Origin of the sequence: Arthrobacter sp. IK3, assembly GCF_051337705.1 — a bacterium.
Classification (GTDB): domain Bacteria; phylum Actinomycetota; class Actinomycetes; order Actinomycetales; family Micrococcaceae; genus Arthrobacter_B; species Arthrobacter_B koreensis.
Genome location: NZ_JBPPSW010000003.1, coordinates 1 through 111,733, shown reverse-complemented (window position 1 = coordinate 111,733; position 111,733 = coordinate 1). Strand labels below are relative to the sequence as shown.

General features: G+C 64.4%; 115 protein-coding genes and 1 pseudogene (1 of these 116 cut by a window edge). 45 read left to right on the top strand and 71 right to left on the bottom strand.

The window, feature by feature from the left end; all coding sequences use genetic code 11:
* Window positions 1–28, top strand: the final stretch of a protein-coding gene (locus ACSLGO_RS04870) for a hypothetical protein (RefSeq protein WP_436400249.1). 164 nt of this gene lie to the left of the window's left edge; the window shows 28 of its 192 coding nt (coding positions 165–192); its start codon lies beyond the left edge, outside the window; the stop codon is at window positions 26–28.
* Between the two features lie 65 nt (window positions 29–93).
* Here ACSLGO_RS04870 and ACSLGO_RS04865 read toward each other — a convergent pair whose 3' ends face one another.
* Both ACSLGO_RS04865 and ACSLGO_RS04860 read right to left on the bottom strand, forming a co-directional pair.
* Window positions 94–255, bottom strand: coding sequence for a hypothetical protein (locus ACSLGO_RS04865; protein WP_436400248.1), 162 nt, complete (start codon window positions 253–255; stop codon window positions 94–96).
* Window positions 256–327: 72 nt separating this feature from the next.
* Window positions 328–702, bottom strand: a complete 375-nt coding sequence (locus ACSLGO_RS04860; protein ID WP_436400246.1) for a hypothetical protein — start codon at window positions 700–702, stop codon at window positions 328–330.
* A 229-nt stretch (window positions 703–931) separates the two neighbouring features.
* Here ACSLGO_RS04860 and ACSLGO_RS04855 point away from each other — a divergent pair, with 229 nt between their 5' ends.
* The 15 genes from ACSLGO_RS04855 (at window position 932) to ACSLGO_RS04785 (ending at window position 18,977) form a co-directional block, all read left to right on the top strand.
* Window positions 932–1,720: a hypothetical protein gene (locus tag ACSLGO_RS04855; RefSeq protein WP_436400244.1), complete on the top strand. Its 789-nt coding sequence runs from the start codon at window positions 932–934 to the stop codon at window positions 1,718–1,720.
* Between the two features lie 202 nt (window positions 1,721–1,922).
* Complete coding sequence (locus ACSLGO_RS04850) at window positions 1,923–2,255, top strand: hypothetical protein (protein ID WP_436400242.1); 333 nt, start codon at window positions 1,923–1,925, stop codon at window positions 2,253–2,255.
* 80 nt (window positions 2,256–2,335) lie between these two features.
* A complete protein-coding gene (locus ACSLGO_RS04845; protein WP_436400240.1) occupies window positions 2,336–2,662 on the top strand; it encodes a hypothetical protein in 327 nt (108 codons plus the stop codon).
* Between the two features lie 1,609 nt (window positions 2,663–4,271).
* Window positions 4,272–6,737, top strand: a complete 2,466-nt coding sequence (locus tag ACSLGO_RS04840) for a type IV secretory system conjugative DNA transfer family protein (RefSeq protein ID WP_436400238.1) — start codon at window positions 4,272–4,274, stop codon at window positions 6,735–6,737.
* Entirely contained in the window at window positions 6,725–8,323 is a 1,599-nt protein-coding gene (locus ACSLGO_RS04835; RefSeq protein WP_436400237.1) for a hypothetical protein, read from the top strand. The genes ACSLGO_RS04840 and ACSLGO_RS04835 overlap by 13 nt, the downstream gene beginning before the upstream one ends.
* 46 nt (window positions 8,324–8,369) lie before the next feature.
* Window positions 8,370–8,522, top strand: a complete 153-nt coding sequence (locus ACSLGO_RS04830) for a hypothetical protein (RefSeq protein ID WP_436400235.1) — start codon at window positions 8,370–8,372, stop codon at window positions 8,520–8,522.
* 2 nt (window positions 8,523–8,524) lie between these two features.
* Window positions 8,525–9,112 carry a nuclease-related domain-containing protein gene (locus ACSLGO_RS04825; RefSeq protein ID WP_436400233.1) on the top strand — a complete coding sequence of 196 codons (588 nt, stop codon included), beginning with the start codon at window positions 8,525–8,527 and terminating at the stop codon, window positions 9,110–9,112.
* Between the two features lie 199 nt (window positions 9,113–9,311).
* Window positions 9,312–13,721, top strand: coding sequence for an FtsK/SpoIIIE domain-containing protein (locus ACSLGO_RS04820; protein ID WP_436400232.1), 4,410 nt, complete (start codon window positions 9,312–9,314; stop codon window positions 13,719–13,721).
* A gap of 60 nt (window positions 13,722–13,781) precedes the next feature.
* On the top strand, window positions 13,782–14,639 hold the full coding sequence (locus tag ACSLGO_RS04815; RefSeq protein WP_436400230.1) for a metal-dependent hydrolase: 858 nt from the start codon (window positions 13,782–13,784) through the stop codon (window positions 14,637–14,639).
* A gap of 38 nt (window positions 14,640–14,677) precedes the next feature.
* Entirely contained in the window at window positions 14,678–15,157 is a 480-nt protein-coding gene (locus tag ACSLGO_RS04810) for a hypothetical protein (protein ID WP_436400228.1), read from the top strand.
* Between the two features lie 193 nt (window positions 15,158–15,350).
* Window positions 15,351–15,743 (top strand): 5' nucleotidase, NT5C type, encoded by a 393-nt coding sequence (locus ACSLGO_RS04805; protein WP_436400226.1) that lies wholly within the window; start codon window positions 15,351–15,353, stop codon window positions 15,741–15,743.
* A 477-nt stretch (window positions 15,744–16,220) separates the two neighbouring features.
* Window positions 16,221–17,093, top strand: a complete 873-nt coding sequence (locus ACSLGO_RS04800; protein WP_436400223.1) for a hypothetical protein — start codon at window positions 16,221–16,223, stop codon at window positions 17,091–17,093.
* Window positions 17,090–17,506 (top strand): hypothetical protein, encoded by a 417-nt coding sequence (locus ACSLGO_RS04795; protein ID WP_436400221.1) that lies wholly within the window; start codon window positions 17,090–17,092, stop codon window positions 17,504–17,506. The genes ACSLGO_RS04800 and ACSLGO_RS04795 overlap by 4 nt, the downstream gene beginning before the upstream one ends.
* Window positions 17,507–17,594: 88 nt before the next feature.
* The gene (locus ACSLGO_RS04790; protein WP_436400220.1) at window positions 17,595–17,834 is read left to right on the top strand and encodes a hypothetical protein; all 240 of its coding nucleotides are present in this window, start codon (window positions 17,595–17,597) and stop codon (window positions 17,832–17,834) included.
* Window positions 17,835–17,957: 123 nt separating this feature from the next.
* Window positions 17,958–18,977, top strand: coding sequence for a hypothetical protein (locus tag ACSLGO_RS04785; protein WP_436400218.1), 1,020 nt, complete (start codon window positions 17,958–17,960; stop codon window positions 18,975–18,977).
* Between the two features lie 65 nt (window positions 18,978–19,042).
* On the opposite strand, the gene ACSLGO_RS04780 is transcribed toward ACSLGO_RS04785, so the two are convergent.
* On the bottom strand, window positions 19,043–19,855 hold the full coding sequence (locus ACSLGO_RS04780; RefSeq protein ID WP_436400216.1) for a metallophosphoesterase family protein: 813 nt from the start codon (window positions 19,853–19,855) through the stop codon (window positions 19,043–19,045).
* 2,213 nt (window positions 19,856–22,068) lie between these two features.
* Between ACSLGO_RS04780 and ACSLGO_RS04775 the strand changes: the two genes are divergently transcribed.
* Window positions 22,069–22,728 (top strand): ParA family protein, encoded by a 660-nt coding sequence (locus ACSLGO_RS04775; protein ID WP_436400215.1) that lies wholly within the window; start codon window positions 22,069–22,071, stop codon window positions 22,726–22,728.
* 6 nt (window positions 22,729–22,734) lie between these two features.
* On the top strand, window positions 22,735–23,313 hold the full coding sequence (locus tag ACSLGO_RS04770) for a hypothetical protein (RefSeq protein WP_436400213.1): 579 nt from the start codon (window positions 22,735–22,737) through the stop codon (window positions 23,311–23,313).
* A 118-nt stretch (window positions 23,314–23,431) separates the two neighbouring features.
* Here ACSLGO_RS04770 and ACSLGO_RS04765 read toward each other — a convergent pair whose 3' ends face one another.
* Complete coding sequence (locus ACSLGO_RS04765; protein ID WP_436400211.1) at window positions 23,432–23,983, bottom strand: hypothetical protein; 552 nt, start codon at window positions 23,981–23,983, stop codon at window positions 23,432–23,434.
* A complete protein-coding gene (locus ACSLGO_RS04760; protein WP_436400209.1) occupies window positions 23,895–24,605 on the bottom strand; it encodes a hypothetical protein in 711 nt (236 codons plus the stop codon). Before ACSLGO_RS04760 ends, ACSLGO_RS04765 begins: the two co-directional genes overlap by 89 nt.
* Window positions 24,606–24,657: 52 nt before the next feature.
* On the opposite strand from ACSLGO_RS04760, the gene ACSLGO_RS04755 reads away from it, so the two are divergent.
* Complete coding sequence (locus tag ACSLGO_RS04755; protein ID WP_436400207.1) at window positions 24,658–24,798, top strand: hypothetical protein; 141 nt, start codon at window positions 24,658–24,660, stop codon at window positions 24,796–24,798.
* Here the strand turns inward: ACSLGO_RS04755 and ACSLGO_RS04750 are convergent, their stop codons facing one another.
* The 12 genes from ACSLGO_RS04750 to ACSLGO_RS04695 form a co-directional block, all read right to left on the bottom strand.
* Window positions 24,799–25,221, bottom strand: coding sequence for a hypothetical protein (locus ACSLGO_RS04750; RefSeq protein ID WP_436400205.1), 423 nt, complete (start codon window positions 25,219–25,221; stop codon window positions 24,799–24,801). It lies immediately after the preceding gene.
* 131 nt (window positions 25,222–25,352) lie between these two features.
* Entirely contained in the window at window positions 25,353–26,564 is a 1,212-nt protein-coding gene (locus tag ACSLGO_RS04745; RefSeq protein ID WP_436400203.1) for a hypothetical protein, read from the bottom strand.
* A 105-nt stretch (window positions 26,565–26,669) separates the two neighbouring features.
* Window positions 26,670–27,851 carry a hypothetical protein gene (locus ACSLGO_RS04740; protein WP_436400201.1) on the bottom strand — a complete coding sequence of 394 codons (1,182 nt, stop codon included), beginning with the start codon at window positions 27,849–27,851 and terminating at the stop codon, window positions 26,670–26,672.
* An 85-nt stretch (window positions 27,852–27,936) separates the two neighbouring features.
* The gene (locus ACSLGO_RS04735; RefSeq protein WP_436400198.1) at window positions 27,937–29,079 is read right to left on the bottom strand and encodes a hypothetical protein; all 1,143 of its coding nucleotides are present in this window, start codon (window positions 29,077–29,079) and stop codon (window positions 27,937–27,939) included.
* A gap of 108 nt (window positions 29,080–29,187) precedes the next feature.
* Window positions 29,188–29,946 carry a hypothetical protein gene (locus tag ACSLGO_RS04730; protein WP_436400196.1) on the bottom strand — a complete coding sequence of 253 codons (759 nt, stop codon included), beginning with the start codon at window positions 29,944–29,946 and terminating at the stop codon, window positions 29,188–29,190.
* A gap of 51 nt (window positions 29,947–29,997) precedes the next feature.
* Window positions 29,998–30,723: a hypothetical protein gene (locus tag ACSLGO_RS04725; RefSeq protein WP_436400193.1), complete on the bottom strand. Its 726-nt coding sequence runs from the start codon at window positions 30,721–30,723 to the stop codon at window positions 29,998–30,000.
* Window positions 30,724–30,769: 46 nt separating this feature from the next.
* A complete protein-coding gene (locus tag ACSLGO_RS04720; protein ID WP_436400191.1) occupies window positions 30,770–31,261 on the bottom strand; it encodes a hypothetical protein in 492 nt (163 codons plus the stop codon).
* Window positions 31,258–31,743, bottom strand: a complete 486-nt coding sequence (locus tag ACSLGO_RS04715; protein ID WP_436400188.1) for a hypothetical protein — start codon at window positions 31,741–31,743, stop codon at window positions 31,258–31,260. The genes ACSLGO_RS04720 and ACSLGO_RS04715 overlap by 4 nt, the downstream gene beginning before the upstream one ends.
* A gap of 42 nt (window positions 31,744–31,785) precedes the next feature.
* The gene (locus ACSLGO_RS04710; RefSeq protein WP_436400186.1) at window positions 31,786–32,151 is read right to left on the bottom strand and encodes a hypothetical protein; all 366 of its coding nucleotides are present in this window, start codon (window positions 32,149–32,151) and stop codon (window positions 31,786–31,788) included.
* Window positions 32,152–32,244: 93 nt separating this feature from the next.
* The gene (locus ACSLGO_RS04705) at window positions 32,245–34,059 is read right to left on the bottom strand and encodes a helix-turn-helix domain-containing protein (RefSeq protein ID WP_436400661.1); all 1,815 of its coding nucleotides are present in this window, start codon (window positions 34,057–34,059) and stop codon (window positions 32,245–32,247) included.
* 284 nt (window positions 34,060–34,343) lie between these two features.
* On the bottom strand, window positions 34,344–34,574 hold the full coding sequence (locus tag ACSLGO_RS04700) for a hypothetical protein (RefSeq protein ID WP_436400185.1): 231 nt from the start codon (window positions 34,572–34,574) through the stop codon (window positions 34,344–34,346).
* A 235-nt stretch (window positions 34,575–34,809) separates the two neighbouring features.
* Window positions 34,810–35,868 (bottom strand): helicase associated domain-containing protein, encoded by a 1,059-nt coding sequence (locus tag ACSLGO_RS04695; RefSeq protein ID WP_436400183.1) that lies wholly within the window; start codon window positions 35,866–35,868, stop codon window positions 34,810–34,812.
* Between the two features lie 123 nt (window positions 35,869–35,991).
* On the opposite strand from ACSLGO_RS04695, the gene ACSLGO_RS04690 reads away from it, so the two are divergent.
* Window positions 35,992–37,002 (top strand): Fic family protein, encoded by a 1,011-nt coding sequence (locus ACSLGO_RS04690; RefSeq protein ID WP_436400181.1) that lies wholly within the window; start codon window positions 35,992–35,994, stop codon window positions 37,000–37,002.
* A 434-nt stretch (window positions 37,003–37,436) separates the two neighbouring features.
* On the opposite strand, the gene ACSLGO_RS04685 is transcribed toward ACSLGO_RS04690, so the two are convergent.
* Window positions 37,437–38,084: a helicase associated domain-containing protein gene (locus ACSLGO_RS04685; protein ID WP_436400180.1), complete on the bottom strand. Its 648-nt coding sequence runs from the start codon at window positions 38,082–38,084 to the stop codon at window positions 37,437–37,439.
* A gap of 522 nt (window positions 38,085–38,606) precedes the next feature.
* Here ACSLGO_RS04685 and ACSLGO_RS04680 point away from each other — a divergent pair.
* Window positions 38,607–39,407, top strand: a complete 801-nt coding sequence (locus ACSLGO_RS04680; RefSeq protein WP_436400178.1) for a hypothetical protein — start codon at window positions 38,607–38,609, stop codon at window positions 39,405–39,407.
* Window positions 39,408–39,427: 20 nt separating this feature from the next.
* On the opposite strand, the gene ACSLGO_RS04675 is transcribed toward ACSLGO_RS04680, so the two are convergent.
* Window positions 39,428–40,624: a helicase associated domain-containing protein gene (locus tag ACSLGO_RS04675; RefSeq protein ID WP_436400176.1), complete on the bottom strand. Its 1,197-nt coding sequence runs from the start codon at window positions 40,622–40,624 to the stop codon at window positions 39,428–39,430.
* Window positions 40,625–40,961: 337 nt separating this feature from the next.
* On the opposite strand from ACSLGO_RS04675, the gene ACSLGO_RS04670 reads away from it, so the two are divergent.
* The gene (locus ACSLGO_RS04670) at window positions 40,962–41,561 is read left to right on the top strand and encodes a hypothetical protein (protein WP_436400174.1); all 600 of its coding nucleotides are present in this window, start codon (window positions 40,962–40,964) and stop codon (window positions 41,559–41,561) included.
* A gap of 84 nt (window positions 41,562–41,645) precedes the next feature.
* Here ACSLGO_RS04670 and ACSLGO_RS04665 read toward each other — a convergent pair whose 3' ends face one another.
* Window positions 41,646–43,952 carry an S-layer homology domain-containing protein gene (locus ACSLGO_RS04665; protein ID WP_436400173.1) on the bottom strand — a complete coding sequence of 769 codons (2,307 nt, stop codon included), beginning with the start codon at window positions 43,950–43,952 and terminating at the stop codon, window positions 41,646–41,648.
* Between the two features lie 277 nt (window positions 43,953–44,229).
* Between ACSLGO_RS04665 and ACSLGO_RS04660 the strand changes: the two genes are divergently transcribed.
* Window positions 44,230–44,409, top strand: a complete 180-nt coding sequence (locus ACSLGO_RS04660) for a hypothetical protein (RefSeq protein ID WP_436400171.1) — start codon at window positions 44,230–44,232, stop codon at window positions 44,407–44,409.
* Between the two features lie 107 nt (window positions 44,410–44,516).
* On the top strand, window positions 44,517–44,744 hold the full coding sequence (locus ACSLGO_RS04655) for a hypothetical protein (protein WP_436400169.1): 228 nt from the start codon (window positions 44,517–44,519) through the stop codon (window positions 44,742–44,744).
* Here the strand turns inward: ACSLGO_RS04655 and ACSLGO_RS04650 are convergent.
* The 8 genes from ACSLGO_RS04650 to ACSLGO_RS04615 form a co-directional block, all read right to left on the bottom strand.
* Entirely contained in the window at window positions 44,714–44,977 is a 264-nt protein-coding gene (locus ACSLGO_RS04650) for a helix-turn-helix domain-containing protein (protein ID WP_436400167.1), read from the bottom strand. The genes ACSLGO_RS04655 and ACSLGO_RS04650 overlap by 31 nt on opposite strands.
* A 21-nt stretch (window positions 44,978–44,998) precedes the next feature.
* On the bottom strand, window positions 44,999–45,634 hold the full coding sequence (locus ACSLGO_RS04645; protein ID WP_436400165.1) for a hypothetical protein: 636 nt from the start codon (window positions 45,632–45,634) through the stop codon (window positions 44,999–45,001).
* Window positions 45,635–45,993: 359 nt separating this feature from the next.
* Window positions 45,994–46,371 carry a hypothetical protein gene (locus ACSLGO_RS04640; protein WP_436400163.1) on the bottom strand — a complete coding sequence of 126 codons (378 nt, stop codon included), beginning with the start codon at window positions 46,369–46,371 and terminating at the stop codon, window positions 45,994–45,996.
* 31 nt (window positions 46,372–46,402) lie between these two features.
* Window positions 46,403–46,774, bottom strand: a complete 372-nt coding sequence (locus tag ACSLGO_RS04635; protein ID WP_436400161.1) for a hypothetical protein — start codon at window positions 46,772–46,774, stop codon at window positions 46,403–46,405.
* Between the two features lie 1,043 nt (window positions 46,775–47,817).
* Window positions 47,818–48,507 (bottom strand): hypothetical protein, encoded by a 690-nt coding sequence (locus tag ACSLGO_RS04630; RefSeq protein ID WP_436400159.1) that lies wholly within the window; start codon window positions 48,505–48,507, stop codon window positions 47,818–47,820.
* A 44-nt stretch (window positions 48,508–48,551) separates the two neighbouring features.
* Complete coding sequence (locus ACSLGO_RS04625; protein ID WP_436400158.1) at window positions 48,552–48,962, bottom strand: hypothetical protein; 411 nt, start codon at window positions 48,960–48,962, stop codon at window positions 48,552–48,554.
* Window positions 48,949–49,419, bottom strand: a complete 471-nt coding sequence (locus tag ACSLGO_RS04620) for a hypothetical protein (RefSeq protein ID WP_436400156.1) — start codon at window positions 49,417–49,419, stop codon at window positions 48,949–48,951. The genes ACSLGO_RS04625 and ACSLGO_RS04620 overlap by 14 nt, the downstream gene beginning before the upstream one ends.
* A gap of 66 nt (window positions 49,420–49,485) precedes the next feature.
* Window positions 49,486–49,980, bottom strand: a complete 495-nt coding sequence (locus ACSLGO_RS04615) for a hypothetical protein (RefSeq protein WP_436400154.1) — start codon at window positions 49,978–49,980, stop codon at window positions 49,486–49,488.
* An 83-nt stretch (window positions 49,981–50,063) separates the two neighbouring features.
* Here ACSLGO_RS04615 and ACSLGO_RS04610 point away from each other — a divergent pair, with 83 nt between their 5' ends.
* Window positions 50,064–51,821: an FtsK/SpoIIIE domain-containing protein gene (locus ACSLGO_RS04610; protein WP_436400152.1), complete on the top strand. Its 1,758-nt coding sequence runs from the start codon at window positions 50,064–50,066 to the stop codon at window positions 51,819–51,821.
* A gap of 56 nt (window positions 51,822–51,877) precedes the next feature.
* Here ACSLGO_RS04610 and ACSLGO_RS04605 read toward each other — a convergent pair whose 3' ends face one another.
* The 14 genes from ACSLGO_RS04605 to pilM form a co-directional block, all read right to left on the bottom strand.
* Window positions 51,878–52,978 (bottom strand): hypothetical protein, encoded by a 1,101-nt coding sequence (locus ACSLGO_RS04605; RefSeq protein ID WP_436400151.1) that lies wholly within the window; start codon window positions 52,976–52,978, stop codon window positions 51,878–51,880.
* A 128-nt stretch (window positions 52,979–53,106) separates the two neighbouring features.
* Window positions 53,107–53,805: a hypothetical protein gene (locus ACSLGO_RS04600; protein ID WP_436400149.1), complete on the bottom strand. Its 699-nt coding sequence runs from the start codon at window positions 53,803–53,805 to the stop codon at window positions 53,107–53,109.
* A gap of 55 nt (window positions 53,806–53,860) precedes the next feature.
* Window positions 53,861–54,937, bottom strand: a complete 1,077-nt coding sequence (locus ACSLGO_RS04595; protein ID WP_436400147.1) for a hypothetical protein — start codon at window positions 54,935–54,937, stop codon at window positions 53,861–53,863.
* 35 nt (window positions 54,938–54,972) lie between these two features.
* A complete protein-coding gene (locus ACSLGO_RS04590; protein ID WP_436400145.1) occupies window positions 54,973–58,125 on the bottom strand; it encodes a hypothetical protein in 3,153 nt (1,050 codons plus the stop codon).
* Window positions 58,126–58,181: 56 nt separating this feature from the next.
* Window positions 58,182–59,450 carry a hypothetical protein gene (locus ACSLGO_RS04585; RefSeq protein WP_436400143.1) on the bottom strand — a complete coding sequence of 423 codons (1,269 nt, stop codon included), beginning with the start codon at window positions 59,448–59,450 and terminating at the stop codon, window positions 58,182–58,184.
* Between the two features lie 8 nt (window positions 59,451–59,458).
* The gene (locus ACSLGO_RS04580; protein WP_436400142.1) at window positions 59,459–61,711 is read right to left on the bottom strand and encodes a hypothetical protein; all 2,253 of its coding nucleotides are present in this window, start codon (window positions 61,709–61,711) and stop codon (window positions 59,459–59,461) included.
* A gap of 12 nt (window positions 61,712–61,723) precedes the next feature.
* Window positions 61,724–61,915, bottom strand: coding sequence for a hypothetical protein (locus ACSLGO_RS04575; protein ID WP_436400140.1), 192 nt, complete (start codon window positions 61,913–61,915; stop codon window positions 61,724–61,726).
* 72 nt (window positions 61,916–61,987) lie between these two features.
* Window positions 61,988–62,476 carry a prepilin-type N-terminal cleavage/methylation domain-containing protein gene (locus tag ACSLGO_RS04570; RefSeq protein WP_436400139.1) on the bottom strand — a complete coding sequence of 163 codons (489 nt, stop codon included), beginning with the start codon at window positions 62,474–62,476 and terminating at the stop codon, window positions 61,988–61,990.
* Between the two features lie 115 nt (window positions 62,477–62,591).
* On the bottom strand, window positions 62,592–63,854 hold the full coding sequence (locus ACSLGO_RS04565) for a type II secretion system F family protein (RefSeq protein WP_436400137.1): 1,263 nt from the start codon (window positions 63,852–63,854) through the stop codon (window positions 62,592–62,594).
* Between the two features lie 131 nt (window positions 63,855–63,985).
* A complete protein-coding gene (locus ACSLGO_RS04560; RefSeq protein WP_436400136.1) occupies window positions 63,986–64,141 on the bottom strand; it encodes a hypothetical protein in 156 nt (51 codons plus the stop codon).
* A 263-nt stretch (window positions 64,142–64,404) separates the two neighbouring features.
* A complete protein-coding gene (locus ACSLGO_RS04555; protein WP_436400134.1) occupies window positions 64,405–64,983 on the bottom strand; it encodes a hypothetical protein in 579 nt (192 codons plus the stop codon).
* 103 nt (window positions 64,984–65,086) lie between these two features.
* The gene (locus ACSLGO_RS04550) at window positions 65,087–65,839 is read right to left on the bottom strand and encodes a hypothetical protein (RefSeq protein WP_436400131.1); all 753 of its coding nucleotides are present in this window, start codon (window positions 65,837–65,839) and stop codon (window positions 65,087–65,089) included.
* Window positions 65,836–66,687: a hypothetical protein gene (locus tag ACSLGO_RS04545; protein WP_436400129.1), complete on the bottom strand. Its 852-nt coding sequence runs from the start codon at window positions 66,685–66,687 to the stop codon at window positions 65,836–65,838. Before ACSLGO_RS04545 ends, ACSLGO_RS04550 begins: the two co-directional genes overlap by 4 nt.
* Window positions 66,687–67,742, bottom strand: coding sequence for a pilus assembly protein PilM (gene pilM, locus ACSLGO_RS04540; RefSeq protein WP_436400127.1), 1,056 nt, complete (start codon window positions 67,740–67,742; stop codon window positions 66,687–66,689). Before pilM ends, ACSLGO_RS04545 begins: the two co-directional genes overlap by 1 nt.
* A gap of 161 nt (window positions 67,743–67,903) precedes the next feature.
* On the opposite strand from pilM, the gene ACSLGO_RS04535 reads away from it, so the two are divergent.
* The gene (locus ACSLGO_RS04535; RefSeq protein WP_436400125.1) at window positions 67,904–69,583 is read left to right on the top strand and encodes a GspE/PulE family protein; all 1,680 of its coding nucleotides are present in this window, start codon (window positions 67,904–67,906) and stop codon (window positions 69,581–69,583) included.
* Between the two features lie 13 nt (window positions 69,584–69,596).
* Window positions 69,597–70,694 (top strand): type IV pilus twitching motility protein PilT, encoded by a 1,098-nt coding sequence (locus ACSLGO_RS04530; protein WP_436400124.1) that lies wholly within the window; start codon window positions 69,597–69,599, stop codon window positions 70,692–70,694.
* A 56-nt stretch (window positions 70,695–70,750) separates the two neighbouring features.
* On the opposite strand, the gene ACSLGO_RS04525 is transcribed toward ACSLGO_RS04530, so the two are convergent.
* A complete protein-coding gene (locus ACSLGO_RS04525; RefSeq protein ID WP_436400122.1) occupies window positions 70,751–71,449 on the bottom strand; it encodes a hypothetical protein in 699 nt (232 codons plus the stop codon).
* A 167-nt stretch (window positions 71,450–71,616) separates the two neighbouring features.
* On the opposite strand from ACSLGO_RS04525, the gene ACSLGO_RS04520 reads away from it, so the two are divergent.
* Window positions 71,617–72,285: a prepilin peptidase gene (locus tag ACSLGO_RS04520; protein WP_436400120.1), complete on the top strand. Its 669-nt coding sequence runs from the start codon at window positions 71,617–71,619 to the stop codon at window positions 72,283–72,285.
* A gap of 54 nt (window positions 72,286–72,339) precedes the next feature.
* On the opposite strand, the gene ACSLGO_RS04515 is transcribed toward ACSLGO_RS04520, so the two are convergent.
* Entirely contained in the window at window positions 72,340–72,498 is a 159-nt protein-coding gene (locus tag ACSLGO_RS04515; RefSeq protein WP_436400118.1) for a hypothetical protein, read from the bottom strand.
* Window positions 72,499–72,606: 108 nt separating this feature from the next.
* A complete protein-coding gene (locus ACSLGO_RS04510; protein ID WP_436400116.1) occupies window positions 72,607–73,029 on the bottom strand; it encodes a hypothetical protein in 423 nt (140 codons plus the stop codon).
* Between the two features lie 178 nt (window positions 73,030–73,207).
* On the opposite strand from ACSLGO_RS04510, the gene ACSLGO_RS04505 reads away from it, so the two are divergent.
* The 14 genes from ACSLGO_RS04505 (at window position 73,208) to ACSLGO_RS04440 (ending at window position 90,218) form a co-directional block, all read left to right on the top strand.
* On the top strand, window positions 73,208–74,059 hold the full coding sequence (locus tag ACSLGO_RS04505) for a hypothetical protein (protein WP_436400114.1): 852 nt from the start codon (window positions 73,208–73,210) through the stop codon (window positions 74,057–74,059).
* A gap of 72 nt (window positions 74,060–74,131) precedes the next feature.
* Window positions 74,132–74,962, top strand: a complete 831-nt coding sequence (locus tag ACSLGO_RS04500) for a hypothetical protein (protein ID WP_436400113.1) — start codon at window positions 74,132–74,134, stop codon at window positions 74,960–74,962.
* Window positions 74,963–75,152: 190 nt separating this feature from the next.
* Window positions 75,153–75,929, top strand: coding sequence for a hypothetical protein (locus ACSLGO_RS04495; RefSeq protein ID WP_436400111.1), 777 nt, complete (start codon window positions 75,153–75,155; stop codon window positions 75,927–75,929).
* Entirely contained in the window at window positions 75,922–77,241 is a 1,320-nt protein-coding gene (locus tag ACSLGO_RS04490; protein WP_436400109.1) for a GspE/PulE family protein, read from the top strand. Before ACSLGO_RS04495 ends, ACSLGO_RS04490 begins: the two co-directional genes overlap by 8 nt.
* Window positions 77,234–78,394 carry a type IV pilus twitching motility protein PilT gene (locus ACSLGO_RS04485; protein ID WP_436400107.1) on the top strand — a complete coding sequence of 387 codons (1,161 nt, stop codon included), beginning with the start codon at window positions 77,234–77,236 and terminating at the stop codon, window positions 78,392–78,394. The genes ACSLGO_RS04490 and ACSLGO_RS04485 overlap by 8 nt, the downstream gene beginning before the upstream one ends.
* Window positions 78,391–79,677, top strand: a complete 1,287-nt coding sequence (locus tag ACSLGO_RS04480) for a type II secretion system F family protein (protein WP_436400105.1) — start codon at window positions 78,391–78,393, stop codon at window positions 79,675–79,677. The genes ACSLGO_RS04485 and ACSLGO_RS04480 overlap by 4 nt, the downstream gene beginning before the upstream one ends.
* A gap of 90 nt (window positions 79,678–79,767) precedes the next feature.
* A complete protein-coding gene (locus ACSLGO_RS04475) occupies window positions 79,768–80,406 on the top strand; it encodes a prepilin peptidase (RefSeq protein WP_436400103.1) in 639 nt (212 codons plus the stop codon).
* Between the two features lie 156 nt (window positions 80,407–80,562).
* Entirely contained in the window at window positions 80,563–82,362 is a 1,800-nt protein-coding gene (locus tag ACSLGO_RS04470; RefSeq protein WP_436400101.1) for a fibronectin type III domain-containing protein, read from the top strand.
* 95 nt (window positions 82,363–82,457) lie between these two features.
* Window positions 82,458–84,212, top strand: a complete 1,755-nt coding sequence (locus ACSLGO_RS04465) for a fibronectin type III domain-containing protein (RefSeq protein ID WP_436400099.1) — start codon at window positions 82,458–82,460, stop codon at window positions 84,210–84,212.
* 152 nt (window positions 84,213–84,364) lie between these two features.
* A complete protein-coding gene (locus tag ACSLGO_RS04460; RefSeq protein ID WP_436400096.1) occupies window positions 84,365–87,430 on the top strand; it encodes a fibronectin type III domain-containing protein in 3,066 nt (1,021 codons plus the stop codon).
* 285 nt (window positions 87,431–87,715) lie between these two features.
* Complete coding sequence (locus ACSLGO_RS04455) at window positions 87,716–88,249, top strand: hypothetical protein (protein WP_436400093.1); 534 nt, start codon at window positions 87,716–87,718, stop codon at window positions 88,247–88,249.
* Between the two features lie 88 nt (window positions 88,250–88,337).
* Window positions 88,338–89,039, top strand: coding sequence for a hypothetical protein (locus tag ACSLGO_RS04450; RefSeq protein WP_436400091.1), 702 nt, complete (start codon window positions 88,338–88,340; stop codon window positions 89,037–89,039).
* Window positions 89,029–89,502: a hypothetical protein gene (locus ACSLGO_RS04445; RefSeq protein WP_436400090.1), complete on the top strand. Its 474-nt coding sequence runs from the start codon at window positions 89,029–89,031 to the stop codon at window positions 89,500–89,502. Before ACSLGO_RS04450 ends, ACSLGO_RS04445 begins: the two co-directional genes overlap by 11 nt.
* The gene (locus ACSLGO_RS04440; protein ID WP_436400088.1) at window positions 89,499–90,218 is read left to right on the top strand and encodes a hypothetical protein; all 720 of its coding nucleotides are present in this window, start codon (window positions 89,499–89,501) and stop codon (window positions 90,216–90,218) included. The genes ACSLGO_RS04445 and ACSLGO_RS04440 overlap by 4 nt, the downstream gene beginning before the upstream one ends.
* A 69-nt stretch (window positions 90,219–90,287) precedes the next feature.
* Here ACSLGO_RS04440 and ACSLGO_RS04435 read toward each other — a convergent pair whose 3' ends face one another.
* The 11 genes from ACSLGO_RS04435 to ACSLGO_RS04385 all read right to left on the bottom strand — a co-directional run bounded on the left by ACSLGO_RS04435 (window position 90,288) and on the right by ACSLGO_RS04385 (window position 100,379).
* The gene (locus ACSLGO_RS04435; RefSeq protein WP_436400086.1) at window positions 90,288–90,809 is read right to left on the bottom strand and encodes a hypothetical protein; all 522 of its coding nucleotides are present in this window, start codon (window positions 90,807–90,809) and stop codon (window positions 90,288–90,290) included.
* 39 nt (window positions 90,810–90,848) lie between these two features.
* A complete protein-coding gene (locus ACSLGO_RS04430; RefSeq protein WP_436400084.1) occupies window positions 90,849–91,616 on the bottom strand; it encodes a hypothetical protein in 768 nt (255 codons plus the stop codon).
* A 100-nt stretch (window positions 91,617–91,716) separates the two neighbouring features.
* Window positions 91,717–92,313 (bottom strand): PH domain-containing protein, encoded by a 597-nt coding sequence (locus ACSLGO_RS04425; RefSeq protein ID WP_436400082.1) that lies wholly within the window; start codon window positions 92,311–92,313, stop codon window positions 91,717–91,719.
* A gap of 76 nt (window positions 92,314–92,389) precedes the next feature.
* Entirely contained in the window at window positions 92,390–93,946 is a 1,557-nt protein-coding gene (locus ACSLGO_RS04420; protein WP_436400080.1) for a hypothetical protein, read from the bottom strand.
* 56 nt (window positions 93,947–94,002) lie between these two features.
* Complete coding sequence (locus ACSLGO_RS04415) at window positions 94,003–94,245, bottom strand: hypothetical protein (RefSeq protein ID WP_436400078.1); 243 nt, start codon at window positions 94,243–94,245, stop codon at window positions 94,003–94,005.
* 133 nt (window positions 94,246–94,378) lie between these two features.
* On the bottom strand, window positions 94,379–95,500 hold the full coding sequence (locus ACSLGO_RS04410; RefSeq protein WP_436400076.1) for an ATP-binding protein: 1,122 nt from the start codon (window positions 95,498–95,500) through the stop codon (window positions 94,379–94,381).
* Window positions 95,501–95,573: 73 nt separating this feature from the next.
* The gene (locus tag ACSLGO_RS04405; protein WP_436400074.1) at window positions 95,574–96,512 is read right to left on the bottom strand and encodes an RNase H family protein; all 939 of its coding nucleotides are present in this window, start codon (window positions 96,510–96,512) and stop codon (window positions 95,574–95,576) included.
* On the bottom strand, window positions 96,509–97,273 hold the full coding sequence (locus ACSLGO_RS04400) for a hypothetical protein (RefSeq protein ID WP_436400072.1): 765 nt from the start codon (window positions 97,271–97,273) through the stop codon (window positions 96,509–96,511). The genes ACSLGO_RS04405 and ACSLGO_RS04400 overlap by 4 nt, the downstream gene beginning before the upstream one ends.
* On the bottom strand, window positions 97,266–98,630 hold the full coding sequence (locus ACSLGO_RS04395; protein WP_436400070.1) for a vWA domain-containing protein: 1,365 nt from the start codon (window positions 98,628–98,630) through the stop codon (window positions 97,266–97,268). The genes ACSLGO_RS04400 and ACSLGO_RS04395 overlap by 8 nt, the downstream gene beginning before the upstream one ends.
* A gap of 310 nt (window positions 98,631–98,940) precedes the next feature.
* On the bottom strand, window positions 98,941–99,171 hold the full coding sequence (locus ACSLGO_RS04390; protein WP_436400067.1) for a hypothetical protein: 231 nt from the start codon (window positions 99,169–99,171) through the stop codon (window positions 98,941–98,943).
* A gap of 113 nt (window positions 99,172–99,284) precedes the next feature.
* Window positions 99,285–100,379, bottom strand: a complete 1,095-nt coding sequence (locus ACSLGO_RS04385) for a hypothetical protein (protein ID WP_436400065.1) — start codon at window positions 100,377–100,379, stop codon at window positions 99,285–99,287.
* Window positions 100,380–100,542: 163 nt separating this feature from the next.
* Here ACSLGO_RS04385 and ACSLGO_RS04380 point away from each other — a divergent pair, with 163 nt between their 5' ends.
* The gene (locus tag ACSLGO_RS04380) at window positions 100,543–101,844 is read left to right on the top strand and encodes an AAA family ATPase (protein WP_436400063.1); all 1,302 of its coding nucleotides are present in this window, start codon (window positions 100,543–100,545) and stop codon (window positions 101,842–101,844) included.
* Window positions 101,845–101,905: 61 nt separating this feature from the next.
* On the opposite strand, the gene ACSLGO_RS04375 is transcribed toward ACSLGO_RS04380, so the two are convergent.
* On the bottom strand, window positions 101,906–102,079 hold the full coding sequence (locus tag ACSLGO_RS04375) for a hypothetical protein (RefSeq protein ID WP_436400060.1): 174 nt from the start codon (window positions 102,077–102,079) through the stop codon (window positions 101,906–101,908).
* A 203-nt stretch (window positions 102,080–102,282) separates the two neighbouring features.
* Between ACSLGO_RS04375 and ACSLGO_RS04370 the strand changes: the two genes are divergently transcribed.
* Window positions 102,283–102,885: a recombinase family protein gene (locus tag ACSLGO_RS04370; RefSeq protein ID WP_436400058.1), complete on the top strand. Its 603-nt coding sequence runs from the start codon at window positions 102,283–102,285 to the stop codon at window positions 102,883–102,885.
* Here the strand turns inward: ACSLGO_RS04370 and ACSLGO_RS04365 are convergent.
* Genes ACSLGO_RS04365 through ACSLGO_RS04355 form a run of 3 tightly spaced genes read right to left on the bottom strand, consistent with a single transcriptional unit; the run spans window position 102,882 to window position 104,745 of the window.
* Entirely contained in the window at window positions 102,882–103,328 is a 447-nt protein-coding gene (locus ACSLGO_RS04365) for a hypothetical protein (protein ID WP_436400056.1), read from the bottom strand. The genes ACSLGO_RS04370 and ACSLGO_RS04365 overlap by 4 nt on opposite strands.
* Before the next feature lie 33 nt (window positions 103,329–103,361).
* Window positions 103,362–104,237: a hypothetical protein gene (locus ACSLGO_RS04360; protein ID WP_436400053.1), complete on the bottom strand. Its 876-nt coding sequence runs from the start codon at window positions 104,235–104,237 to the stop codon at window positions 103,362–103,364.
* Window positions 104,238–104,283: 46 nt separating this feature from the next.
* Window positions 104,284–104,745: a hypothetical protein gene (locus ACSLGO_RS04355; RefSeq protein ID WP_436400051.1), complete on the bottom strand. Its 462-nt coding sequence runs from the start codon at window positions 104,743–104,745 to the stop codon at window positions 104,284–104,286.
* Window positions 104,746–104,818: 73 nt separating this feature from the next.
* Here ACSLGO_RS04355 and ACSLGO_RS04350 point away from each other — a divergent pair, with 73 nt between their 5' ends.
* Window positions 104,819–105,340: a hypothetical protein gene (locus ACSLGO_RS04350; protein WP_436400049.1), complete on the top strand. Its 522-nt coding sequence runs from the start codon at window positions 104,819–104,821 to the stop codon at window positions 105,338–105,340.
* A 36-nt stretch (window positions 105,341–105,376) separates the two neighbouring features.
* On the opposite strand, the gene ACSLGO_RS04345 is transcribed toward ACSLGO_RS04350, so the two are convergent.
* From ACSLGO_RS04345 to ACSLGO_RS04295, 11 genes and pseudogenes are all read right to left on the bottom strand, one after another.
* The gene (locus ACSLGO_RS04345; RefSeq protein WP_436400046.1) at window positions 105,377–106,813 is read right to left on the bottom strand and encodes a DUF5129 domain-containing protein; all 1,437 of its coding nucleotides are present in this window, start codon (window positions 106,811–106,813) and stop codon (window positions 105,377–105,379) included.
* A gap of 31 nt (window positions 106,814–106,844) precedes the next feature.
* The gene (locus ACSLGO_RS04340; RefSeq protein ID WP_436400044.1) at window positions 106,845–107,171 is read right to left on the bottom strand and encodes a DUF7455 domain-containing protein; all 327 of its coding nucleotides are present in this window, start codon (window positions 107,169–107,171) and stop codon (window positions 106,845–106,847) included.
* Between the two features lie 18 nt (window positions 107,172–107,189).
* Window positions 107,190–107,477: a hypothetical protein gene (locus ACSLGO_RS04335; protein ID WP_436400042.1), complete on the bottom strand. Its 288-nt coding sequence runs from the start codon at window positions 107,475–107,477 to the stop codon at window positions 107,190–107,192.
* 65 nt (window positions 107,478–107,542) lie between these two features.
* Window positions 107,543–107,764: a hypothetical protein gene (locus ACSLGO_RS04330; protein WP_436400039.1), complete on the bottom strand. Its 222-nt coding sequence runs from the start codon at window positions 107,762–107,764 to the stop codon at window positions 107,543–107,545.
* A 47-nt stretch (window positions 107,765–107,811) separates the two neighbouring features.
* A complete protein-coding gene (locus tag ACSLGO_RS04325) occupies window positions 107,812–107,934 on the bottom strand; it encodes a hypothetical protein (RefSeq protein WP_436400038.1) in 123 nt (40 codons plus the stop codon).
* A gap of 108 nt (window positions 107,935–108,042) precedes the next feature.
* Window positions 108,043–108,357 (bottom strand): hypothetical protein, encoded by a 315-nt coding sequence (locus ACSLGO_RS04320; protein WP_436400035.1) that lies wholly within the window; start codon window positions 108,355–108,357, stop codon window positions 108,043–108,045.
* Between the two features lie 92 nt (window positions 108,358–108,449).
* Complete coding sequence (locus tag ACSLGO_RS04315) at window positions 108,450–109,331, bottom strand: hypothetical protein (RefSeq protein WP_436400032.1); 882 nt, start codon at window positions 109,329–109,331, stop codon at window positions 108,450–108,452.
* 99 nt (window positions 109,332–109,430) lie between these two features.
* Complete coding sequence (locus ACSLGO_RS04310; RefSeq protein WP_436400031.1) at window positions 109,431–109,796, bottom strand: hypothetical protein; 366 nt, start codon at window positions 109,794–109,796, stop codon at window positions 109,431–109,433.
* Window positions 109,797–109,834: 38 nt separating this feature from the next.
* Window positions 109,835–110,707 (bottom strand): matrixin family metalloprotease, encoded by an 873-nt coding sequence (locus tag ACSLGO_RS04305; RefSeq protein ID WP_436400029.1) that lies wholly within the window; start codon window positions 110,705–110,707, stop codon window positions 109,835–109,837.
* A gap of 104 nt (window positions 110,708–110,811) precedes the next feature.
* Window positions 110,812–111,429, bottom strand: a complete 618-nt coding sequence (locus ACSLGO_RS04300; protein ID WP_436400027.1) for a hypothetical protein — start codon at window positions 111,427–111,429, stop codon at window positions 110,812–110,814.
* Window positions 111,426–111,733, bottom strand: a pseudogene (locus ACSLGO_RS04295) (3'-5' exonuclease); the annotation flags it as partial. The pseudogene ACSLGO_RS04295 and the gene ACSLGO_RS04300, both read right to left, overlap by 4 nt.

The following is a 111,733-nucleotide window of genomic DNA, read 5'->3' as shown; positions in this document are numbered from 1 at the left end:
GTCGATCGAGAAACCTGACGCGCCCTAACCGGGCCAGGCCCCAGGCAAGAAGAAAGCCCCCGTCCTTCACTGGACGGGGGCTTTTGCGTGGCATTAGTTCCCGGGCGGGATCGCGCCTCCGGCTGCCGCGGCGGCGGCCATGCGCTCTGCCTCCTGGTCGCCGGCTTTCCGGCCAGCTGCGATGTATGCGTTCACCGGAAGGTAGATGGCCAGGGCTGAAAGCCAGACGAAGGCGATGATAATTATGGCGGTCATGGGACCCCTTTCGTTGTCACCTTCCTGTGTGCGGCGGCGGCCCCGAATGGAGCGGATTTTCCGAAAAAGTTTTCAGCTCCCTGCCCGGGCTGCGCGGACTGCCTTCAGCTCAGCCCAGCTCCGGCCGTTGATGCTCAGGGTGTTCACCGTCTTCCGCGCCAGCTCTTCGGCTTCAGCAAACGGGAAGCGGTGCGCGGCAAGGTACTCCTCCGTGCGTCCGTCGGATCCGGGTTCGAAGTCCCAGCCTTCCGGGCCAAGGCACTGTCCCATCCACAGCACCGCCCAGGAGCCGGGGCCGCGCCAGGCAACCTTGACCGAAAACAGAAAGGCATCCGGCTCTCCGGGCACCGCGTCATCGGGCAGGTAGGTGAACTCGGTGGCGTGGCGAACCGAGCCGGGTCCGGCGTCGGGCGCGAAGGCTGTGGACTCTTCTGCTGCAGGTGTCATGGCCTTCATGTGTACGGACTACGGGCGGTCTCTTCCCGGCGCACGGAAGCACCTCGCCCCCACGCAGCGCAGGTAGCCAAGCAGGTATTTGGTTTCAGGATCCAAGTGGTGAGAGACAGTAACCCTGCCGCACACATCTGGGACAGAGGATGCAACCACGGACGGAGCAGCCTGACAGCAGCGGACCGGGCAGCCTCCGGGACGCACGGAACTAGCTCCAAAGGAACACATGCTTTCTGTAATCCCCGCAGCCCAGCTCAAAGACTTGGACTCCGGTGCCCTTACCGTCGCTATCCTCGACGCGGTCGGCACGATCAATCCGGCAGGAACGGACCTGATCTCCGAAGCGATCGGCGCAGCGACATACCTGCACCGCGGCCAGACCCGCGCCAACCGCGCCGGCATGCCGCGCACCCCCTACAGCGAACACCCGCTGCGCAACGCACTGCGCGCCCTGCGCCAGGGAGTCACCGACCTGGACATCATCACGGCCATCATCCTGCACGACGTCATCGAAGACTGCGCCCGCGCAATCGTCAGCGAATACCTGGACATGGACACCGCCAAGATGGGTGAGCAGCACCTGCGCGTCCTGGCCTACGACTGGATGGACGCCGCCTTCGGCGCCAACGTCACCCGCCTGGTCCGCGCGGTCACCAACCCGCTGGCCACCGGACCGAAGCAGCCGAGGGAAGTCACCAACCTCCGCTACGCCAACCACGTTCAGGACGCCATCCGCGACAACGCCGAAGTGTTCATCGTGAAGTTCGTAGACTTCGTGGACAACGCCGTCGGTCTGCACCACAACGTCTCCGGCATCGGCGCAGGAGTCAATGACGCCATGGCCGCACGCCTGGCCGCCAAGTACCAGCCGCTGATCCACATCTTCGAAGCAGAACTCGCCTCCAACTACGGCGAAATCATGACCTACGTCAGCGCCGAAGGAATCGACATGATGATCAGCCACCTCGCCTCCGCGAAGAAGACGCTGCCCGGACTCCAGCTCCAGGCCGCGTAGCGCCCGCCCCCTGCCGGACCCGCCGGAACAGACTCTGTAACTCACGGAGTCACCGACTCACAGAGTCCGTGCGGGGACGGCAGGACCTGCACCCATCCCCTATCGCCGAGGGGTCTTCCGACACGCCGGGCATCGTCGCCTCCGCCTGACCGCCGCACACAGGTCAGTGCACGCGACCGACGCCGACACTGAAAAGAGAACCATGAACGTACTGGCACTTCCCGTCTCCCAGGAACGCAACCTTGAAGTCCGCGCCGCTCTTGAAATGACCGGCAAAGCAGTAAACGAACTGCTGCACCGCGCCGTCGTTGAATCACGCACCGCACGAACGCGCCTGCCCGCATCACCGGCCGGACAGATCCACGCCCGCGCCGCCGCCGTATATGTCCACGCCGTGGCCATCATCCTGGACAAGCTCGGCCTGGACCGCGAGCTGGGTGCGCTGCTTGACGCCGGAGAGTTCGACATCCGCAAGCTCGCCGCGTTCGCCCGCAACTGGAATCCCGACGGCCCGGACGACCTCAAGGCCGCCTGACCCCTCACCCCGAAAGCTCCCCGGACTCCAACCCGGGGAGCTTTTTCGTGCCCGCTCCGGCTGCACTGCACGCACCGTCGGTGAGAGCGCACGAAGCGTCCGCACACATGGGATCCATGGGCCGTCTCTCCACTCCCCCGGGCACTGCCGTCCGCGCCGCCATCCGAGACACCGCCGTCGGTGCTGCAGCCGTCCTCTCCGGAATATTCATTATGAACAGCGTCAGCGATCCGGTCGCCGGCATCATCGCAGTCATGCCCATCGCCCTGGGAGTCTCGCACCTGGCCGCCGCCCGACAGCTCATCGGCGGCGCCGAACCCTGCAGCTCCGTCGCCGACAGTGAGACCTCCGCGGTCCCGCCCCGCGCCGACACCGCAGGCATTCCCGTGATGAGGCCGGCCGCCTAAGCACGACCGGAAATCTTCCCGCATCCTCGCCCGGCTCCGCGCCGCCGGAGTTACTGGCACCGCGGCCGATAGGCCCCACCTCCGGACCCTGCTGCGCGGCGGCCCGAAGGGACGTCGTGTGGATCCGCCGGGGCCGGCGGTAGCCGCGAAACGGTGAGACGAACGGGTTGGAGGGCCATATAAAGAAGGTCGGGCCTGGCGGCCCTCCCCTTCCGCTAACCGTTGTGTCTCACAGTCAGGTTTCGTTTCGGGTGCTTCCGTCATGCAGGCCTTTTCGTTTCCTGCCTTCGCTGAGCGCTCGGCCGCCCGCGCTGCGCGCGGGCGTGCGGCTTCGCCGCGCGTCGTGCCGGCGTGCAGCTGCCCGGTACGGGCGGCTGCACCGCTGCGCGGAGCAGCTGCACGGGCCCCGGTACGGTGCACGGTGCGGCTGCAGGTCGTGGGCCTGGGCGCGCAGCGCCCGGTCCGCGTACCGTCCGCTGCCTTTGTCTTGTCCTTGTCGCTTCGCTCCTGCGCACCAGCCGTCGGCCGCTGCGCGGGGCGGTGGTGCTGGCCTCGTCTTGTCCGGGTGGGTCCGGTGTTGTTCTCGGCGGTAAAGCATTAGGGGCTGCGCCCCGGTTGTGTGGGCTGATTGTCTGCTTCTTGGTCTCCGTCATGGTGGCCGCTGCGCGGGGCGGCGGGTGCGTGTTTGGGTTGGTCTGACGGCTGGCGGTGTGGTGGGTGGTGTAGGGGCTTCGCCCCGGTTGGCGATGGGTTGTGCTGGTCTTGATGGTGGACTGGACGGGGGCGGTTTGTTTGTCGTGACGGTGCTTTTCGTCATGCTTTCGTCATGGTGGCGGAATGTTTTTCGTCGTGTCTTCGTGACCCTGAACGCTGAACGGCCTGTTGGCGGGATGGATGTCGTCATGGTTGCGGGCCCTTCACGGGTACCGGGGCGGTCAGCTGGACGGGATCGTTCTGAATGACGCGTGCCGGACAGGATGAGAGCAACAATCCCTCCGTGCCAATGGCTGATGACCCTGAACCCTCTTCACCGGCCGAAGGCCTTCCCTCCCGGCCACACACCAACGACCACCAGCCCTCCCTTCATGACCGGCACCCTCCCGGGGCGCAGCCCCTACACCCACCCGGATCCCAGTGACCAAGGCACACAAACCAGGTGGCACCCAACCGCCGGCCGCAGGCCTCATCGTCCAAGCACCTCCGTGTACGGTGATGGATGACGCGTACGCAGTTGATGGCACGCAGTGGCAGCAACGGGAGTGTCTGCCCGAAGGGCGGTGAAGGCCCGCTGCAGGCGTGATCGAACGGAGGTTGGCGTCGTCGGGGGACAGCAGAGTCGTGGATGAGAGCAGGATTGTGTGGGCAGGTGCCGTAAGTGAGCAGCACACAAGCCGGATCGAGGCCATGACGTGAATGAATGAGGTCCAGGCAGCGCACACAAACCGAATGAATGACGCTTACCTCCAGTGAGAGAAGCGGGGGCGTCGTTCGCTGGGCGAACATCGGGGATTCGCGCCGTGCAGGACGTTTCTTTCCTGTCTCACAGGCCGCAAATCCCTGGACAGTGAACGATTTCCCGCAACTGGCAAAACTACGCATGTCCCCGGGCATGGAACAGAGAATCTTCAAGCTCGCTCGCGCCGGCGGCATCGACACAAACCCCACAACCTTCACGCAGCGTGCCGGAACGTTCGCTTCAGCGGCCACGAACTCCGGATCAGCGACCCTGCTCACCCGGCGCGAGAAGTCAGGACTCCACGGCTACCTGATCCTGCCGGCCAAAGCTGTCAGCTCCAACGCAGCACTTCACCTCGCCCAGACTGTCGGCGCACGCTCCGAAGAGACCGAGCTGCCAGCCGATCTGGGTGACACCCCGGCTATCGGAGAGCTCTCCTACCACCACTCCCCCGCACTGCGTGAGACGCAGAACGGCATCGACCCCACCGAGCTGCCGCGGCTGCTGGCCACTGCGATGCCCGAGGGCACCTGGATCGCCGTCACCATGCGCAAACCGTCCAACAAGGAACGCCGCCGCCACTCCCTCTGGCTCGCCCACCGCATGGGCACCGCAGTGCCGACCCACCACTCCACCTCGCCGAACGCCATCGTCATTACGATCACTGCCGGCGGGGATTCCAACGAGGTTGTCAGCTCGCTGCTCTCACAGGTCACGGCGGGGCTGCCCGGCTTTGACCTGGACTCCGTTGTCCGCACCCCGCACCGCTTCCACCGTGCAGCCTTCGGTCTTCCGGCCGGTGCCGTCCTGGCCGGCGGTGCAGCATTCGGCGGGCCCATGCTCCCCGGTGCCCTGGCCGAAATGGCCGCGGCGTCACTGCCGGGCCTGATTGCCGCAGGTGCCATGCTCGGGGCCACCGGTGTCGCCGCACTTGCCGGGATCATCAAGTCTCCGGAACGCCGACTGCGTGAATCGCTGGCTGCTGCGCTCTTCCCCGCTCCTGCCGTCCTGCACCGCCGGCCCAAGCCGCCGCGCAAGGAACAGACCGTCAAGGGCCACACGAAGGTCGGCGGCGAGAAAGTCCCGTACGAGAAGCACGTCTCTGCCTCCGACGGCGACTACCCGCTGGCGCCAAAGACCTTCATGGTCGGACCCAACGTCGTTGTCGGCATGGTCTCCCCGCACGCCGGCGCCGTCTCCGGTGCTGCAGCGACGAAGGCCCGTGCCACCCCGCCGGCGATGCTCGCCAACATCGGCCCCATGCTCGGTACCAACGACGACGGCGAGGCGCACCTGTCAGCGGCCGCCATGCTCTTCGGTGTGGCCATCGTCGGCAAGCCCGGCTCCGGCAAGTCCCTGTCAGTGCGCGCCCTCTTCGGCTGGCACTGCCTGGAACGCGTCCGCCCGTCCGGACGCCCCGGCTACCCCGGCCGGAACAACACGCTCATCGCCTTCGAGTCCAAGGGCGACGGTGTCGGCAAGTACGTCCAGTGGGCGCACGCGATGGGCGACAAGACCCTGGTCATTGATGCCGCGGATCCTTCGACACCGGCGATCGACATCTTCTCCGTTCCCGGCGACATCACCTCCAAGGCGCACTTCTTCACGAACGCGATGCGGTATGCCTTCGGTGACCAGTCCATCGGTGAACGCTCCTACGAAACCCTGGTCTCCGTCCTGACCGGCGGACTCGCTGTGACCGACGAGGTCCTGGACTTCATGGCAGGCCGCGACGAACGGCTTATCCCCGCCGGCCAGTCACCCGTCTTCTACGCGCACCTGCTGCTCGGCGGCATCTCCGACAACGTCGGAATTGAACTGTGGAACGGCATCAGCGGCCTCGCCAGCCGCCAGCGCGAACGCGGCAACCCGGATGCAGACCTGGACCTGGCCGTAGCCGAGCTGGCCAAGCTGTACGACGGCAAGACGGAGTCGGCACGCCGGTCCTTCCTGGAGGCCCCGCGGAACAAGATCAGCCAGCTGCTTGCCATGGAATCGTGGTGGTCACCGGCCCGCCGGAAGGTCACGTGGGCGCAGATCCTTGAAGGCCACCGCTCGGTCGTCATCAACACCGGCTCCTCCACCACGGGCGTGCTCCTTGAGGATTCCCAGACGCAGCAGCTGTCCTCGATGCTGATGTTCTCCCTGCAGAACGCGCTCAAGCGCCACTGCTCCGGATGGCTGGAACAGGGCCGCTCGGTGTCCATCTTCGCCGACGAGCTTTCCCTGCTGGCCGGCACCAGTCCGGAGATCATCGGGTGGATCCGCGACCAGGGCCGCTCCTACGGCATCCGGGCCATCCTTGCCACCCAGCGTCCCGAGCAGCTCGGCGCCGCCCTGCGCAACAACTTCCTCACCTACTCGACACTCATCTCCTTCGCCCAGACAGATGTCACCACCGCGACCGAGGTGGCAGCGAATGTGGGCAGCAACGGCGAATGGTCCACCGAGGACATCCAGCACCTGGAGCCCTACCATGTCGTCGTCCGCTCCGAGGTCGACCAGCGCAGGCAGTCCGCCTTCATCGTGAAGCTGCCCAACTTCGAGGCAGACATGGCCGCCTACCCGCAGAAGCAGGGGTACGGCCCGGCCAGCGGAGGTGAACTGTGGCAGCAGTAGTCCAGGCGGAAGCTGCCGGCTTCGTACCTGAAGGCTGGCTCATTCCCTCTGCCCGGACGGAGGAAGACGACGAGCTCTCGATGTTCAACCGGACCGACCCGTACTGGGACCGGCTCTGGGCTCCGGGATCGCAGGCAGTCTGGACGTCCCGGCACACCGGACCTGACGGCAGCCCCCGCGCTTCGTTCGGCACCAGGGAGAACAAGCGCCTGCTCATGAGCCGGGACGAGGCGATGGATCTGCTCACTTCCAACCGCGGCCGTGCCGAGCGGCTGGCACTGTGGGGTGTCCTGGATTCCTGGCGGACCGTTTCAGCTGAACAGCTGGCAGTGCTCACCGGATCCTCGTTCTTCCTTGACCCCAACTACTCCCAGATCGCAGCGTCCTTCGCCGCCGAAGTGCTCGACGTCGGCTCCTTCGCGCTGCGCAACGGCACCCTTCCCGGACGCGGAGGCACAGCCCTCTACCGTCCCCGCCTCGGCGATGCATTCGAGAAGGAGCTGAAGAAAACCCTCACCTGGCCGGAGTGGATTTCGGTCACCGGCGGCTACAGCTGGTCCTCGGGCGGACAGTACGACCGGCACAACCTGCTGGCCACCGAACTGGCGATCCGCGCTGCTGAATACCTTCCCGGCACCGGCACCGTCATGGGCGAGAAGTTCTCCTCCGTTGGACTGCTCGCCGGACTGAGCGCCGCCGAGAAAGAGAAGCTGAAGGCCAGGCTGGACGCGGCCAGGAAGCTGGGGCCGACAGCACTGGCAGCGGAGATGGAAGCCCAGCGCCCACACCTGGTCGATAACCGCCGCGGTGACGGAACTATCGTGCGCCGTGACGGCATGCGGATCGTCTATGAGCTGACAGCGACGTCGTCGGCATCCTTCGAGAAGAAGGTCCGCCGCTGGGCGGAGACCATCGCCAAGCGTCCGCTGGAAACTTCCGGTGTCACTGTGGTCTTTGTTGCTGCGCCCCACCCGGACCGCGACCGGCACACGAGCGCGGATCCGATCCACAAGATCCACAAAACAATTCGCAATGTGCTCAAGGAATTTCCCGGCACGGGCCCTGACTCCCCCGCTGCCCGGATCGGGGTCGCCCACTGGCAGGAATGGTTCCCGGCCCGCGGACAGATCAGCGATGCCTTCCTGGACCTGCAGGCAAACTTCGCGATCGGCACGCGCACTGATCCATGGGTGCCGCGGCGGATGATGAGCACCACCGACTACCCGTTCACCCCTCACGCAGAAACGTTCGCGCCCCGGGCGCTGATCGAGAACGCCCGCCTGCTGACGGCGACGCCGCACTGGCTCCGCACCGGCGAGCACACGAAACTGATCGGCACTCCGATGGACCGCGAGGAGGACGCCATCGCTTCCATCGTTCCCCACCCGTACCCTGCACGTCCGAACAGGACCGCAGGCCGCACGCTCGGGGAAAACGTCGGTGCCGTTCAACATCCGGTCGGACTTCCGGACCGGCTTCGCATCAAGGGCCGGGACGTCGCAGCTGAACGCAGCTACCAGGAACGCCGCAGGGCCCGGGCACTGGCACAGTCCCGGGCGCCGGCCACCCCCGCCTGGGACTACTAGTACACCCGTACCGCACGGGGGCCATTGCCTACGCATGTCCCCGGGCATGAGCGAACGTACTTTCAAAGACCGCATCAAGAGCGAACGCGACAAGGACAAGCAGGAAATTGAAGACTGGATGGCCGGATCCGGCAGCAAGGTTTTCGGCATTGCCGTCGTCGTGCTGGCCGCCTGGTTCATCATCAACATCTTCGTCTAGCCGTGAACGGAATCTACGGGCGGGCAGCCGCCGGGCTCGAGGACACCAGCTGGGCCGTGAACGAATCGGTGGCGAAGTTCGGCGCCAAGGGTGAGCAGCGCTCCGCGGCCGTTTTGAACAAGTTCGGTGACCGGGCTGCAGTCCTTCATGACCTGCGCGTGCCCATCCCCGGGTTCAAGGCCAACATCGACCACGTCGTGGTTTCCGGCAACCGGGTGCTGATCATCGACTCCAAGATGTGGAAGCCCGGCTTCTACTGGACGCTGGCCGGCGTGAACCGCCGCGGCCTCACCAAGGTGCCGCACACGGCCAAGGGCCAGGACTGGGTTTCCCGGGCAATGGTCGGATACCTCGCCGGGACCGGAGCCAAAATCCAGCCCGTGCACCTGGTCATCTGGCCTTCGAAGTCCGGAGGCAAGGCCAGCACGTGGCTGCTGCGGGTTTCCGGTGCAGTCGTCATCGGCGGTGCCGCACTTGAGTCAGCAGTAAGGCGCTTCATTGGCCGCAAACCGGCGGACGGCCGGATCGTTGACCGCCTCGCTGAACTGACCACAGCACCGGTACGAGGAGTGCATTCACCCGGCACCTGACCAGCCGGCCAGGCACCGCCCGTCAAGGCCGCCGAGGAGATCCGAACTGGTGATCCCCGGCGGCCTTTGCCGTCTTGCCTACGCATGTCCCAGTGCAGGAAGCACCCGCCTTCGGACAGCCACACGCAGACCGGACACGCCATCCCGCCCGTCCTGTCTGCATTGCAGGCCGAAGAACATCACCAGGAGGAGCCCGCTTATGGCGGCACGCAGAAACCAGGCGCCCGGAAAGCCGGTCACCGGCATCGCCCTACTCGCAGGAGCGGCCGTCGCCGGCTTCGGAATCTACTCCGGCTACCCGGGCCTGGCCGCGGTGTGGGCGGCACTGATCGTCAACGCCTGGACGTACCCGCCGGCCATGTTCACCGGCAAGAAAGATGCCCGCGGCTATGCCACCCCGGCCACTCCGGGTGAGAGCGCAGTCATGAACAAGTACCGGTTCTGGGAGGACCTGAAGTTCAAGCTCATTGTGCCCAGCGCTGACTGGCAGCCCTTCGACTTCCATGCAGGACAGGGCGGGGATTCCCAGCTGCCTCCGGTGATGCGCGCCCTTCGCTGGCTGGTACAGGCAGCAACCGTGATTCCTCTGTCATTCCTCGCTGCCGTGTGGGCCGGGACCGCTGCCTATTACCTTCCCGTCTCCAACCCTTACACCGGCGACTGGGGCCAGTGGGTCAACGCTGCAGCTGCGTTCATCGTGGTCGCCCAGGTGACCGCCTCCCGCCGGCGCACCATGGTGGCAGACGACCAGAACCCCGGCGCGCGCATCGACTCCCTCATCGGCCTCGCCGCAATGAAGACAGCGCAGGTCATCGGCCTCACCGTCGGCGGCCTGGCCCTTGGTGCTGTCGCCGGCACAGTACTGAGCGTCATGCTTCCCGTGGCTACCAAGGCAGCGTCGCTGCCTGCCGTGCCCGAGCCTGCCATCTGGATCCTCTGCCTGACGGGCGGGCCGCTGGCCCTGCTGGCACGCCCATGGATCGACCTTGCCCTGGAGCACTGGCGGGTCGTGGTTGCCGCACGCGAGGAATGGCACCCGCGCTGGGTGATGCTCAAGCAGGATCCGGAGCCGCGCCTCATTGACCGGCGCGAGGTCGGCCCGGCCATCATCGACACCTTCGACGCTCCGGCATCCATTGGTGCGATGGCCTACTGGGCCATGGAGCCGAAGATCTCCCCGACCGTCGGCACGGGATCCAAGATGGCGATCATCTCGGTGCCCAACGTTGACTCCAACAACCAGCCGATGCCCGGAACCACCCACCCGCTGCGCTTCGAGATCGTCCGCTGGCCCTCGGACCAGCTGCCCGACGTCAGTGATCCGGAAACCCCTAAGGACGTCGTCGCCGAGCTCGCCCGCTGCGCCATCGTCTGGATGGCGGACAAGAACGGCTTCGCCCGCCCCTTCTTCGATGACGTCCACCTGCTGACCGTTCCGCCGGCACCTCCTGCCACCGAAGGCGAAGACACGGACGGCGCTGACACCGCCCCCCAGGAACCAGCCGGCCGGAATGTGTGGGCCGTGACCTGGATGAATCCGATGGGCCCGCCGGCCAGCTACATCCGTGCCCAGGGCCTGGCGGAGTTCTCTGCCACGTTCGGCCAGCCGGTCCTCGTGGACCACCGTGCTGCAGGCGGCGCCGGCATCCTCTACGTCGGGCCGCTCACGGACGAGAACACGCGCTGGGATCCGCAGTCCCGCCTGGACCGCAGCGCGATGGAGAAGCTCGCTGTCGAGGATGTCTGGGACAACCGGTGGATCGAAGTCATGAAGCAGGGCTCCAACCCGCCGGTCATGCAGTACGAGACCAAGAACGAGGCCGTCCTGCCGACCGGGCAGAGCATCCACCACATGGCGTTCGTGACCCGCCAGGGCATGCCGCCTGCAGAGTTCCGTGCCTTCGAACCCAAGCTGCCTACCGTCCTGGATGCCGCACCGTTCGTCGCCATGACCGGCTTCCCCGGCAGCCGCAAAGGTGAACGCCACCCGCAGGCCTTCTCCGTGTACTGGTCCAAGGATCCCGTGCCCAGCCGCCCTGATGAGCTCAAGCCGGCAGGGGCCGGCGCCCGCGGGCGGGGCCGCGGATCCAGTGACGCCCAGAAGTGGGTGCTGGCCGGCCGCGTCAACGAAGCGTTCAAGGTTGCCCGCCTGGCCGAGCGCCCCGAAGTCGACGTCGTCACCTGCCTGACCCGTCCCGAGTCCCGCCGGCACATCTGGAAGATCGACCTGTCCCTGCACGGCGGCGTCACCCTGGCAGAGCTGCGCGGCCAGGCCAACAAGATCCGCCAGCACTGGGGATCGGAATGGCTGCGCATCGCCGTCAGCCAGGAAGGCAGCATCTCCATCGTTGCCGGTGCACGTCCGGGACGCGACGGAGTGAAGCTGCTGCCCGCCTACGAGAAGATGCTCGCCAAGCTCGACTGGGACCAGATCTTCCTCGACTCCGGTGTCTCCGGCATCGGCGGGCTGCTGCCGGTCCTGGAAGAGATGTCCAAGCTGCCCAAGAACGACGCCGTCGACATCCTGGACTTCGACCTCACCGGCACAGGCCTGGACTTCACTAACTTCACCGCCGCGCGCCCGAAGCTCGAATCGAACTCCGGCAACGCCTACGTGGAACCGCGCCGGGTCAAGGACAAGCCCAACGCCGTGCGCCTCATGGTGTGCGAAGTGAACCCGATGCCGGAGAAGGCCGACTACGACTGGGACCACATTGAGGTCTCCAAGTTCATCCCCTTCGCAACCGGCGTTGAAGGAGAACCGGTCGAATACAACTTCAAGGTTGACCCGCACCTTCTGATCGCCGGCGCATCCGGCGGCGGCAAGTCCGTGCTGCTGCAGTCACTGGCTTTCGGTGCCCTCGTGCGCGGATACGAGCTCTACGTTGCTGACCCGACCAAGGGCGGCGCCGACTTCAAGTTCGCCGAGCCGTATGCCAAGGCGTTCACCGACAGTCCGTTCACGGCCGCGGCCATGATGAAGGGAATCTACGCCGAGGTCGTCCGCCGCAAGAACCTGAACAAGGCCCACGCCGTCGGCAACTACCGGGACCTGCCTGAGGACATCCGGCCGAAGCACATCTGCATCCTCCTGGACGAGTTCACCTCGCTCATGGGCCAGGACCCGGTGCCGACGCCGAGCGACGACCCGGAGATGGACGCCGAACGGGACATGGTGCTGGCCATCAACCGGGCCAAGACCGAGGTCGGCGTCTACGCGGGCAAGATCGCCCGTGAGGCTCGCTCTGCCGGCGTCACCCTGTTCCTGGCCACGCAGAAGCTCTCCGCCAAGATGCTCGACACCATTCCCGGTGCCGGGGACCTGAAGGTCAACCTCTCCCGGCTCCTGCTGGGCAAGGCCACCTACGGCGACAAGCAGTCCGCACTGCGCGCACCGCAGGACGCACCGGACCTTGGGGATGCCATCCCGCCGGGCCGCGGACTGTTCGAGACCACCGCCGGCGCGGCCATGGCCATCCAGGCCTGGTACAACCCCGCCGAGCAGAAGATCCTCGCGGAGAAGCTCGTGGGCGTCGTGGAAGTCCTGGCGGAGGACCGGAAACTCGACCTGGTCCCGTTCATGCCGAAGATGCCCGAACCGTACGGCGAAGAGATCGCACAGCCGGCAGCGGACCGGATCGTTGACCTCGGTGAAATCGAGATCGCACTCGACGACCTGGACTGGTCGGACATGGATCTCTCCGCCGGCGACGAGACGGACGACGATGACGGCAGCGACAGTGAGGAAGCTGCGTTCATCCCGCCGGTCATCGAAGACGAAACAGCCGCCGTCTTCCTGGACATTGACGGGGCACTGGCACCGATGACCCACGGTCCCGGGATGATTCGCCTCGACGTCCCCTTCCGCGGCGCTGTTGCCTTCCGGCCCGAGATCCTGGCCCGCACTGCGGAGCTGCCCGTCCGGCAGGTCTGGCTCACCTCCTGGGTCTCCGATGCACCCGAACACCTGGGGCACCTGCTTCCGCGCGCCGTCGAGGCCATGGAGTCCGGGGCAGATGACACCGGCTGGTGGAAGATCGACGCCGCACTGGCCTGGCTTGCCGAGAACCCCGAGGTCCGCAGGATCGTCTGGTTCGACGATGAGCTCGCCGCCGAGGACTTCATCCTGGGCATCCCCTACCGGGACATCGCAGCTGACGCTTTCCGCGATGCAGGCATCGACGCCCTCCTGTGCGTTCCGAACCAGGACGAGGGCCTGACCCTGGAAATGCTCGATGAGGCTGAGGCATTCCTGACGGGAACCGATTTCCTGCCGCAGGAGGAAGAGGCGCCACAGCTCCTTCAGACAAAGACGGCTCAGGACGTTACGGCGCCGGCTGCCGAAGAGGATCCGGCCGGTGACGATGACTGGGACTTCGACGCGGACCGCGCCCGTGCCGCGAAGCAGGAATACGCCCCCGCAGAGGACGCTTCGGTTCCGGCACCTGAACCGGAGCCGGCCGCGCAGGACGAGGAAGACGACGACCCCTTCGCAGCGCCGGCGGCCCCGGCGGCTTCTGTGCCTGCCGCTGACGAGGACCCGTTTGCCGATCCGCTCCCCCGCCGTGCGGCCAGGACGGTGCCCCAGGACGAAGACCCCTTCGCCTGATCCAGCTGCCGGAGGTTCAGCACGGGCCTCCGACACACCTCCTTTGAAAGGACCACTCCCATGATGGGATCCCACCACGCAGCCTGCGGCGCAGCCGCCTGGGTTGCGCTCACCACGCAAATCCACGTGGACCTTTCCGCACTGACGGAAAAGCTGGGCTGGGGCGGGGCAGGCTTCGACATCGGCCTGGGGCTGCTTGAGGTCAGCCCCGTAGGAGTCATCACCGGCGCCCTCGTGACCGCCGGCGCGGCCCTGCTGCCGGATGCCGACCACCACAACGCGACCATCGCCCACTCACTTCCGCCGCTGTCCAACGCCATGTGCGCAGGCATCGGGAAGATCTCCGGCGGACACCGCCACGGAACACACTCAATCATCGGCATCATCGCCTTCGTTGCCGCGGCCTGGATCGCCGGGCTGTGGACCATCGAAACTGACCTGTTCGGCACCATCTTCCCGGGAGCCGGCCTGATGTCCGTGCTGCTGGTCAGCTTCGCCGCCAAGGCACTGAAGATCATCCCTGACCGGATGCGGAAATCCCCCTGGGCGGTGGGTCTGGCCGTTGGAGCCTTCATCACGCTCTTCGCACCGGAGGAACAGTTCTGGTTCCCGCTGGCGATGGGCATCGGAGTGATCGTCCACATCCTGGGCGACATGATGACCACCGGGGGCTGCAACCTGGCCTGGCCGTTCACCATCAAACCCCCGAAGGCCTGGCAGAACATCCCGGTGCTGAAGGACTGCTGGAAGAAGAACGGCTACCTGGCCGTGCCCGTGCTGGGCAACGCCGGCTCTGCCCGTGAATGGCTCCTGCTGATTCCCATTGGCCTCTATGCAATCATCGGCGTCGGCGCGACCATGGTGGGGATGGGCCAGGACGGTTTGAGCCGCATAGTTGCGATGACGGGAATGGGCTGATGGGAAGCGATGAAGGCCTTGCCGCACACATGGGGAATATGACTCCAACAGCCTTTGACGCCGCCTACGAAACCACCCTGGGACCAGACCTCACACGCGAACTGCTCAGCTTCCCGAAACCTTCGGCGAGAGACCTCCTCGCCCTGACCGGACCGGCTGAGGCCCTGCGTGAGTCCTACCCCGAATACTGGGAAGGCGGCCGGGCACCGGCGACGTTCGCTGCCGCAGCTGCCGAGGTTGAGGCATCCCTCCCCGACCTTCTCCCCTCACGCCGGGAACACCTGGGAACGCTCATCCACTTCGCAGTTCACACGGAAATGAAGCACTGGAGGGACCCGGGTTACGTTGAGCATCCCGACCAGGACTACGAGCTGCTCATCGACCCATGCGATTACGTCTCCGAAGAGCACCTTCTGGAGGAGGGGCAGGAGAGGAACCAGTCACTCTGGGCAGACCTTGCCAACACGGCAGCCTTCCACGCTGCGGTTGAGAATGCTGCCGTCCACCGGGCGGCCTGAGTGGCGGCTCCCCGCGGCCGGGACACGACGGTGCTCGTCGATATGGACGAGGTGATCGCCTACTACCTCGAAGCACTCGACGCAGCGCTGCTCGCCGCAGACCCCGGCTATCCCCTGCTGGCCTATGAGGCACGGCAGCATTACAACCACGTCGGCGGCCCCGGGATTCAACCCGGCTTCCCTGGAGGCGGGCATGAACACTGCCGGACTCTTCGCATCCCTGCGTCCCGTCGAAGGCGCCGTCGAAGCCCTGCACGAGATGGCCGGCGAAAACCTGAACGTCCTCATCGTCACCACCCCGACCTTCGGGAACCCGACCTGCGTGCAGGACAAATACGAGTGGGTGGCCGGGCATCTGGGCCGTGAATGGGTCAACCGGACCATCATCGCCTACGACAAGACAGCGGTCTCCGGGGCTGTCCTGATCGACGACAAACCCCGCATCACCGGTTCGATGGAGCCCTCATGGAGGCATCTGCTCTTCTCCAGGCCCTACAACCGCTACGTCGAATCTGTTCCGCGGATCGAGAAATGGGAGGACTGGAGAGGCTCCGTGCTGCCTCTGATGGAGGCCGTGAACGCCTGAGAGGCCCCAAAAGCAGTCCATGGCAGGTCCCGAACAGCTTTTTCCAGTCCGATTCGGGGGTTCTGCCGACGATCCGGCGACCGGTTTAGGTGCCTCTGCCGACATACACGGGGGCACCCTACCCCCGTTTTGGCCCGGGATTCCGGGGTTTTTGAGATCAGCGCCGACAAGACCAACGCTGACGACAGGGGGAGGACGCCTATAGAGGGTGTCCATATAAGTAATTTGAGAGAGGGGGAAACACATAGGGCCCCTTATATATATATAACTCTTAACTTGTCGGTTTAGTTGGTTATATATGGAGGCCCCCCTTTCTTCCCTTTATCTACGGGGATTTTCTCTGCCGACATGATCCCGGTTTTCGTCGGTTGGGTGTCGGTTCCTGTCGGCCGGGCTGTCGGCAGGCCAAATAGCCTCCCAAGAGCGTAAGGCACGGCGCGCTGGCGGTGACTCCGCGGAGCCGCACACAGAAGGGGCATGAACACACCCCAGAACCGGCGCCCCGAGGGCACCCCCGCAGGCGGGCAGTTTGCCCCGAACAATCATCCTGAAGCCGGCGGCGTTGCCCTGGCTGATTCAGCCTCCCGGCCGATCATCCTCAACCAGGGCGAAGACGACGTCTACCCTGAGCTGGCTGACGGAGAGGTCATCGAGCGGCTCACCGTCAGCCGCGACGAAGAGGACCCGGACAAGTACTTCGTCTACCCGTCCCGCGCAGTGAACTTCCACGCCCTCGTCGAGCACCACCAGCCTGACCTGGATGAGGACGCACGCGAAGAGTGGCTGAACCGCTACCAGCCGGCCATCGACGATTTCATGAGCACCCGCTACGGCGCTGAGCTCTCCGGTGATGACTGGAACTCCATCGACGCCGAGTGCTCCGTCATCATCAATGACCCGAACCCCACTGAGGGCAGGATCTCCGACGCCGCCTGGAACGAGACCCGCATCGTCGCCCTGGCCAACGAAGAGGACCCCGGGACGTTCGGTACCGAGAATCTCTCCCGCCTGCTCTTCGAGCACGTTGAAGCCACCGCCTGCGTCCCCGACTTCCACACCCGCAAGGCCGAGTCCGAACGCATGAGCGCCGATGAAGCGGACCGCATCGTCGAAGAACGCCTGGGCAAGCGCGAGCTCCCCGACGCCGCCGCACTGCACATCGCCTACGAAATGGGGATGAGCGGGCCCTACCCGACCATGGCCCGCTTCGCGCGCACCGGGCTCGGCAACAAGGAAGAGATCCGCAGCGACCTCCGCAAGATCTACGAACGCGACCAGCACAGTCCCAGGGCCACCCGACGCGGCGACATGCTCTTCACGTACCTCCAGCACGGAGGAGACAACTCATGAGGTTCCTTCCACGCGTCCAGCCGGGTGTACCGGCCGGAGGACAGTTCACGTCCAAGTCCCAGTCCGAGTCGCCCGTGACGCTGGCGGACCGCAGGCGCCATGAGAACGTCCTGTTCCAGAACCTTGCCGGCGGCAAAATGGATGCGGGCAACCGCAGGCGCCTGGCACGCAACGCTGCACTCCAGGCGGTCTCGGACGGCACGGCGGCCAGGATGCTGGGAAGCTCCGGAATCAACGACCTCGGCCTCATAGAGTCCGCTGCCCGCCAGGACACCAAGCTGGACCGGGCACTGGAAGAGGTCGTGAAGCTGGAGCAGGCAAGCCCCGGCCGCGTCCCCTCGAATGCCCTTGGCTATCACCTGTGCAAGCAGCTGCTGCTGGCAGAACGACGACCTCAGCGCATGGCGTCCTGATGAAGACCCGCTGCCCCGTGCAGCGGGTCTTCCCGGTCCCGCCCCGAAAGCGGTGAGAGGCACACAGCCGTCCGCACACATAGGGTCCATGACCCAGACTGTGACAGCACCGGACGAAACCCGCATCAACGAGCAGCGAGCCCTGGCCGGCAGGCTTGGCATCGAAACCAGCTCAGCCACCTACATCGCCCGGACACTCGAACTGCTTCCCGATGCCGAGGCCGCAGCCCAGGCCACCGTCCTTGCCTCAGCCTACGAACTGGAACCGGGCGACGTCACCGAGATCAGTAAGGTCTTCGGCCGCCGCAGGCACGCCGCAGCAGCCTGACCCCCATCCAGCGAAGCACCGCAGACCATCCCAGGACTGCGGTGCTTTTCCTTTCCCGGAGACTCGCAGACTGCGCGCCGCCGCCCGGCAGCCGTTTACAGCGCCAGCCGCACACAGGCAGGTATGACACTTCCACGCACACTAAAGCGCCAGCCCCAAGGGATTCCAGCCGGCGGGCAGTTCGCCCATGACATCAAGAACGAAGCCCCCGGTATCACCCTCCAGGCCGGCCATTCACCCGAACGGGTCGCCGATGCCACGGACGAACTCAAGAAGCGCCGGCAGCAGTCCTGGCCGGCCATGGTTGAACAGCTGCACCGTGAAGAGGGAGCCTGGGCTGCCTCGAACGCTGCGCTCGGTGCCCGGGAGCTCTTCTCCAATGCCGACTCCCTGGAGTACAGCGTGGACACTGACGGCACGATCACCGAGCTGGAGATCCTGAACGACGGCGACCTGGTGGGTTCAGTCTGGCTGGATTCAGCAGGCCGGTATCGGGGATCCAGTGACTGGATCGAGAAGCGTGTACTCACCCACCTCAACTACCGCAGCCTGGACAGCCTCACAGATCAGGGTGCCACGGTTCAGTACAGCCCCGCCGGTGCCGGCCTGAAGATGGTCCGCGTGCCGTTCGGTGAGGTCCTCGACAAAGCGCATGCACGCCACGCCGGTGACACCTCAACGCCCCCTTCTGCAGCCGCGGTCAGCGATGCGCTGTCGGCCCGCCAGGTCGAATCGTGGCACGGCGCCATGGAACGGCACGAGCAGGAAGAAACCGCCTGGGCTGCATCCAGGGCTGCAATCAATGCCCGTGAAGTCTTTCCGGACGCGGACCTGGACGAACTCGATTACTTCGTCGACGCCGACGGAAATGTCACCGGGGTGGAGGTCCTCAGCAGGGGCCTCCCCGTCATGTCGCTGTACACGAACGAAGACGGTACGGTCAGCGCCCTCGGCCGGAACGGCAAGCTCCACGGGCCGGTCCTTAAGCCCGTCAGTTCAGCCGGTCTGCAGCAGATGCAGGACCAGGGGGCAACGGTCCGGGAAGACACCCGTGACGACGAGGCTGCGGCCGGCGGCGGGAAGATCGTGAACCTGCGTTTTGATGACGTCATCCTGAACGCGGCAGCCAGGCTGGACAGCTAGACGGTACGGCTCGAAGGCAAAGAGGAGATGCAGCACAGGCCGCATCCCCTCTTCTGTTTGTTCGCCTAGGCGGCTGCCGGAGCGTCTTCCAGGCCGCGGACCTGAAGTGTTGCCAGATCAAGGACCGCAAGGTTCCCTGTCCTGCCGTCCATGTCCATCACATGGACCGTTGTCGTGCTTCCGGGAAGCACCTGGCTGGTGCGCTGGTGCCAGTGCCCGGAAAAGACGAGGGCAGGATCCGTGTTGCGAACAGCGTCCAGCAGCAGGAGCCTGCCCGAGTAGGACTCACGCTCTATGGCATCAGGAAGTACGAGTGTCTTCCGGAGGTCGACACCTGCCGGCACATCATGGGCCACAAGGACATCAACGGGGTCGGTGCCGAGTGCGTCGACGTCGCCCGGGGTGAGGACTTCCTCCGGCCACCAGCTTTCCCCCCTGGTCAGGAAGCGCCTGTTGATCGAGAAGGCGCCGCCCAGTCCTGCGAACCGCACTCCCCCGATGGTGAACCTGTGTCCGCGGGGGATGTACTTCAGCCGGGCGCTGATGATGCCGAATCCGTCCCGGTCCAGGGGCAAAGCCCGCAGGGCAGTGTGGTGGTCGTGGTTGCCGTCCACGAAGAGCATGTTCATGTCGAGCTCTTCGAGCACGCGGCAAAGTGTCACGGTGAAGGCGTCGTAGTACCTGGCGCCGGGGATGAGCGCCGCTTCGTCCGGTGTCAGGGGCCCGTCGATGGCCTCGGGCCACAGGACACGCAGGTCCCCAACATGGATGACGGTCCGGTACCCCGCCGCAGAGATCCGCTGCAGGGTCTTCTTCATCCACACGGTGTTTCCGTGCCAGTCCCCTGCCAGGACAATTTTTGCTGTTTCGTCGTTCATGCACGTCATGTGTGCGGAGAGTTCCTGATTTGACGCAGAGGGCTGTACGCCGATCTAAGGGCCCAGCGGGCCCCTGAATGGCCCGAGGGACTCCCTGAGGGGTTTTAGGCGCCCTCTGAGGCGCTCAGGGGCTGCCATCTGCACTCAAAGGCTTCACTCCGCACTCAACGTGTCCTGGTCGGATCCATGACGGGAAGCATCCGGCGGGTTTGGCCGGCAGCGCCAAACCGTTTTCCCCGCGACCAGAGCGACAGACTCTGTTACAGACAGACTCCGGCAGTCGCAGACTCTGTAACTGATGAGCCAGGCCCGGACACGCTCCACTCCCCCGCAGATCAGGCGCCAGACCGCCCCAGGAAGCTCTCATCCGGACCGCAACCGGAACTCTGTGAGTTTCAGACTCCGGGGCTCTGTCAGTCCCGAAGAACAGACACCGAGACTCAGGCACTCACAGAGTATGGGAGTCTCAGGGTCTGGGAGTACCAGAGTCACAGGGTCCGGCTGCCAGGACATCCACAGACTCTGCTAGTCCGTCACAAACAGAGCAACAGACCCCCAGGCTCCGGAAGTCTGTCACTACGGGGTCACGCGACTCTGTTACTCACAGAGTGCCGGAACTCCAGCTCACGGACTCTGCAACTCCGTGATTTACAGAGCCTCTGACTGCCAGACTCCGGCACTCTGCAAGACACAGACTCTGGAAGGGTGGGTCCGTGAATAACAGAGTCCAGGAGTCAGGAAGTCTGTCACCGCGTCACCACCGGACTAACAGACTCCGGCAGTCTGGATGCCGCTAGTTCCAGCTCTGTTAGTCCGTTACTCAGTGGGTCTACCCAGGCCTGGGGACCCTGTCACTCAGGGACTCTGTTACTCACGGACCGCAAGGCGGGCCTATGTAATCGGGGTAACAGACTCCGGCACTCTGTGACTCTGTTGCGCATAGCGTCCGTCTAGGACTCATTCGACGTGGCTGCAAGTCTGGAAGTCTGCAACTCCGGCAGTCTGTAACTCACGGGTCCGGTTGCAGGATTCTGCGCTGTGGATCTCTGTCACTCTGTAGCTTCCAAGGCAAACTGAGTCTGTGACATACAGGCACTCGGATTCTGTGACTCTGCGACTCTGTCAGCCTGCGCCTTCCGGTGCGCGGCCACTTGGGCAGGCTGTGAGATTCCCTGGCTGTCATCGGCCTGGGCTATCCACTCACAGAGTGCCGGACATAAAGACTCACGTCTCGGCCAGCGCAGCATTGCTGCAGGAGCCGCGGAGTCGCAGAGAAACAGGCTCACAGAGTTGGCATTTACAGAGTCTGTGAGTTACAGACCCGCAGACCCTGAAAGTCTGTGGGTTTAGCCGTGCGAGATGCCAGGGGCATTCCGGGGTCCGCCGATCGCTGACTCTGTGACTCCGTGTCTCTGTGACCCACAGTGATACAGACTCTGTGAGTCACAGCCGCCGAGTGACAGAGTCTCAGAGCTACGGCCACACAGACTCTGTTACCCGCGGAGTCTGTAAGTCTGTTGCCTGAAGATCCGATGACTGCCTAGGCCTGCGAGTCTGCGTCTCTGTGAAACACAGACTCTGTTACTGCCGGACTCTGGCAGCAGACTCGTCTGTGGCTCTGTGAGTTCGGAGTCTGTTAGTGACAGAGGATCGGACTGCCTGAGTCTGTCATTTCCCGTTTAGTGGCCGTGGCGGTACGGCCGGCGCAACCACCACGGCCACATACTAGGGACGCCCTCTGCAACGGACGTTCCTGCAGACTCACCGACTCTGTGGGTCTGTAACTAACAGAGTGACAGGCCCTGTTTGTCGGTTTCCTGGGCCACCGGAGCCCAAGGGGGGAGAGCTCCAGTGCCAGGATCCCGCCTGCAGTCCCTGACTACACCAATGATCCAGAGCGGGGGAGCGGGGTGCCAATCCTGATAAAAACCTGCATCAGGGTGGTATTTCGGGGCAGGGGAGCGGTGTTACAGACTCACAGACTCCGGCACTCGGTGACTCGGTTAGTCTGTGCTTTTGTCAGTCGCAGAGTGACAGACTCTGCGTGTCTGGCACTAAATCCATGGAAAAACTGTTTTCTGCTGGTAGTTTTGAGCTAAATCGCATGCCGGCGACGAGGGATGTTGCAGATCCCGCCCTTTTGCCCTTCCTGTCTTCACTGCAGGGGGAGTCCTTCAACGTCGGTACCATCCGCCGTATGAGAAGGAACATCTATGAGGGTCGTCGCCGTCGCTAATCAAAAGGGTGGTGCAGGGAAATCCACCACCGTGATGAACCTGGCCGCTGTCGCAGCGGAACACTCCAAGGTGCTTGTCGTGGACGTGGACCCGCAGAAGTCTGTCACTACGTGGGCTGAGACTGCCGATTCCCTTCCGGAAGGCAAGCAGCTTCCCTTCGATGTGGTCAGCGAGACAGACCCTTCCCTGCTGAAGCAGATGCGCGATCTGGACTACGACACTATCTACGTGGACACTCCGGGCAACCTGGACAACTCCGAAGTCCTCAAGGCTGTGGTGGACAACTCGGATTTCGTCCTGCTGCCCAGCGAGCCGGCAGCCCTGGCGATGCTTCCTCTAATCAACACGTACACCTCGATCGTGAAGCCCAGTGGCCTGGACTACCGCGTGCTGGTTACCCAGGTTGATTCCAGGTCGATCTCCGATGCGAACGAGGCGCAGGAGACGCTGCGTGAATACGGGCTGAAGGTGCTCAAGTCATACGTCCGCTCCTACAAGATCCATGAGCGCGCGCCCATGACGGGCAACGTGGCCACCACATACGAAGCCAGCAGGAACGCCGAGAAGGCAGCCGGCGATTACAAAGACGTCGCCCGGGAGCTGCTGAGCATCTGGGTCAACGAGAGCAAGGGGTAGCAAACCATGGCAGTGAAGAGAAGCTTCAAGGACATGCTCCCTCCGGCAGCCAAGGTGACGGAGGAACCTGTTGCCGCCGTCGTGGAGGAGCCAGCAGCCCCGGCCCCCCAGGTCTCCGCCGCGGCTCCGGTGGCGGAAAGCGCAGCTGCAGCTGCAGTCTCACCGGCCCCGGCAGAGCAGGCAGCCCAAGTCCAGGTTCCGGTCCAGCCGGAGACTCCGGAACCTGCTCCGGCTGTTCCTGCAACCGAAGCCGCAGCGCCCGCCGCTGTGCCCGCACCCGCACAGGCCCCGGTATCGGCGGTGCAGGAACAGCCTGCGCCGGCTGCGGATCTGTCCGTACCGTCGGGACGTCCCCACTACACCCAGCTTGTCCGGAAGGAGCTGCGGGTCTTCGAAGACCAGGCGGTGGATCTGAAGCTGCTGACAATGTCGCTCAACAACCGCCGCTCAGGTTCGGGGGAGCGGATCACCGACAATACGCTCGTGCGCGTCGCCATCGACCTTCTGCTCCAGCGCAAGGACCAGCTTGCCGGGGCCAGTGAGGCAGCGCTGCGCGAATCACTCAGCTTGCCTCCGCGTTACTGACCAACGACGAAAGCCCCCGCCATGCAGCGGGGGCTTTCGTGTACCTGGCAACGGGGGGGGAGGAAGTGACAGGCTCTGTCACTTCCTGACTCCCAGAGTCTGTTACTACCTGAGTCTGTTAGTTCTGCCACGAGGCGACAGCATGCAGGTCGACGTCGTGGGTGCCGCTCCACTCGTCGTCAATCTCCTGGGCATGCTGCCACCAGTCAGCATCCTGGACGGGCAGCTCCGCGGCAAGATCATCCATGCTGGCACCGGCGAACCCGCGCATGCCATGGAACTCGTGCAGTGCTGCCGCTTCCTCGTAGCCTTCTGAGGAAGCGATGACGTCCCCGGATGCATCATGGATGCCGACCACTGTCATCCCTTCGCCGTCATCCCTGGGCTGGACGCGTATCGTCGCCGCATCAGGGAACCTGCGGAGCGTGTGGATGGCGATCTGTGCCAGTGCGAGGTTGGCGACGTCGTCGATGGCCCGCTGGCGCCTGATGAGTCCGTCACGGTAAAAATTCTCCGTAATGGTCAGCTCACGGTCGCCGATAAAGGCGGGGGAGCGGGGCTGCTGTACAGGCTGCTTGAATTCACTGGAGAGGACGATCGGTGCCTCCCCGTGACCGGTGGAGGTGAACTGGCCGCCGGCAGGGACGCCTTCGGGAACGCGGGCGATCATGCTGCAGCCGTCTCAGCGTCGGAGGGCACCCAGGTGCTGTCCGTGTCCGTGCGGTAAGCCGAGTGGACGACCCCTGCCGTTTCGTCCCAGCCGTAGCCAATACTGCCATCGGCGTCGAGCCTGAGCCGGCTTCCTTCAGGAGGTCGCGCGCCTGTTCGGTCGAGGCAGCGATGACGGACTCGTCGAAAAGCTCGCTGACTTCGTCCTGGACGGTGTCGTAGTCACCGCTGAGGTACCGGCTGACCTGGTCGTCCCTGAGCTTGTCGTCATACTGGACGAAGGCCAGGGCGTAGGTGTCCGAGCCGGCACTAACGCGCTGGATCAGGGCATCGGTTTCCCGCTTCTCATCCAGGCGGACGTTGTACCAGGCTGTCTCGGCTACTGTTCCGTCGTCCAGTGCGACGGTCAGGCCGCTGTCACCATCGACGGCCTTGATGACGCCAGGGTGCTCCCGGCCTTCTTCGTCTTCCCAGAGAACATGCGCACCGGGCTTGTAGATGCGCTCGTCCGGCTGGGGGATAGGGGCGGAGATGCTGACTCCGGACTCGGGATGGGTGGTTTCTGCAAACTGGCCGCCCGTAGGGATTCCCTCGGGCTGGCGGTTCATATGGTGGCTGCTCATGCCCCACCTGTGTGCGGCTTCGACCAGGATCGCGCCGCCGTAGAATTAGAGGGTGGTGAAAGTCAGTGGCGTAATCCGCCCAGTGGAGAAACGCGAAATAGCGGCAGAGGCCGAAAACTATGAAGAGGCCCGCCAGGCCCTGATGGACCAGATCCCGGAGGGGTGGGAGCTGCTTCAGATCCTCACGAAGTAGCTAGGGAACGTTGATGGCCCCGCCAACCTCTGCCTGCCCCTTCTCCAGATCAAGGCCGGAGGCGATTACCCATTTCTCGCTCACGAGCAGCGGCAGGTCCCGTTCCAGAATTTCCGGCATTTGTGCATCGCGCTGCTCAGTGTCGTCGAAGAACCACATGTACGTGCCGGCGTTCTCGCATTTGATGAAGGTGTTGTAGTCAGAGCTCGCCGTGCTGGTTTCGATGTCGCTGCAGTCCTCTGACTGAACGTTGAAGAAATAATTCTTAATCACCTGGGCATTCCACGTATCCATGCCGGGGGAGGAAACGATTTCAGAGGGTTCAGGGCGGTCTGCGTCATCGCTGCCCTGGGCGGAGGAACATCCCGCCAGCAGTACGGCAGCCGCTATGACGGAAACGGTGCCCGCAATCCTATTCGACATGGTTCCCCCTCCTGGACTCCGCCCGCCGGCGCCCAAAGCCGAGACTAGCAATGCCGGACGCTGGTGCCCCTGTATTACGGTGTCGGTTCAGCAGCAGCTCGGCCCGCCGCGCTGGCAGGCCGAGCTGCAGATTATGCTGCCGTCCTGCGGGTGGCCCGGTTCACGCGCTCGTGCAGGCCCAGCAGGGCGTTGGCCCGTTCGTTGCTTTCCACCTTCTCTGCTGCGTCTTCAATCTCCGGCAGCCCGAAGTAGGCAGCCTCCACAAGGTCAGCCTGTTCATTGCGGGTCAGCGGCCTGGTACGCGGGTTGGCCATGGCCTCCGCGACCGGTGAAGGAGTGGCCATGATGGCTGCCAGGTCCAGTGAAGCGTAGGCACCTTTGCTGCCAGCCATGATGTGACCGACGCCGTCCGCCCATTCACCGTGCTCGTCCAGGTCGGCGGCCAGGTCCCCGATCTTGGCGCCGCCGCCGGGAACATACTGTTCAAAGAGGCTGGTGGCGCCGGTCTCGACGGAGTCGCCGGAGTTGTCGCGGACGGCGAAGACCTTGAAGCGGCCCCCTGTGTCTGCACTGGAGACCAGTTCCAGGGTGTGGGCGCCGGGGTGGCGTTCAAGGATGCATGCTGCCAGCAGCTGCATGGAGGCGTGCTGGGAGGCAGTTTTCACGAGCTTTGCCTGCTCTTCAGCTCTGTCCCTGATGTCGGCAAGGTCCTCGAAGCGCGCCATTGCTGACGCCGTCACCTCCCGTGCCGTGGGTCCGTCGGCGGCCGGATCAGCCTCTTCCCGGACGGCGCCTGGCGTATTCAGGGACGCTGCATCGCGCAGGTTGATGATGGCTGTCTTGCCGTTGTGGCGGTCAGAGCCGATCTCGGCAATGCCGTCTGCCCAGTCGTCGTCGCGCAGGTCCAGGGCCCATCCCAGTTCATCGAGCTGGACACTGTTTTCTCCGCCTACAGCTGTGCGCGTCCAGTCACTGTCTTCGGTTGCGTCGAGGATGTCGAGGCCGTCTGCGTCACGAACCGCTGCCAGGTCGTACTGGATCTCGCCGTCGAGATTCTCCCAGAGGACGAGGGTATCGGCATTGGGGTAGTCACGCAGGACGGCTGCCGCAGCCAGCTGTGCAGAGGCGCGCTGGTATGCGAAGTCGATGGTGGGGAACTCGGCTCTGCCGTCCGCTTCCAGCCATTCTCCGCGCAGTTCGTCGCGCGCTGCGGCCAGTGCATCAACGTCCATCTCAGTGGCGGTGCCGGGCAGGGTTACACCGGTAGCTTCGGACTTGATCATGGTTGCGTACTGGCCGCCGGCGGAGATGCCCGCGGGCTGGCGTGCTGGTGTGTGTGTCATACCCACTCTGTGTGCGGCCGAACGGATCAGAGAGCAGCCCCGGAAAGAAGAAGGGGCCCGCTCCGGCAGGAATTCACCGGTACGGGCCCCGAGCCGGGGGATGGGTTAGGGCTTCAGGGCGTTTCCGGTCCTTGCCGCCAGGTCCTTCAGCCAGTTCTCGTGATGCCGGTTGCCGGCTCCGGCGATTTCCCCGTCGATCTGCTTCAGCCCGAACTCGGATGCAGTGACCAGGTCTGACTGCTGCTGCGCCGTCAGCGGGCGGCGCCGCGGATCCTTCAGGCGCTCATCGTCGGGTGCTTCCTGGTTCATGGCCTTTTCCAGGTCGATGGTGACCCGTGTTTCGTGCCGGTTGTGCCGCGTTTCGCCGATCATGGTCAGCCAGGTGAGGTTGTCCGGGTCCATGTTCTGGATGAGCGTCCGGACGCTGGGTCCGTTGCCGCCCAGCAGGTCATCCTGACTCAGGGCCATATCCATGTCGGCGTCCGCGAGGACATTTCCTTCACGGTCGAAGACGGCCATGACTTCCAGGCGCCCGTTGGATTCATTGTCCTTAATGCAGGTGAGCCGCTCTGCTCCCGGGTACTTGTCCAGGATTCCTGCGGCCACGAGCTTCATGGAGGCGTGGTCGTTGATTTCCTGGACCATCTGAACCTGCTGGCGGATGAACTCCATCTGCTGCTGGGACGCTGCGTAGCTCTCTGCGGCGGCCACCGCGGCGGGGGACCGAGGCGGGGCCACCTTGTCGACGGCGGCCACGAGGTTGATCTCCGCCGTCTTGCCGTAGTGGCGGTCGGTGGTGATGCGGCCGATGCCACTGGCCCAGCCGTCATCCTCCGGGTTCAGTGCCCAGCAGAGTTCATCCAGCTGCGGGCTGTTCTCCTTGTCGATTTCTTTCCGGGTCCAGTCGTTATCTTCCAGCCCGGCGAGCTCGTTTCCGTCGGCGTCGCGCACGGCGATGAGGTCATACTGGTTCTCGCCGTCTTCGTTTTCGCGCAGGACGACAGTTTCGGCGCCGGGGAAATCTTTGAGGATGGCGGCCGCGGCCAGCTGCATGGACGCGTGCTGGTAGACGCGGTCCAGCTGCTGCATCTCCGGGCTGTCAGCGTCCTCGGCGTCGTTGAGGATGTCCCGGATCTCGTCGCGCTTCTCAATGCGCTGTTCACGGATCCAGGCGTCGCTGAAAGGCTCACGGCGGAGCGCGACGGCAGGTGCTTCGGACTGAATGGCAGTGGCGAACTGGCCGCCGACGGGAATTCCCGCGGGCTGCCGGGCAATGTTATTGGTCATACCCCACCTGTGTGCGGCTGATGCGCCTATGACACAGAGAAGCGGCCCGGACACTGTGGCCCGGACCGCTCTCCCCACGATGCTCCTACGGTCCGGAGATGAAGCCGTCCAGATCCTTCAGGTGCTCGTCCACCTCTTTGAAGATGGGCTGGCGGCCGCCGGGGGCATAGGCGTCCAGCATGGAGGTGTTGCCGGACAGGGTTTCCCTGGTTTCACGGATGTGCGCCCGTGCTGCTTCCGTATCGGAGTAGCAGTCCGCCAGCTTGCCTGACAGGGGAGCGAGGGCCGCAGCACTGATGGCGTACATGGCTGCCGAGTTTTCCCTGCCGGGGGTGTTCGTGCGCGCTGCTTCCGCGTAGCCCTGGCCCAGCCGCGCGCTGACCTGGGCAACCGTGATGTTGCGTGCCTGCTGGGTCGTCAGCTGCCAGTTATCAGACTTGATTGCCTCGGAGTGCTCCAGCATCTTCTGCTGCAGTTCGGTGCGCGCAAGCGGGGTCAGGCGTCCGGCAGCGCCGGGGGAGCGCAGCGCAGCGGCACGGACACGCTCGAAGGCACGCCGGATGGCCAGGTTGTTGTCACCGCCTTCGACCTCCTCTGCCATGTCAACGACGATGGAGTCCAGGGCTGCTTCTTCGGCGAGGCCGTCCAGATCACCGTAATCGGAGGTGAACGTCGTGGTGCCGGTGTCGTAGTTGTGGGAGACAGTGAGCTCGTTGTCGTCCTCGTCCCTGACGATGATCATTGCGCGGTTCGTGCCGTCGGCGTCCCGGCCCAGCTCCACCTCCCTGATCTCGTAAACGTCCCCGTCAGCGAAGCCTGCGGAGAAGCTGTCCTGGGCTTCGAGGTCCCAGAGGACGTCTTCGATGGCGGCCACTGCCTTGGCAGGATCCTTGCATCCGGAGCGCTCAGTGGTGAAGGTGTTCTCTTCGGTGGGATCGAAGTGCTGGATCATGAGTGTGTCGGTGCCCACCCCGGAGAGGACCAGCTCGTGCCCGGCTGGGGAAACGTAGGCCATGGCGCCCTCAGGGGCGTCGGGGTTTCCGCCGGTGTACTGGCTGAGCTCTCCCTGCAGGCCCGCTTTGCCGAGCTCAAAGGCTGCTGCGGCCGGGAAAGCAGGCTGGGCGGGGGCCGGGAGTGTGACTGAGTCGTTCTCGGAATGCGGGGTGGCTGCGAACTGGCCGCCGGCAGGGATTCCCTGGGGCTGGCGGTTCATGTGCTGAGTAGTCATGCCCCTCTGTGTGCGGCTGGCAGGAGTATCGGCACCTGGCCCTCGTGCAGACACACGAAGGGCCGGCGGAAGGATCCGCCGGCCCAGGAATTGTGTCGTGTGAAGGGGTTAGACCAGTTCAGAGAACTTGTCGTACCCGGGCATCTGCTCTGCCCGGGCGCGGACCTCGCCGAATGCTTCAGCCGCGGCGCGCTGCGCGTCCTCGCCGTAAACATCCTTTCCGGTCAGGTCGGAGATGATCGGGTCAACGAACTCCTGCGGGAAGGGCTTCTCATCCATCCACGTTTCGCTGTCCACGGTGGTTTTGCCGGTCGTGAAGTTGTGGTCGAGGGAGAACCAGTCACCGTTGGGGGTGGAAACAGTCATGCCCGCGATGTAATCCCCGGTGTGGCTGTTTCGGCCCAGGTAGTTGTCGCGCACTTCGAAGTCTTCACCGTCCTGGAAGGTCTCACCGAAGGTATCAGTGAGCTTGTCCTTCCATACGGTGGTCCCGATCGCGTTCATGACGTCCTCAGTGGAGGGCTTGTTGCTGTGCGTCATCGTGAATTCACGGCCCGGGTCATCGGACAGGAGCTTCACGGCAACTTCGTCGGTGCCCAGGCCGGAGAGTCCAACCTGGACTCCGTCGGTGCGAAGCACCACGGATCCCTCGGGAAGGTCATGGTCCTCTTCGGCTGCGTAGAGCCCGCCGCGCAGGCCTGCGTCAGCCAGCTCCTGGATTGCCGGGCTGTCGATGGACGGGTCCAGGATGACGAGTTTGGGCTCGGGCGGGCCACCAAGTGAGATGGAGGGTTCGGAATGCATGGAGGCGGCGAACTGACCGCCGGTAGGAATTCCCTGCGGCTGGCGGTTGCGGTATGTGCTCATACCAGTGCTGTGTGCGGCTAACGGCAGAAAACGCAGCCCCCGTCCGGCAGCCTAGACTGCCCAGGCGCTGATGTTCATGAACCTGTCTGCGACCACAGGTGAGCCGGCTGACTGGAGCACTCTTCGGAAGACTTCTGCCGAAGGCGTCCTGCTTCCGGTGAGTTCCTCCATGAAGGCTTCCGGGTCGATGCCACGGATCTGACCGCGTGCTGTTCTGTCTTCAATCCCGGCCAGGGTTTCCCCGGTGCTGTAGTCGTGGGTGACTCGGACCTGGGTTCCTGCAGCGCTGGCCGCGGTGACGGAAGCGCACGGGTGTCCGCCATTACCGCGGCCCAGGTCACAGCTGAGGATCGCGTAGCCGGTGCCGGTCAGGTGCTCGGCGAAGGCCGGCTGCACGTAGGTCTGCCAGATGGCGTATTCGACAGCTGTCACAGCCTGGGCTGCGGTGAGGGGATGCGTGAATGCATAGGTTGCCGGCGGAGTGAAGCAGCGGACCGTGAGGCGGTCTGTGCCGATCCCGGACAGGAGGACCTGGTCGCCGTCGGTGTTCGTGTATCTCAGGGTGTCCTCGGTGACGTCCTGCGTATCGTCCCGGTGGAGGGTAACCGTCCCGGACAGGCCGGCGGCCTCGAGTGCCTTGAGGTGGGGCCCGTGTCTGTTGCTGCGGGTTTCGTCAGCAAGGACGGACCCCGTGGTCTCAATGATGACCTCAGGATCGGCGTGACGGCGGGTGTACCTCTGGCTGCTGGACTGGTTGTGCTTGCTCCGGGTGTTCATACCCTCATCGTGTGCGGCCAAATCCGTCGAGTGCATCAAGCGCTGCTCACGCGTGAGAGAAGGCTCCCATCAGCGGGTGTTCGTCCGGCTGTTCCTCGGGATCCCAGGTCAACGGCCAGGGCGCGGAGAGCACCTTTGGATCCCGGCTGATCTCGTTGAGGTTGTGGTACTGCCGGGCTGTCCAGTCCACCGCAATGGTGCGTCCGGCACGGTGCAGGTGGACCCACACGTGCAGATCCGCCATCGGGTGTTCTGCCAGGGCTTCTACAACTTCCGCTTCCCAGTCGTGTTCCCGCGCGTATGCGGCGAACTGTTCGCTGACTTCACCGCAGGCCCAGTCGTCGGTTGCTTCGTCTTCGTCATCGCTGATCTCCGGATACCGGCGCCAGATGTCCAGGCGCGGGTCGGTTCCTGTGAAACCTTCCAGGAGAGGGGTGGGGTCGGCTCCTGCACCGGTGGCGGGGAGGCTCAGTTCGGGCTCCCGGTGTGACCCCCTGGCGAAGCGGCCAAGGGGGTCCCGGACGATCCGGGTGTTCACTCGTCGCTGACCTGGTGGCCGGCCTTGTTCAGCTCTTCGACTGCGGCTTCCTGGATGGAGAGATGATCCTCTTCATCGCCGTTGTGGTAAAACTCCAGGACTCCGTCGCCTTCGTCGTCCTCGACTTCGTAATGCCCGTCGTCGATCCGGTTCACAGAGAATTCGACGGTTTCACCGTCAGCGTCGGTCAGGGACATATCGAAGATCTGCTGGCTTTCACCCTCCTTGGCGTCGGCACAGTTGCCGCAGAGCCCGTCCCAGCCTTCGCCGTCGCTGAGGGATTCACCGCATTCACTGCACTGGCAGCTGAGGCAGGTGCCGCTGGTTTCCTTCTCATCGCCGCACTCATCGCACTCTTCGGCCTGGATCGCTTCAGGCTCAGGTGTGGAAAGGACGATGCCTGCTGCTTCAGCGTGGACGGACGGTGCGAACTGGCCGCCGGCGGGCGTACCTTCGGGCTGGCGGTTTGATGTAGTCGTCATGCCCATCTGTGTGCGGCTGACGGGGCAGGGGAGCGGAGCCGCTTACTGGCCGGGCCACCATGCTGAAGCCTCGGCAATGACCAACCGGGTGCCCGCGGGATGAATGAAGTCCTTCTTCGGAAGGGTGGCGATGATTCCCGCTGCTGCTTCGAGGTCCTGTGCGGGTACGTTCTGGCCGGCATCCGAGAGTGCGGAGATTATCTCTGTGCCCTCCGTGCCGGCACCTGAGATCACGATCTCGCGGATACTGGGAGCGGTGGACTGGATCCTGAGTGCAGCTGATGCCAGCCGCGCGCTGCGCAGTTCGCGGGAGGTCTTCTTCTCAATGCACTCCAGTAAGCTAACGAGCCGGTCCAGCTCATCGACGGGGGAGGGCTCTGCTGCCTGGTCTTTCAGAATCGAACTCATGCACAACCTGTGTGCGGCTGAAGATGAAAGCGCCGGCCAACAGGCATCCAGAGTGACAGACTGCCGGAGTAACAGAGTCGAGGGTGCGCAGAGTTATCCCGTTGCCTTGAAGGCATAGTCTGCCAGGGTGACCTCGTCAGGCGGTCCTTCGAAGTCTTCCCATGGGTAATCGTCATCAGGTGCCGGCATGAGCTGGACGACGTTCGCGTTCCTGGTCAGCCATTCACGCCACAGCGCGCGCTGGATCCGGTAGGCCTGAATCTGCGCAGCCACGGCCTCGAGCACGCCGAAGTACTCGGCCAGGTTCCTCAGGCTCGTCGCCGGTTCGATGGACCAGCCGCCGTCTCTGCGGATCATCGCCCAGGCTGAGAGGGTTTCGAGTGCCTCGGAGACGGCGCTGCGGGACATTCCGGTTTCCCGGACGATCTCCATGGTCGAGAGCGGGATCGGGGAATCCTCGATGGCCTCGTAGACGAATGCCGCCGGCAGGCCGAGCTCGCGGAATACCGGGCGCAGGGCATGGATCTTCCCCTTCCGCCAGGGCAGCGCTTCGACTGTCTTCATCACGGCCTGCGGGATGGTCAGCATGTAGAGATCGCCCTTGGTCCCGCGGCCGGCTTCAATGAGGGTGACCAGGGGATCCTTCTCAGCACGCAGTGCACGAAGGTGATAGCCGACCGTGGTGTGGTCCAGCCCAGTGGCAACGGCCAGGGAGCGGTCACCGAATTCGATGTAGCGGCTGGCGCTCATGTGCGCTGCTTCCCCGAGGGCACGAAGGACCATCCTCCTCGCCATTCCTTCACGGGATTTGTACCGGTGCTCCAAGAGGCGAAGGCTGCTGCGCCAGCCACGGATGAATCGGTGTTCGTTGTCGTCGCTGAGGCGAGGTGAATTACTGCTGTGTAAGCCCCCCGCCTGTGTATTGAGCACGCTAGTGGGGGATTTACGGACACTGTTCTTTTCAGGGCCATTGGAGGCGTTTCGCTGCAGATACAGCTCAGCTTTTCGCCAGTCACGCTGGAGGGCATTGGTCCTGTGGCGCGCCGGGTACCGGGAGTAGAAAGAGGCGAGGCCCGGCCAGAGGCCCTGTGTCATCCGGCGCTGGACGTCCGTCATGGCCAGCCCTGAGGCGACGGCGCCGGCGATGACGCCCTGTCGTGCTTCCGAGTCAGACTTGTACCGGTTGACTTCGTAGAGACCTGTGACGGCGATCCGCTGCATGGAGCGGGACATGCTGAGGGCCTTGTCGACGCCAGCAGGTTCCGGCGCCGCGGCTATGACAGGTGCGGCCTGCTCCAGGCGGTAGGCGCGTGCTGCTTCGATCTCCGGTGCGAGGCTCTTCGTCATGGCATCCCAGACGTCTGTGCTGTTGCGGCGGCGGGCGACGTCGTAAGCCATGGAAAGACTCATGGCCAGCATCTGGTGTCCGCCGCGCTTGTGCGGGCTTCCCGGGGTTCGCATGCAGCCGTGCAGGAGGTTCTGGTGCGGGGTCTTGTCCAGGCTGCGGAAACGGGATCCGAGAGCCTCGACAAGATCACGCGCTTCAGAAAAGACGACGCGCTGGGCCAGGGGGATGTAGAGGTGGCGGCCGCCGTTGGGGGAGAAGTCTTCAATCCAGCGGGCGCCGACGCTGTGCAGCCAGGTCTGGGCAGCACGTACATCAGCTTCCACCCAGTCAGTGCCGGCTACGGAGGAGTCGAAGTCGAGGAAGATCGCCGAGCAGGTTCCGTCCTTGCCGAAAATCCGCACCGCGGCCGGGTAGGAGGGCAGCCCGGTGGTCAGGTCGCGTTCGAAGCGCTGGGGGTAGGATTTCCCGCCGTCTTTGGACAGGCGCACACGGGGCTGGCCTGCCAGCAGCGGGGCCAGGGCAGACCAAACTTGCGAGGGGTCGTCGACTACCGGCGACACGCGCGGCACGCCGTGACTCTGTGAGTCTGGTAGTACGTGGGGGTCCTGATGTACGATGGTTCTATTCCTCCAGAGGGAATGAGTAAGACCCGAGCGATCCTCTGCAAAGGAGAACTCGGCAAACTTGATATGAAATTGGTCCTAGGGCTGATGAATACAAGTTGGGAACGGTCTCCCTGCAAGGAGAACGGTCCGGTTACAACGCTTTTACCTGTCTCGCCGGCAAGCTAAACCAGGTGAAAGCTACATACTTCGAAGGCCCGCCCTGTGCGGGCCTTCTGTATTTATGCGATGCGGCCGATAGGCAGTTCCTCCTGGCGGTTGATCGCACTTAGGTCCGTGTGATTGATCCGGTCTTCGACGACGCTGGCCACCCAGTCGCTGACGTACTTGTAGCCCTCGGCCGCGGCGATGTCATTGACGATGTCCGCCTTGTCCATGGCAATGCGAAACCCGAAGAACTTACGGTCGCCCTTGGACTTGCGCCCTGGACGCTTCCGCACTTCAACAGTCATGATCTTGTCCTTAGAATTTCCGGCCCTGGGGGAGGGCTATCGGTCCTTGATCAGTCTCAACGAGCATCGGATGGCCGGGTGACCAACAGACCGGTGTAGCTAAATCTGTTTCCGATACCCCGAAGCTATCACCGGCCCATAGGCATCACGCGGATTAAGGAAACAGAAATTGTTTCGTGTCGCGGCATAATTTTCGGCCCCGACGCACCTGCAGACTGAACCGGCGCGTTCCACGTTAGGCGCGCGCAGACGGTGTACTGGGACCGCGCCAGCCGGGGAGCACCTCATCCAGCTGTGCTGCCCGTTCATCGCTGAGGACGGTAGCGGTGCGGCGCTGTGCCCGTACCCAGGCAGCATGGCTTGCCTCGACCACATTGGCGCTGTGCTGGGAAGGGAACCGGCGGTTCCTGGACACGAAGCCCGCCGTCCATTCCAGCCGCTCCTGCCACACCTGTTCCCGGCCGCGGTTCCACCCGGGGAGCTTGGTGTCCAGCTCCCGGATCTGCTCGGTGGTCATCCGTGAGCGGTGTGTTCGCTGCGAGGACAGCCACTCGGCGACACGGTGCTCCTCCGGATCGGCAGCACCGGAAGTGGGGAAGTGACCCAGGCGCTGGACGACGTCGGCAGCGCGTTCCACGTTACGGGCCCACGACACCGGGTTCGGATCCCGCCAGTCCCTGTCCAGAGCATCGAGTGCCCGGATCCTGTGTTCAGGCAGCCTGTGCTCGTTCTTGCGCTGGTACACGAGCCACCGGCCGTAGCTGGAGACTTCGTTCGATTCCTTGCCGGCAGCCGGAAGACGGCCGTGGGAGCGGTGATAATCAGCAACTGCTTCGAGGCGCTGCTGCCATGCTGCTTCCCGGGGGTCACGCCACCCGGGGACCTTCTCATCGAGCAGCCGCGCGCGGTCTTCGCTGAGGTTGGCCGTCGGGCGCCGCTGGTCGTTGAGCCATGCTGCGAGGCGCTTCGACTCAGGCTTGGACGGGTTATGGGTCGGCATGGACCCGGTTTCCTCCATGTAACGCAGCACCTCAGTGAAACGGGCATTCCAGACTGCTGCCCTGACATCCTCGGCCCGGCCGGACTCAGTGCGGACTGAGGTGACCGGACTGCGGGCAATAACGTTTGTCTGGGCAGACGTCAGTGCCTCGGCGTTCAGCGCATGGGCCTGGACAGAATCGGTCCCCGCGGCGCCGGCGGCGGTAAGGACTACTGCCGGTTCAGGGCGGGTGCGCACGGCGAACTGCCCGCCTGCCCTCACGCCTTCCGGAACTCGGTTTACCAGGTGTGTCATAGGTTCCCCCCTAATCCCCTGGATTGTGTGCGGCTGCTCGGAAAAGTGTCAGGATGCTTATGATTTGCGGGCTAAATGCAAGATTCCTTGCCAGTTTTCCCAGTTAGGGCCTTAACTGGGAAGATGAGCCCGTTTCCAGCACAGTCAGCCCCGCCCGCACCGTCCCTTCCAGCGGTCGAGGACGTCATGCGTTCACTCACTCCGCAGCTGCTGTCAGCGATGGACATGGCCGTCATCGAGATGGTCCGCTTCGATGCGAACCACCCGGAGCTAAAGCAGCTGCTGATCCTGGCAGAGGCGGCATCGAGCTGCGCACTGGAAGGAATGAGGGTGCCGGCACAGGACATACTTCTGGCCGGCCTTGATCCGGCAGCTGCCGCACCTGCGCCAAGAGCAGTGGCCGCCGCTGCCACGGCCGCGACGCTGGCTGACCGCGGACACGCACTGATCAGCGTTCAGGGGCTCACCGAACTGAACGCTGCCGTCACGGGGGAGAGGTCAGACCCCGGAGAGGCGCTGGACGAACTCAGCTCCTTTGCCTCCCGGCCGGACATCCCTGCCCTGGTGCACGCCGCTCTGTCCCACGCTCACCTCTCTGCAGTCAGGCCCTTCACTGAAGGCAACAGCCGCACAGGAACCGCGTTGGTTATGGCAATGTTCCGGGCCACCGGCATCAGCGCTGCTTCACTCATTCCGCTCTCGGCCGGCCTTGCGGGCAACCCCCGCGGATATGCATGGGCCATGGGGGAGTACAGCCGCGGCAGCTGCAGCCCGGTCATAGAACTGTTCATTGAGTCGGCCTTCGTCACCCTGGACAACTGCTTGGCGTTCGCAGCCGAGATCCGGCGCGCGGTGGAGCTGCATCAGGAGATGCTGGGTCGAACCCGTTCCCGTGCCGCCGGGATTCTGGCCGGCGAACTCACCAGGACACCTGCCCTGAATGCTTCCACTGCCATGGCTCTGTGTGGGTCTTCCGAGTCAGGTGCCTACCGGGCACTTGACCGGCTGGCAGAGGCCGGCGTACTGGAACCGGCGCGGAAGGTCGGGGGAGTCATGACTTGGACTGCACCGCTGATCACCGCCGCACTGGATGCGTTCCTGTCCCGGGCTGAGTCAGGCCACGGCGCAGTGTAGGCCCGACGGAAAATGTCGCTTCCTGTGTGTAGCGTTGAAAGCGATAGATCCGGAACCACCAGAGGCTAGGTCATGGCAATAACACTCAGCGAGCTGATTGCAACGTGCAGGGGCGGCAGGACATACGAACAGCTTTCTGCCGATTGCGGCGGAGCTCCTACGCCCGGAAGAATCCAGCAGCTTGCAACGCGGCCCCAGCGCAGCTTTCCGGATCCGGAGACGATCGAAGCTCTCGCGCGCGGCCTGCATGTCCGTCCCATGGCAGTCCTGGACGCCTGCGCAGTAAGCCTCGGGATAGCGGGGAATCCTGGTACCCACCCTCTCACCGAACTGCTGCCGGACGCTGCTTCTGATCTGCGGCCCGAGCAGGTGGCAGCCGTTCTGGCGGTGGTGCAGGCCTTCGTGGGTTCCAACCGAAGTGCCGTTCCGGCGGGTTAGTCTGCTGACCGGCCGCGCCATCCCGGGACGAGTCCGTCCAGTTCGGCGAGCTGGGCCGCATCAAGGCGTCCCTGGCGCAGTTTCTTCCGCTGGAATGCCAGCCAGGTGTAGCAGCGGTACGCCTCAGGATCCTTGGTGCGGCTGGTTGGCAGCGAACCGGTAGCGTCGACGTGGCGGCGCAGCTCACGGGCGCGCTCGGACCATTTGATCCGGTCCAGGTTCCGCCACCCCGGAATGGCTTCATCGAGGGCTTCAACCTGGTCTTCGGAGAGTTTGCCTGCAGACAGGCGTGAGCGCTGCTTCAGCAGCCAGGGATCGGATCCCTCTCCGTTGCCCGGAACACGGCCCAGGGTCTGGTACTCCAGGATTGCTTCAGCGAGGCGACCCTCCCAGGACAGGCGGCTTTGGTTTGCCCGCCAATCCCCGTCAACGGCATCCAGCGCCTCGATGCGGTCCCGGCGCAGCAGTCCGTCAGCTTCAAGCCTTATCTGGCGTTTGAGCCATTGCTGGAGGGGTCTTTCACGCGGAGTGCGCCCACTGTCGCCTGGCAGCGAATCGTGCTCAGCCCTGAAGGAGGCCAGTTCTTCGAGTGTCCGGGCCCATTGCCGGTCATTGTGGGACCCGGCGCGCAGTGTTTCCGTCAAGACTGGGGACCTGCTAGCCGAGCTGGCGCCTGCAGCACGACGCCCGCCACTACTGCGCCGATCAAGCTCTTGTCCCGCAAGATTCCCCCTGAGAAGTCCTAGGGCAAATCTACCGGCAAGAGGCTCCCCACACCGGTAACACGGCCGGAGAACCAGCTGTGCCGCTGTGTGCGTCTCCGGGCGGCAATGCGAAGATGCCAGTACGGCCCACGACTGGGTCATGCCGGCATCCGGGGCTGGCCTGGGACTGCCAAGCTGATGTTTTCCCGCTGCTGGCTGCGCCATAGAGGAGCGTGGATGGTTCTTTGCCTGCGGTGAGCAGCCGTGTCAAGCCTGCTTCGCTGATGGCGTGGGTAAGGTCCAGCTCGTTCCATCCCAGGTGTTGTTCCGGAGTGCGTGTGCTGCTAGCGACCATGGAGGTTCCTCTCTTCGGGCTGGAGTCTGGGTGCGACTCCAGCCGAGGACATGCGTATACCTGTTCTGACAGTGAAATCCTCAGGGCCTGCCGCACACATAGGGAGTATGGATACTTTTACCGTCACCACGACCGTCACGTACCGCCCGTTCCGTGTTCCGCCGCGCTGCCGCAAGCCCCGTCAGGTGTGCGAGGAGTTCGTCATGACGACCGCTATTCCGTCGCTGACAGCCGATGAAGCGCCGGTGGCATGCACCTTCGACGATGACGTGTTCCTGCCGAACAGCATTGATGATCCCGGCGCCGGGCTGCGCACCTACAACGGATCCTTCTACACCCCGTTCCGGAACATCACTGCAGGCAGCACAGACTTCCCGTCAGAACAGACCCGCGACTCCTGGGCTGCTGACCGCGGGGAAGCCGAGAAAGACGTCACGGAACGCCTGGGCCTGATGATCATCATTGACGGCAAGGTCTGGTCGGCCATCGGTGAGCCGTACTACAGCGTCAACGTTTACGGGCTGGGCCATAACCACGGCGGTACCGGCATCAGCGTCAACTGCAGGTACGACGGCGCCGAGCTCGGGGCCCGCGACTACGCAGCCACGGAGCTTGAGGCAGCCATCAGCGGTGCCGTGGAAGTCGCAGCGAAGCGCGGCGACACCAGGTACTTCGAACACCTGAAGAGCTTCAAGGGTGTCAACGTCCTGATCCCCGAGGCGTTCCAGATCGTGCCCCGGCACATGCGCACAGCCAGCAAGGAAGCCGAAGCCCGCGTCGTAGCTGACTCGGTCCGGGCTGTCCTCGGCGGGGATTTCGACCATGAAAAGCTCCGCACCGTCCGGGAAGCCCTCAAGGAGCTCGAAGACCTGATGTACACCCACGGGATCGAGACCGTTAGCAAGTAGGGCGGTCGCGGCCCGGCGGGTTAGAGCTGGTTCGGGATGTCCAGGAGGGTCTTCAGCTCAGCCTCCTGGGTCTCGGTCAGGCTTCCCTTCTTCATGCGGGCCTTCTGATCCCGGATCCAGACGGCATCGGACTGAAGCTGCGGGTCGGGGGAGCGGTGGGACGGCGTCCGCCCGTTGCTGCGGATCCTTGCTTCGATGCCGTCGGCCCGTTCCCGCCATGCGGCGTACCGGGTGTCGTTCCAGCCGGGCAGGTGCTTGTCCATTTCCTTTGCTTCAGACTCTGGCAGCAGTCCCGCCCGGTGCCGCTGGGCGACGCCCCTCATCCACGCGCCCTCCGGTGTCCCGTGGGCAGGCAGTGTCCCGGTCTTGCTCCGAAGCAGTGAAGCCATGGTGAGCATGGACTCCCAGTTCAGCTGGACCTGGTTGGCCCGCCAATCGGGGTCCACTTTATCCAGTCCGGCTACCTGATCGGCGGCGAGCTTGCCTTCGAGTTCCTTGACGCGCTGGCGTTTGACCCAGACCTGGAGTGCACGCTCCCGCGGTGTGGTCTTGGAATCGCCGGGAAGCTTGCCGTGGGTCTGCCTGAAGCTGGCTACTTCGTCCAGCGTCTGTGCCCATTTCAGGCGGCGTACGTCGCTCCAGCCCGGGAAGAGGTCATCCAGTGCCTGCTTGCGGTCAGGGGCAATGGTCCCGTTTTTCAGGGATTGGCGCTGGGCTGAGAGCCATACGGCCATGGTGTTCTCATCGGGACGGTCAATGGCGTGCTCGATGGGCAGCCGGCGGTGCTCGAGGTAGAAAGCGGTGATCTCTTCGACCCGGGTTTGGAAAGCGCGGGGGTTCTGGAGACCGAAATCCGGCAGGGGGACGCGCGGTGCCGGCGTCGCTTCCGGCTTCACGACCGGGCTCATGCGGGCGGTCCGCCACCCGGGCAGCTGGGCATCCAGTGCTTCGATCTGGTCTTCGCGGAGGGTGCTGCGCCTGTCGCGGGTGCGCTGGTCCATGATCCAGACGGCGTCCTTGCCCTTGGAGGCAGGCCACTTTCCGGTCTGGGACACTTCGGAGGCGATCGCTGAGAGACGCTCGAACCAGGCCTGGCTGCTTGGCCGGCTCGCAAAACCGTCCTCGTTCCATCCAGGAAGTGAGGAATCCAGGATCGCTTCCAGGTCCGGGTCAAGGGTCTTGTTGCGCTGCATCGTGCGCTGGTCGGTCAGCCACACGCCGGCTGAACGCTCCTCGGTACTCTCTGCCTTTTTTGCGCTCGGGAACCGTCCGTAGGCAGTCTTGTGCTCTTTGGCGGACGCCAGGAGTGATTCCCAGCGTTCAGTCCGGGACTGAGGGCGTGCGGGCTGGCGTTTCAGGGCAGGAATCGCTGCCTCTGAATGGGTGTGCTCAGCGAATCTTCCGCCGGACGACGTCCCTTTTTCGTGTCGGATGTAAGAGGTTCCTGATGAGGCAACGGTCATAACCTCTCTGTGTGCGGCGAAGGGGCGTGGTGCACAACTGTATCGTCGTGCCAGACAATCCTAAGTGCCCCTCTATACAGATGGAGTTGACATGGCTGGCAAACGAGGCAGGACCGGCACGAGCATGGTCTCCGCCGGCAGACGCCCCAGGCCGAAGATTCCCGAGTACAACAAGGACACCTGCCCCGACTGCAAAGCGGGGGCCAGGCAGCCCTGCGTCGAGTACATTCCGGTGGACGGCAGGTTCCGCGTCAAGATCCTCCAAACCACCCATCGAACGGGAAACCGGAAAGCCCCGGGCTCCTCGCCCGATCAGAAGCGAAGACAGCCACTGACCTGGGTCCCGGTCTTCGAGTCTGACCGCCGCGGGAAACAGCTGACCCTCAAAGGAGAAGCGCGGACGAAGCTTACCGACCAGATCACAGCCCCCGGCAAGCTCGACGTTGTGGACCGCCGGCGGAAAACGGTCGGCAAGATCAACTCCGTGTTCAACGACAGGGGAGAGCTGACCGTTCTCGTCATTCTCGCTGACCCCGAGGTCCAGCTTGGCAGCAAGTTCCTCCTGGGCTTGGCACGCCGCGGCCGCCACGTTGTGAAGTCCCTGTACGAAGCGGCTGACCTGCCGGGAGACAAAGTGCCGGTCGAGAAGCGCCAGACCCGGTTCGTGGGGATGCTCGGGGAGGACCTCTGAAACCGGGATCATTCTGCCGACGCGACCGGTACGCATCAGGCACCGCCAAGTATCCATGACGGGGCCTGATGCTGTGCGGGGGTACTACTTCGACCCGGAGAGCTTGAAGCCCTTCTGATCGAGGCGGTACATGAACGCAGCCATAGCGTCGCGCTTCACAGGCTCCAGCGGCTTATAGACCCTGGTGCCGTTGGGCTGCTGCCAGCCGGTGGAGATGCCCTGTGCAGCGAGCCAGGAGATCTCCTTGTAGAACTGGCTGCTGACCGGGACGTCGGTGAACGGGGACTTCTTCGGCGGTGTGTAGGCCGGAGATCCTGCCAGACGGTACATGAAGGCAGCCATGGCGTCGCGGTTCACTGACGCCAGGGGCCGGTATGTGCGGTCGTCCCATCCGGTGGAGACCTTCGTGACAGAGAGCCAGGACATCTCCTTGTAGAACTGCTGGCCAAGCACAATGTCCTTGAACGGGGACTTCGTCGGCGCCGTGTAGGCCGGGGAACCCGCCAGACGGTACATGAACGCCGACATAGCATCACGGGCCACAGGCTGCAGCGGACGGTAGGTGTTGTCGCTCCAGCCGGTGGAGATGCCCTTGGAATTCATCCAGTTGATCTCCGTGGCGAACTGCATGCCGGCGGGTACGTCCCTGAAGCTCTTGCCCGGGGAAGGCGTTGGCTTCGGCGCCGGCGGCTTCGTCGGGTCCGGAGCAGGGGTCGGTGTCGGAACGGGAACTGTCTCGGCTGCAACCGTCACAGAAGCCGTGGTGACTGTCGTCGTGACAAATCCCTGGCGCATGCCGATGACCTGAAGCGAGATCTTCTTGCCGACATCGGCCCGGGTGAGGTTGATGAAGTTCGCACGCTCTCCGGAGATGGGTTTGCCTTCCCGCAGCCACTGGTAATCCAGGTGCACGTCACCTTCCCAAGTACCGGGGGTAGAGGTCAGCGAGTAGCCTTCGACCGCGGTCCCAGTAATGGCCGGTTTGGTCAGGTTCCTGACCGCCGGCATCGGCTGGATTTTCGCGGTTGCAGCGGACGTGACAGTGGCGGTCTGGTAGCCGTCTGCCGAGGCGGAGACCCTGACGCTGATGGCGGATCCAAGATCGGACTCGGTCGGAGTGTACATGGTGTAGCCCTCGGTTCCCGGGATTTCCTTACCGTTGCGCAGCCAGGTGTAGCGGACGGACGGCTTGACGTTCCAAGTGCCGGGCTTGGCGACCAGTGTGCGTCCTACGATCGGGTCGCCGGTAATGAAGGGCTTCTCGGTGTAAACCAGTTTCGGGGCGGGGATGACGATGTCGGCACGCAGTGACAGCGGGAACTTGCCGGGCTTCGTCCCGGTAACCTCAACGCTGAGGTAGGTGTCGTACTTTTCGATCACTCGCGTGGGCCCGATTTCGCCGGTCTCCCAGGCGTAGGAAAGCTTGGTGCCCTCTTCCCAGACGCCCGGATCAACAGTGAGGGTCTTGCCCCATTCCAGGGTTCCCGTGATCTGCGGAGGCCTGGTATTGATGACAGTTCCGGGGTTGGGGATTCGCGCGGTGGGATCAGAAACCAGGATCGTGTCCCGGTACCCGGCCTTCCGGGCAGTGACCATCAGGTAGATCTTCCGCCCTGCTGCCTCCGCGGGGACCTTCACACTCAGTCCGGTCGCCCCGTCAATACGGCTGCTCCCAATCCACCACTGGTAACTCAGGGATGTTCCGGCAGGCCATGCACCCTCCGTGCCCCGGAGCGTCTCGCCCCAGGCGGGAGTTCCGGTGATGACCGGTTTTGGTCCAGGCACTGCAGGCACGGCCATGGCAGCGAAATACGCGGCTGCGTTCGTGTACGTCCGTGCAGGGATGGGGTCGTAAGTGTAGAAAGTCGTGGTTCCCCACAGGGTCCCGGCCGCGTCCCGGTAGAGTCCCACGCCGATGACGTTGTCACCCGGATTGCTCATGCCTTCGTTATGCGCGGGTGATCCTATCCAGGAGTCGACCAGGACCTGGCCGCTTTGGTACCCGAATGCATACGCGATGTTCTCACCGGCGGACCGGTAGCCGGCGATACGGGGATCGCTCGAGTACGTTACCGAATGCTCGAAGCCGGAACGGGACATCTCCTCGCTCCACTCCTGGGCCACTGCCGAAGCCTCCATTCCCAGACGCAGCGGAGGCAGCCCCTTGCCCGCACGGAATTCGTTGATCCCGTTGAATACTTCCAGGACGTCCTGCTCCTGTGCAGACATGGCTGCTGTGGAGGTGCCCGAGGGGTCGCTGGCGGTTTCCTGAGCGCTGGCCGGCAGGGCGCCGGTCCCGGCAATGAGGGCGGCGGTGAGCAGCAGTGCTGCAGCTGCCCTGGACCTGCCGAGCAGCCGGCGTGGCCGAGGAGTGGCGGTTCGGTGTTTCATGGGCGGCGGAAAGCCTCTCTGATCAGGGCGGATAGCCGTAGACTCCGCCGACCCAGCAACTTTACGCAGTGCCAGCGGAATCCAACGGCAACCGGCCACCCGTGTCAGCGCGGCCGATTCCTTCTATGTGTGCGGCAGGACGCCGAACTCTCGACACCATGGGCAGTTCTGCCCATGCACCACCTTTGACCGGACCGAGCCCTTTCGTTTGGATGGGGCTTTGTCAACGGCCAGGTAGTACCCAGTTCGGTTCCCATTCGGAGACGGTACTCTTTGCGTGGCACGGGAATGGACCGTCGAAGGGATCACCGCGCTCGACAGGGACCTCGCAGCGGCCGGCGCACCGAGGCTGTCCATGAACCCGGAAAAGCAGGACGTCCCCCAGCTCCCGGACGAGCTTCCGGAAGGTCTGGAGTCCCTGGACCACGAGGTTGTGCCGGCACCTCAGTGCAGCTGACCTCAAGGCGCTCAGAACTGCATCCAATCAGGCGCCGGGCGAAACTTATCCACAGTCACTGTTCCGGGCTCGGCAGGGGAGTAGGATCCGGCGCTATCCTCAGTGGCATGACGGGCAGGGATGAGATCCGTGAGATGTCCCGGTGGTACGCCGCAAAGATGACGCACACCGGCACGCTGGCCATGCAGGTTGCAGACCGGTTGGCCGCGGGAGATACCGGGGGAGCCAATGCGGCGCTGCCGGCCTACCTTGAGGCACGCATGCTGGCCGAGGGCGTAGCCGGTGAAATCCTGCGGCTGTCCGGCTACCGTTCGGGGCCAGTCGCGGCGGACTGAGGAGTCCTGCGGTCCATGGCCTGCTGGACGATCCGGACGGGGGAGATCCCGAGGGCATCCGCCAGTGATCCCAGGTCAGTCATGTGCAGATCCCGCTTACCGGTCAGATAGCGCATCACGCTCTGCTCGGTCATCCCGGCTGCATCAGCAAGTTCACGGTACGTCCACCGCCGTGCCGACCGTTCAGCACGCAGGGTAGCTGCGACGGCGGACGCGAACTCAGAAGCAGGCATGTCTGAATCCTAACGCCGCGACTACCTTGAGCTGGCTGCCTGGGACGCGACAGACCGCAGCTGATAATGGGTCACAGCCTGGGACGCAGCATCCCTAACGGCTTTCTCCGTCGCAGCTTTCTTCTCGGCCGCTTCAGCCTCAGATGCCTTCTTCTTGGCTGCCTCGTCCTCAGAGGCCGTGCCGTCCGCTGCAGGCGCCGCTTCACCTGCAGCTGGAGCAGCAGATCCGCCGTCAACAGGAACGGCATACCCGGTGTTGCCCGGAACGTAGCCCTGGCCGGAAGGCGCAGCGTAACCCTGGGACGGTGCGGTGTAGGACGGAGCCGTGTAGCCACCGTTGTTCGCCGGAGCCTGGTAGCCGCCGCCGCTATTGGCCGGAGGAGTGTAAGACTGGGTCGGCGGATTGTAGACCGGGCCCTGGGCAGGAGGCTGAGGTGCAGGTGCCGGCGGCATGGGGGCAGGTGCAGGCTGTGCCGGGCCTGAGCCGCCGTAGTCTTTTCCGGAGTCACCCGTACCGGGGCCAGTGTTGTCTTCGACCCAGTTGCAGACCGGGGGAAGTCCGGGGACGCCGTCCGAGCACACCATGCGTGCGCTGGCAGGAGCGGCTGAGAACAGCAACGAGGCGCCGAGAACGGCGGTAGCGGCGAGCGTCGCCACTGCCTTATGTCGTCGCCGCGGTGCTGACGCTGCAGCTTTACTGTGTTGGAGCCCCCATTTGTTCATTGCGCAGACATTACAGCAATCGTGATGGCGACGGGGGAGTGTCGCAGAATGCTTCCCCTAGTCAGAAGCTGGATCGACTGCAGACCTGTCCGATGTTTCGATGCTCGACTATGCCCTGCAGGACCTGCTCCTGGATGCGCTGCGTCACGCCGGAGGGCGCAAGGTCTTCTAGGGTATTTACGGGGCGGTCTGACTCATCCGATGAGATGCGCAGACCGCCAGGTTGACGTAACGTCCGTTATCGGCGTGCGATCCTGGCCTCCGAAAGTGGGTGTTTGCCAGGCCTGTGCGTTCTACCGGTGCGGGTAGTCCTTAGCGGCAATTCGTCCGGCTGCATGCTGCAGTGCTGCGATCACCAGGTCCTGGTCCTGGGAGTCCAGGCGCGGGAACGTTGATTCGATGTTCACCTCGGTGCCACCGGCGATGGACGCGGCCAGCAGAAGGTACCTTCGTTCGCCGCTGGAAAGCCCGCCGATGTAGTCAGGAATGGCGGACCAGTCGACGTCCACGTAGGTGCCGTCATCCGAGGTGCGCATCCACGGCTGCGTGTGCCTTGCGAACCGGCCGCCGTAGGCGCGGATCAGGAGTTCGACACCTGCCTCATCGGAATGAGACCCGCGGGCCCATCCCCTTAGCCTGTCGTGGAACTCTGTGCTGGTGCTGGCGTCCATGTTTTCCCCTCAAGGTCCGAGTTTGGTCCCACTATAGGTGAGCGGAACTGCCGGTCACTTCCAGTACGGCACGGCCTTCGGTGGGGATGTCCCTCATCCGCGATGCCGCCTCCTTCAGACGCTCGACAGCGACGGCTATGGGCATCGACTCGAGCTCAGCAGTCTCCCTGGAGCCGCCGATCGGCATGTCCTCCGGCGACACGTAGACCGGCAGGTTCAGGTCCTTACGCCACCAGTCGAGAATTTCCCTCTCCACTGACATTGCCTCCAACCCTGAATCGAACGTCTCGACGTGAACTGCTTGCCAGCCATGGCGCCGAAACACTTTGAGCCGGGAAGACCCGGATGCCGTCACGCCGACTTTCACTGAACCGAGCCCTTCGTTGACCAGAAGGTACGTCACGCCCGGTACGCCCAGCTTGAACCCGTAGTCTGCGCACCAGCGGCATCCGCGGCTGCCCGGGCCCAGGACTGTGACCCAGACGGAGGTTTCGCGTCCGCAGCGGCACAGGCACCTCCACGGGCCGCCTGTTCCAGGGTAGGGGGTCAGCGGACTGTAGCCGGCTGCCCGCACCCTGGTCTCGGCTGCGGCCGCGTACCCCGACTTCTTCGTGGCCCCCTGTGCGATGCGCCGGCAGGTCTGGCACCCGCGGCCTCCACTGGACACGTTGCCGTAAGTCGGCCGCGTCAGGGTCCCGCATCTCAGGCACCGGCACAGCCACTGCTTGCTGGCGCCGGGATAGGGCTCAAGCGGTTCCAGCTGCATACCTTGCATGACCTTGACGGCAGTGGGTTCGAAACGCTGCCGGCGCACCAGCCCGTTTCGCCGTGCGGCACACATTCTGCATCCGCTCTTCAGTGCATGTACGGTCTCGTACACCGGAGTCCCGGGCGCCCCGCAGTTCAGGCAGGTGCTGGGCCAGTGAGCCCTGGCTCCGGGGAACGGGGTGAGGGGCCGCCATCCGGCGTCAAGGAGGATCTGCCGCGCGCTGTCTTCCGTAATTAGGTGCCGGCCGGAGCATGTCCTGCACCCCTTCGTCATTTCCACCCCGTGCAGCAGCGCCATGCTTTCATCTCCGCATTCAAGGCACCTGCAGCGCCATCGGCTGTGCGACCCCGGGTAGGGCTCCAGCGGCTCCCAGCCAGCTGCCCTCATGCGCTGGACGGCCTTCTGCTCATTGGCTGCCCTTCGCCGTTCACCTGCGGCGGCGCGTTTGGCTGCGATCTCTGCCTTTCGGCAAGGGCATCCCGGCAGGTCCCGCAGGCGGGCCCGGTTCCAGGTCAGCGTGACTTCCCGGCCACATTCCAGGTGCTCTGCAGGCCATTGACCGTCTCCGCCGGGGTACTCCTCCAGAGCCCGGTAGCCAAGTTCGAGAAGGCGGGATGCTGCCGTCTCATGAGTCATGCGCATCGGCACGGATTCGTCCTTCCTGGGGCCCGGGATGTTCAGTCGCGGCTCGTGCTGCGGGCGCGGTCCGGCGGCGGCAGAGCCGAAGCATCCTCGCTAATCAGGTAGACAGTCTCGACCCGATCCGAGATCAGGGAGACGTCCTCCATCGTGATATTGATGAACGCAGAGCGGTTCTTTAGGTGCTGGACTAGCTCGGTGACAGGCCAGGTCAGTTTCTCCAGGTAGGTGCTGAAGGTCCTCCCGCTGGCCGCAGCGTAGTCGGCTGCCGCGCGCGGATCGTTGTTCCTGCGCCCGTACACGAGTTCCACGTCGACGTCGCCGATCGGATCGACTGACTGGTCAAGGTAGCTGCCAAACAGGCGCAGGCGGTGGATGAACAGGAGCCTGCCGGGATCGGCGTTGTAGCTGTGCGCCCGTTCGATCAGGCCGGAAACGAGGCGGTCTGCTGTCCGCCGGCTGATTGGCCTGCCGAAGCTGGCCATCGCCAGGGCATTGCCGAGGATGGTGGTGGTCCACCAGTCGTATCCGTCCTGGTCCGTGTCTGTCTTCTCCAGGTAGCCGGCGGCTTCCAGGTCCGCGAGAGCACGCTCAGCGGCAATGCCGGTCCCATCGAGAAGCCCCTCCGCGGCGGCAGCAGCAACCTCACGGCCTCTGAACTGCCGGACAACGGACCGGGCCAGGTCAGCAGGCAGCCCGGCAATGATGTCTGTCCTGGCTACCCTCATGCGGACAGCTTAGACAGTGCCGCCCACATTCACCCGAAGGGGTGTCACCGGTTCTTCGCAGCTTTGCGCCTCCGGCGGTCCTCGCGGGCGACACGCCGGGCCACGGGAGCGATCAGCCGTGCAGCCGGACGGGACAGGCGGATCTCCTCCTGCTTGGCCTGGATTCCGGATTCGAGGGCGCTGATGCGTGCCTCAAGCTCTTCCGGGGGCAGTGCTGCGGGTCCGTCCTGCCTCTTGTGCAGGTACCTGATCTGGTTCCTGTAATAGGCGATGGCGTTCTTGGCACGGCGCCTGGCGTGTGCAGGGTTCTCGGCCCCGTTGTTCTCCAGCTGGTAGGCCCGGGCACGGTGGGCCACCTGCCGCAGGTGAGGTCTCAGATCGCTGTCCGGGGTGAGGCCGTAGAGCTCGGCGATACGCGGGTTCATGGTCCCCTTGCGGCCCTTAGATCGACTCATAGAGTTCCACAATCTCTACTGCCAGGTCATGGCGTACACGGGGGTCTGTGATGGCTGCGAAGTCTCCGGCCCAGGCCTTGAGGTCTTCAAAGTCCACTGCGGTGTCTGCGCCGAGGTGTTCGTGGTGTGTGAAGGTCAGCCGGCCGTCGGCAATGACCAGAGTGTCGGCAGGGCCCGAGGTGAACTCCGCAGGGAGGATGCCCAGATGCTCCGTGAGCACTTCAAGCGCCTCGGTGGTTGCATCTACCTCCCTGGCACCGTTGTCCCAGCCCAGCAGTTCGGACACATCCGTGTCCTTGGGATGGGTCATCGTTACGCGCAGCCATCCGTCAAGAAGCTGCAGGGAGAGCTTCCCGATTCCCTCGATGCTGTGCTCATCGGGACCGAGAAGGCGTGTGGCGGTGCCAAGGGAGGAAAGGTCGAGCGGATTGGTCGAGGGGCTCTGTATGGCTGTCATGTCTTCAATGTGTGCGGATAGGGAAGAATCAGTCACCGCTTGCCTGCACTAGCGGGTGCATATCCGTCAGGCGGGCTGATTCCAGGGAAGGTTCTCCGGGATTGTTTCCGGCTGAATGGGCGTGATTCCGCGGAATACGGTGGCTGCCTCGGTGCGGTACCTGATTGCCAGGTGTGCCGGGGCGCCGCCGGGCAGCGCGCAGAGCTCTTCGATCGCTGACCGGGCCTCGGAGAGGGTGCGGTGGGCGATGAAGCGTTCTTTGCGGCCGGCGTTGGCCACGGTCAGGTACCTGTGTTCCGGGTTCGCGGGGCCGGGCTTCGGAACAGCTTTTCCTGCGTCATAGAGGACCCGGACGCTGCGGTCTTCATCCAGGACGATCCCGCTGTCGCTGCCGGTCATCAGCTCCCACACAGCTTCAGCCGGGAGCGTCTCCTCGGTCCCCGGCTCTGACCAGATTCCGTTTCCGTCGTGCTGGTAGATGCTGGAGGGCTGCCACGGTGAGCTGATGACGGAGCCCGCCGCGAGGGACTTAAGCTCGGACAGGGATCCGATGGTGCGCACGGGGCTTAGTTAACCGCTTGCGGCAGGTGTCCCGTCTACGCATGTCCTCAGGCAGAGATATTTGCCTACCGAAGGACATGCCAGTGGCATCCAGTACCGAACGGATCCGGGTCAACCTCCCGGCCGGCTTCAAGCCCGAGAAGCACACGAAGCAGGTCGAAAAGAAGATCGCCGAGGCGCACGGGGACGGCTTCGAGATCGACTCGATTGAATCCGTGACCCGCGCGGACGGCACAAAGGGCCTGGTAGCCGTCGCCACCCGCCAGGTCAGCATCACCTCGGTCAGCCAGTCCGAGAACTCCAAGTCCAAGACTGTCCGCCTCACCCGCGGAACCAAGCCCAGCGACGGCGAGAAGATGGCCATCAAGCTGGCGGACCAGCACGGTGAGGGCTGGGAGATGACCCGGTTCGAACCCTTCCTGGGAACGGCTGTGCTGACCAAGCTCTCCCCCGACGTCGCCAGGTGCCGCGGTGCCGTCTCTGTGGCCCTGGGCGTGAAGCCCTGGGAAGTGCAGGTCAAGCCCCGCCGTGACGGTGGGTTCGACCTTGAGCTTCCGCGCCAGTACGTGCCGTCCAAGCACGAGTCCAAGCTGGAGGAAGTCGCCACCACTGTCGTCGGCAACGAGGGCTGGTACGTGAAGGTCGACGCCAGGAAGCTCACTGCCTCGATCATCCCCTCCTCTCCCCCGACCTTCCCGGCTGCGATCCCGACGCCCATGGACTCTGTGGTCCGCTTCGATCACACCGATAAGAGCACCTACCGGATCCCCCTGGGCATGAAGCTGCCCGCCGCCGGCGAGACGGTCGGCGACACCTTCTACCTGGACATGAACGCCGGTGCCCACGCGCAGCTTGGCGGTATCTCCGGCGGCGGTAAGACCGTGCTGCTGAACTGCTACCTGGCCACCTGGCTTGCCAAGGGCGCCGAACTGGCCATTATTGACCTTCCCACCAAGAGCGCCGACTTCGAGTGGTGCAAGGAGTACGTCCGCCCAGGCGGGTGGGGATGCGCCTCCCCCGCCCAGTCCGCGGTCGCCATCCGGCTCATCATGGAGGAAGGCGAACGCCGCTCCGCCTACATCAAGTCCCACGGGGTGAACGACTGGAAGCTGCTGCCCAGGAACAAGGGCCTGAAGCCCCTGATCGTCATCGTCGATGAGCTCACCGGTCTCTTCGCCCTCGAAGCCGTCCCCAAGGCAGGCAAGGACGCCCCGCAGCTGCTCAAGGACATGGCTGAAGAAGCTCAGCGGACCAACCTGTACAAGGAGATCCTGAAGAACGGCATCAAGCGTGTGGCGGCCGAACTGCGCTTTACCGGCGTCTTCCTCATGCTGGCCACACAGGTTGCCTCCGCCAACACTGGTATCGAGCCGGCGCTGCGCACCAACCTGCACCACAAGCTCCTGATGGGTGCGAAACCGACCCCCGGCAACCGGAGCCTGGTCTTCTCCGATCCGGACCGTGTACCGCTGGTTCCCGAGAACGTCCGGACAGATGGTGCGGCGTCGCGCGGTGTCGGTTCCTCCGAGCCCGAAGGCGATGAGCCCTCGGTGTTCAAGTCCTACTACGCCGAGGTCACCCAGTACCGGGCCTGGCTGGAGAAGCTCGGCGTACCGAAGACCGATCAGCCTGAACCTACGCGCCGGCAGATGGCTCAGCTGGAGGACGCGTTCGAGGCCGATGACGCAGATGCGACCGCCCAGCGCCGCGCTGCCATGAAGGACCCGATGGCGGAGCTGATGGGCGATTCCGGCCTGGATGAGAACGGGCGTCCGCTCAAGGGTGCCGCCCTGGCTGCCGCGCAGACCAGGAAGCTCTCCAATATGACTGCCCGGCCCTAGCAGCGAGGGCACGAAAAAGCCCCCGCGGGATCTCTCCTGCGGGGGCTTCGTCGTATCTAGGCGGACTTGCGGAACAGTCCAAAACCGGGCTTGGGCGCTGCCGGTACCGGCTCCGCCTCCGGTGTCTTGTCGAGCGCGGTGTCGATGTCGAACATCACCTGGGGTTCGAGCCCGTCTTCTCCATCGTCAGCTTCCCCCGCGTCGTCATCGGGAACTGCACCGAAGATGACTTCTTCCTCCTGCGCGGGGACTACCGGCGGTGCGAGGGTGGCGAAGAAGTCGGCTTCAGGTTCCTCCGGCGCCGCTGCAGTGGGGTGCTGCGTCTCTGCATCGGGAGCCGGGTCGGGATGCTCTGATTCCGCGGCCGGGGCCGTCGCCCCTATGAGGACTTCGTCCGGCATGACGTTCATGGCCGCGGTCACCGTGCCTGCGATGTCATCTGCCGGGGTGCCAGGGCTGTCCGAGGTGCCGTTCATGGCGATGGCCACCATGTCCAGGGCTTCCTCAAGCGGGGTGTCGGGGCTGTCCTGGGCTACGGCCCGGATGAGGCCCAGTGCCTCGCTGCGTGCTGCAGCGCGGATGCTGTCTGCCTGTTCGTGCAGCGCTGCCTCGGCTTTACGGGCGCGCTCGGCGAGGGAGTCCTTCTCCTCTGCGGCCTTGCTGAGGGATTCGTCGTAGGAGCGCCGGCGGCCGCGGGCCTCTTCTTCAAGCCTCTCACGCAGGCGGGCTTCCCCGTCCAGGGTCTCCTGCTGGCTGGAGATGGTGCGCCGGGCCTCGGCCAGGTCCGCCCGGAGGGCTTCGACGTCGTCCCCGTCCTCTTCTGCTGCTTCCGCCTCACGGTCGCGGTCAGCGAGATCCCGGCGGAGCTTTTCGATCGTTTTGCGGGCTTCGACCAGCTCGGCGGGGTCCGCGGCGTCGGCCGGTGCCTGCGCATCGTTGAGCAGGTTTTCCTTCTCGCCCAGCTCCGCTGTCAGGCGCCGGTTCTCTTCCCGCAGAGCTGCGGCAATGCCTTCAGCCTCAGTCGTACGGCGGATGTGGTCTCGTTCGAACTCGAGGACTGCCTCTTCGAGTCCGGCTGCTCCGGTGACCGCTGCGTGCAGGAAGGCGTCCCGGCTGACCCGGAAGGCATGAAGCGGTGATGGGGTTTCGGTGGTCATCTGACTCCGTAGTCTGAGGGACGTATACCATATCAGTTTAGCGATTTTGACCACAATGCATACTGCCCACTCGGGAGACGAGAAAGCCCCGCCGGATCTCAGCCCGGCGGGGCTTTTCGCAATGCCTTCTAACGGCCTTCGGCAGCCTTGTCAGCTGCAGCCATGATGCGCTGGTACGCGGCAGCCTTCTCAGTGCTTTCCTTCACGGAAGCCACGGTGGCGGCTTTCTGGTCTGCAGCCTTCTTCTCAGCCGCAGCCTTTTCCTCGGCAGCCTTCTTCTCAGCCGCTGCCTTCTCTGCGGCTTCGTCCTGCGCCGGAGCTTCAGCCGGGGCGGCAGGCTCAGCTGCCACGCCTCCCTGGGCTGGAGCAGCCACCCCACCCTGGTAGCCGGGAGTGTAGGCACCCGCAGCCGGTGCCGGGGCTACGTATCCGCCGCCGGGGTTGTAAGCCGCAGGCGGGTTGTAGCTCTGCGCAGGCGGGTTGTACGTCTGGGCAGGAGGAGGGTTGTAGGCCGGAGGCGGGTTGTAGTTCTGAGCCGGAGGCTGGTAACCCGGGGTCGGGCCATAGCCGCCGCCACCCGAGGACGGAGGTCCGGTCACGGTGCCGGGGCCGGATCCGCCTCCTCCACCGTAGTCTCCTCCGCCTGATCCTCCGTTTCCTCCGCCGGGTCCGGCCTGGCAGGCCATGCCCATGGCACCGAGATCGACGGCTACCTGGCCCGGAGGGCAGCTCAGAGCCTGGGCCGGTGCGGCGCCCAGGAAGAGCCCGCCGCTGATTACGGCCAGGGAGCCGGCTGCGGCCAGCGTGCGCTTCAGTATCGTCTTCATAGCCGAGACAGTACATGAGAGAAAGGTTTCTGTCATGTACTGATATACCGGGTGGTTAGCGGGCGTACGAGTAGGAGATCACCATTTCGTCCGCCGTGGCGGTCAGCGTGCGCTCTGCGAGGTTCTCATTTGCCATGTGCACACCGCTGATCGCTGCGTTCCAGGCGGTGACGTCGCTGGTGACCGTAACGAGCGGATCCTTCAGGTCAGTGCTTCCGGCAGGGTCGTTGAGTGCACCCATGTGCTTGCCGCCGGCGATGAAGCTGGCGCTCTCCAGGATCGCACTGACTCCGGGCTTGATGACCTCGGCGGTGCCGGTTGGGCCGTCCACCGCTGCAAGAACTTCCTCGGTGGCCGCCAGAGACTGAACCGCCTTTTCGAAGTCAATCGCCTCGGGGTTCACGCCGCCTTCAGCGAACTTGCCGGCCCAGGCCTTGCCGTCAGTGCTGGTGCCGCTCCATTTGGTGCCGGTCTCGAAGCCGAATCCGGAGGAGAGCAGGGAGGCGTAAGCTGCAGCGTTCCCGTTGTTGCCGTCGCCGGTCAGGGACACTGCTTCGCGGCCGGTGTTCATCCACATGGCGGCTTCACCGGTGCTCCTGGGCGGATCGTAGGCTTCCAGCGACATGACTGACTCTGCCGGTGCCTTGTACGTGGTGGTTGAGCTGCCCACGACGACGATGTCGCCTTCGATGGCCAGGGTGCGGTTCTCCGCAGCGGTCTGGGTGCCCAGCCAGTCGGCGACCTTCTCTGCGTCCTGCTCGGACGGGGTCTCCACATAGAAGAGCCTCAGCGGCAGGGTGAACGGAGTGCCGTGGTCTTCGGTATCGAGGGAACGGGAGTATCCGATGTACTCGATGGCCAGGTCTGCTTCGGCGGGCTTCAGCTCGGGCAGCATCTTGTTCGGCTCATCCATGGGGGCAACCTTGTCCCACCACATTGCGGAGAACGGGGCGATGACCAGGGTGTCGGCGTCAGCCGGGACGAGCTCCGGGATGGATGAGGCTTCGGATCCGGCCCCTTCGCTCTTCAGGTAGGAGCCCAGCCCCAGGGCCCCCGCAGCCACGATCGCTGCGAGGGCTGCTCCGGCGGCGGCCAGCCTGCGGTTCCGCTTCTGGTTGGGGGTCAGACCCATTGTCTTGCGTACCTTCCGCTGTACTGGTTCAGCCATTACTTGGTGACCCACCGGGGCCGGTTCTGGTCATTCACGGCCTGGCAGGTGGTGCCTTCGACGTAGCCGTAGCACGGGTAGGTCGGCTCCTTCAGGGCGTTGCCGCTCTGGCCTGCCGGGGCACACCCGATACCGGGAGGTGCCAGGGCAATCAGGGAGAGCCTCAGCCGTGCGGAGTTCGGGCCGCCGTTGCCGTTGGTCCAGATGTCCTGTCCGAAGGTGAAGCCCTTGTAGTACGGCGAACCGTTGCTGTTCATCACCTGGTGTGAACCGCCGGCACCCAGTGTCGTGCTGGAGGACTCAACCCAGCCGCGGTTGTCCGCGCTGATGTGCTCCAGGCCCTTGACCGTGATGCTGCGCCAGGCGCCGTACCGCGGGGTGTGCTGCAGGTCGATCATCCGGGCTGCGAGCAGCTGCTGGCTGTTGTAGCCGGGCGAGGAGCAGACGATGATCTGCTTGCCTTCGCGCGACATGTCAGCCGGGGTGGTGAAGCTGGCCCGGTTGCTCACGGACCGGGTCAGGCCGTTGGGTGCCTTCGCAGTGATCTCGTAGCGGTAGGTGGCTCCGGGCGCTGCGATCTCCGACCAGGTGCCGCCGGCGCCGTTGTTCACCGTCCTGGACAGGTTCGTGCCCGACGGCAGGCCCTTGGACGAGCCGGTGCTGTCGTTGGCCAGGGAGGCACGCTTCATGGTGAAGGAGCTGGCCCCTGCCGAACGCGCCCAGGTGAGCGTGGAGTAGGCGTTCTGGACGGCACCGTAGGAGGACCCTCCGATCTCAATGTTGCGGAGATCCAGGTTGAACCGCTCGGCACGGTTGCCGCTGGCGTCGCCGGCCCAGTCCAGGACAGCGAACTGGCCCGGGTAGGTGTTCACGGTGACCTTGGCTTCATCGCTGAAGCCCTGGTTGGTCAGTGCCTGGTTCCGGGACTTGGCGCTGTAGGTGATGGTGGCACCCTCGGCGTTCGAGATGTTCGTCCAGTCCACGGTGGCCTTGGAATCGTTCGCGCCCTTGGCGGTGTCGAAGTTCTTGCCGTCCTTCAGGAGCTGGTACGTGCACGTCGTCTCTGTGCAGAACCGGTCCTTGGCAGCGTTTCCGGTATCACCGTTAGGGGTGAGCGAGAAGGAAGCGGCCGGGCTGGACAGGTCGGGCTTGCGGGTCACCTTCAGTGCAGGAGCAGCCGGGCGCTGGGTGACGGTGGCACCGCGAACCGAGAACTCCACGCTCATGCCGGTGTCATTGTAGGCCTTGGCCCAGTAGTCGTACTGGGTGCCGCGGGACACCTTGTCGTTGAAGCTGTTCGCGTCGATGCCAGAGTAGCTGGCCGCCGAGCAGTCATCCACGAGGCACGTCATGGCACCGCCGCCGCGGCCTGTGCGGCCCAGAAGGTAGCCTTCGGCGGACGCGACACGGTTCCACATGATCCGGTTGCTTCCCTCGAGGTCCCTGGTGCCGTTTTCCCCCACGGGAACCATCTCAGGGATGGGCGGGAACTGCAGCCTGTCCTTCACCTCGGCCTTGGGCGTGGCCTTGGCTTCCGGGGCAGGGCTGGAGCGCATCTCGGTTACCGGCTGCTGGGCAGCATCGACACCGCGGGGGCCGTTGTTTTTGGCCACCACGTAGTAGGCGTAGTGGGTGCCGTAGGCTGCCGGGTCAGTGAACGTCAGGGCAGAGGTCGTACCCACCTTGGTGGCCGTACCGGAGGTCTTACCGTTGGCGTAGCGCCAGATCTCGTAGCTGGTGGCCGTGGGGGCGGACTTCCATGTCAGGACATTGCGTCCGGTGGTCAGGCGGTCGCTGCCGGTGCCGTACTCGGCCTTGACTGCCAGCCCGGCAGGTGCCGTCGGGTGCGTCAGGGTCTGGATGCGGACGGACTCCTGGGACTGGCCCGAGAGTGCCGTGGCCTTGATGAACCATTCGTAACGCTTGCCCCAGCCGCCGCCGTTCCAGGTGTAGGTGGTTGCAGCGGATCCCTGCGCGAAGTCAGGCGCGTTGAGGAAGTCGGTCTTACCGGCGATGGCAGCCCCGGTGGAGGCGTTGACTTCGCGGTACTTCAGTTCGTAGCCGGACGCACCGGCGACGGCATCCCAGCTGATGACGATGCGCGGCGTGGTCAGGGAAGCGTGGGCGCCTGAGGTCCAGCCGACTGCTTCAGGGTTTGAGGGCAGCACGGAGGTGGCCCTCCAGACGGGGTTGGCGATCTGTGCACGCCAGACTGCCGGCCGGCATCCGGAGGACAGGGTGCCGTTCGCTGCCTTGGTGTAGACGGTGTAGGTCACTGCGTCACCGGCTGCAGCAGGGTTGGAGTTGTCGGTCCACTCCCCGACGGTCTTGCCGGCAGCGACGTTCACAGTCGCGACAGCGGCAGCGTTGCGGTAGATGACGTAGTCCCTGAATCCGGGAACCACGGTCCAGCGCAGCACAGGCTTGCCCTGTTCGCGCTCATCAAAGGACAGGACAGGGCAGACGGGGCTGGCGGCAGCGCCGTCGGAGACACCGCCGGTTCCGTTGCGCAGGGAAGCCGAGGTGGCGTTCTCTGCTGTTCCGGCCTCACCGGCAGTGGCAGCGAGACGGATGGCGATGCGTTTGATGGCGGTCGTACCGCCGTCCTTGGCGCTCAGCGCGGGGGAAACGGAGAGCGCGCTGCCGGCGATGCCGTAGTAGGTGAAGATCGCCGGGGCATCGGCCTTCATCTCGTCCACTGCGGTCCGGGTAACCTGCCTGCCGTCCCCGTTGGGGGCAGCGGCACCGGTTTTGGTGACAGGGATCCAGGAGTTGTTCGAGAACGGGTAGGCGTTGGCGGCGCCGGTCCAGGTCTGCTGGTAAAAGGTGGTGCCGCTCTTCACCCAGCGGGTGATGACCTGGTCGCCGGAGTCGCTTTCGTTGGAGGAGATGACGAGCTCGTTCGGGGCAGCCATGAGGATGGTGCCGGCAACCTGAACCTGCTGGGAGGCCCGGTCCAGGGCTTCCGAAATGGACGTGTTCTTCGTCTGCAGGGCAGCGTTGTTCGCGTTGTTCTTGTTCACGTTGGCGAAGAAGAGTGCGCCGCCGCCAAGGACCATGATTCCTACGGCGATGCCGACAAGGATTTCGGTCAGGGCTGCGCCGCGGTCCCGCCCGCGCATTGCCTTTTTCCTGAACTTAATTGCTGCCATACCCCCTTGTGTGCGGCTGGATGGGTTTGTGCGTATCCCGCCGGTCGGCCGGCCCCTCAACTGCGCACTCCGGAGGGCTGCTTGTAGTCGACGAGGTACCAGACTTCGCTGTTGTAGGTGTCGCCGGGCCGGATGTTGGCGCTGCGTCCGCCCAGCGGCCCGATCGGTTCGCGGGCTGTGAACTTGCCGGCGGCCTTGACGGTGTCGCATGCCAGGGAACCGGTAAAGGTGAGGCCCTTGGATGTCGAGCGGAATTTGGAGGGGTCCGATTTCACCACGGTGCGGCACGTGCCGTTGGGCGCGTAGACGAACGTGTTGTTCACCGTCATCGACGTGCCTGATGCATCCTCGGTGCTGAAGTCCACCCCTCCCTTGGTGTAAATGTTCAGGCCAGCCGATGCCGCGCCGGTGATGTTGGCCTTGACCGTGATGTTTCCGCTTACGAAGGCGTTGAAAGCACCGGAACCGATGATGGCCGTGGGTACGTCAAAGTCCATGAGGGAGTAGCAGCCGGTGTTGCCGTTAGCGACCAGGACACCGCCGTTCTCGGACGCCCGCCACGGATCCAGGGGCATGCCGCCGCATCGGATGATGTTCTCGTCGATGAACTTGGAGTCAAGCTTCAGGCCCGCGGGGATCCTTGAGGACGGGGAGATTACTGCCTTTGAGGCATCCGTTCCGTACAGCAGGTAGTTCGCTGCGTTGACGGCAGCGGTGCCGGGTGCAAGGTCCATTACGGGCTTGTCCTTGAGCACGCCGACGCGGCCGTCGATGAACTTGGTGGTGCCGCTGACGCCGAGGCCGTTCTGCAGGGTGATCGAGCGGCCCAGGGCTGCGTGGTGGAAGGCTGTCTCCGGGGAGAGTTCGTAGGTGAGCTGGTCCGAGGCCCTGGAGGTAAATCCGCCCACGAGCAGGGCACCTGCCTTCACCTCAACCTTGCGGGTTGTGCCGCGGTAGGTGCCTTCCGCCTTGATGATGGTGGATTTGGTGCCGGTGACCGTCATCGGCTCCAGGTACCAGTTCCAGTCCTTCTTGCCGTCACCGTCTTCGTCCTTGGTGCTGTAGGCACGGTCGCCGGCTGTCGGCTTCGCAGCGTTGGGTTTTTCGTTGAGCTGGAAGATGGCTTCCTGGACGGCGTGGTCGGCCAGCAGGCCTGCCTGCCCAAAGTCCTTGTTCAGGGTCGCGCTGTTGATGGTGCGGCCGGTCGTGGAGACCATGGCGTAGATCGTCCCGGAGATGAGGACGAGCAGGATCAGGGTCGACATCATGATGACGCCGCGGTCCCGGGCACCCTTCTGCCGCATGGTGCGAATGCGCTCTGTCATGCGTGCTTTCATCGGTGCGTGACCACCCCTCCCTTTTCGGTCCATGTGTAGTAGCCGCCCTGGTAGTTCTGGCGGACGACGCCGTTCCAGATGTATTCATCGGACTGCGGGTAGCCCATGGGGCCGCGTTCGTAGTCCTGGGCAGCCCATGCACTGCGGATTGCTCCTACGCTCAGGTAGCCCCTTCCTGCCCGGGTGTCCCAGAGGATGGCCCCGCCCTGGTAGTTCTGGTAGGCCCAGCCGTCCTTGAGGCCGTAGACCTCGTCGGTTGTCGGGTAACCCAGCTGCCCGTTCTCCCAGTTGGCCGATGCCCACTTGGCTCCAATGCCTGAATGGACCACCTTTGCACCCGTGGCCGGGGACCAGACGATCGTGCCGCCTTCGAAGGGCTGGCTCTTGCCGCCGTCCTTCAGCCCTGTCGTCTCATCAGCTGTGGGGTAACCCAGGCCGGTTGCGTGACCGCCCAGGGCCAGGTGCTTGTCCCGCATCGGCCCCGGCATCTGTGCGTAGGCGCCATAGCTCGGGTGCCAGAGGATCGCGCCGCCCTTGTCATAGGTCCGGTATTTGCCGCCTTTGACGGAATTTACTTCTGCGGTCGTCGGGTTACCCATGACCTTGGAGCCGCCCATGAGCTCGTACTTCCAGCCAATCGGGGTGTTCGGTGCCGTCACAGATACGGTCTTGCTCCAGTCGGAGGAGGCTGCACCGTTATCTGCACGGACGCGGAGGCTGATCTGGGTGTTGCCCTTGGCAGCGACTGTGGCCGACACGGTCTTCTGGGAGGCGTTCAGGACCTGCCAAGCACCGTTGCCGTACTGGTATTCGACCCGGTAGGTGGACGTGAAGTTCGTTGAAGCCCAGAGGAAGTCGGCGCTTTCCTTGGCGGGATTCAGCTTGCCCGTCACAACGGGTGCTGCCGGACGGGCGGGCAGAGCCACAGACGCAGTGGCGGAGTAGGCCGAGTTGCCGGCAGCATTGACCGCCTGCACACGCAGCTTCACCGTGTCACCGCCGCTGCCCGTCACGGTCGCGGACCGGCTGGTGGTGCTGGCGTTCACGACCGCCCAGGCGCCGTTGTTGATCTGCTTTTCCACGCGGTAGGAGGTTGCCCGGTCAGCTGCAGCCCAGGTGAAGGTCGCGGCAGAGTGGCTGTCCGCTTTGCCGGTGACGACGGGGACCGCGGGCAGCTGCATGATGCTCACCGAGGAGACCGCGGAATACGGGCCGCTGATGGAGTAGAGGTTGGCCCGGACCCGGGCATCGACCTTGGCGCCGGCGGTGGCCGACACAGTGAGGGTGCGTGCCGTCTGGGCCTTGTCGACCACGGTCCAGGCTCCGCCGTTCGTTCGGGTTTCAGTCCAGTACGAGGTGGCAGTGGGTACGGCAGCCCAGGTGAATTCGGCGTTGAGCGTGTTCTTCACCGTGCCCGTAACGACCGGCATGCCGGGCGGGACCGGGAGGTTCACAGTAACCATCTGGCTGTAATAGGAATCCCCCGACGGGCCGGACGCGCGGATCTTCATTTCGACCTTGTCGCCGTACGAGCCGTCGATCAGGGCGCTGCGCAGGGAGCCTGCGTGGGTTTTGGTGACCCATCCGCCGCCGTTGATGCGGTGCTGGATGGTGTAGGCGTCTGCTCCGGTTACTGCTGTCCAGGCGGCCTTGGCCTTGGGGCCTTCATAGACGATGGAGCCGGTCAGCGCGGGAATCTTGGGCGGGTCTGCAACGGGAGCCTCGTTGGCGGAGCGGACCTTCGAAGGCGCGGCCTCACCGATGCCGGGGGTGATGATGGTGCGTTCGCGGCGGCTGTGCTCACTGCCCGGGTCCGCCTCGTTGTCCCGCCAGGAGACGTCGACGACGACAAGCTTCGTCCCAAACTGGGAGTTCCCGCCCGGGGCGTCCTGCCATCCGACTGCCGTCTTCACGGTGACCTTCAGGCCGCGCAGCGTCTTGGTCGTCGTGGCAGGAAGGGCGTCGGAGGTTTCGTAGATGGCTGTTGCCCCGGAGGCCAGCAGTCCGTCGACAGGCTGGGTCTTGGTGCCGATCTTGGACCACGGGGTGGCGCGTGCCGTCTCGAAAATGTCCTGCGTGACCTGGGTGGCGATGGAGTCGTTGACGGCCGTGCGCTGCGTGACGGTGGCGCTGGTGGCCGCGGCCGTATAGCCGAGAGTCAGCACAGAGATAATTCCCAGGGAAACGATGGCTTCAAGCAGCACCGATCCCCTGTCCTTCCTGCGGGAATTACCCCTAAACCATTTCACGGCTTCTGCCTTCTATTCGTTCAGCTGGGCGTTGACGGGCGTGAACAGTGTTGCCTCATTCGAGGCGAAGCGGATGAAGTCACCCCAGCCGGCGGCACTGCGGTCCTGGATGCTGCTGCGCGAGGGCAGTGACTTCAGCAGGGCTATGCCTGTCCCGGCAACGAATGCGTTCAGGTCAGCTGGGCTGGATGTTCCTGCTGTCATCAGGGGCGTGACTCTCTTTTCGAAAGGGTGGACCACTCGGGGGAGGCGGTATGGGCCGCCTCCCCGCAGGGGTTACTTCGGTGTGATGACCAGGCCCGGGGTCGAACCCGTGGACTTGTAGATGACCGTGTAGTTGGTCACGCCCGGGTTGGTGCCCACGATCTGGAAGCCGTAGCCGTTGGCGTTGGCTGCCACAGGGGTGCCGTCTTCCTTCAGCAGGGAGCCGACCAGGGTGGTGTCGGAGCTGCGCTTGGAGTCGGCAACGGACTGCGTGACACCGGGGAGCTTGTAGGTGGACTTGCCGGTCAGGGAGTAGTCGGACTCCACGAGCAGGGCTGCGTTGGATACCTCACTGGCCAGGTTCTGCACGGCAGCGCGCTCGAAGAACTTGCTGAACTGCGGCAGGATCGCCAGGGCCAGGATGGCGATGATTGCCATGCCGGCCATGATTTCGATCAGCGAGAAACCGCCGTCCCGACCGGCCTTCTGGTCATCGCCCTTCCGCCCGAAGGCGTGGGCCCGCAGCTTGTGCGGATCAAGGGTAAGGGTGGAGCTAGTCAACGGATGTGACCTCTTTCGAGTAAGCCGGGACTGGGAGGTTGAACCGCGGACTGCTCGGCTGCAACTGCCCGCACCTGGCTACATGCGTAGATTTCCGGGAGGATGCGACGGCTCCCTAGTACGGGGAGACGATGTCGCCCATGGAGAAGTACGGGAGGTAGACGGCCAGGGCGATGATGAGCACCATGCCGGCGATGCCGATGAGGAAGACGGGCTGGATGAGCGCTTCCATGTTGTTCGTGGTGGCGTCGGCGTCACGCTCGTAGAGTCGCCCCACCGCGCGCAGGGACTTGGCCATGCCGCCTGTTTCCTCGGCGATGGCCATGAACTGGATGAGCAGCTTCGGGAACAGCGGTTCCTTGGAGAGCGGCTCGACGATGGACTCGCCGCGGAGCTTTCCGTCCCGGGCGGCCAGGATGGCCTTCTCCATGGCGACGTTGCCGACCGAACCGGCGGTGATCGTCAGGGCCTGGATTTCGTGGACCTTGTTTTCGGTCAGGGAGGCCAGGACGCTGCAGAACTTGCTCAGGGCGATCTTGCGGAAGAGGCCGCCGAAGACGGGGAGCTTGAACTTCAGCGGGTCAATGAACTCACGGACCTTCTGTTCCTGGGAGTTCCTGCGGTACCAGAAGCCCACGATGGCAGAGGTGATGACCACGGCCGGGACTGCCCAGACCATCTGGTCGGAGGCTGACATGACGAGCTGGGTGATTTTCGGCAGCTCGGCGGTGCCGCCGGAGAGTTCGTCGTAAAGTCCGCCGAACTTGGGGACGACGTACATCATCATGAACACGAAGATCACGGCGCTGAGCACCAGGATGACCATCGGGTAGGTCATGGCCTTTTTGAGCTTGGCTCGCTGGTCATCCGCTGCTTCGAGGTCGTCGGCTGCCTGGGCTGCGGCCTGTGCGACGAAACCGCCTTCTTCGCCGGCGCGCAGGGTCTCGGTCATCAGCTGCGGGAAGATGTACGGGTGGCGGGACATTGCCTCGGACATCTTCATGCCGTCGGCGCCCATCTCCTTGGATACCTGTGAGAGCCCGTAGGCCAGCACCGTGTCGTCAATTTCACCGCCGGCGGCAACGGCGTCGATCGAGGCCCGGTCATCCATGCCGACTTCAAGGCACAGGGAGAGCTGGCGCGAGGCAGCAACCAGGGACCGGGGCTTTGGCCGTGCCTTCTTGCCGACCGTCGGCAGTCCGGACTCCCGGACTTCGATGATCGACTCGTAGCCGTCCATCTTGGTGAGCTTGGCGATCAGCGCGGCCCTGGACGGGTAGGACGCCTTGCCTGTCTCGGTCTTTCCTCCGGCAAGCTTCACCCGGTAGAAGAACTCAGTGTTCTTTGGCTTGCCGGGTGCCTCGGCTGTGGTCGTCAATGGATCTCCCTGATGCTCAGCATCCGGCAGAAGGTGTTCCCGCCGGGCGGATGTCTAGGGATGGACATGCGTAGATAAGCGCATGTCGGGCGCCGCCGGGCAGGGGCCGGAACAGTGCCGTGAGGATCCGGCTACATGACGCCCATCAGGCCGGTGAAGACCAGGGCTGCGATCAGCACTGCCGCGGTGACTTTCAGCGCTGCGGCCGGCCTCTGCTGGGCGGGCCCGGATGCAGTGCCGGCGGCACTCACGGTCTTGGCCCGGGGTGTCCTGGACTTGGTCTGCATACTGTTCCTCTCAGCGGTGGTCCTGCCTGCATGGGTGCAGGCAGAGGAGCGTGAGTGCCCGCCATTGACCATGCGTAGACCTGGTCGGAGAAGCCGGACCATGTCGGCCGAACGGGAAGAGAAGAGGCCCTGTCCGCACACATGGAAGTTGTGCAGAACAGGGCCTCAGCAGACTCGACAGAAGCAGTGGAAGCGGTGAGAAATCTACCCTCCGCCGCACACATAGATGATGTGAAGGAACACGGTGAAAGGGAGGCTATGGGCTACTTCTTGGAGTCAGCAGAAGCTGATGGAGAAGCAGCAGGAGCCTCATCGGAAGCCGGGAAGGCAATCAGCCAGGAACCGTCGCGGAAAACGAGGTCATTGACTTCATCAGCCAGGGACGCAGAGTTCTCCACGACCTTGTCGCCGGACTTCACGGAGATGGCCTCCACCGGGACGGACGCCGTGCGGTCCTTGATGACGACCTTGGACTCATCAACAGAAATCGACAGCTCAGCCTTCGGGTCCAGCACCTTCACCAGCGCAAAGTCAGCCATGGCCGATGCGACGTCGGCAGACTTCGCCTCCGGATCGGTCAGCGCAGCGGCAGCCGCAAAGGTCTTCTCATCAGCATCGTCCGGGAACGCAGCGGCAATCTCATCCGACGTCGTTGCCTCAAAGAAGTCCTCGATCGCACCAACAGCGTTGGCCGCGGTGAGCTGAGCCTTCTCCTCTGCAGCCGCAGCGGTGGCAGCAGCAGTGTCTTCCTTCGCCTGGTTGTCTCCGCCGCAGGCTGTTGCGCCCAGCAGCAGGCCGGCCGACAGGACGATGGTTCCCAGGTACTTCGTTGCGCTCTTCATGTGATTTCCTTACTTGTCAAGTCTTTAGTGTTGTTTGACAAGCTACGTGAGAGAAATGACGCTTTGCAAGCCGACGTGTACCTTTTATGTGATATGTGACGGACTAACCCTCGCTGCCGGCTGCCACTTCATCTCCCTCAGCCGGTGCCGGCGCCTCAGTTGCTTCCTCGGAATCCACGACCTCTGCCGGCTTGGACAGCGGCGCCACGAAGAACGATTCAGCGGTGATGCTCAGGTTCGTCAGGTTGCCCTCCCCCTCGATGCCGAACGTCTTGACCAGCAGCGGGCGCTCAAGCTGTTCGAGCTTCTCCAGGAAAACGAGCAGCGCCTGCGGCGTACCCTGCGCATTGATCGTCAGCGCCACCATGGCCACGGACGTCTCCTGAAGGTCTGCCTCTGCGGCGGCCGTATCATCGGCCTGAACTGATTCCAGCGCGGCGTCGACGTCCGGCTCACCGGTCTCCACCGCCTCGGATGAGTCAGCAGGAACTTCCTCGGCGACCATGGCGACAGAGGGAACTGACGGATTCAGCGTCACGAGCTCAACGCCTGCTTCCTCGGCCGCGCGGGTCACGGACGCGACCAGATCCTTCTGGGAGGAACCGGGAGGGAAGGCGGCATTGAATTCGCCAACCCGCTGTTCCAGGTCACCGATGTTCTCTGCGTTTTCCTTGAGGATGGATGCCTTCAGCGCCAGTGCCTGATTGGCGGCGTTGACCGTAACGGTCTGGTCTTCAAGGGCCTTGGTCTCATTGAGCTTCGGTACGAAGAACATCACGTACGCCAGGAAGATCAGGAACGCTGCGACGGCGGTGGCAACGATGTAGGGGGCGATGTGGCGGGACGGGGTTTTCACTGGGCCGGCTCCTCGATGGTTTCTGCGGCTGCCGGGGCGGGCACCTGGGTGATGGAGGCAAGCTCCTCCTCGGTGGGGCGGAACTTCTCGCCCTTGAAGCTGAAGGCCTTGTCTGTGTAGCCGATGCTGAGGCGGAACGTGGCTTCCTGCTCCCCCGCATTGGATTCGGTGACGTAGGGGTCGGTGAGGAATTCGACCGAGTCGCCCAGGGACGCTGCGAAGACGCCGACGTCGTTCAGGGACTGCAGGCGCCCGTTCACTTCCAGGCAGCCGACAGCGACCGACGGCGTGAACAGGTCAACGCTGGGGCAGCCTTCAGCTCCTTCGGACTTGGAGATGGAGGTGAATACAGCTCCGACCGTGTTGGCATCATTGAGCGCCTTGATGACCTTGGAGTAGGCCATGTCGTTCTCCAGGATGCCGGCCACGGCACTCTTCTGCTTGATGAACCCGTCGTAGTACTCCTGGAAAGCAGAGTTTTCCTCGAGGTACTTCGTGTGCTCGGCAGTGATCCGGTTGGCTTCGTCCAGGTCAGCCTGGGCTCCGGCAGTCCCGGAGGCCACGGACGCGTAGGCCACCACGGCCAGGCCCAGGAAACCCACGGCCAGCAGGGACGCGCGCTGCGTGGCACGGCGCCGGCTGCGGGCGCCGCGGACCTTCTCCGGCAGGAACATCAGCGCCGGGCGGGTGCTCTCAGGCCAGATGCCTGCCGCTGCAGCCTTGTCCACCTTGGGGAGCTTCTCCGCCTTTGGGGCCTTTGGTGCCTTCGGCGCCGGCGGCGTCTTCACCCTTGCAGGCTTGGCTGGCTTCACCTTCGGTGCTTTCTGGTTCTTCTTTTCGGGTGCCATCAGGCTGTTGCTCCCATCGCCAGGCCGACTGCGACCGTGTAATCGGCGCTGAGCACCGGACCGAGGTAGTACCGTTCAGGGTTTCCCTGGATGGAGGGGTCGAACTTGCCGATGACCGTGCTGATGGCCAGGGAGTCCTGGATGGCTTCGCGCAGTCCGTGCAGCAGCGCGCCGCCGCCGATCAGGGTGATGCCGGCCAGGGACGCAGGCGACTTGCGCAGGTCCAGGTAGGACTGAATGGCTCCGCGGATAGCACCGACGGCGGTGAAGCAGTAGTCATCCACGGCGCGCCGGACCCGGTAGTCACGGGAGAAGACGACCTTTTCGCGGCTGATGAGCTCCACGTCATCATCCTGAAGGGCATCTGAGATCGTCCTGCTGGCTTCCTGTCCGGCGGCACCGGTCTGCAGGGTCAGCGAGTAGGGCTTGCCGTTGTCGTGGATCAGCACTGAGAGGGCGTCGCGGCCGACATCGACGATGACGTCCAGGTTATCGGCCGGGCGCTGCACCAGGGGAAGGGCCCGCAGCGCTGCGAGCCCTGACAGGTCTGCTCCCGAGGGGTTCAGGCCTGCCTTCTGCAGGATCTCCACCTGAGTGTTTACCACCTTGGACGTCACTCCGCACAGCAGCACGTCCAGCAGGCGCTTTTCTGTTGCCTGGTCCGTGAACTCACCGAAGATGACGGCGTCAAGTACGACGTCTTCGGGCGCGCCCAGCAGCAGGGAGGGGTCAGCGATGATATCGAACCCGATGGCCGAGTGGAAGTCCTTGGGCGGATGCCAGGGCGCGCTGGCCCGGTTCACGAAGATGTCGTCCACAGAATTCAGCCCCATGACGGCATCGCGGGTCGTGAACTTCTCAGCTGCCAGGAACGCCTTCAGGTCGGCAGCGATACCTGCTGCAGCTGACGGCAGCGGCGCACCGTCCACGACCTGCCCGGGTTCAAGGGGCATATAGGCCTGCTTGAGGACCGTGGAAATTCCTTTGACGGTTCTCACTTCGGCGAGCTTGATGCCCGATCCCCCGAAGTCGATACCGATGACGCTGTCGGCCAAGGAATATGCCCCTCTTTCGTATGGACGCGGATGTCTTCAGCCAATGACATGCGTAGATTCCCCCGGGCCCCTGCACTGCCGGCCGGAAGGGCCTTCCCTGACGTGTCTACGCATGGAAAGAGGTGTCCACGCCGCCTTGCAAGTCAGGAACCGCCACCCCCATGTCTTCAGACCGACTCTCCACGTACTTCATCTCCCGGGGCATCATTGGCCAGGATGACTGGAACGCTGCAGTGGCGCAGTCCGCCGTCGTGGGGAAGACCATCCTGCGCCACCTGGTCGATGCGGAGCTGATCACCGCGGCCCAGGCCAGCGAAGGGTTCGCCTACAGCCGCGGGTGGACCTACCAGCCGCTGGGACCGGACCTGGAGATCCCCGAAGAGGTCATCGGACTGCTCAAGGACCCATTCGCCCGGGAACACCAGCTGATCCCGGTCTCCCGCGAAGGCGATGAGCTCACGGTCGCCGTCCGCAACCCTTCGGACCTGAACATCTCCAAGCTGCTGCGCGGCGCCACCGGCCTGAGCATCAACCTCGTCTATGCCACAGCCGACGACCTCACCCGCGCCGTGCACAAGTACTACTCCACCTCAGCTGAAGCGCGCCGCAAGGGTGAGCTGGCCACCAAGGTCGTCGAAGCCAATACCGCGAAGTATGCCGGCATCGGCCAGATCGCTGACACCGGGGAGATCGTCGACGCTTTGAACATCATCATCGAGGGCGCGCTGCGCGTGGGTGCCTCCGATATTCACCTGGAGCCGGCCGAGCACCACCTCTCCGTCCGGTACTCGGTGGACGGCAAGCTCGTGGCCGAACCTATCCAGTCCCGGTCCATCGCTCCGCGCCTCGCTGCGCTGATCAAGACGCGCGCCAAGATGAATTCCGCAGCCCTGACCAACCAGGACGGCGGCATCCGGCACACCTATGAGGGCAAGGACTACGACATCCGTGTTGCGGTACTGCCGACCAACTGGGGCGAGTCGATCACGATGCGTCTGGGTGCCGAAACCGTCCGGGACCTCACCGAGATCGGATTCACTGACGACACCCTCTCGCGCTGGCGCCGGGTCCTGTCCCAGCCCAACGGCATCACCCTGGCCGTGGGGCCCATGGGATCGGGCAAAACGACGCTGCTGTACGCCAGCCTTGCCGCGCTGATGAAGGAGCAGCGCAAGATCGTCTCCCTCGAAGCGCCGGTGGAAATGAACTTCCCCTCCGGCATCACCCAGGTCTCCATCAACCCGGGCCAGAAGCTCACCTGGGAAGGTGCCATGGAGACCGTCCTGCGAAGCGCCGCCTCTGCACTGCTGGTCGGTGAAATCAACAAGGAAGAGGTGGCCCACACGGCCATCAACGCCGCCATGACCGGTCACCTCGTCCTGTCCACTCTGCACACCAACGATGCCCCCGGCGCCGTGGTCCGTCTGCGGGAAATGGGCATCAGGCCCTCCGTGCTGGCCGACACTATGCGTTCGGTCTGCGCCCAGCGCCTGCCGCGGACCCTGTGCGAATGCAAGATCCCCGAGGCCCCCTCCCAGCAGCTCATCCGGGATTTCAGGCTCGACGCCGAGTCCCTGGCCGCCAACGAGTGGTTCGGGCCCAACCCCGACGGGTGCCGGATCTGCGCCGGCCGCGGCTACAAGGGCCGGACCCCGATCCACGAACTCATGACCTTCCCCGCCGAGATCCGGGACCTGATCACCGAAGACGTCCCCAACCGCATCATCGCGGAAGCTGCCCGGCGCAACGGGATGCGGACCCTGCAGGAAGACGGCCTGCTCAAGGCCCGCGCAGGGATCACCAGCCTGTCCGAAATCCGCAGCAACATCCTCATCGACTAGGAGCACAATCCCCTTGACTGAAAACCCAACGGTGCCGGGCTCCCCCAGCAGCATCGACGCCCTGCTGGCCCGGACCCTGGACATGAAAGGTTCGGACCTCCACCTCGCCGCCGGCAAGGTCCCCTGGGTAAGCCGCCACGGGTCCATCATGCCGATCGAAGGCATGGCGACCGTGCTGAGCGGCAGCCAGCTGGCGGCAATGTTCAAGCCCATGGTGGCCCCCGCCGAATGGCAGCGGTACCTGGCCAAGAAACGCCTGGACTTCTCCTACGCCATTCCCCGCTCTCGGTTCCGTGCGCACTTCGCCGTCGCCGGCGGCCAGCCCATGGCTGTCTTCCGGACCATCCCCAACGAAGTACCCGACTACGACACCCTTGGACTGCCTGACCAGGTGAAGAAGCTGATCCACCTCGAGTCCGGGATCATCCCCTTCGTCGGTGTCACCGGCTCCGGCAAGTCCTCGTCACTGGCGGCGCTGATCAAACTGGCGAAGAACGAGTTCAACAAGAAGATCATCACCATTGAGAACCCGATCGAATTCCGCCACACCGACGGCCGGTCCATGATCGTCCAGCGTGAGATCGGCCCCGACGTCGACACCTTCGCCCTGGGCATCGAGGATGCCATGCGTGAGGCGCCGGACATCATCGTGGTCGGTGAGATGCGCGACCCGGAAACCATGATGGCTGCCATCACGGCCGCCACGTCGGGACACCTGGTGCTGACTACCATCCACGCCGAGTCCACCGCGGACGTGCCGACCCGCATCCTGGACTCCATGCCGGAGTCCCGCGTTGCCGATGTGCGCGCGCAGCTCTCACGCTCCCTGCGTGCAGCCGTCTACCAGAAGCTCCTGCCGAAGAAGGGCGGGGCGGGCCGCGTGCTGGCAGCAGAGGTCATGATGATGAACTCCGCCATCGCCAACATGATCCGCCAGAACGACCTGGAAGGCATCGCCAGCCAGCTCATGGTGAAGTCATCCGGCTCCATCCCCTTCGAAGTCTCCCTGGTGAACCTGGTCGCTGACGGCCTGGTCAACGAATCAACTGCGGTTCGGGCAGAGCTTACCCCCGGCAGCTACATGCGCCAGAAGGCTGCCGGACGTCGTTGAGTGCACAAAAGAGCCCCGCACCGTCCTGCGATGCGGGGCTCTTGGCGCCTGGCTTCCTATCCGGAGAACCAGGGTTCGGACCATTCGACGGGATCCGCGGCCACCGTCGCCCAGTCCAGGGCAGCGCGGTAATCAGCCATGGCCCGGGCCGGATCCTGATTCACAGCAGCACCGGCGAGGGCGTACTCGGCGAGCATCACGGCGGTCCGGACGACAGCCAGCGAAGGGTCGGATGTCAGGGCGGACTCAGCAGCGTGATGCCTGATGAAAAGCGCCATATCGGAAGCGCGGGCACTGTTGAGGGCGCCTTCGAGGTTTCCGTCCTCATGGAGGCGAAGAGCCAGCAGGCGAAGCCGGGCTGCCTTGCTGAGCCGGCGTTCGATGAGCCATTCGGTCTCGTGTCCCCGCAGAAGTCCTGCAGCGAAGGCTGCGGCGCCTCCGGCTTCAAGCTCCGTATCGGCCATCTCCTCCAGGGAGGACCAGCTCTTGCCCAGCTGTACAGCAAGCTCCCACTGGGCCGCGCATTCGAGGATCCGTGCCCGGTAGGCGGTCAGCGCGCCCTTGAGGCTTCCGGATTCGAGGTTCAGGTCCCAGGCAGGACCGACGTCCAGCAGGGCCTTGGGGCTGGTGGCCAGCACCTCTGCCAGGGCGTACGAGTCAGCGGCGAGCTGGGCAGTCAGTGCGTCCCAGCCCTCTCCCTTTTCCGCTTTGCTGCGGGCGATGTCCACCAGGGCTTCGGCCGGGCTTTTTCTCATGGATCCAGGGCTCATTTCCTACCGGCAACACCGGTCTTGGGTCATCCGGATCGCGTCCGGGGCGCTGTCCGGGACGCCGCGCGAACAGCTGCACCAGACGGAAATTCACTGTATCAGTTTGACGAAAACCCAACAACGGGCACCAACCACCAGACAGGAGTCAGGCCATGAGCCACCTTCAGCCGGCTGCGGCCGCGGCGCCGGAGGATCCGGAGGGAGCGGAGATCACCCCCTTCACCGACGAGCCCTGGGTCCCCCGGATCATGAACCTCGAGGTGGGACTTCCCGCAGCAGCCGTGGCTGCCGGCATCGGATCTCTTGTCTGGTGGGCCAGGACAGACAGCGGGCCCATTATGGCCGCAGCGACCGGATTCCTCTGCGTCGTCCTGATCCTGCTGGCCGTCATTGATGCACTCACCAAGCGCCTGCCGGATGTCATCGTCCTCCCGGCCTACCCGGCACTGATACTGGCCTGCCTGGCAGCCGCGGCGGCCGGCGAGACGGGCTGGCGCAGCGTTCTGGTTGCTGCAGGATGTATGGCCGGGTGCTACGCGGCCTACTGGACCGTCTGTTTCTTCACCGGAGGGATGGGCTGGGGCGACGCAAAGCTTGCCGGGGTCCTCGGGCTTGCGCTGGGCATGGCCGGCCCCTGGGACGCAGCGTACGGGGCGCTGGTGCTGCCGATGATCCTGGGCGGCGTTGCCGGCTTCCCGCTGCTCTTCACCGGCGGGGGCAAGGCGGAGCTGCCCTTCGGCCCCTTCATGGTTGCCGGGGCTGTTCCGGTGCTGATGTTCCCTGACGTGCTGGTATCTGCCCTCATGGGCATCTTCAGATAGGAACCCGGGCAGCAAAAGGCCCCGCCGGCGATACCGGCGGGGCCCTGCGGAAGGCTACTTGACGGCCGAAACGCCGGTCTCGACAGCCATCGGATCCCAGACACCGGTGCCCAGCAGGACAAGCAGGAGCAGTGCCACGCCGAGGCCGACGCCGTAGGCGATGCGGCGGGTGTTGGACATTCCGGCGAATTCGGTTTTCAGGCGGTTGATCAAGGGGTTCTCCAAGGGGAAGAAGGGCGGTGGTCGCAGCTGCGCCACCGATGTGATATAGCGTATCTGCTCAGTAAAATGACGGCAATGAACCGCTACCACCCACAGCGGTTACTGCAGCTGACCGTGGGCTGAAGCAGGCATCAGGGTTTCGCCGTTGCAGTTGACTGATTCCGGCGGGACTACAGTGCAGGCCACCTCCTCTCCGTCGACGACGGCGTCGAAGGGGACACCGGGGTGGAATTCCCTGCTGTCGTCTGCGGGTACGATCCCGTAGTTCTCGTACAGGCTCGACCAGAGCACCGTGTCGTAGGCCTTGTCGTGGCTCAGGATGATGTTGGCGATCATGGCCAGACCACCAAGAGCGAGCAGGAGCGCAGCCGCAGTGACGGTGAAGCCGGCTATGCGGGCGCGGCTTCCAGGCTCGCTGCGTGCTGCACCGGCACCGGACTTGAATGCCGCATACGCCAGGGCGCCTACAGCCAGGATCACGATGACGGCCAGCGGAACGAAGGACACGGGTTGGGGGATCACTTATTTCCTAACGCCGGGAACTGCATGGGTATGCAGCCAGGGCATGCGGACGCACCCCCGTGAAGGCTATGTGTGCGGCAGCAGGGCAGGTTGTCGACGTGGCAGCAGGGCCTTGCCGTAGAATCACCGTAGACGTACACCAAGTTCACCCTGCTCAGCCAGAGAGGCTGCTGCCCTAATGGCCGACAACAGCCCTGAATCCATCCCCGCCGACCAGGCCAAAGCGCTCGTGCGCGCCTACACGGCATTTACCTCTGCCGCAGACCCCGCCGATCCCTGGGCCAACCGACGGCTGGCATCGGTGATCAACGCCGCCACGGCAGCCGGCTGGTCCCGCCGCACGACCGCTTCTGCACTGGGAATCAGCCGTGAGCGTGCGCTGAAGATTTCCCAGTTCACCCCGTCCCTGAAATGCGAGGTCCCCCGTTACAGAAGCGGCGAATCCTTCCCGGCCTCCGCCATCAGCAAGTTCCGCAGCCTCGAAGAGCAGATCCGGAACCGGCGTGAACAGACCCGCAGCGACGCCGCAGCCCTCATCCGTGCCGCACACAATGCAGGCTGGCCCTTCCAGGTCCTGGGAGAAATCGTAGGCGCCAGCGGGGAGTGGATCCGCCAGCTGAATGAGTCCGCCGTTCCTGCGGACACTGCTCCGGGCTTCCCGGTGTACCGGCGCCCGACCAAGGGCCGCCCGCCGCTGAATCCCCGCGGCACGCTTAGCGATGAAGAGCGAAGAACCATGCGGAAGCTGGCAGCCAGGGCCCGCAGTGCCGCCAAGGTCCCGGTTCGCCTCGCCGGGCAGGACCCCCGGGAAGAGACACGACGGAGGGTGAAGGCTGTCATGGAGGCCCGCCAAGCCTCCGAGCAGCTCAGCGCCATGATCATCGGCGCCAAGGCCCGGCGCGTGCGGTGGGAAGAACTGGATGAGGCATGCGGCTACAAGCCCGGCGCGGCCAGGGCCAGGGCAGTACGGCACGGCTATGGAAAGCTGCCGCCGTCGATGAACGGTTATGCCGCTGCCCGCGGTGAGTGAGAGATTCCAGCCAGGAAACTCCGAAACGTGTAGCCTTCGAAGACCAGACCCCTCCCGCAGAAAGGCACCATCATGGCTGCTGTGCTTCCCGATGCACTCCGCCGCGGGCTCCTAGACCTGCAGCAGAAAGCTGATTCGGACGAAGAAGCACACGAGCTGCTCAACGAGGCCCTCAAGGCGGCCAACGACGCAGGATGGTCCTACCGGCAGCTCGGAAATGCACTGGGCGTCTCCCACTTTTACGTTAGCGACCGGATCCGGCGGGCCTCCGGATCCGTACAGGACTTCGGGTTCCAGATTCCGGAGAGGCCGCGTCCAGCCAGAGTGCTCCAGCCGCGCGAGCTGCCCGAAGAGATCGCATCTGATCTTCGTACCCGGCTGGAGAAGGCGGTCAGCGAACACACTGCCAAGCGCACCGCCAACGGGCTGGAACCTGCGGTCGCCGAATACTTCCAAGCGCTGGAAGCGGCTCTGGAGGCAGGATGGGACCCGTACGAGATCGCCGTCCCCCTCGGCCTAAACCCCCGGGCGGTCTCCCGCTTCACCGCCTACCACGGGCAGGCAGCCCAAGAAGGGCAGCTCTCCTACCCCCGGGCACCGGAACGCACCGGGCCGGCCAGCTGGGACGCACGCTACCCGGCGGCCCCGCAGGTGAAGATCCCTGCATCTGAAGCCGGCGCCCTCCGTGAGCTGGCTGCCCAGGCACACATGAACCGCGGTGTCGCAGGTGACGAGGACGGCGGTGCTCTCGAATCAGCCAGGAACTACACGACCAGGATCGCCGGATGGTATCTCCGCGGTGCAAGCCGGCAGGCCCTCGAAGAAGCTACGGGCCAAGGGTGGGAAGCGCTGCGCAAGCGGCTCTCCCGATGGGGCTACATGAGCCCTCCCCGCACCGGCTAGAAGATACCCACAGGGTCCGCAGCACCTCGCTGCGGGCCCTTTTTCATGCCCGAATATAGGCGTCCCCCTCTACAGAAGAGCCACGCCGCGCAAAAACCGGCGCCCATTCTCCCCCTACTGCGATTTATCTACGCATGTCCCCCTGCAGACCCGGCCACCCCCACGCGGGCCGGCAGTCGAAGGGAACATTTTGCCAGAGCAGACCTCAGGCGCAGAGGAGATGACCTACCTCGTCAGCGCAGTTAGCAGCATGCCGTCCACCGACCCCGAATACGGGCAGTGGTGGGGCAGCGCCGACGGACTGGCGTTCTACGCCGAGGTCACCGAACGCATCGGACAGCCAATGGCCGTGAGCATCAACCGCCAGTTCGGTGTCTCCTACGAACCCTCCGACGTCGCAAACACAGCCTTCACGATCCTCCGCCAGGAATTCATCTCCGCCTATCTCAGGCGCTCCGACGACCCGTGGGCGTACCTCTCCACCGTCATCAAACGCGAAATGCTCCGTGACATCGGCGGCCACTTCAGGACCGAACTCACCGAGACGGTCCTCTTCGAAAGCACAGCCCACACTGCCCTCAGGCCCGCTGCAACCCTGCGTGAAGCTGCGGAACTGACGGCAGCAGCACTCTCGGCTGCAGCCCCTTCCTTCCCGGCCCCTCTGCTGCACGAAGCCGTCCTCTACTTCGTCGAACGCGGACACCAGCGACTGAGCCACCTCTACACCAGTGCCACCGTGGACCCGTCGCTGACGGATCTTGGCCTGGTGCGCGAGGAAATCCTGGCCGTTGCCAACGCCGCGCTGGGCAGCCGGCCCGAGCACGAGCTGAACTCCCTCGTTGCCGCCTTCCTCATGGACCCGGCCTTCGAACCCAAGTCATCCATCCGCCACCGCAGGGCCCTGGAGAAATTCAGTGCCCGCATCGCCCGGCTGCACCGCCAGGAAGAGAGTCACCTCGTTGGCTAAGCGCGCAAGCATCCGCCGCAAATCAGAGTTCCCGCGCCACCGCGCCGGGTCGGACTACGGCGACCGCTCCCTGCCGTACCTGATTCCCGTGGCCGCCCAGGGCACAGGTGAGCTGCCCATGCCCGGTGACCCGTCCTTCATTGGCCCGCTGCCCATGCCCGAGGGCTACCTCGAGCCAGTGGCTGACCCGGAGACAGCCAAGGCGCCCCAGCTGCCGGAGAACTACCTGGAGATCGGCCCCGACGTCACTGGATGGTTCCCCGGCATGATTCAGGAGTGCCTGGAGCTTGGCGCCTCCGATGTCCTGCTCTCCACTGAGTCCGAGCGCATGGTCCTCACCGTCCAGGCCCGGGTCGACGGCAGGATGAGGCCGATCCGCCGGGTAGAAGGCGTTGAAGCCCGCCAGATCATCGGCAAGTTCAAGTCCGAGTCAGGCCTGTCCACCGGCGTGAGCTTCGTGCCCGAGGAAACCATCTACATGGCCGACGTCGCCGGGGAAGCACGCAAGGCACGCGTCGTGTCCTTCCACACCGCCGAGGGCGGGGACGCCATCGTGCTCCGCCTGCCCCCGACAGGAAGCCTGCGCTCCCTCGAAGAGCTCTCCTTCTCTCCCCTGAACCTGAACCTTTTCCAGGACATGCTCGCCGCGGCCAACCGCATGATCGTCATCGCCGGGCCCATGGGGTCCGGCAAGACCACCACCGCACACGGTGCACTGATGCACGTCAGCACCGGAACCAGGACTGTCTGGACCGTCGAGGACCCTGTAGAGCGGAACCTTCCCGGCCTGATCCAGCTGGAGGTCAACGAGGAGAACGAAGCGGGCTTCGCCGCGCTGCTTCCTGCCCTGGTCCGCTCCGACTACGACACCCTCTTCATCGGCGAGGTACGCGACAACACCACCGCTGCCGCTGCGGTCCGCCAGGCGAAGGCCGGCCGCCAGGTCATCACCACGATCCATGCCAACAACAACATCACCGCCCTGCTGCGCCTGATCGACCTTGCGGACGACTCCCCGCTTTCAGTCCTGGACTCGGTCAAGGGCGTCGTCTCACAGCGCCTGGTCGGCAGGCTGAACCCCGACTGGGACCGCAGGGACCCGGCAACCAAGTACAAGGGCCGTGTCCCCATCCACGAGGTCCTCACCGTCACGGACGAAATGACCGAAGCCATCATGGCCAACGTCCCCCTCTCCCGGCTCCGGGACATCGCCGCGCACACCTCCAAGAGCACATTCCGCCAGGACATCGAACGGCTGATCGCTGCCGGCATCACGGACCACGAAGAAGCACTGAGGATCATTGGTGAATAGCCCCGCACTGACCCGCCGCGAAATGCGCGGAACCGCCACCGAACCCATCACGGGCTTGCTCACTGCGACCCTGCATAGCGCCGCCCTGGCCCGCCTGCACCGGATGATCGACGAGTGCGGCGACAGCGCCGTGAGCGACATGCACATTCACCCGGACAAGCCCATGCGGCGTCTGCGCAGCGGCAGGCTCTTCATCCCCGACGGCACCGAGGTCGTCTTCTCCCAGGACGAAATCATGATGTGGCTGGCCGAAGCGACCGAGGGCCGGCACGACCCGCTCGGCACCCGCGGCCACGCCTCCGTTGCGCTGGCCACCGACAGGTACCGGGTCCGCGGCACGTTCAGGAAATCGCTGCAGGGCATCACCGTCACCTTCCGCATCATTCCCGGCACCGTACCCACCGCAGATGCGATCGGCCTCCCGCAGGTCATCCGCGACCTCATCCACCGGGACTCCGGCCTGCTGATCATGGAAGGGCCCACCGGTTCCGGCAAGACCACGGCCATCGCGTCGCTGATCAGGATGGCCAACGAAGAGTACGACAAGCACATCTACATGGTGGAGGACCCCACCGAGTTCGTGCATGAGGAGATCGGCGCCACCTCGATCGTCCAGCGGGAAATCGGAACCCACGTCGTGGACTACCCCACTGCCATTGAAGATGCGCTGCGGTCCAAGCCCAACATCATCGTCATCGGCGAGCTGCTCAACGCTGCCACGGCCAAGGCGGCCCTGCACGCGGCAACCACCGGCCACCTGGTTATCACGACCGCGCACGCCGGTTCCATTACCGAGGCACTGGACTCCTTCATCGGCCAGTTTACTGCTGACGAGCAGCCCCAGATCCGCTCCCGGTTCTCGCAGTCGCTGCTGGGAATCATGGTCCAGAAGCTCGTTCCCACCGCGGACGGGCGGCTCACCGCGGCGCGCGAAGTGCTCCTGAACGACCTGAACTTCACCGAGATCATCCGCGACGACAAGATGCAGATGATCCGGGCCCGCATCGCCGGATCCAAGGGGTGCTTCACCCTCGAGGATTCCCTGGCCGACCTCGTCAGCCAGAACGCAATCACCGCCGATACCGCCCTGGGCGCGGCGAAGAATACGGACGATCTCCGGGAAATCATGGCCCGGAAAGGGGTAAAGCTTTGAGCACCGACACCACCACAGACGATCCGGGATCCGTGCCTTCATCGCGCCGGGCCATGCGCGGTAACCGGACCGCGGACCAGGCCAAACCGGCATCAGGCAAGGCGCGCCCGCCCAAGCCTTCGAAGCCGCCCAAGGCCCCGAAAGCCCCGAAGCGGGTCAAGAAAGGCGATCTGGGCTTCGACGAAAACGGCGTCCCGCTGAAGAAAGCGCCTACGTTCGTGCTGTACAAGGGCAAGAAGTCCAAGCCGGCCACCATCGCCCGCTCCCTGCGCGCCCTGACCATGGTCCTGCGTGTAGGCCAGCCTGAGGCCCGCGCCCTGGAAATCGTCGGAGAGCAGTACCGCAAGTTCGAAATCGGCCGCGCCTACGAGCACGCTGCCAAGGCCATGCGCGAGGAAGGTGCCAGCTTCAAGCAGGCTCTCATGGCCGAGGAGATCCTTCCCCGGACGGTGCGTGAACTCATCGAAGCGGCCCAGACGTCCCAGGCACTGCAGCGGAACCTGGACCAGGCGGCGGTGCTCATGGGTGAAGCGACCAGCGTGAAGAAAAAGCTGCTCATGAACCTCATCCAGCCGGGGTTCATGATGCTGATGTGCATCGCCCTGCTCTTCGTGGCCGTCGCGTTCATCATCCCGGGCTTCGTAGCGACCTTCGATGACCTGGACGTCGAAACCCCGCAGATGACCATCATCATCCTGGCGGTGGCCGAGTACGTGAAATGGGGGCTGGTGCTCGTGGGCCTGGCCGCGGCGCTGTTCATGTCGTACTGGGTGACCCTGGGGCGGAAGTCCGACCGGTTCAAATCCGCCATGGACACCCTGGCCATCCGCACCCCCGCCATCGGCCCGATCCTGCAGCTCTCGGCCGCCAGCAGGCTCTTCAGCCTCCTTTCGGCGAACCTCTCCACGGGCATCGGCGAACCCGAGTCCCTCCGCAGTGCAGCAAACGGGTGCGGCAATGACGCCCTGAAGCAGCACTGCCTGGCGCACGCCGAGAGGATGCTCACGGACGGCGTGGAGCTCAAGGGGTTCGTGCAGACCAAGCTGGTGCCGCTGGATGCCCGCCAGATCCTTTCATCGGCGCCGTCGGTCCGCCAGGAAATCGAAATCATGAACGAGCTCTCCCCCGAATACCGGGATGAAGCCTCCGTGCAGCTGGACACCCTGAACAAGACGATCGACCCCATCGTGAACTACGCCGTCTACGGCATCGCCGGCGTCCTGATCATTTCCATCGTCCTGCCCATGTACGCCATCTATCCGGCCCTGATGCAGATGGGCTAGCGGGTGAAACGGGCCGCCCTGCCAAATCTGCGCATGTCCCCCTTCGGAACCGGCCCGCTACGGGTGCCGGAAACGAAGGGAAGAGAACCAGTGTCCGTACTGACCGAAGACATTGAGGCCGCCGCTGTGCAGGCTGCCGACCAGGATGAGCGCGAAGTGGGACTCCGTCCGCTCACCGGCAGGGACTGGCTGGTCTCAGCTGTGTGGGGCATCTTCTCGGGCCTGGCTGCTGCCGGCGTCTCGGTGGTCTTCCTTCCCGTGGAATACCTCGGGCTCATGGCGCTCCTCGGTGCGGGACTGGGTGTCCTGGGCTACCTGGACCATGTCACGCAGCTAATCCGCAACCAGCACAACCTCATCTTCGGTATCTTCACCGCAGTGCTGCTCGCTGCCTCCCAGACGTTCATCGACAGCCAGATCCTGCTCCCTGCCCTCATCAGTGCCGCCGTCACCTTCGGGTTCTTCCTGGGACTGACGATGCTCACCGGATACGCCGGCGGCGGAGACATCAAGCTCTCCCCCATGCCCGCTGCCCTGCTTGGCGCCGTCTCGCCGATTGCCGCCATGCTGTGGCTGCTGTTCACGTTCGTCTTCTGCCTCGGCGGCACCATCTGGTTCAAGTTCACCGACCCCGGCCGCCGCCACACCGCGATGGGCCCGTACATGGCAGCGGCAGCGATCCTGGCCATCACCGTATACGGCATCCTGGCCGCTTCGCTGGGGATTTAGCGCCGCCCAGTAGGAGAGGGCTGGCTGCCGCAGGCCTGTTTTTGCGCGCCAGGAACCTTCTGTGGGTGGACCGCCGGTACGTTAGCAGCCTGCAAACGGGCCCGCGGGGCACTGACCGCCCCTTTTTAGAGGGGCACCCCACCAAGGAGTACCGTTTTGCAACGATCCCCCCTGCCTGAGCTGAGAAAGAGCTCAGGCGCCTTCGACCTCCCATCAATCATTACGGGGGTGGTGGTGGTCGGGATCCTGACCGCCGGTGTCCTCGCAGCCATCTTCGGCGTCATCCCCTACGCCCAGAACAACGGGGCCAAGCAGGACCTCTCAGCCATCCGGACAGCCGAAGGTGTAGCCAAAGCCAAGGACAACCGGTTCATGAACCACCAGGGCCTGCTCGATATTGGTTACCTGCAGGACTCCAGCACGAAGCAAACCAAGGTCATGGCCGATGAGAAGGGCACCTGCTACGTCGCCCTGGCCAAGTCCGGCACCGGCAAGATTTTCGTGGCCACCGACCGCAACACCGACCCGGAGATCTTTGACCCCGGCACGGATTACGGCTGCCTCACCAAAGAGCAGCTGGCCGAACTGGTCGAATCCGTCGGAGGCATTGAAGACGAGGGCCAGGCAGGCGGAGGAATCGGCGACGGCGGCAGCACCCCGGGCAGTCCTGAACTCCCTGACGGTACGGGGCAGGAAGGCAAGCTGGGACTGCAGGTAATTCCGCGTTCATCCCTGTTTGCCGTAGCGACTTGGAATACGCCTAAAAATCCGCCCATCTACACCCTTGAGTACCGCATCAACGGCGGCCCCTGGCAGGTAAGGCCCAACACAAGTTCCGGGGTTTCCCTGCACAGCTTGGAGATGTCGGCTGAACTGGAAGTGCGGCTTTACGAAGGTATGCCCAACAGTGGCGGCGCTGCCGAAACGGTATCCGTCCAGCTGCCGGATGGCGTTTTGAAGAATCCGGGCTTCGAAGAGGGAGCACAACATTGGGTTTTCAACAGCGCCACAGTAGTTTCCGGCGCCGGCCGTGGCGGGTCCGCGGCTGGAAAAGTCGATAAGTCTTACGGTTCCATCTGGCAGATGGTCACCATACCTGCTGAGCGGCCGGTCCTGAGTTACTGGGTATCTGGGGCGCAAAGATGCCCCTCTGTTGACTGGACCAGCAACACCTCCACTTACGTGCAGCCGGGCGATAATGTCGACGGGTGGTTGAACTGCAAGATTGATCTCTCAGCGCTGGCAGGTACAAACCGTAATATCGAGATTCTAAATAGCGCGCCCCACGATGACTTCGATCTTGAGTTTGCCTCGGAACCCAACAGCCCCACCAACGTCAGAGCATTTACCAAAGACAACACAGCCATCGTCTACTGGAACCCCACCCGTTTCGCGGGAGGGTCCCCGCTCACCTCATACACCGTGACTGCCTGGGCGGATGGAGAAGCGGTATCCACCCTGAAGGTCGCTCCAGGATTGGCGCAGGGCACAGTTCCCGGCCTAGCTCCGGGCGTCGATTACAACATGACGGTCACCGCGGATAACGCGGTGGGGAGCTCAGCTCCGGCTGAAGCACCTATGGCGATTCCCGGAAATGCTGGCGCAGTGGGCAACCCAGGCTTCGAGCTGGGTCTGACCGGATGGCTCTATGGCAGCGGCGCTGTCTTGGAAACCGGCGGAATCGCGCGTTCCGGGTCTAACTCCATCAGCCTTGGCTACAGCTCGACTGTCAGCCAGTCCGTTATCACTCCCGCGGACAGGACTGTCCTTAGTCTTTGGAGCACCGGCACTCCAAGGGTGGAATTCGGGTCGAAACGGATTCCCCTGGTAGCCGGAGAGACGGTGGACGGGTGGACCAGATACACCGGTGATGCATCCAGTCTCGTGGGTGTTACAGGGTTGATCTATATCAAGGGCCCCGGCTACGTAGACGACATAGCCTTCGTAGCGAAGTAACCCACCGCGGGAACCCTGCGCATTAGGTGATCGGCCGCACACAGAGAAGACGGCCCCGGAATAACCCGGGGCCGTCTTCGATCAGGAGTGTGTGAATGCGGAAACCACCCAGGACAGGAATCAGGGGAAGCTCCGGCGCCTTTGACCTGCCGTCCATCATCACGGGGGTGGTCGTGGTCGGAATCCTGACCGCCGGCGTCCTCGCAGCCATCTTCGGCGTCATCCCATACGCCCAGAACAACGGATCCAAGCAGGATCTTTCCGCCATCCGCACCGCGGAAGGTGTAGCCAAAGCCAAGGACAACCGGTTCATGGACCACGCCGGGCTACTGGAGGCCGGTTACCTGCAGGATTCCAGCACCGAAAAGACCAGGGTCAAGGCCGATGCAAAGGGCACCTGTTACGTCGCCGTGGCCAAGTCCGGCACCGGCAAGATCTTCATCGCCACTGACCGCAACACCGACCCGGAAGTGTATGAAGAGGGCCTTGAAACGGGCTGCCTCACGGACGATGAACTGGCTGAGCTCATCGACGACATTGGCGGGGTTGACGGGGTTATCAGCAACGCGCCCAGGGGGCTGAAGGTCACTGCAGTCTCTGCTCTGGAGGCAAAGGCTGTCTGGAAGCCCGTTAGCAAGGCCACCGGCTACAGGGTCGAATACAGCATCGACAACGGTGCCTGGGTGCTCCTGCGTGCCGATGGAACCGAGCTGGGGGCGTCAGTGCGGGCGCAGCCTGAGCAGACCGTGGCCGTGCGTGTCACTGCCCTGACAGACGCCGGGCCCACCGACCCCGCCACGGCGTCAGTGAAGCTTCCCGGATCCGCACTGAAGAACCCAAGCTTTGAACAGGGGCTGGAGCACTGGACAGGCGGGAATGCCTCTCTCACTGTGGGGCATACCGGCTCAAGTGCTGCCAAAATCAGCAAATACTCCTCCCTGTCCCAGATTGTTACTGTTCCGGTCGACAAGCCCGTACTCACCTACTGGGTCAGGCGCGACTTAGGCTCTTCCACGGCAAAGATCAAGATGGACAACAACCTGCTCCCCTCCGACCCTGTAGTAGTCGAGGGAGACTGGACCCAGTACCTGGTGAATGCGCACCACTTAGCCGGCAAGACAGTGAATCTGGTGATAGAGCCCAATGGTCTGTGGGTGCACGTTGATGATTTCGATTTCCTGCCGGTCACGGTGCCGCACGCTCCAACAGAGCCAAGTGCTTACTCCACCAACGGAAACGCAACGATCTCCTGGAAGGCCCCTGTTTTCTCCGGCGGTCCGGCAGTATCGTCCTATACCGTCATTGCATGGAAGGGTTCACAGGCGCACGGCAGTGTTTCCGTCCCCGGAGGCACGCTCACCGCAACGATGCCGGGTCTGGATGCAGGTAGCCGATATACGTTCACGATTACCGCAACGAATGACGTCGGTGCGTCTAAGCCTTCCTCGACAACTACCCCAGTGGACATCATCCTGACCCCAATCGCCAACCCCGGCTTCGAGAACGGGCTCTCGGGCTGGACGTACGACAGCTACTGGTTCAAGTGGCTGGGCGGGGCTCGAACGGGAAGCGGATCGCTGGGGATCCAGAGCAACACCTACAAGGCCACACAGACTATCCACGTTCCACCGGAAACACCGGTCCTCGCACTCTGGTCCTCCGACAGCAGCCTCAAAGTGTTCGCAGGAAGTCAGGAGCTGGCGAAGCAGGCAGTCGGTGCTCCTGAGGGGGCATGGCAGAGATACAGCGTCGATCTCTCACGGTATGCCGGCAGGCCAATCTCCCTGGGGCTCGGCGGGAGCTACCACAACTTCAAGGTCGATGACCTCGAGCTGGTGGCGAAAAACTAACCACTAAGCCGGGAAGCGGCGGTACCCCATAATGGGTGCCGCCGCTTCCTGAAACCTTGGGTTTTTTGCGCGCGGCCGCACTTCTAGTGGGTGGAGCTTTCTGGCTCTGCCCTTCCCTTCACTTTGGGAGCCCCACACACAGGAGTACCGCTTTGCGACGATCACCCCTGCCCGAGCTGAGAAAGAGCTCCGGTGCCTTTGACCTGCCATCCATCATGACGGGGGTGATCACGGTCGGGATCCTGACCGCGGGAATCCTCGCAGCCATCTTCGGCGTCATCCCCTACGCCCAGAACAACGCAGCCAAGCAGGACCTCTCGGCCATCCGCACCGCCGAAGGCGTAGCCCGCACCAAAGACAACCGGTTCATGGACCACCAGGGACTCCTGGACACCGGATACCTGCAGATGTCCAGCACCAAGCAGACCAAGGTCAAAGCCGACGAGAAGGGCACCTGCTACGTCGCCCTGGCCAAATCCGGCACCGGCAAAATCTTCTACTCCACCGACACCCGCACCGACCCTGAAATCTTCGAAGCAGACACCGAAACCGGCTGCCTCACCGCAGAAGACCTCGCAGAACTGATCGAGGACGTCGGCGGCCTCGACCCCGCCAAGGGCGCACCCGCAAACCTGAAGCTCACCGCGGTCTCACCCCTCCAGGCGAAAGCCACCTGGGAGTCAGTGAAGGGCTCCCACGGGTACAAGGTCGAATACCGGGTCGGTGACGGTGACTGGGCCGTCAAGCACGAACGGATCGCCAAGCTGTCAGCAACCGTGAGCGCATTGCCGGAAGAGACCATTTACGTTCGGGTGTCAGCGGTGAAGGGTGACCAGATTTCAGATCCCTCCATCGCCTCGCTGACCTTGCCGGATTCCGCTCTCAAGAACCCAAGCTTTGAAGAAGGATGGGTCGCTTGGGCCAGGCACTACACATCAGGGGAGATTGTTTCAGGCAAGGCCCGCACGGGGGATCTATCGCTCAAGATTAGTAAACCTTCCGGGGCTTCGCAGGTCGTCACTGTCCCGGCAGACACCCCGGTTCTGTCCTTCTGGAGCACGAAGCCCCTCATCATCGAGATGGGCGGCAAGACAATCCCTTCTGCCGTCACGGACAAGGAAGGTGACTGGGTCCAGTACCGTGCGGACGTTTCCTCTCTCACGGGTACTCTCGTGACCCTTCGGCTCTCAGCCGCTGAGTACGCGACGACCTACGTCGATGACATCACCCTCGGCGGAGCTGTAGAGGCAGATGCGCCTGCTTCGCTGGCCGTGACCTCCAAGCTTGGCGGCGCGACGGCAACCTGGGAACTGCCTGCTTTCACCGGAGGCACACCCATCACCGAATTCACCGTGACCGCATCACTGGACGGGGAGGTGAAAGCGAAAGCCACTGTGGACGGCGGGCAGCGCACGGCCACCGTCGAAGGCCTGACGGTCGGAAAGAGCTATACGTTCACCATTACAGCCACCAACACCTCGGGAGAATCCGTCGCCTCAGAGCCGTACGGACCGGTTGAAATCAATGCCGGCCATATCTCAAACCCCGGGTTTGAACAGGACAGCCAGGGATGGAAGGTCCGCGGACCAGCATCAGCCTCGACAGTGAACAGCCATTCCGGGGCCAAGGGTATGTCCATGAAGTACGACGCGGGCACAGGAACCCAGATCGAGCAGTCCATTGCCATTCCCGAGAGCGCAACGGTGCTCACATACTGGTCAACACCGGGCAGCATGAAAGTCACGTTCAATAAGGGCGTCCGGACGCCGGTAATCATGGCCCAGGGCGAGAACGGCTGGGCCCAGTACAAGCTGGATGTGTCCGACCTTGCGGGCACGACAGCCACTCTGGGCATGCAGATGAACCAATACACTGCCCTTTTCTACCTGGACGATTTCGCCCTGGTAGGCGCCACCGTCCCGGATGCTCCGACAGCGGTTGCAGCCAGCTCCCGCCTCGGAGCAGCCACAGTCACGTGGACGGCTCCGGTCTTTGCCGGGGGCACGCCCGTGGGCTCCTACACGGCAACGGCGTGGGTCTCAGGCAAGGCAGTCAGCCGGGTAAATGTCGGTCCCAACCTGCGTTCTGCAACCTTCAACGACCTCAAACTTGGATCCGAATACACCTTCACCGTGTCTGCCCGTAACGCACGCGGGGAGTCCATCAGGTCCGATTCGACACCGGCCCTTGAAATCTCCTCAGGTCACCTTGCCAACCCCGGTTTCGAGCAGGGACTGGAAGGATGGACCCTGTTGAATAACGGATCATCCAGCACCGAGGAGGCCCGGTCGGGAGCGCAGTCCTTTTATTCCAGTAACAGCAGCTATGGCCCCGGCCGTGTCACCCAGGCCGTCATCATTCCGGCAGACAGGCCGTTGTTCACTTATTGGAGCACCGGACCGGCTCAGGCATACTTTGCCGGTAACAAACGCCCGTCGTACGCACTAAAGCAGGATGGCGTCTGGACGCAGTACGCAGTGGACTTCTCTGCCAACGCCGGCGAGCTCCGGAGTGTCGGCGTAGCAGGTGTGCAGGGTGTAGTGTACTTTGACGACATCGAGCTGCGGGCGCCGATTGTACCTGGTGCCCCCACTGCCGTCTCCGCATCCTCCAAGGACAGCAAGGCCACCGTCACATGGGCAGCCCCCGAGTTCCACGGCGGCTCACCTGTCACTTCCTACAAGGTCACGGCCTGGTCGGGGGGTGTGGAACGGGGCTCAACCACCACCACGGCACTGACCGCCACATTGAACGGACTGACGGCGGGGGCCAGCTACACGTTCACAGTTCAGGCAGTAAACATTGCTGGAGCCTCGGCCAAGTCCGATGCCTTCGGCCCGCTTGAGGTCTGGGCTGGCGTCTTCGCCAACGCGAGCTTTGAGCACGGCATGGCCGGCTGGCAAAAGAGCGGAGACAGTGTCTCCTTCACCAACGACGCCCGGACAGGCGTCTACTCACTCCGCGGTGGAGGAAGGCTCGGCGGCATCCGGCAGAGCGTGAACGTTCCTGTAACAGCCAACGCCATCACCTTCTGGGCGAAAGGAACGCCATCGGTGAATTCAGGCGGCTACACAGGCAGCGCAATGACTGCGGTTGCCGGAGAGACCGTCGATGGCTGGACGAAGTACAGCATCAACATCACATCCGCTAGAGGCACCACCGCCGCCTACTGGTTCGGCGGAGCCACCGTGAACTACGACGACGTCGGAATCGAGTAGCCATGGGGTGTGGCGGCGGTGGGAGAGACCGTCGCCGCCGCACAGGCCACGCGCACCCCCTCTGCAACCACGGTGCCTGAGGGGTGCTGGGCCCAGGCCAATCGACCAACCGAGTGCGGCAGTGTCCTTCGAGGGCACTGCCGCTTTTGTATCCCGCATCACTTTCTCGAAAGTTTTTTCTGATTTTTGCGCGCACGGCCACTTCTGTATGTGAGCCCGAAAGAAAAGGCCTCCGAAGGACCCTTCAGAGAGCCGGCTCAATCTTCTTCACAGAATGGATCTCCGTTGAGCTCTGCTTTCTCCATGGTCACCGCCTCCAAGGCCTCGGCCAACTCCCGCATGTCCGACGCGTTCAAGAACGAGTCCGGCGCGTTTGACCTTCCGTCCATCCTCGTCGGCGTCGTTGTGGTCGGCATCCTGACCGCCGGCGTGCTGGCCTCGATCTTCGGCGTTATCCCCTTCGCCCAGGACAAGGGTGCCCAGCAGGACCTCGGCGCGGTTGTGACCGCCCAGGGCGTCTACCTGGCCGCTTCCACCGAGGAGTACGGCGAGAGTGTCAACACCTACGCTGCTGACCTGGACCGCCTGGCCGAGTCGGGCGTTGACCTGATCGGCGACAAGGTCGCTGAGGAAGGTGACATCAAGATGGAGGGCAAGGTCGGTAACTTCGTCGCCGTCACCGAGTCCGGCTCCGGCAAGTTCTTCATGGTCTCCGGCGTCGACAACACCCCGAAGGAAATCGCGGGTGCCGACATCGACGCAGCTTTCGAGGCTGCAAAGGCCGAGGCCGGCTACACCGTGGCTGGCGACGGCAACTAACCCAGCTACACCCTCGATGGGCCGTCCGGTTTTCTCCGGGCGGCCCATCACCGCTTTACCCCACCCCTGATCCCCTCGAACGGAGTCCATGAAGAAGCTCAGTGCTGTTCTTCGGTCCGAACGGGGGGATCTTCTCGTTGGCGCCCTCATCGGGATGCTCGTCGTCGGCATCGTCATAGTCGCCAGCGCCTCCTTCCTCCTCGTGGCCGGCAAAGCCTCCATCGCCAACAGCACCAACGCTGCCCGGAGCATCGCACTGAACAGCGTGCTGGCAGAGGAACTCCCGCGTGCCGGCTCGTACACCACCGCCCCGTCCCAGGTCCCGGCCGGCGACCTCACCGTCAGCATCCGGCGTGAAGGGGACATCCTGCATGCAGCCGTACCCCGCAGCGGACGTGCTGAGGAGAGCTGCTCCGGCTCTGCCCCGGATCCGGCAGACTGTGTCCAGGCTCAGCTCAGCGTCTCCGGCAACGGCGCCGCCCCGAAGCCTGCACATGAGGCAGTGGAGCTCACGGAAGGCACCGGCGGTGCGAAGTACACGTTCAAGGCCGCCGAAGGCGCAGAAACCCTCCAGTACGTCTTCAAGACGGAATCCGGAGACAAGGACTCAACCCTGACCTTCAGTGCCGGCGACGCGAAGACCACGGTGGACATCCCCAGGGACAGCTCCGGCTGGTACTACGGCCGCCTCCAGGTGAAGCCCGGATCCACCATCACCGTGAAGACCGAAGGTCCAGCCACCTACGAGAAGGACACCTTCACCGTCTATGAGGTCACCAGTGGCAAATAGGCGCATCCTCTCCCCCGCTGCGGCGCTGAAGGGCGAAGCCGGCAACATGCCTGCCTCGGTCGTCTTCGTCATCTTCACGACCCTGTTCCTGAGCCTGATGACCACCTCTCTGCTTTCAACCATGGGCGCGACGACAAAGGTCAGGGACGGATCCGCGGCCAGCCGGACAGTCAGCGCAGTCGCAGCCGCCTACCTTGACCAGGCCGCAGCCGGAACCGTGCCGGAAGACGGCGAACTGTGCTCCGGGGACCTCTGTGCGCAGGTCAAGGCCGGAACCTCCGAAGACGGCACGGCTACAGTCACCGTCACAGCTGCCGCCGGCAACGCAGAACGCACACGGACCCTGCCCGTCCCGCAGCCGGAGAACCTCATGATCACCGGCTTCGATTCCAGCGGCCAGCCCGTCTGGGGCCCCCGCCCCGGCACCGATGACCAGGACAGCGAGAGGCACGACGACCAGTGAGAATCACCATGGCCGAGGCACTGAGGGGCGAAGCCGGCAACACCATGATCCAGACCCTGGTGGGATCCATCGTCTCCCTGGTCTCCATCGGCGCCATTGCAGCCGGCATCGCAGGCATCACCCAGTTCCAGGTCAAGCAGCAGCTGCGCGCGGACATCACCAACCAGGCCACGCTGACGGACTCCACGTTCCGCACCGACGTCCTGTGGGCGGCCGCCGTGACCCCGGTCGATGAGCACCGCGTCGAATTCACGGTCCCCGGACCGGCGTCGGGCTGCAAACTTTCCGTGTGGAACATCGAGCCCGCCGGTGAACGGACCCAGGTCAGGGTCACCACCACCTCATATCCGCAGCTGGATACAGCCACCGGAGCGCCCGAGTGCGCCGGGGAGCCCTCTGAGCCCGCCTCTGTGGTCCTCATCGACGACGCCGGCCCCGGCAGTGGCTTTGAGTATTCCAACGCCGCAGGACGCCCCCTGACCTTCTCCGACGGCAGCCTGGAACCCAGGAATGAGGACGGCGAGGCCCCCTCGGGCACCGCGCGCGAAGCCTGGGAATCCAAGACTCCGGCAGCACTCGCCCTGCAGACTTCGGTGAAGGCTTCCGCGAAGATGGCTGCCCCCTTCAGGTCAGCCCAGCGTGCCGAGAACCTCATGACCCCCGCACCGAAGGCGGACGCACCGGTTCATTTCGTGCCGGACGGCGACCTGCGCTGACATCCCCTTCTCGGGACACGCAAACGCCCCGGCCCGCTGATGCGGAACCGGGGCGCTCGTGTATGCGGCCTAGTCTTCGGCGGCGAAGACCTCGGCCAGGCCGATGGTCTGGACGCTTTCGAGGAACGTCTTTTCGGTGTACGGGTCCAGCCACTGGACGTTTCCGGACGGCCGCGGGGTGGTCGTGTACGGCGCGTAGCCGCTGGCGACGAGGACAAGGGGGAACTCGCGGTCCCAGGAAGCGATCTCGTCGATCTTCTCGGAGCGGTCCGTGAAGATGGTCGTGAGCGTGTCTTCGGTTTCAACGGAGGGGTCGAAAGTGCCGGCGTTCGTGGCGTCTGCGGCCAGGACCTGCTGGTGCAGGTTGGCCAGGGCCACGGAGGCCTTGTAGCGCAGCCACATGGCGGTGTCGTCGCCTTCGGTGTCGGCGGGAAGCTCTTCGTAGCCGTCCACGAGGTAGGACACGAGGTCGGTGCGGGTGTCGGCGAAGACGGCAGCGCTCTGGGTGGCCATCGAGAAGGGGTACGCCGTGCCGTCTTCACGGACGGGCAGCTGGGCCGGGAAAGTGCCTTCAATGACGATCTTGGACATGGGGTGCAGCTCCTAAGTAGTGATTGTCTCTATTGACTTCTATGCGGCTCGGGCCGTGATGGGTGACAGGTTTATTGCCTCTTCCATCCGGCGGGCCAGGTCATCGAGGGTGCCGTCGTTGGCTACGGTCGCTGAAATGAGCCGCGGATCGAGTCCTTTTTCGGAGGAGTGGCCGTTGACCGGTCCGATACCGGGACGGGTGATTTCGATGATGCGTCCGCCGTTGGCCAGCACCCATTCGGCCTCGGACTCGAAGCGGACATCGGTCAGGACGACTTCGGTGGCTCCGGCAGCCCGGATCTTCTGCTCAACCTTCCCGACCCAGCAGTCGGCGCCGTAGTTGGTGCGGCACAGCTCGGTGGCGTAGACCTGCAGCATGCGGCGGACCTCGGCCCCGTGGAGGCGGTGGTCCTTGGCTGCTTCCCAGTCACCGCCCAGCTCTTCCAGGAGGCCGGCCATGGTCGTTGCCCCGTCGATCATCGGGTCCAGGAGTATCAGGTCGTCGATGAGCTCTGCGTCCGGGCGGTGGTCCGAGAATTCCGCGGCGATCAGCTCCTTGTAGGCTTTCAGGCTCCGCCGGACCTCGGCTCCATGGGCGCGGTGGCCGGCAGCGGCCTCCCAGCCGCCTGCGGACTCCACGAGCATCGCCAGGGAGAGTGTCCCGTCGAGACGGAAATCCAGGGCTGCCGCCTGCTCCTTCAGAGTGTCTCCGAAAGCGAAGCGTGACGCACCATGGTGCTCGATCAGGTGCATGCCTGCGGTGTCCTTGCCCGAACGGGCGTAGCCGTGCAGTCCGGTGATGTTCATGATGCCTTTCGCTGGAAGTTGCTCTGCTTGTTTCTATGCACGCCGGAGCCGGGCGGGTGACAGGTTTTTGGCCTGGTGCCGCCCGGCCCATGGATGGCGTCTAGTAGGTGGAGACTCCGGGCATCGAGGCGGTGTGGTTGTTGTGGTAGACCATGTCCTTGAGGGTCTGCTCGACCTTCAGCGCGTGCGGAACATCGGAGAAGATGACGCGCTTGCTGGACTGGGATGCTTCACCGTTGGCGGCGTTGATGATCACGAGGGTGCCGCAGCGGAAGATCCGGTCAAGGATGCCGCGGTCGACGTGGATGTCCGAGACGCGGGCCAGCTGCGAGCTGATCGACTTCTTGTACAGGACGCCTTCGCGGATGATCAGCTGCTTGGTGGTGACGATGTACACCTTCTTCCACCACTGCAGGATCGGCCAGGCGGCGTAGTGCAGGGTCAGGGCGCACGTCACGGCCTGCAGTCCCAGGTAGAGCCAGCCGTCGAGCATCCCGCGGGGTACGAACATGTAGCAGGCCACGGCCGCGGCGGCGAGGATGAGCCAGGTGACTGCCGGCAGGAAGAGGACCTTCGGGTGGGTCCGCAGCAGGTAAACAGCTTCCTCGCCCGGGTTCAGGCGCAGGTCCCGGGGCAGCGTCACGGGTCCCTTCCCGGTCGGCGCAGCGGAGGACGGCTCAGCGTCAAAGGTGCTCATGGGTTCCTAACAGGTGTGTGGTGGAGCCGGAAAAGGCCGGGCCCGCGATGCTGCGGACCCGGCCGGTGGAGGGGGTTTAGACAGTGCCTGGCGCTGCCGGCCGGCGGCGGCGCTCGGCATCGGTGATCCGGGCCATCGCCAGGGCGTTCTCCTTGGCCCAGGCCTCCATGCGCAGGGCGTCTGCGTGGCCGGGGTCGAAGGCTTCGACCGGCTTGTCGTCCACGGACCGCTTCAGCGTGCCGTCGGGCTCGAAGTCGATGCGGGCTTCCTTGCCGCCGGAGACGATACTGACCTCAGCGCGGCGGGCCGGTCCGTTGCCGCGGGCGGAGAATCCCGAGGATGCGGCGGAGCCCTGGAGGGCTTCAACCTCGCGCCGGTAGACGCGGTTGTCCATAATCGGATTCACCAGGTGTGCCGGACGTGCCGGGGCTTCGGGCCTGGCAGCTGCACGTGCCGGTGCCTTCTTCAGTCCCGGTGCCGGACGCCGAACCTGCGCCGGGGCAGGTGCTGCAGCCGGGGCGGGCTTCGCTGCTGGACGCTTGGGTGCGGGCTTGGGCTTGGCCGGTGCAGCAGGCGCGGCTGCCGGTGCTGCGGCGGCAGGTGCCTTTTCACCGTGGGAGCGGCTGGCGGCGACAAACTCTGCGCGGCGGCGTGCCCGCTCAGTGTGCTCCGGGTTCAGGTCTGCTGCCGGGCGGTGGCCCTTCGGGCAGACGTGGGTCACCTCGATGTTGGTGAACCGGCCGCAGCTGGAGCACTTCTCGACGCCGGCTCCCTTGACGGTGCGGACCAGCTTGTTGAAGACGGCTCCGGGGCGCTCTGAGTTGGCCATGGCGGCGTAGGTGTGGGGGTTCACACGGTGCCCGTAGAGCTTGTCACCGATCCGGGTCGCCATCGTGCTGGTGGCCGGGTCGTAGCCGACCTCGTCAATGAAGGACGAGGAGATCGGAGCCATCTCAGCGCCCTTGGCTGCTTCACGCATGCGGCGGGCCTTGATGAGGCTCTCCACACCGTTCAGTGCCGTCGAGGGGCGGCGGGATTCCAGGACTGCAGCGACAGCTTCGGACACCATGAAGGATGCCTGCGTGTTCTGCGGTCCGCCCAGGTGGGTGGTCTCCCAGGAGTGGGGGCCGGTCTTGGTGACGCGGACCCAGGTCTGCTTGGGAGCTCCGCCGCGGATGGACACCGAAACGGGAACATCGAAGGTGGGGTTGCCGTGTTCACCGGAGTAGCGCTTGATGGACGTGGCGGAGGGCATCCGAAGGTCGATGTCCTTGTTGCTGTAGTTCATCCGGTGCGTCCGGCGCTTGCCTGACATGGCCTGGCCGAGGGTCTTGGCCGGGGTGTAGTCGTCGGGCATCTGCGGGTAGTTCTTGCCCTTGTCGGCCGCGTACTCGGCACCGACGAAGTTCCGGTTCCACCATTCTTCGCGGTCTGCTGCCGACTTCGGTGAGGTGGCGGCGGCGACCGTAGCTGCCGGAACATAGCCGCCGGCCAGGAGCATTTCGCGGCGTTCGGCCATGGTGCGGCGGTCCTCGGGACCGCCCAGGGCGATGCCTGCTTCAGGGTGGGCTGCGGTAGCGTACTGGCCGCCGATGGGGATGCCCATAGGCTGGCGGTTCTGTGCTGGTCTCATGCCTACTCTGTGTGCGGCGGCACCCCGATTTGTGCAGGTGCCGCCGGTGGATCCCCCTAGATGCCCAGGACGCGCTTGGCAGCTTCGTGGGTGCGGTGAACGAAGCCGTTGTCGGAGGGGAGGCCCGCTACGCGCGTGCAGTGCTGGTCGATGGCCTTGTCGAAGTCGGCAAGCAGGCCATGGTCCGGGGCGTGGGATGCGGGCATGCGGCCGATGTAGGTGGCGGCCTTGCGGATGTTGGAAATGACCGGTTCCGTGGCTGAGAGGCGTTCTACGGTGGCGGCGGGGGTTGTGATCATAGGTGTCCGGGTCACTTTCATCGGAGGCTGCGGTGCTGCGGGTCGTCTTCATGTGTGCGGCGCATCCCGGCTCTCTCACCGCGGGCATGACAGAAGGGGCCGTCCCGGTGGAGACGACCCCTTCTGAAGGTGGCTAGGCTGCCTGGGCTACGCTGTAGCGGGTCTGGCTGAACAGTTCCATGAAGGCGTTCTTGAATACCGAGGGCATCTTTGCTTCGACCGGCTTGTTGTTCACCAGCTTCTGCGCTCCGGGCATTGCCACATCGGGCTTGCCGTTGACGGCGCAGGCGGTCAGGACCATGGCGGCCTTCTTCCAGTCCTCGTCGCGGCTCAGGCCCATCGTGGTGACGGAGTTGACCAGGGAGAACAGGCGGTCGGCGCGGGTGTCGGACCAGTCAACGATGGACGGGTTTTCCAGCACCTCGGCGGGGTTGTACAGGTCGTTGGCTTCCATCCAGACGAGGAACTGGGTGGCGGGGCCGTCGCCTACAAGTCCGGTCAGCACGATCAGGGCCGCTTCATCGTCCTCTGCTTCGAGCTGGGACAGGACGTTGATGGCGTTGGTCCAGGAGCGCGGGGACGGCCATGCGCCGCCAGCCTTGGCCGGGTCGGTCGGGACCGGCGGGGTCATGAGGTCCGGCTTGTGGCGCAGGAACGTGGTGACGGCACCGGCGACGGCGGCCTTGCGGGCAACCGGGTCCTCGGCGAGCAGGGCGCGCATGGACGGGTACACGGTGTGGGCGAATCCGGTGCCAACGCCGTCCAGCCATTCGGCCGAGTCGAAGGCCCAGGTCAGGTGCAGCATACGGTTGGCCATCGGGGCGGGCAGGTCGTAGGCATCCACGGCCGTCTCGGTCGGGTTCATGATCGCCACGATGGCGACGCTGTCCTGCAGTTTGGTGTCACCGACGAAGCGCTCCTGGACGACCCGGAGCATACCCTTCATCGTGGACGGGCCGGCGGTGTTGAACTCGTCAAAAACGGCCAGGCCCTTCTCGGCGGCGTTCAGGTTCTCCACCCAGTTGAACGAGGAGTAGCTGACAACGCCGTCGTTCTCGATCATCACGCCCAGGAAGTCGGTGGCCTCGCGGGTGGAGCCGATGATGACCTCCGGGTGGTAGCCCCAGCCGGAAGCCATGCCGGTGATCTTGGCGGTCTTGGCCTGGCCCGGCTCGCCTTCGATAACGACAGGGACGTTGGCGCGGACGGCGGCGGCCAGTGCGCGGTTGAACGGTGAGGAAGTGAGAGTAGCCACGGGGTTCTCCTAGAGAAAGTAGTTCGGGCGGTTGCCCTGACATTCCCTATGTGTGCGGCGTCTGGTCAGTCTCTCACCGCTGCCGGAGCGCGGCGCAGATTTCCCTGGCATCCTTCCGGACAGCGGCGATCATCCGCGCGTTGGTGAGTTCATCCACCTTCATTTCCCGGTTCCTGCGGGACAGGACCGCCAGCCGGTCGGCCAGCTCGTTCAGGGGGTGTCCGTCATGGCCGCGGACCCATTCAAAGCTGATGTTGATCCCGCGGGCTGAGCCGAGGATGCGGCGGCACTCCGAGACCGAGTCCGAGTCGTCAAAGGCGTCGTGTGCGCCCCGGGCAACCCGGTCGAGCAGGTCCAGTGCCGGCTTCGAGTCCGTGAGGACCTTCAGGGAGCCGACGCCTTCACGCAGGATCGGGTGCAGGCTCAGGGTGGACTGAAGGCCGCGCCGGATGGCTGCCAGTTCCCCGGCACGGATGCCGCCATGGGTGCTGACCGAGGTGTAGGAGCCGATGACCGGATCCGCCCCGTTGGAGTACGCCAGGACCCAGCCGCAGCCGTTGATGTTCCGTCCCTTGCCGCGGGATGAATCGCAGGCAATGGTCAGGTTCTCCACCATCCGGGATTCCACTGCGGCGATCGCCTCGCGGGCTGCGTTGAGGGCAGAAGGCGGGGCGTAGAGGTCCGAGACCGGCAGAGCTGTTTTGGCGCGCAGCAGTTCAGCGGTTACCCAGTCGGAGGCGAAGACCTGGTAGTCCTCGTCGCCGGGGACAGCGCGGGTGACCGCTTCGGTGATCTGGGCGGCAAGCTGGCGGTTGGAGGGGTTGGACTCCTGGGCGGCTCCCGGACCGGAGAGGACCGTGCCGCGTCCGGACGAATCAACGGAGTGCACAGCCCACCGGCACAGGTTCGGCTGGCGGTCCACGACGACGGTGACGCCGCGGCGTTCGGTGACGGCGGTGATGGCCGGAACGAAACGGTTTGCCGGAGGTGCCGGCATGGGCATGACGCTCATTTGGTTCCTCCTGCAAGGTCGGCCAGGGAGATCGGCTTCAGTGATTCTTCGACCCGGGCATGGTGCGCGGGCATAGCTGCCATGAAGGCCATGGCCTCTGCCGGGGACTCAAAATCCTGGCTCTGGGCCAGCTCGTTCAGGGCGCGGTGGATGCGGTGTTCCATGCTGGGGATTTCGCCCAGGATGTCTCCGGCGCGGGTGAGCAGGTCAACACCGGGCAGCGGGGAACCGAATTCGATGCGCAGAGTCCCGGTCGGGTCCTGCGGGTCGGTCCCGCGCAGTGCGCGTTCCCACATGATTCCGCGCGCGGCCCATTCGCTGGAGCTGATGCCCAGCGGGCGGGGCTGTCCGGTTGTTTCCTCGTCCCAGTAGGGGAAGTATTCGGCAATTCCCAGTTCGTCGATGCCGCGGGCGTATTCCTCGTGGTGGTGGAAGGCCAGTGCCATGACGTCGCCGGTAACGGGATCGTCGGTGAAGGCCATCCCGAGGGTTACGGTCGGGCAGCTGTGCTCGCCGGACATGATGGCGGCAACATGCTCGGCCTGTGCGCTGATCGCATCGAACATGACTGATGCCGGGCGCGGGGAGCCTGCGAGGTCGGCAGCGTCGAGGATGCTGGCAGCGTGGAAGGCAACCTCGCGCAGTTCAAGGCCGGCACGAATGGGTTCTGCCATATCGCGCAGCGCGGCCGCCGCCGCCAGGGGGTTGGTTCCCCCCGGCAGGCGGTAGCCGTGAATGACGACCAGCTCAGAATCAGTCATTGCTCTTGACCTCAACGACGTGCGCCCAGGACGGAACGTTTTCCTTCCAGTGCTCGGAGCGCAGGTTGACCAGCAGGACCACGACCGGAACGGACGGGCGCTCGGTCGGCCAGTAGGTCTCCCCGTCGGTGGCGATCACAATGACGGACGGCTTCTTCTTCAGGTTCGTGGCGTGGACGATTGCCTCGCCCATTTCGGTGCCGCCCCGGCCCTGAATTTCGGTGATGGAGTCCAGGCCGGCGAACTTCTTGGACTGGTGGACTTCGGTGTCGATGTCGGAAACGACAAGGTCGTCTCCGCGGATGCCGAGCTTCTTGGCGATAGCCAGTACTTCGTTGGTTGCCAGCGCGAGGTCGTGGTCGTTTACGGACCCGGACGTGTCGCGGTAGAAGTGCACGGAGGGAACCGGCTTGATGTAGCCCGGAGCAATGACGCGGCCGACGATTCCGCCCTGCTTGTTGCGGAGGGTTTCGTTCATCCGGCGGCGGTGGCGGCGGGCGTAGGTGGTGTCGTGCTGGCCGAGCTTGTGGGCGACGGCGCGGCGGATGTAGGAGGCGAGCACGCGCTCCCACGGGGTGACGGACGGGGCGAGGATTTCATCCACGATCTGGGCGATGCCGCCGGGGACCGAGCCGATGCCGTGCTGTTCCTGGTGCTGGCGGACGGAAGCGGCGGTGCTGATGCGTACCATCTGCTTCTCTGCGCCGGAGGCGGCAGGTGCCTTGCCCTGCATGTCGTCGTTGCCGAGTTCAAAGCCGCCCTTGTCAGAACCGGCACCGGAGCCGCAGCCCTTCATGGGGGCGCCGGACTGGTCGGTAGGCTGTCCCTGCTGGCCCTGTCCCTGACCCTGCTGGCCCTTGCCGGGCTTTCCCTGGCCGGACTGCGGCTGCTTGGGCTTTGCGGCCATCTTGCGGCGCAGAGCTTCCATGTAGGTCATGGGTGTCTGGTAATCGGGCTGGCCGATCTGGGCGGCAAACACACCGTGGGCGGCAAGGGCGGAGCATCCGGCGTCGCGCAGGTCGTCGTTGATCGCCATGTCACCGGCGATGTTCCACATCTTGCGTTCCTCGTCGGTGACACCGGCAACCTCTGCCAGCATGGAGTGCTCGGCGAGCAGGTGGGAGCACTCGTGCAGCAGGCCCTCGGCCCCGAACTGGGGTCCCATTTCCGCGCACTTGTCGAAGTTGATGTAGAGGCGCATCCCGTCGTCAACTGCGAAGGTGTCAACCTCGGTGGTTGCTACCGGACGCAGGGCGAACAGTGTGGAGGCCATGTAGGGCATGATCTGCAGCGCGGTTGCGCGCCATGCCTGAAACAGCAGCATCTGGGATTTGGTGGGAGTGGTGAGTGTGCTCATGCCTCCCATGTGTGCGGCACCGGGGTGAGGTCTCCCCGCTAGGAGGATACGGCCGCTGCTTCCCTGTCGGCTCTGGCACGGGAGATACGCGTGCGCTCCTCCAGGAACCCCCGGGCCTCCGATGCCCCCTGATGGCAGGAGCAGGTGCACGGCGGGTTCTTTCCTGCCTGCACCGGGCATCCGCCGCGCGCGCCGTCGGTATCGCAGTCGGCGGTCATGCACCAGCCGGTTTTCGTGCTCATGGGTTCCTGTTCCGGGACAGCAGTGTGCCGGGCCGGGGCGCTGTGCCCGGACCCGGCAGGGAGAATGGTCAGTCGAGTTTGAATCCGGGCGGCAGGACCAGACCGTTCCGCTTGAGGATGGCGAGCATGTTCCGGGTGGAGCGCCAGTCCGATGCTGTTCCGGCGGCGTGGGTGACGGTGCGCCCGGAGGCGTCCATGATGGCGATGTGCCCCTTGGAGGTGGCCTCATAGGCCCAGTCTTGCTCGCGGAGGACGGGCTTTAGCTTGCGGAGGGACTTGGGTAGCTGCTTTGTGCTCATGCCCTCCATGTGTGTGGCAGCACGGCAGTCTCTCACCACCTCCGGAAACGGCTTGGGCATGCCTGAGCACCCCGCCAGGTGACAGCCGTGCGGGGTGCTCAGGAGTTCAGGGGTTATTCGGTGGGCGCGCCGGCCAGGGACACGTCCAGGGGTACGTCCCGGCCTGCAATGCGTTCTACGTCGCCGCCGAGCCAGCGCTTGTTCTTCAGTGCCCGGCCGCGGCTCTCAAAGACACCTTCGACCGCGTACAGGACGCCCTTGCCGTCCTTGGCGCGGGAAATCATCAGCGGACCCTCGCCGCGCGCCGAAGGCATATCCAGCACAGCGTGCAGTACGCCGCCGCCGAAGCGAAGGCTCTCCAGCTTGGTCGCGGCAATGGAAATGCCGTCAGTGAGGCGCACCTCGCGCCCTTCCTTCAGCTTGAACGGGGAGGACACAGATGCGGTGAAAGATCCGTGGGCGACGTTCATGGGAACGAGCTTGCAGGCCTGTCCGTCCATGGCGTGCAGGGCCAGCAGTCCGGGGTCCAGTGCCTTCAGTCCGTTGGCCTTGGCGTTGAACGCTTCGAGCATCTGGTAGACGTAAATGTCGGTGGAAATCCCTGAGTACTGGCAGTTGCCCATGAGCCGGGTTTCCAGGTCCATCATGCCCTTGACGGTTTTCTCGTAGCCAAGGGCACCGGTGGTGCGGCCCTGGGATGCAAGACCGATCAGCGAACGCATGATCGTCGGCAGTTTCTGTCCGGTGAGGCCAAATGCCTCGGCCCAGTCCTCTACCTTGTTCTCGGCCAGTTCGTCCTGCATCCAGTAACGGGTGGTCAGGGCCTCGGTCAGCACCGGAAGTTTCACCGAGCCGGGCAGGCCGCGGCTGATGCGAAGGCGGCGGGTGAGTGACTTGAAATCGTTGGAGGGCATGTTCTCGCCCATGATCAGGAGCTTGGAGAAGGTGTACGGGTCAGCGACGACAGTGCTGGTGCCTTCGCTGGTGAGCAGGTCGGCCAGCTTTTCAGGCGTGAGGGCTTCCGAACCGGCACTGAACATTGAGCGGTAGGTCAGGGCCTTGCCGCGCAGGTAGATCATTCCGGTGGCTTCGCAGCGCAGGCCGGGGAAGGCGGATCGGTCCAGCGGTGCGTTGTGTGATGCTGCCTCGAGCCGCTTTTCATTGCGGTGTTCTGCGAGGAGTTCTTTGGGAGAGGCTGTGGCTGTCATACCTCCCATGTGTGCGGCAGGCACGCTGTTCCTCCCCGCTTCAGTGCGGGGCCGGTGACCTCAGGGCAGAAGCCTTCGGGGCGGGCAGTACGGCTGGATCCAGCAGAACAGCGGTGCCCTTAGGGCGGGGAGATTCCTCCCCTGCGCCGCACACATGGGAGATATGACAACCATTGGACTTGACCTCGCAGACTTCGGGTTCGCACCCGAAAACGACTTCGACGAGACCGAAACCGTACCCGCGGCCCCTGCAGTTCCCGAAGGGCGCTCCCTCGTTGACGGTTCTGCCCTGGCGAAGGCCCTCTACAGCGTGTGGTCCGGCGCAGCGGTAACGATCGTTGACTCCCCTCCCGGTGCCGGCAAAACCACTTTGGTCGCTGAACTGACGGCATATTTGAAGGAGCGGTCGGACCTGAAGATCGTCATTGCCTGCCCCACCCGGCGCGGTGCATACGACATTGCCGAGCGCATTGGCGCCGAAATGGGCCTGGACAAAGAGGGACGGCCCCAGATCGCTCTGTCGGTCAGCGGCATGAACCCGCCTCCGGGCGTATCCCCCGGCGGTGCCGCCGACGGCGGACGCAACCTTCCGGTCGTGAGGACCGTGGCATCGTGCAAGGCCTCCAATCCCCCGGTCTGCGACGTGATGATCGTTGACGAGGCTTACCAGGTGACCTTCGCGGACATCACCGCCGCCGCTGACAGCGCTGACCAGCTCCTGATGGTGGGAGACCCCGGACAGATCGGCCCGGTCGTTACCGCCGATGTGTCTGCCTTCCGCGGCCACGACATTGCCCCGCAGATGCGCGCACCCGAAGTGTTCGCCAAGCAGGACTACACGGAAACCCACGCGCTGCAGACCACCTACCGTCTGGGCCAGGAAACGGTCGATGCCATTTCCTGCCTGTACAAGTTCCCGTTCACTTCATCCCGTCCAGACCGCTACCTGACCGACGAGAACGGTGACCGCGTATCGGAAATCGTGCCGCTGCTCGTCGAGCCTGCTGCAACATTTGATGACCTGCCGACCCTGGTGCAGGTTGCCGAGTATGCCGCCGAACTTATTGGCGTGGAAATCGTGGAGACCGGACGGGACGGCGAAGTGTTCGCCCGCCCGCTGGAAGCCTCTGACATTGCCATCGTCGTGGCCCACAACGCCCAGTCCTCAGGTATCACCGCTGTCCTGCGGTCGCTGAACGCAGAAGGTATCTTCGTCGGCACCGCAGACAAGATGCAGGGCGGCCAGTGGCACGCCGTAGTCGCCATGGACCCGTTCATCGGCTACACCAGCGCCGGCTCTCACCAGCTTGCCCCCGGCCGCCTGTGCGTCATGGCATCGCGCCACATGACCCACCTGACCTGGGTTCACGACGGCAACTGGGAGACGGCCCTGATGGACCCCGACATCGACCAGGAGGAAGCCCGCCTGGGCCGCAAGGTCCGCCGCGCCCTGACTGCCGAATAGGCCTGGCACACAAAGAAGGACGGCCCCGCGGGGCCGTCCTTTGCTGTCTGGAGTGTGTTGGCTAGGCTGCAGTTTCAGCAGCAGCGGGAATCCCGCGGTAGCGGTAGCCGATGTATCCGGCGGCAGCAGCGAAGAGCAGTGCCAGGATCGTCAGCCCGTTGTAGACCGGGTTCAGCAGGCCGATCAGCAGTGCGGAGGCGAGCAGGGCGATTTGGGTGATCTTCAGTGCGTTCATATCCCCCATGTGTGCGGCGGTGTGCCACTTTCTCTTCGCCGCGGGAAATACGTAAAAGCATGCAGGGTGCCGTCACGTTCAGAGGCACCAATTACAGTTTGATCAACTGTGTCATTGTGCATGCGCATAAGGTTGATATGCAGTGCCACATGAACTAGATTCCGTTCGCATTCTTCCCAGAAAAACCTGATACATTCCATCGCATGGGGCATCTGATTGGGTATATCCGGCTGAGTGCTGTTGACGAGGAACCTGATCTGCAGGTCTCCGCCGTAGCCGGCGCCGGCTGTGATGAGGTGTTTACCGACCGGTCCACAGGACCCGTTGATCCCCGCCCAGAGCTGGAAAAGATTCTTGACGCCCTTAGGCCCGGCGACACTCTCGTGATTTGGCGTCTCGACCGCCCCGGAAGGTCCCTGCGGCACGTTCTGAAACTGGTTGATGACCTCAGAGTCCGCGGCGTCGGACTGCGCGTGCTGGCTAACGGCATCGACACATCCGCTCCGGGCAACGCTTACTGCGTCTTCGAGGCGCTTTCCTCCTTCGAACACGACCTCATTCGTGAACGAACCAGTGCCCGTCTTGCTGCAGCCCGCACCAGCGGCAAGACTGGCGGCCGGCCGGCGCTGCTCACTGAAGAACAGACCGCCAGGGCAAGAGAGCTCTACGCCCGCGGAGAGAAAACCGTCGCGGAGATCGGCGAGGTTTTCGGCGTCAGCCGCACCACCGTATACCGCGCCCTGGAGCAGGACGGGGAGTTGTCCGTCCCGCCCCGCCGCCCGCACCGCAGGGCCTCCCAGGACTAGCCCAGGGGTTCGGGATCCCGCCGGATGGCCTCGGATACCGAACGGGCAATCAGCGCCATGACCAGTGCCGGCAGCCCGTATGCCAGGACGTCGCCGGTGTAGTTGGCCTGCCACAGCAGCAACAGGGAGCAGGTAGCCAGGATCGGCTCGATCGCCCTGCGGTATCCGTTCCACCCGTGCAGCCCGGCAGCGATGATGTAGCCCACCGCCTTGTAAACCCCGAAGACGCTCAGCGCCGCGACGGCGAACCAGGCGCCCACCTGTTCCTGGCTGGCCGTTTCGAGCTGAAGGGTAAGCAGGTCCGGATCCAGGTCGATGACCTTGAAGACCGTCATGAGGCTCAGGGCAGTCATGATGACGGTCATAGCCGTTACCGCCGTCCGGTGAAGGGTTCCGGGGTCTTCGGCAGGTGCCTGCGGGTAGCGGTCCGGGATTGAATTCATGCCCTGACACATGCGTAGACCAGGCCCGCGGGCTCAGAGGCCGGCGCGGGCGCGCTCCTCCTCGACCGCCTCATGGTCCTTCGCACTGAGCATCGCCCAGGATTTCTCGTCCAGGTCGGTGAAGGCACTGGCCCCGGAACCGGTCGCCAGCAGCTCCGAGGAGAACGCGGCCAGCCGGTAGTGGATGACTCCCTGCAGCGCAGGAAGCGGCACGCGGTTGGCCCGCATGATGGCAGGCATCATGTCGAACCCGTGCTCAGCGCACAGATACTGGGCGTATTTCTCCGCGGCCCGGCGATGGGCGCGGCTTTCGCGTGTCATGGGGTTGTAGGCGCTGGCCAGCACTTCTGCGGACTGGACCGCGGCTATGACCTGGCGGGTGCGGGCATCTCCCGGTTCGCGCAGATTCCACAGGTCCATTCCTTCGGAGCTGCCGCCGGGAAGCATGCGGGTCCAGGCATCGGCCCGCTCCTGCCATTCTTCATCGCTGATGCCGTCGGGGATGGATTCGATGATGGCCTGATAGCGGTAATTCTCCACCTCGGGCATGGCTTCAAGGGCGTCGATGTACGGGCGGCGGTCGGTGGCCGCAATGATCAGGTGCCGCCCGGTGGCGGGGTCCCGGCCAATGCGTACGGCCAGTGAGTTCGGGTCGAACCACACAAGGTTCCGGTTCATCGTTTCCTGCTCGGCTGCCCAAGCGGCGCAGGCGTCATCCAGCGGCGCGGCAGGGCGGGGGCGTCCGTAGACGTCGGCCCGGTCGATGGAGTCGACGGCCAGTTCGATGAACTGCTCGGCGTCGAGGCGGTCCCGGACCGGGTTCATCACTGCTGCAAGGCGGTGCAGGAACTCTTCCGGGCCGGTGCCGGGGGAGAGGCGGTATCCATGGGGTACGCGAAGGAGTGTCATATCCACCATGTGTGCGGCACGGATACCGCAGCTCCCCGGCTACTGCCTATTTCCAGGGCAGGCGGTCCATACGGGTTCCCTGGCGGATGAAGTGCCTGACGAAGAATTCGTTGGTCCGGGGATCCAGCTCTTCGATGCGGAAATCATGCTCCGCGAAGTACGGATAGGTGCCGACGCGGTGGGTGATGGCACCGCGGGCATGGCCCAGCGTCTTGTGCAGCTTCGTCTCCGGCCTCCGTCCGGGGATGGTCGTCCGCCAGACCACTGGAGGGACATGCGGGGCAGGTGCCTCCGGATCCCACAGCACCCAGACTGCGGCCGGAGTCCCCTGGTTGAGCCACTTCCAGACGAATTCACTGCTGCAGGTGCCGGCAGTGCCGAAGGCAGTCCAGGCGTCGTCCGCCGTCTTGACCGCGCCCCAGTCAGGGGTTCCCGGCAGGCAGACGACGGCGTGGACGGGCAGTTCGGCCAAAGCAGCCTGCGATGTCACTGTGCTAATTGGATTCATATCCCCTATGTGTCCGGCACCGCGGGGGTTGCTCGACGGTGAATGCCGGGCGGGCCGCCGCACACATGGAACCATGCTGACGAACGAGCTGCAGCCCCTGGTGCTGCTGGATGTGGACGGTGCCGTTCTGACATTTCCCGACCCGGCTAACGATTTCTCGGATCCCCGGGTGCCGTGGGTTGATGATCCCGGCACCGGCCGGTACAACCCAAGCATTTCCGGCTGGATCCGCGCGCTGTCGGCACTGGCAGAGGTTCGCTGGCTGACCGGATGGCATGAGCAGGCCCGCACCGTTCTGGCTCCTGCCCTTGGCCTGCCGGACTTCGAGGTGGAGGATTTCCGTGATTACCCGGAGGCCGGGACTGACTTCAAGATCCAGTGCGTCCGCCGCCACCTCTCATCGGGCCGCAGGCTGGTCTGGATTGACGACGACATCCCCCATGGCCATGCATACGACGATTTGTTCCGTCGCGGGCAGGCAGGTGCGGGACTGTTCATGGTCCGGCCGACGGCGGAGGACGGGCTCACCGAGGCACACATTCTGCGGATTACTGCTTTCCTGGCAGCCCGTACCGCAGACAGCCCCGGACGTTAGCTCATTCGAATCGGTCCGGGGCCGCCGGGATGGCTGCTAGAAGCGCGAGGAGCTTCCCGAACCGGAGAAGCTTCCGCCGGAGGAGCCGTACCCGGTGCTGGGCCGGCTTGCTGCCTCGGCCGCGCGGCGGTCAGACTGCACCCTGGACGTGCCGGCCGAGTAGCCCTGGCTGAACATCCCCGTTGAGATGAACACAGTACCCGGATAGCTGGTGTCGAGGATTCCGCGGCGGCGGTGCGGTGACCGGCTGAAGGATTCGTCGATGGCACGGCGCATGGTCCGCTGCTCTGCAGCCGAGCTGGTGTAAGCCTCCGCGGCTGCGTAGGCGTGCTGGCGCAGCAGTTCGGAGAGCTGCTGCCGGGCGCCGCGGAGCTGGTCCAGTGCAGTCTCCGGTGTGATCTTCCGCTCTGCCAGCTCCGCCGGCCAGGCTTCGATACGTGCCATGGCCTGGTTCCGGAAGTCTGACAGGGCGTTGCCGGTTGCCTGGGTTCCGCGCTGCTGGAGGACTGATGGCACCTCATTGAGGTCCTGGCGGAACGGGTCGACCTGGCGGTCCCAGGCCTTTTCCCAGCCGGAGGAACGGTTCAGCAGGGCGTTGGTGTCGGCGATGAGGTCGTCGTCGCCGTCCAGCTTCGTAGCCAGGTCAGCGTATTCCTTGGCCTTCTTCAGGTTGGAGCCCCGTTTCAGGTCTTTGTCGGTGAAGTCGCTGACGATGTTGGCCAGTTCGGTTACCCGCCTGTAGGAATCCGCGAAAGTCCGGTGGTTCTCCAGGACCCGTGCACCGTAAGTGGAGCTGGCGGGGATCGTGTTGGCGTTCAGCTCGGTGACGTCCAGGTCGGCCGTGACCTTGGCATACGCCCAGTCACCCCACCTGAGACATTCCCTGCCGTGACGCATATTGCGGTTGCGGATGAACAGGTATGCTCCGGTGCCTGCACCGGTGACCAGGACCACCACGGTCATGAAGCCAACGAAGGCCGGGGACTTGTACCAGGGGCGGTTGATGATGGCCGCACCGGATTCGATGCCCTTGATGGCCCCGTCGGTCCACTGGGCGTCGCGCAGCAGGCCGTAGGTGGATTCCTGGATTTTGGTGCGGTCGCCGAGGCTGACCTTCCGGTCCTCGCCCATGTACGTTCCGACCTGCCGGCCAACAGGATCCAGGGCGAACAGGTAGAGCCCGTCAGCCCACTTCTGTCCGTCCGCGGAGATCCAGTCGGGGCGCTCGGCGCGGGCGTATTTGAGAACCTCCTCGTTGAAGTTGTCCTCGTACTCACCCGCTCTGGTGTAGATGGCCACGGTCGTCGGCTCATAGAAGTCGATGTCTTCCACAGCGGGCAGCAGCGTATTCAGGTCCAGCACACCGGCCGTGTCCTCGACGATAATCTCCACCGGTTTATCGGCGAAGGCCACGGTGGCCGTGCCGGTCATGGCCGTGAGTGCAAGAAGCAGCACGGCAAGTATTCTGCGCATGGGTTCCTTAGTTGGTGTTGGGGGTGGACTGCTAGGAGTCGGTGAGCCCGTCGCCCGAGCGCCGGTGGTCCTGGGCCGGCGCGTCGATACCCTTGACCGACCAGAGATCCTCTGCGGCAACCCAGAACTCAGCCGGGGAAGCTGCCAGAAGGCTGCCGAGGTTCGTGCGCATGTGGTGGCCGCAGAAAAGCAGAACGGAATCGGTGAAGGTGAAGCTGGCACGGGCGGCTTTGCTGCACCGGTCGCACTGGTCGAACGGGCCCAGCGGAGATGCCGGCGCTTCAGCGATGCTCTGCCGGAGGGTCTCCAGGCTTTCGGTGCTCAGCTTGTGGTTTACGGAGGCTGTTTTCGTACTCATGGATTCCATGTGTGCGGATCAGGCCTGTGCGCTCACCGTTCCGGCAGAGTCATGGACGCCCACAGTCACCTCGTAGCCCATCGCATGGAAAAGCCCCGCGGCCCGGTGCGGGTCCTCGTGGAGGATGGTGAAGGCACGGGCGAAGGCCTGCGGGTCTACTGCGTCAGGGGATGATGCCCTGGCTGATGTACTGCAGCCGATGATGCCGTGCAGGCGCCGGCGGAACCCGGGGCCGGCCGGCCACTGCAGGTCGACGCGGACGCCGGTGGGGACGGAGAGGAATCGGTGTCGGAGGGACGGTCTCATGCTCCGGAACATGCGTCGATCTGGGCAGCACCCGAAGCAGTCCGTGGAGCAGGCCGGCGCCCCTGTCAGGCAGCCTTTGCGGAGGACTTGTCGGTCGATTCGAGGTAGTGCAGGCCTTTGCGCGGGTGCAGCAGAACGGAATCGTCAACCCCGTCGAGGCGGACGCGGACCAGGTTGCCGCGCGCGCCAATGACGGTACCGAACCGGGGGTTCAGCTCTTTGGTGGCGACCCTGGCTCCGCGTACGGCGGGGACTTTGAAGTTCTTGCTGATGTAGTCGAGACTCACTGTTTTCCTGATGGTGGTGGGTGCTGGCGGTCCGGCCGCAGGTGCCCCTAGGTGTCGCGGGGGTCTTCGATCCAGAACACGGTGACTGTTTCTTCCCCGTCGCCTTCTACGCGGATGGAGTCGTCGGAGTGGCTGGTGTATCCGGCCTGTTCCCGGTCCTGGATTGCCATGCGGAAGGCCGTCTGGATGTCTGTCCAGCAGGCAGGCGAGGGTGCGATGTATTAGTGCCGTACCGAGGTGACCTGACGCTTGTCGATTACTGACATGATTCTCCCGCGTTATGCCGCGGCGCGGGCGTCAGAGGGGGTGGCTGCGACAAAAGCGGGGATGCCGCCCGGGAGTACAGCGTGCACCTGGCCTGCCACAGCCCATGCGTCGGCGCTGCGGTCGTCTTCGCTGATGCCCAGTTCTTTCCTGGCACGCGAGACCATGTCCGAGGATTCGACGAAAATCTTGGTGGCGCGGTCCAGGAGCTTGCCCTTGGCTTTCCAGCCGAAGAGAACGAGGGCGTCCCCGTTGACCGGATACTCGGGAGCGTAGCCCTCAAGGTAGGTGGTGCCGTCTTCGCGCTGCCTGACCATTGTCTTGTCCATGGTTCCCATGTGTGCGGCAGGAGTTCTGTTTCTCCCCGGGCAGCAGAGAGGGGGTGCCCCGATTCCGAAGCACCCCCTCTGTCGGTCAGTCGTCAGGCAGACTTTGCGGCTTCGCGCTTGAGCCGGCGCTGCTCGGCTTCGTGTTCGCGCAGCTCACGCATGCGGTCGTCCTCGAGGGTCACGTGGGCGTAGTAGGAGTAGTTGAAGTAGTCCGCCTGTGTGTCGGTATCCACCCGGTTATAGGCGTTGGCGATCTCTTCCACGCGCTTCCGGAGCTCTTCGGCTTCGTCGCGCCACCCATAGATCTTGTAGGTCTCGTCGTACTTGTCCGGGTCCAGGCGGTCCTCGTCGGGGACGCCCCGCACGGTGATGTCCACGGACTGTCCGCCGGAGAATCGGGAGGTCCGCACTGAATAAGTCAGCCCAGCGGGCAGGTAGTTTCCTGCTGCGGCTTCCTTCAATTCCGTGCGGATGTCCGCTGCGACGGCTGTGATGTCCCGGTAGGGGTCGTGCTTTTCACCGGTGGTGAGCAGACCCTGCTGGTATCCCTGTTCCACTTTGGCCCGGGGCGGGGTGTACCCGCTGACTGCTCCGCCAGGGTGCAGCTCGGAATTGCGGGCTGCGGCGGTTTCGCAGTAGGCCCGCCGGTCCCCGGCAGAGGCGGAGTCCATGGCCATGTAGAAAAGCTCTTCGGCTTCACCGCGCGGGACATAGGGAACGGATTCAAGGAAGGCGTCCCGGTTGTATTCGGGCATTCCGTAGCCGGCGGCCATCTCGACGTGCCGGTTCAGGTCATTGGTGAGCTGGGGGTCCTGGACCTGCCCCATGAGAAGGCTTTCCGGGATGGGACGGACCTGCGGCGCGGCGTGCCGGCCGAGGCTGACTCCTGCTGCTTCGGTGTGTGCTGTGGCCGCGAACTGTCCTCCGGCCGGGATTCCCTGGGGCTGGCGGTTGATGTTGATGACGTTGTTCATGCCTGCTCTGTGTGCGGCACGGGCTGCCTTAGCCCAACTCTGTGAGTCAGGGAGTCTGCGACTCCGGCACTCTGTGACTCTGGTGGACGACACCGCCGGCTAGATGCCGAAGGCGCCGCGGAAGAGTGAGAAGACGATGTTGATGACCGTACTGAGGATGCCCAGCAGCAGCGGGATGATGACGGTCGGCGCAGTGAGCAGCGAGCCGATGACCATGACGCCCCAGACCGGCTTGGCAGCCTGCCCCTGTCCCCTGCCGCGGCGTGCCGCCCAGGCCCACTGGAACAGTGCCAGGACGACAATGGCAACGCCGATGAATGCCAGAGTGCTGCCCAGTCCCGGGTAACCGTCCGTGAGCGAGGCCCAGGCGGCATCCCACCCACGGGTCAGGTCGATTTTGCCTTCGGGCGCTTCGGGCAGGACGAGCGGTTCCGGGGCTGGTGCGGGGGCAGGGCTCTGATTCATCACACCAGACTGTGTGCGGCTGCCGCTGTGAAGAGCAGCTAGAGCTCCGGGATGCATGCACCACTGCCAAGCAGGGCAAGGCCTGTCAGGTCCCCGGGCCCGAAGCTCGAAACGGAGCTGCTCGTTGTGGGCGCCATGAGCTGGCTCGGGTCATCTACGTGGTCGAGGCCGACAACATGGGCCAGCTCGTGCGCAATGACTGCCCGGACGGTGTCTCTGCCTCCTGGTTTGGACAGATCACGTGAGAGCACAGCCGTGTTCAGCTGCACTTCCCCGGTGACGTAGGCGCTGCCCTTTCCTTCCAGGGTGTACGCGATGCTGCCGCCGATGCCGACGGCGTTGGTGCCGTAGACATCGCTGGTGAACTTGGGCTGCTGCGCTTCGGTCTTCCAGATGAACAGCAGCGGCGCCCAGCGGTCACCGTACCGCTCAGGCTGGAAAGCACTGCGGTTCCCGGATGCCGGCTCTGAGGTTGTCCCCTCGTCAATGAAGACCAGCCCAGTTGCCCTGGACACCTCGGCGACGGCGGCCGTGATGAGATCAGCGGTTCCATCGGGCATGTTTTCCGTACTGGTGACGTACCGGATGGGCCGGCAGGGGTCATAGGCGGTGTTCTCGCGCATCAGGGCATAGCGGCTGTCCCCCGGGGACGGCGGCGGAGTACCCAGCGGCCGGGGTGATGAATCCCGTCCGGGTGTGGGCCTGTCCGCTCCTGGGGCTGCCGGAACGATCACGGCGTCCGCATCTGCAAGCAGGCGCCCGGGAGCTGATTCGTCCGCGTCAGGATCCGAGGCTGCAGGAGCCGGAGCCCACTGGGCTACGAAGGGAACGTAGACGCCGATCTTGGCGGCGGCATCCGGGATGAACTGCAGGATGGCTGCGAAACCCAGGCACAGCACGACCGCAGACATGGCAAGAAAGCAGGTGAAGCGCCAAAGGCCCGCAACCAGTGAGCGGACCCCGGGCCGCGGGCGTGCAGCTGCCGTGTATGTGCCGGAGGATTCGTCGGTGAGCATCAGGCTGAGCGCCGCCCGTAGTTCAGCTCCCTGATGACGTTCATGGCGGCTTTCACTCCGGCTTCAAAGGAGTCGGACTCCCCATCGGGGCGGGGACGTTCCAGGAGGCGGTGGATTGCTGTGAGTTCGGCAGCGGAGCAGTCCGCGTAGGCGCGGTCGAGCTTGCGCTCAGCCTGCATGCGCAGCTCGTGCGGGGTCTGCCCTGCGGAACGGCTGAACGTCAGGAGGTAGCGCTTGCCTGCCTCGCGGCTGAACACCGGGATCTCGAGGTAGTTCTCAGCGTCGGGGAACTCTGTGAAGGCCTGCTCGATGACGGGAAGCAGGGCTGATGCCAGCGCTTCGGGTGTCAGGATCCCCGCGCCGTCCGGGCCGAGCCGGGTGACCTCAAGGTCGCCTTCGGGGTCAGGTTCGCGCACCAGTGATGCTGCCTCTGCGGCGCTGAGCTGGACCGGCGGGCGGTTGGGTATGCGGAAGATGACCTGGTTGACCCGGGGGTCATGGTTGGCGGCTATCTCGGCCCCGGGCCAAGCAGCGTCAATCAGCGAACCTACGCTCAGCAGAATGCTCGAGGGCAGCGGTGTGGCTATGCAGATGTCCACGGTGTCAGTGGCGGTCAAGGTGTCCTCCTGGCGTAGGGCCGCGGCTTTCTGGCCGGCGGGAAGAGTTCGTGGATGTCGGCGATCCCGGTGTCCATGGCGATACGTATTGCGAGGTTGGCTGCAGCGATGGCGTCTTCACCGGCGTCGTGGTGGGCGAATCCGGGGAGACCGAGCTGTGTGACCAGGTTGTTCAGCTTGTATGAGGGTGCGTCAGGGAGCCGGTACTGGGCCAGCTTCTGGGTGCACAGGTATTCGAATTCCGGGGGCACAATGCCCAGCGCCTCGGAAGCCTGGACGATGATGGATTTCTCTACGGAGACGT

Excerpts from the sequence above, each read along its gene's own strand:
- ACSLGO_RS04865 (WP_436400248.1), bottom strand. The coding sequence starts at position 255 with ATGACCGCCATAATTATCATCGCCTTCGTCTGGCTTTCAGCCCTGGCC.
- ACSLGO_RS04860 (WP_436400246.1), bottom strand. The coding sequence starts at position 702 with ATGACACCTGCAGCAGAAGAGTCCACAGCCTTCGCGCCCGACGCCGGA.
- ACSLGO_RS04855 (WP_436400244.1), top strand. The coding sequence starts at position 932 with ATGCTTTCTGTAATCCCCGCAGCCCAGCTCAAAGACTTGGACTCCGGT.
- ACSLGO_RS04850 (WP_436400242.1), top strand. The coding sequence starts at position 1,923 with ATGAACGTACTGGCACTTCCCGTCTCCCAGGAACGCAACCTTGAAGTC.
- ACSLGO_RS04840 (WP_436400238.1), top strand. The coding sequence starts at position 4,272 with ATGGAACAGAGAATCTTCAAGCTCGCTCGCGCCGGCGGCATCGACACA.
- ACSLGO_RS04830 (WP_436400235.1), top strand. The coding sequence starts at position 8,370 with ATGAGCGAACGTACTTTCAAAGACCGCATCAAGAGCGAACGCGACAAG.
- ACSLGO_RS04820 (WP_436400232.1), top strand. The coding sequence starts at position 9,312 with ATGGCGGCACGCAGAAACCAGGCGCCCGGAAAGCCGGTCACCGGCATC.
- ACSLGO_RS04815 (WP_436400230.1), top strand. The coding sequence starts at position 13,782 with ATGATGGGATCCCACCACGCAGCCTGCGGCGCAGCCGCCTGGGTTGCG.
- ACSLGO_RS04810 (WP_436400228.1), top strand. The coding sequence starts at position 14,678 with ATGACTCCAACAGCCTTTGACGCCGCCTACGAAACCACCCTGGGACCA.
- ACSLGO_RS04805 (WP_436400226.1), top strand. The coding sequence starts at position 15,351 with ATGAACACTGCCGGACTCTTCGCATCCCTGCGTCCCGTCGAAGGCGCC.
- ACSLGO_RS04800 (WP_436400223.1), top strand. The coding sequence starts at position 16,221 with ATGAACACACCCCAGAACCGGCGCCCCGAGGGCACCCCCGCAGGCGGG.
- ACSLGO_RS04795 (WP_436400221.1), top strand. The coding sequence starts at position 17,090 with ATGAGGTTCCTTCCACGCGTCCAGCCGGGTGTACCGGCCGGAGGACAG.
- ACSLGO_RS04790 (WP_436400220.1), top strand. The coding sequence starts at position 17,595 with ATGACCCAGACTGTGACAGCACCGGACGAAACCCGCATCAACGAGCAG.
- ACSLGO_RS04785 (WP_436400218.1), top strand. The coding sequence starts at position 17,958 with ATGACACTTCCACGCACACTAAAGCGCCAGCCCCAAGGGATTCCAGCC.
- ACSLGO_RS04780 (WP_436400216.1), bottom strand. The coding sequence starts at position 19,855 with ATGAACGACGAAACAGCAAAAATTGTCCTGGCAGGGGACTGGCACGGA.
- ACSLGO_RS04775 (WP_436400215.1), top strand. The coding sequence starts at position 22,069 with ATGAGGGTCGTCGCCGTCGCTAATCAAAAGGGTGGTGCAGGGAAATCC.
- ACSLGO_RS04770 (WP_436400213.1), top strand. The coding sequence starts at position 22,735 with ATGGCAGTGAAGAGAAGCTTCAAGGACATGCTCCCTCCGGCAGCCAAG.
- ACSLGO_RS04765 (WP_436400211.1), bottom strand. The coding sequence starts at position 23,983 with ATGATCGCCCGCGTTCCCGAAGGCGTCCCTGCCGGCGGCCAGTTCACC.
- ACSLGO_RS04760 (WP_436400209.1), bottom strand. The coding sequence starts at position 24,605 with ATGAGCAGCCACCATATGAACCGCCAGCCCGAGGGAATCCCTACGGGC.
- ACSLGO_RS04750 (WP_436400205.1), bottom strand. The coding sequence starts at position 25,221 with ATGTCGAATAGGATTGCGGGCACCGTTTCCGTCATAGCGGCTGCCGTA.
- ACSLGO_RS04745 (WP_436400203.1), bottom strand. The coding sequence starts at position 26,564 with ATGACACACACACCAGCACGCCAGCCCGCGGGCATCTCCGCCGGCGGC.
- ACSLGO_RS04740 (WP_436400201.1), bottom strand. The coding sequence starts at position 27,851 with ATGACCAATAACATTGCCCGGCAGCCCGCGGGAATTCCCGTCGGCGGC.
- ACSLGO_RS04735 (WP_436400198.1), bottom strand. The coding sequence starts at position 29,079 with ATGACTACTCAGCACATGAACCGCCAGCCCCAGGGAATCCCTGCCGGC.
- ACSLGO_RS04730 (WP_436400196.1), bottom strand. The coding sequence starts at position 29,946 with ATGAGCACATACCGCAACCGCCAGCCGCAGGGAATTCCTACCGGCGGT.
- ACSLGO_RS04725 (WP_436400193.1), bottom strand. The coding sequence starts at position 30,723 with ATGAACACCCGGAGCAAGCACAACCAGTCCAGCAGCCAGAGGTACACC.
- ACSLGO_RS04715 (WP_436400188.1), bottom strand. The coding sequence starts at position 31,743 with ATGACGACTACATCAAACCGCCAGCCCGAAGGTACGCCCGCCGGCGGC.
- ACSLGO_RS04710 (WP_436400186.1), bottom strand. The coding sequence starts at position 32,151 with ATGAGTTCGATTCTGAAAGACCAGGCAGCAGAGCCCTCCCCCGTCGAT.
- ACSLGO_RS04700 (WP_436400185.1), bottom strand. The coding sequence starts at position 34,574 with ATGACTGTTGAAGTGCGGAAGCGTCCAGGGCGCAAGTCCAAGGGCGAC.
- ACSLGO_RS04695 (WP_436400183.1), bottom strand. The coding sequence starts at position 35,868 with ATGACACACCTGGTAAACCGAGTTCCGGAAGGCGTGAGGGCAGGCGGG.
- ACSLGO_RS04690 (WP_436400181.1), top strand. The coding sequence starts at position 35,992 with ATGAGCCCGTTTCCAGCACAGTCAGCCCCGCCCGCACCGTCCCTTCCA.
- ACSLGO_RS04680 (WP_436400178.1), top strand. The coding sequence starts at position 38,607 with ATGGATACTTTTACCGTCACCACGACCGTCACGTACCGCCCGTTCCGT.
- ACSLGO_RS04670 (WP_436400174.1), top strand. The coding sequence starts at position 40,962 with ATGGCTGGCAAACGAGGCAGGACCGGCACGAGCATGGTCTCCGCCGGC.
- ACSLGO_RS04665 (WP_436400173.1), bottom strand. The coding sequence starts at position 43,952 with ATGAAACACCGAACCGCCACTCCTCGGCCACGCCGGCTGCTCGGCAGG.
- ACSLGO_RS04655 (WP_436400169.1), top strand. The coding sequence starts at position 44,517 with ATGACGGGCAGGGATGAGATCCGTGAGATGTCCCGGTGGTACGCCGCA.
- ACSLGO_RS04650 (WP_436400167.1), bottom strand. The coding sequence starts at position 44,977 with ATGCCTGCTTCTGAGTTCGCGTCCGCCGTCGCAGCTACCCTGCGTGCT.
- ACSLGO_RS04640 (WP_436400163.1), bottom strand. The coding sequence starts at position 46,371 with ATGGACGCCAGCACCAGCACAGAGTTCCACGACAGGCTAAGGGGATGG.
- ACSLGO_RS04630 (WP_436400159.1), bottom strand. The coding sequence starts at position 48,507 with ATGAGGGTAGCCAGGACAGACATCATTGCCGGGCTGCCTGCTGACCTG.
- ACSLGO_RS04625 (WP_436400158.1), bottom strand. The coding sequence starts at position 48,962 with ATGAGTCGATCTAAGGGCCGCAAGGGGACCATGAACCCGCGTATCGCC.
- ACSLGO_RS04620 (WP_436400156.1), bottom strand. The coding sequence starts at position 49,419 with ATGACAGCCATACAGAGCCCCTCGACCAATCCGCTCGACCTTTCCTCC.
- ACSLGO_RS04605 (WP_436400151.1), bottom strand. The coding sequence starts at position 52,978 with ATGACCACCGAAACCCCATCACCGCTTCATGCCTTCCGGGTCAGCCGG.
- ACSLGO_RS04600 (WP_436400149.1), bottom strand. The coding sequence starts at position 53,805 with ATGAAGACGATACTGAAGCGCACGCTGGCCGCAGCCGGCTCCCTGGCC.
- ACSLGO_RS04595 (WP_436400147.1), bottom strand. The coding sequence starts at position 54,937 with ATGGGTCTGACCCCCAACCAGAAGCGGAACCGCAGGCTGGCCGCCGCC.
- ACSLGO_RS04590 (WP_436400145.1), bottom strand. The coding sequence starts at position 58,125 with ATGGCAGCAATTAAGTTCAGGAAAAAGGCAATGCGCGGGCGGGACCGC.
- ACSLGO_RS04585 (WP_436400143.1), bottom strand. The coding sequence starts at position 59,450 with ATGACAGAGCGCATTCGCACCATGCGGCAGAAGGGTGCCCGGGACCGC.
- ACSLGO_RS04575 (WP_436400140.1), bottom strand. The coding sequence starts at position 61,915 with ATGACAGCAGGAACATCCAGCCCAGCTGACCTGAACGCATTCGTTGCC.
- ACSLGO_RS04560 (WP_436400136.1), bottom strand. The coding sequence starts at position 64,141 with ATGCAGACCAAGTCCAGGACACCCCGGGCCAAGACCGTGAGTGCCGCC.
- ACSLGO_RS04555 (WP_436400134.1), bottom strand. The coding sequence starts at position 64,983 with ATGAAGAGCGCAACGAAGTACCTGGGAACCATCGTCCTGTCGGCCGGC.
- ACSLGO_RS04545 (WP_436400129.1), bottom strand. The coding sequence starts at position 66,687 with ATGGCACCCGAAAAGAAGAACCAGAAAGCACCGAAGGTGAAGCCAGCC.
- ACSLGO_RS04535 (WP_436400125.1), top strand. The coding sequence starts at position 67,904 with ATGTCTTCAGACCGACTCTCCACGTACTTCATCTCCCGGGGCATCATT.
- ACSLGO_RS04525 (WP_436400122.1), bottom strand. The coding sequence starts at position 71,449 with ATGAGAAAAAGCCCGGCCGAAGCCCTGGTGGACATCGCCCGCAGCAAA.
- ACSLGO_RS04520 (WP_436400120.1), top strand. The coding sequence starts at position 71,617 with ATGAGCCACCTTCAGCCGGCTGCGGCCGCGGCGCCGGAGGATCCGGAG.
- ACSLGO_RS04505 (WP_436400114.1), top strand. The coding sequence starts at position 73,208 with ATGGCCGACAACAGCCCTGAATCCATCCCCGCCGACCAGGCCAAAGCG.
- ACSLGO_RS04500 (WP_436400113.1), top strand. The coding sequence starts at position 74,132 with ATGGCTGCTGTGCTTCCCGATGCACTCCGCCGCGGGCTCCTAGACCTG.
- ACSLGO_RS04465 (WP_436400099.1), top strand. The coding sequence starts at position 82,458 with ATGCGGAAACCACCCAGGACAGGAATCAGGGGAAGCTCCGGCGCCTTT.
- ACSLGO_RS04450 (WP_436400091.1), top strand. The coding sequence starts at position 88,338 with ATGAAGAAGCTCAGTGCTGTTCTTCGGTCCGAACGGGGGGATCTTCTC.
- ACSLGO_RS04435 (WP_436400086.1), bottom strand. The coding sequence starts at position 90,809 with ATGTCCAAGATCGTCATTGAAGGCACTTTCCCGGCCCAGCTGCCCGTC.
- ACSLGO_RS04430 (WP_436400084.1), bottom strand. The coding sequence starts at position 91,616 with ATGAACATCACCGGACTGCACGGCTACGCCCGTTCGGGCAAGGACACC.
- ACSLGO_RS04425 (WP_436400082.1), bottom strand. The coding sequence starts at position 92,313 with ATGAGCACCTTTGACGCTGAGCCGTCCTCCGCTGCGCCGACCGGGAAG.
- ACSLGO_RS04420 (WP_436400080.1), bottom strand. The coding sequence starts at position 93,946 with ATGAGACCAGCACAGAACCGCCAGCCTATGGGCATCCCCATCGGCGGC.
- ACSLGO_RS04415 (WP_436400078.1), bottom strand. The coding sequence starts at position 94,245 with ATGATCACAACCCCCGCCGCCACCGTAGAACGCCTCTCAGCCACGGAA.
- ACSLGO_RS04405 (WP_436400074.1), bottom strand. The coding sequence starts at position 96,512 with ATGAGCGTCATGCCCATGCCGGCACCTCCGGCAAACCGTTTCGTTCCG.
- ACSLGO_RS04400 (WP_436400072.1), bottom strand. The coding sequence starts at position 97,273 with ATGACTGATTCTGAGCTGGTCGTCATTCACGGCTACCGCCTGCCGGGG.
- ACSLGO_RS04395 (WP_436400070.1), bottom strand. The coding sequence starts at position 98,630 with ATGAGCACACTCACCACTCCCACCAAATCCCAGATGCTGCTGTTTCAG.
- ACSLGO_RS04390 (WP_436400067.1), bottom strand. The coding sequence starts at position 99,171 with ATGAGCACAAAGCAGCTACCCAAGTCCCTCCGCAAGCTAAAGCCCGTC.
- ACSLGO_RS04385 (WP_436400065.1), bottom strand. The coding sequence starts at position 100,379 with ATGACAGCCACAGCCTCTCCCAAAGAACTCCTCGCAGAACACCGCAAT.
- ACSLGO_RS04380 (WP_436400063.1), top strand. The coding sequence starts at position 100,543 with ATGACAACCATTGGACTTGACCTCGCAGACTTCGGGTTCGCACCCGAA.
- ACSLGO_RS04375 (WP_436400060.1), bottom strand. The coding sequence starts at position 102,079 with ATGAACGCACTGAAGATCACCCAAATCGCCCTGCTCGCCTCCGCACTG.
- ACSLGO_RS04370 (WP_436400058.1), top strand. The coding sequence starts at position 102,283 with ATGGGGCATCTGATTGGGTATATCCGGCTGAGTGCTGTTGACGAGGAA.
- ACSLGO_RS04365 (WP_436400056.1), bottom strand. The coding sequence starts at position 103,328 with ATGAATTCAATCCCGGACCGCTACCCGCAGGCACCTGCCGAAGACCCC.
- ACSLGO_RS04360 (WP_436400053.1), bottom strand. The coding sequence starts at position 104,237 with ATGACACTCCTTCGCGTACCCCATGGATACCGCCTCTCCCCCGGCACC.
- ACSLGO_RS04355 (WP_436400051.1), bottom strand. The coding sequence starts at position 104,745 with ATGAATCCAATTAGCACAGTGACATCGCAGGCTGCTTTGGCCGAACTG.
- ACSLGO_RS04350 (WP_436400049.1), top strand. The coding sequence starts at position 104,819 with ATGCTGACGAACGAGCTGCAGCCCCTGGTGCTGCTGGATGTGGACGGT.
- ACSLGO_RS04345 (WP_436400046.1), bottom strand. The coding sequence starts at position 106,813 with ATGCGCAGAATACTTGCCGTGCTGCTTCTTGCACTCACGGCCATGACC.
- ACSLGO_RS04340 (WP_436400044.1), bottom strand. The coding sequence starts at position 107,171 with ATGAGTACGAAAACAGCCTCCGTAAACCACAAGCTGAGCACCGAAAGC.
- ACSLGO_RS04335 (WP_436400042.1), bottom strand. The coding sequence starts at position 107,477 with ATGAGACCGTCCCTCCGACACCGATTCCTCTCCGTCCCCACCGGCGTC.
- ACSLGO_RS04325 (WP_436400038.1), bottom strand. The coding sequence starts at position 107,934 with ATGGCAATCCAGGACCGGGAACAGGCCGGATACACCAGCCACTCCGAC.
- ACSLGO_RS04320 (WP_436400035.1), bottom strand. The coding sequence starts at position 108,357 with ATGGACAAGACAATGGTCAGGCAGCGCGAAGACGGCACCACCTACCTT.
- ACSLGO_RS04315 (WP_436400032.1), bottom strand. The coding sequence starts at position 109,331 with ATGAACAACGTCATCAACATCAACCGCCAGCCCCAGGGAATCCCGGCC.
- ACSLGO_RS04310 (WP_436400031.1), bottom strand. The coding sequence starts at position 109,796 with ATGAATCAGAGCCCTGCCCCCGCACCAGCCCCGGAACCGCTCGTCCTG.
- ACSLGO_RS04305 (WP_436400029.1), bottom strand. The coding sequence starts at position 110,707 with ATGTCTGCGGTCGTGCTGTGCCTGGGTTTCGCAGCCATCCTGCAGTTC.